The organism is Streptomyces sp. NPDC005775 (assembly GCF_042871565.1).
Classification (GTDB): Bacteria; Actinomycetota; Actinomycetes; order Streptomycetales; family Streptomycetaceae; genus Streptomyces.
In genome coordinates this window covers 508,614-622,061 of the sequence record NZ_JBIAIU010000001.1, presented here as the reverse complement: position 1 = coordinate 622,061, position 113,448 = coordinate 508,614, and the positions used below count along the sequence as shown (strand labels likewise).

Sequence of the window (113,448 nt, the reverse complement as noted above, 5' to 3'; positions counted from 1 at the left end):
GGCCGCCGGGCCGCCGGGGGGGGGGGGGGGGGGGGGGGGGGGGGCCGGGCGCGGGGGGGGGGGGGGGGGGGGCCGGGCGCCCCCCCCCCCCCCCCCCGGCCCCTCGCCGTTGCGTTGTTGACCGCGCCGGGCGGACTCTCCCCAGATCGGACGGAGGCTAGTATGGTCAGACCACAACTTGCGATCGGGGAGGCCCCATGCGTATCGGACTCTTCGCCACCTGCCTGGGAGACACGCTCTTCCCGGAGGCGGTGAAATCCACGGCGGTGCTGCTCGCCCGCCTGGGGCACGACGTGGTGTTCCCGCCGGGGCAGACCTGCTGCGGCCAGATGCACGTCAACACCGGCTACCAGCGCGAGCCCGTCCCGCTGGTGCGCAACTTCGCCGAGCAGTTCGGTGACGCCTCCATCGACGCCGTCGTCATGCCGTCGGGGTCCTGCGCCGGCTCGGTCCGCCACCAGCACGAGCTGATCGCCGAACGCTACGGCGACGCGGCGCTGCGCTCGGGCGTCGCCACGGTGAAGGCCAAGACGTACGAACTGTCGGAGTTCCTCGTCGACGTGCTGGACGCCACCGACGTCGGCGCGTACTTCCCGCACCGCGTCACCTACCACCCCACCTGCCACTCCCTGCGCATGCTCAGGGTCGGCGACAAACCGCTGCGGCTGCTGCGGGCCGTCGACTCGATCGACCTGGTCGAGCTGCCCGAGGCCGACGCCTGCTGCGGATTCGGCGGCACCTTCGCGGTGAAGAACGCCGACACGTCGACCGCGATGCTCCAGGACAAGATGCGCAACATCGCCACCACCGACGCGGCCGTCTGCACCGCCGGCGACTCGTCCTGCCTGATGCACATCGGCGGCGGGCTCTCCCGGATCAAGTCCGGCACCCGCACCCTGCACCTGGCCCAGATCCTCTCCTCCACCCGCACCGCGCCGCACGTCCTGACGGAGGCAGCCCGATGAGCAGCACCTTTCTCGGCATGCCCGCGACCCCGCCCCGCTCGCCGTACGGGACGGGCAACCTGCGCGGTGACCGGAAGTTCCCCGCGGCCGCCCACGACGACCTGGGCAACGAACAACTGCGCCGCAACCTCGGCCGGGCCACCCGCACGATCCGCGCCAAACGCCTCCACGTCACCGGCGAGCTGCCCGACTGGGAGGAACTGCGCGACGCCGGATCGGCCATCAAGACCGACACCATGAACCGGCTCCCCGAACTCCTGGAGGAGCTGGAGCGCAAGGTCACCGAACGCGGCGGCACCGTCCACTGGGCGCGGGACGGCGGTGAGGCCAACGAGATCGTCGCGCGGCTGATCAAGGAGACCGGCAGTGAGGAGGTCATCAAGGTCAAGTCGATGGCCACCCAGGAGATCGGCCTCAACGAGCACCTCGAATCGATCGGCATCACCCCGTACGAGACGGACCTCGCCGAGCTCATCGTGCAGCTCGCGCACGACAAGCCCTCGCACATCCTGGTGCCCGCGATCCACCGCAACCGCGACGAGATCCGGGAGATCTTCCTCAAGGAGATCCCGGGCGTCGACCCGTCCCTGGACAACGTCCCCGCCCACCTCGCGGCCGCGGCCCGCGCCTATCTGCGCGAGAAGTTCATGACGACGAAGGTCGCCGTCTCCGGAGCCAACTTCGGCATCGCCGAGACCGGCACCCTGTCCGTCGTCGAGTCGGAGGGCAACGGCCGCATGTGCCTGACCCTGCCCGACACCCTGATCACCGTCATGGGCATCGAGAAGGTGCTGCCGCGCTACCAGGACCTTGAGGTCTTCCTCCAGTTGCTGCCGCGTTCCTCCACCGGTGAGCGGATGAACCCGTACACCTCGATGTGGACCGGGGTCACCCCCGGTGACGGGCCGCAGACCTTCCACCTCGTCCTCCTCGACAACGGGCGCACCGCCGCCCTCGCCGACAGGATCGGCCGCGAGGCACTCAACTGCATCCGCTGCTCGGCCTGTCTCAACGTCTGCCCGGTGTACGAACGCGCGGGCGGCCACGCCTACGGATCGACGTACCCCGGACCGATCGGTGCCGTACTCACCCCCCAGCTCGCCGGCATGCACGCGGCCAAGGACGACCCCAACAGCTCGTTGCCCTTCGCCTCCAGCCTGTGCGGCGCCTGCTTCGACGCCTGCCCCGTCAAGATCGACATCCCCTCGCTGCTGGTCGAACTGCGCCACCAGCACACCGAACAGTCCGGCAACACGGCCGAGAAGCTCGCCATGAAGGCGGCGGCCGGGGTGATGAAGAGCCCCAAGCTGTTCACGGCCGCGCAGAAGGCGTCCGGGCTCGGGCGCGTCATCGCGGGACGGGACGGGAAGATCTCGCACCTGCCCCCGCCGTTCAACGGCTGGAGCGACAGCCGCGACACCCCCGCCCCGCCCAAGGAGACCTTCCGCTCCTGGCTGGCCTCGGCCGAGGGCGCGGCGACCATGAGGGCCGCCGCCGACGAGTACGGGCAGAACCAGCAGGAGGAGGAGAAGTGACGACTGCTCGCGAAACGGTGCTCGGCCGCGTCCGGGACGCACTGGCTCTGGCACCCGCCGCCGACACGCCGATCCCGCGTGAGTACCGCGCCGGGCGCACCCTTCCCGACGAGGAACGCCTGGCGCTGTTCACCGACCGCCTCGTCGACTACAAGGCCCAGGTCCACCCCTGCACCGCCGACCGCACGGCCGAGGTCGTCGCCGAGGTGCTGCGGGAGCGCGGCGCCCGCCGCGTCGGGGTGCCCGCGGGCCTCGACCCGCGATGGCTCACCGCCTACGACGGCGAGGTCCAGCAGGACTCGGCCGACATCCCCGCGCCGGGGCTCGACGCCCTCGACGGCGTCGTCACCGCCTCGGCCGTCAGCTGCGCGGAGACCGGCACGATCTTCCTGGACGGTACGCCCGAGCAGGGGCGCCGGGCGCTGTCCCTCGTGCCCGACCTGCACGTCTGCGTCGTCGATCTGTCGACCGTGGAGGTGGGCGTCCCGGAGGCGGTGGCCCGGCTGGTTCCCGAGCGGCCGACCACGCTGATCAGCGGGCCCTCGGCCACGTCCGACATCGAACTGGAACGGGTCGAGGGCGTGCACGGACCGCGCACCCTCGCGGTCGTGATCCGCACGGACGTGTGACAGGAAGGGCGGGGCGCACCGGCGCCGGCGCACCCCGCCCCATGCGTTCACCCGTGGGTGACCGTCACCGGGCCGAAGGCGATCCGGGTCGTCGCCGAGTCCTCGGCCCAGCACACCTCGACCGTGTCGCCGTCGACGTTGACGCCGCTCACCACCGCGTCGAGCGCGTCCGCTCCCGGCTCCGCGCTCAGCGAGGCGAGCGCGACCAGGATCGACGTGCCCTCCGCGTCCGCGCCCAGCCGGGGCAGCAGCGCCCACGGTGTGTACGCCGTCCCCTGCGGGGCGCGTACCTCGTCCCGCGACTCCCAGCCGTGCAGACCGTGCAGCGCGGACGTCACGTCGGGCCCGGGGCCCGTCGCCCAGCCGGTCTGCTCCACTCGGGCGCCGTGCGGGGCGCCGAGCACCCGGTGGACCCGGAGTTCGTACCGGCCGCGGACCATCGTCACGCTCTCCACCCGCAGCCCGGGCACCATCGGCGCCCCGCCCGCGAACACCGGACGGTGCCAGGACGCCGCCCAGCCCCAGCCGTCACCGCCCCCCGCGCCCAGCGGGCGAATGGCCCGGCGGCCGCTACGGGTTCCGGCGACGACCACGGCCAGGTGATTGTCGGCCGGGTTCGCACGCGCGGTCGGACCGGTCACCGTCGAGTACGCGTGACGGCTGTACAGCGGGTCGTCCCACACCGCCGACTCGCCCTCGTGCGGCCGGACATGGTCGCTGCCGTGGTTGTGCAGCCGTACGATCCCGTCCGCCCGCGTCGACTGGACGAGCAACCCCGGCGCGGGCAGCGCGAGCACCCGGTCCGGGCCCTCGCTCGGTGCCGGCTCCTCGGTGGCCGTCCACAACGGGTGGTCGGCCGGTGCGAGCAGGGAGACGAAGGCCTTCGACGCCCAGTAGGGGGAGGCTGGACCCGAGTACGGCTGGAGCGTCGCGTCGTGCGGACCGTGCCAGCCCAGGCTCAGCAGCCCGTCCGTGCCGGTCGCGCCACGGTCCAGGAAGTAGCGCAGTGACCCGCTGATCACCCGGCGGGACGTGCCCGGTGTGAGCGGGGTGTCCCCGGTGAGCGCGCCGAGCCCGACCGCCGCACCGGCCGCGAACCGGTAGGTCAGCGACCGTCCGAAGTGGATCGGCGCCCCGTCCCCGCCGAACAGCGGCGCGAAGCTCTCCAGGTGCTCGCGCAGCCGGGCCCCGTAGTGCGCGGACAGCTCGGAGTCGCCGGAGAGGTGGGCGTCGAGCACCGGATAGAGGTGCAACGCCCAGCCGTTGTAGTGGTCGAAGGCGCGGCTGTCGCCGTCCGCGTACCAGCCCTGACCGCGGTACCAGCTCTCCATCAGGTCCTGAGCCCGCTCGCGGGCCCGCACGGTCTCCGCGTCACCGCGCCCCACCGACTCCAGGAAACCGGCCACCGAGTAGGGGAACAGGTACCAGTTGTTCGGTGCGGGAGTGTGGCGCAGGGCCCCGCGCAGCCACTCCTCGGCACGGTCCTGCACGCCCGGCTCCAGCCGGTCCCAGAGCCACGGCCGGGTGAGCCGCAGCCCGATGGCGACCGACGCCGACTCCACCATGGGCTGGCCGAAGACGGTGTGGTCGAGGATCAGCGGCCACGACTCGGCATCGTCCCGGCCCGGCGTACGGGTACCTGCCGCGAGACCGTCGGCGTACCGGCCGAGCCAGCCGTGCGGGTCCTTGCCGTCCGCGCCCGCGACCCGGAACGCCGCGGCGAGGAACGTGCGCGCGTAGCCCTCCAGTCCGTCGGAGCGGACTCCGGACGCGGACGGCCGGCCGGGCAGGTCGAGGAGGGCGCTGCCGGGGGTGGCCCACTGCCAGGCGGCCTTCAGCAGACCGTCGGCCGCCGCCTCCCAGTGCGCGCGGGTGTAGCCGGTGAACGGGCTCGTGGTCCGGTCGTCGGCGGGAAGGTCCAGCGGGGAGTTCGGGTGCGGATGGGTCATGCGAGGAAGGCCAGCCTTTCGCGTCGTACGGGATGGGCGAAGCCGTCGCCCGCGGCCCAGCGTTCGGCCTCGCCCACCGCCAGGTCGACGAGCCGCTGCCACTCGTTGCCCTGGGAGCCCGCCAGATGCGGGGTGATCAGGGCGTTCTCGCACTCCCACAAGGGGTGGCCGGGGGGCAGGGCGTCGGGGTCGGTGACGTCGAGGACCGCCCGGACGCGGCCGAGCCGCAGGACGTCGACCAGTGCGTCCTGGTCGACGACCGCGCCCCGCGAGGTGTTGAGAAGCACCGCGTCCGGGCGCATGGACCCGAGCAGTTCACGGCTGACGAGTCCTTGGGTGGCGGGCAGCAGCGGCGTGTGGACGCTCACCAGATCACTCTGCGCGAAGAGTTCTCCGAGCCCGACGGGCCGCACACCGAGTTCGGCCGCCTCCGCCTCGGAGACGTACGGATCGTGCAGCAGCACCCTCAGGTCGTAGGGGCGCAGCAGCTCGATGACCCGGCGGCCGATGAGCGAGGCGGAGAGGATGCCCACCGTCCGGCCGTAGTTGCCCACGACGGGCGACGTGGTCAGCCAGTCGTCGCGCCGTCGCTCGGACCGGTAGGTGCGGGCCCGCTCCAGCACCCGCTTGCCGGAGAGCAGGATCATCGCGACGGTGTACTCGGCTACCGGGAGCGCGTTGGCGGCAGCGGCCGATGAGACCTCGATGCCGCGCTCCCAGCAGGCGTCGGTGATGTGCCCGCGGACGCTGCCCGCGGTGTGCACCACCGCCCGCAGCCGGGGTGCGCGGGCCAGCGCCGCCGCGTCGAGGGGCGGACAGCCCCAGCCGGTGACGAGGAGTTCCGTGTCCGCGAGCACGGCCCGGGCCCGGTCGGTGGTGAAGTCGTCGAGTACGGGCAGGGGCGCGAGGTCGCACACCTGGGAGAGCGCGGCCAGCGAAGGGGCGTTCAGCAGGGCGGCCGCGGTGCCCGGCTGCATGGCGACGGCGGCGCGCGGCCGTCGTCGTCCGGTGGGTGCGAGGGGGATGGTGCCGGTCATTCTTCTCCTGATTCCGGAGGGGGTGCGCGGTACGGCTACTTCACGGCGCCCGCGGTGAGCCCCGACTTCCAGAAGCGCTGGAGCAACGCGAAGGCGAGGATCAACGGCAGGACCGCGAGCAGCGAACCCATGATCACCACGGGGTAGTACTCGGGCGATACGGTGGCGGCGCTGTTCCACGTGTACAGGCCGAGACTGACGGGATAGAGGTCCTGGTCGGAGAGCATGACCATGGGCAGGAAGAAGTTGTTCCAGATCGCGGTGAGCTGGAAGAGGAACACGGTGACGAGACCGGGGCCCAGCATCCGCATGGCGACCCGGAAGTACGTCGTGAGCTCGCCGGCCCCGTCGACCCGGGCCGCTTCCAGCACCTCGTTCGGTACGTAACCCTGGCTGAAGATCCGGCCGAGGTACACGCCGAACGGATTGAAGAGCACCGGTATGAAGACCGACCAGAAGGTGTTCACCAGTCCGGTGCCCGACGCCATCAGATACAGCGGCAGCGCCAGCACGGTCTGCGGCACCATCACCGCCGCGAGCACGAGGCCGAACAGCTTCTCCTTGTGCGCGAAGCGGTACTTGTCGAAGGCGTACCCGCAGGCGATGCTGATCAGCGCCCCGAGCCCGGCGCCGAGGACCGCGTACAGCAGGCTGTTGCCGTACCACCGGGTGTACAGCCCGCCGTCCATCGCGAACAGGTCCTTGAGGTTCTGCGCGAAGGAGAAGTGGTCGAGCGACAGCACGTCGCTGCCGAACAGGGCGTCCCGGTCCTTGGACGCGGCGAGTACCAGCCACAGCACCGGCAGCAGCGTGTACAGCACCGAGATGCCCACGACCAGATTGACGACGGAGCGGCCGAGAAGCCGGGGCCGCAGGACGGCGGCGGTGCGGGTGGGAGCGGTCGCGCTCATCGGGCGTCCTCCTCGGCGGCGTCGGAGCGGTTGGTCCAGCGGGTCACGCCGTACGAGAGCGCGATCGTGCACACCAGCAGCACGACCGAGGCGGCCGCCGCCAGACCGTAGTTGTTACGGGTGAACGCGGCGTCGTAGATGTACATGCTGGGCGAGAAGCGCGAGCTGATCATCGGGGTCGACTGGCTCAGCAGCATCGGCTCGGTGAAGAGCTGCAGCGCGAAGATCAGGGTGAACATCGCGACCATCACGACGGAGGAGCGCACGAGCGGCGTCTTGATCTGGAGGGCGGTGCGGACGGGGCCGGCGCCGTCGACGACGGATGCCTCGATGACCTCACGCGGCACCGCCTGCAGGGCGGCGTAGAAGACCACCATGTTGTAGCCGAGGTTGCTCCACAGGGCGATGTTCACGATCGAGGGCACCACCGTGTGCACCCCGAGGAAGTCGATCGTGATGTCGGCCTTGCCGAGCAGGTCGATCACCGGGCTCAGCCCGGGCGTGTAGAGGTAGAGCCAGATGACGGCGGCGATGATGCCGGGCACCGCGTGCGGCAGGAAGAGTCCGAGCTGCGCCCAGGAGCGCAGCCGTACCACGCCGGAGTCCAGCAGCAGCGCCAGCGCCAGCGCGCCGACGACCATCAGCGGGATGTAGATCACGCAGTACAGGACGACGGTGCCGAGACCGCTGAGGAACGTCGGGTCGGTCAGTACGGCGGTGTAGCTGCGCAGGCCGACGAAGACCGTGCGCTCCGGGCCGAAGCCGAGCCCCGGCTGGTCGTCGCTGAAGAAGCTGAGCCAGACGGCGGTGCCGACCGGGATCAGGAAGACCGTCACCAGAAGGATGAAGAAGGGGGTCATCAGGGCGCCGGCCGCGCCGAGTTCACGGCGGCGGGCCGACTTTCGGGCGGTGCGCGGGGACGTGGTGGGTGCCGGTGCCGCCGCGGAGACGCTCACGGGGGCGGAAGCCGGCGTGGTGACGGGGGTGGTCATCGGAAGTCACCTGCCTCTCTGCTGGGAAGGGGGACGGATCACGGTTCAGCTGCTGTGCTCGGTGGTGGACAGACCCAGCGCCCTGAGGTCGGGCATGGTGCCCCGCTGGGCCGCGCGCACGGATTCGAGCACCGAGCCCTGGCCGCCGCCCACCCGGGCGAAGCCGTCCTGCATCACCTTCTGCGTGGCGGTCATCCGCGGTCCCCAGATCCAGCCGTCCCGGATCTTGTCCGCCTCCTGCTCGAACAGGGTGTAGATGTCCTGGCCGTTGTAGTAGGCGCGGTCGAAGGCCTTGCGGCCGACGGCGACGAGGCCGGGGGCAGCCGGGTACTGGCTGCTGGCGCCGCTGGAGAGGCGGGCTCTCAGCGCGTCGGGATGCGAGACCTGCCACTCGATGAACTCAAGTGCGGCCTCGGGGTGTTCGCTGTCCTTCGTGACCGCGAAGGTCGAGCCGCCATGGGTGCCGACCGAGGCGTCCCCCGCGTTCCACTGGGGGAGCGGTGCGACGGCCCACTGGCCCTTCTGGCCGGGGCGGGCCTTCATCTGCGCCCCGGCGTCCCAGGCGCCGCTGAGCCGGACCAGGATCTTGCCGGCGCTGAGCAGGGCGTCGTACTGCCTGCTGTCCACGGGGGTCATGGAGACCAGGTCCTGGTCGATCATCCGTTGCCAGTACGCCGCGACGCGTCGGCTCGGTTCGTCCGCCAGCGACACGTTCCAGGCGCCGCCGCGGGTGTCGAACCACTGGGCACCGGCCTGCCAGGCGAACGCGGCGAACTGGAACCCGCCGTCCGTGGCGAAGGCCGACAGCCGGCGGCCGGGCGCCTTGCGGCGCACGGTGCGGGACGCCTCCTCGAACTCGTCCCAGGTCCGCGGGACTTCGATCCCGTACTGCTCGAAGAGGTCGGTGCGGTAGTGCATCACCATCGGCTCGACGTCCAGCGGAACGCTGAAGACGCGCTTGTCGAAGGTGGTCAGGTCCAGTGCCTGCGGCAGCAGTTTGGACCGCAGCGAGTCGCTCACCAGGTCCGTGAGGTCCCGGGCGACGCCGTCGATGGCGAACCCGGGGAGCTGGGGGTACTCGATCGTCGCGATGTCCGGGCCGTTGCCGGCCCGGGAGGCGTTGCTGAGTTTCGCGTAACCGCCCTGGGGTCCGGAGGGGATCTGCTGGAAGTCGACCTGGATCGTGTCGTGCGTCCGGTTGAACGCGTCGACGACTTCCTGGCTGCCGCGCAGGGCGGACCAGAAGGTGACGCGCGTGGCGTGGCGGCCGGCGCTGTCGCCGGTGGTGCTGGTCCTGCTCGTGCTGTCCGCCCCCGATGCGCCACCGCTGCAGGCGCTCAGCGCGCCCGCCAGTGGTAGTGCGGTCATCGTGGCGAGCACGGATCGACGGCTGTGTCGACCGGGCATGGGCGCCTCCCGCGGCTCCTGAGTGAAGACACGGGGAATCCTGATCGGCTGATCGGTAACGGTCAATAGATCGCTCAGAAGTAAATTAAAGCGGTCAAACGATCAGTCCGAGGTGGGGGTGATCTCCTGCGCCGAGCCCCGGATCTTGAGTTCCGGCAGCAGCTCCGTCCTGCGCACCGGCCCTGCGGCCCCGGGGGCCCCGGACAGCCGGTGCAGCAGCAGTTCGGCGGCGGCCCGGCCGATGTCCGCCTTGGGCGGTGCCACCGCGGTCAGCGGGGTGCTGCCCAGCGCCGCCACCACATCGTCGTACGCCACGACCGAACAGTCCCGCGGGACCTGCACCCCGCTCTCCGCCAGGCGCTGCACCAGCATCAACGCGTCCACGTCGCCGTGCAGGACGGCAGCGGTCGCGCCGCGCTCGCGCAGCAGCGCGGCGAGATCGAGCGGCGCTCCTTGGCTCCGTGGCACTCCGCCGCTCTCGTACCCCCGCTCGCCGGGGCCGGGGCCGGGCACCGCGTCCGGTGAACTCAGCACCACCGTCCAGTCCTCCACTTCGGGCCTCGCCGCCGCGACGGAGGCGAAGGCGGCCCGTACCGTACGTGCCGTCGGGCTGTCGTCGCGCGCGGCCAGTACGAGCCGGCGGTGACCGAGCGACACCAGGTGCTCCACGGCGAGGTGGATCCCGTACCAGTGATCGGAACAGACCGAGTCCAGGGCGTGCAGGACGCTGCCCGGCCGGGGCCGCCGCTCCATCAGCACGGTCGGCACGCCCACGTCCGCCAGCCAGCCGTAGTCGAGCTCCTCGGAGAGCGCGTTGCGCCACCGCGGGGCGATCAGGAGACCTCGCGCGCCGTCCGCCAGCGCCCGCTCCACCAAGGGCCGTTCCGCGCCGGCCGACTGCGGCGCGATGTGCAGGGCGATACGGATGCCGGCGTCCTCCAGGACGGTCCGGGCGCCGTGCAGGGTCTCGTACAGGTAGGAATGCCGCTCCGGTACGACCAGGGCGACGGCACCCCCCTCGGCGGAAGGATCGCCGGCCCTCGGTGCCGGCACCGCCTGCGTCACCGCCGGGTCACGCACCGGCCGGGCCACCCCGTGTCCGCGCCGCAGCCGCCCCGCCAGGGCCAGCTCCTCCACGTCCCGCCGTACGGTCACCACGGAGACGTCCAGTTCGGCCGCGAGCGCGCTGACCTTCACCGCTCCGCGCGACTCCACCACCGCCAGGATTCGCCGACGCCTGAGTTCAACCGGCTCGCGCATACTGCTGGCCCCCTGTGCGTTGTGCGTTTGAACGCTTCGTGTGAGCGCTTGGAGCGCAGCATAGCCATGCGCCGACGGGGGCTCGCCCAAGGCCCGGGATCGCGGGGATTACCATCTCTCCCTGGCATGGACACCCTCACCCTCTGGCAACTGGCGGCACTGGCCGCGGCATCCGCACTCGTCGGCTTCTCCAAGACGGCCGTCAGCGGTGCCAACACGATCAGTCTCGCGGTCTTCGCGGCGGTACTGCCCGCCCGCGAGTCCACCGGAGTGCTGCTCCCGATCCTCATCGCCGGCGATGTGCTCGCCGTGCTCACCTATCGGCGCCATGCGCACTGGCCGACCCTGCTCCGGCTCTTCCCGGCCGTCGCGGTGGGCGTGGTGGCGGGCACGCTGTTCATGCTGTGGGCCGGTGACGCGGCCGTTCGCACCTCGATCGGCGCGATCCTGCTCTTCATGGCCGGCGTCACGGTCCGGCGGCGCCGCACCGCTGATCCGGGCGAGGCGCCGGTGGCGGGCACGGCTCCGCCCACGGCGGCCGAGCGGATCAAGGCACGCTCGTACGGGGTGCTCGGCGGATTCACCACCATGGTCGCCAACGCGGGCGGCCCCGTCATGTCGCTCTATCTGCTCTCCGCGGGCTTCCGCAAGCTCGGCTTCCTCGGCACGTCGGCGTGGTTCTTCCTCATCGTCAACACGTCCAAGGTGCCGTTCAGCGTGGGCCTCGGACTGATCGACGCGCAGTCCCTGCTGCTGGACGCCTGCCTGCTGCTGTTCGTCCTCCCGGGCGCCTGGATCGGCCGGAGGTGCGTGGACCGGATCAACCAGCGGCTCTTCGAACGCCTGGTCATCGGCGCCACCGTGCTGGGCGGCCTGCAACTGCTCCTCAACCCGTAGACCCTCCCGGATCGCGGTGATCCGGGAGGGCCGGCAGGCGAACGGGGCTCCGTCCCTCAGACGATGCCCTCCTCGATCTCCGCCTGCTCGCGCGCGTTTCCGTACGCCGACGGCGTGCCGTACGAACCACGGGCGACGAACCACCACACGGTGGCCAGGACCAGGACGGCGACCAGGGCGATCGAGGCGTAGTTCATCGAGTCGACCGTCACCGGGGACCTCTGCGGCAGCAGGAACAGCACGGTCACGAACACGACCCACACCACGGCGATCCAGCCGACCGGCTTCGACCAGCGGCCCAGGTGCCAGGGCCCCCGCTCGAAGCGGTCACCCGCGCGCAGCTTCAGATAGATCGGGATGGCGTAGGCGGGCGTGATCCCGATGACGTTGATCGCGGTCACCGCCCCGTACGCGGTCGCCGAGTACAGCGACGGAAGGGCGAGCACGCCGGCGACGACGACCGACAGCCACACCGCGTTGACCGGCGTCTGCGTGCGGGCGCTCACCTTGCGCCAGAGCGAGGATCCCGGCAGCGCGTTGTCGCGGCTGAAGGCGAACACCATCCGGCTGGTGGCGGCGACCTCGGCGTTGCCGCAGAACAGCTGTGCGGCGATCACGATCAGCAGCATCGCCGTGGCGCCCGAGGTCCCCAGCGCGTCGATCAGGATCTGGGCCGGCGGTACCCCGGTGGCGCTGTCCTGGGTGCCCGCGTAGTCCTGGATCGCGAACGTCAGCCCGGCGAGCAGCACGAATCCGGCCAGCCACGAGACCCAGATCGAACGGACGATGCCGCGGGGCGCCGAGACCGAGGCGTCCGACGTCTCCTCCGACAGGTGGGCGGAGGCGTCGTAGCCGCAGAAGGTGTACTGCGCCAGCAGCAGACCGATCGCCGCCACGTAGAGCGGGTTCTCCCAGCCGGTGTCATTGACGAACTCGGTGAAGACGAACGACGGCGACTGGTGGTGCGAGGGGACGATCGCGAGTACGGACACGATCACCGCGACACCGGCCAGATGCCACCACACGCTGATCGAGTTGAGCACGCTGACCAGCCGGACGCCGAAGAGGTTCAGCACGGCGTGGAGCAGCAGGATGCAGAGGAAGATGATCATCGTCTTCCCCGGCGTGGGGGTGAATCCCCACTGCAGGTTCATCAATGCGCCGGTGAACAGGGCGGCACCGTAGTCGATGCCGGCGATCGCGCCGAGCAGTCCGAGCAGATTCAGCCAGCCGGTGTACCAGCCCCACTTGCGGCCGCCGAGCCGGTCCGCCATGTAGTAGAGCGCCCCGGACGTCGGGTAGGCACTGGTGACCTCGGCGAGCGCCATGCCGACGCAGATGACGAAGAGGCCCACGCCCGCCCAGCCCCAGAGCATCACCGCCGGGCCGCCGGTGGACATGCCGAAGCCGTACAGCGTCATGCAGCCGGACAGGATCGAGATGACGGAGAAGCTGATGGCGAAGTTGCCGAAGCCGCCCATGCGGCGGGCCAGCACCGGCTGGTAGCCGAGTTCGCGCAGCCGCTGCTCCTCGTCCTTGGGCGGGGCGGCGTCGGCGCCCTTCCGGTTCGAGGTGGATAGGGACATGGGGGAGACCTCCGGGAGCGGAAATGGGGGAAGGGACACAGGGGCATGGGGGTGGAGCGGGGACACGGTCAGCCGTGCGGCCCCCGGCCGGGATCGCGGGCGGCGGCGAGGGCGCGGCTGCGGGCCCGCAGGAACACTTCCTCGGCGCCGCCGGGATCCTTGGGCGCGAGGGTGCGGTACGCCCAGGGCAGCGAGGTGAAGTACGGGCCGAGCTCCTGGAACACGGGAGCCGCGTCGGCGAACTTCTGTGCCCCCCACAGCGCGTGGGCCAGATGGTTGAGATCGAGCAGGGTGTGCGCGGCCCGCGGCGTGCGGTGGAACCAGATCTCCAGGGCGCGCAGGGCCTCGCGCTCCGCGTCCTCGGTGACCCAGTGCAGGTCGAGCGCCTTCTCGTGGCCGTGCTCGCGTCGGTAGCGCTCCACCCTCACGTACAGGGGCAGCACATGGAGCGCCGATCCGTCGGGCGCCGAGGAGGCCGCCCACTGGACGAAGTTGACCGCCTCGGAGAGGGAGCCGCCGGCCCGGCGCGCATAGACGAACTGGAGCATGCGGTGGTAGGCCTCGCGGTTGTACGGATCGCGCTTGTCGGCCTCCGCCAGGAGCCCCCACGGCCCGGGGAACAGCATGGGCCCCGGGGGATGCAGCCGGTGCTCCTCCAGGCGCTGGCGCTCGTCCAGTTGGGAGAGGGCCAGCAGGCACACCCAGGGCACCGGGTCCGCGGGCGAGGCGTGGGCGGCCGCGCGGCATGCCTCCCAGGCCTCCTGCCAGAGCTCCTGCCCGCTGGGATGGTCCGAGCGACGGGCGCGGACCGCCCGCTCCACGGCGACCCGCGCGTGCATCACGGCGGCCGCGACGCTCCTCGGCTCCTCGGTCAGCCAGGCCTGTACCGCGTCCGATCCCGCGGCGACCGCCCCGAGCACCTGGGTCCGCTGGGTCCACAGCGTCCAGTCAGGGGTGCTCTCCAGCAGGTCGCGCATCGAGAGCCAGCGCCCGGTGCGTAAGTCCTGTAACGCGGAACGCAGTTCGTTGTCGTGGCCGGCCGGGTGGTAGACCGGCCGGAAATCACTGTTGGCCATGGACGTGCTCGGCGCGTGGTGTCGGTGTCATCGATCCTCTGGACGTGGGGGGTGAAGCAGCAGTTGAAAAATGAACTGCTGTAAAGCGTCCGGTTGTTGCTCGGCGGTGAGTGTAGAGCCCTCCGTGCCGAACTCCCGAACGAATGGTGGATCTTCTTCAAGTCGCGTGTGCAAACAGGAGGTTGAGCACCGGTGCGGGGTTCCGGGCGCATGCTTTACGGCTGCTTGACGTAGCCGCCGGGCTGGACCACCCTGGGGTCCCGCGCCCGAAGATCACGATTCCGTTCAAGCCGCAGGGCTTGCGTACCGCTGGAGACCCGATGACAGGCCCGGTACTCGCGGTGGACCAGGGCACCTCCGGGACGAAGGCGCTGGTGATCTGTCCCGAGCGCGGCGTGATCGGTTCCGGTTCCGCTCCGGTGCGCCCCCGGTACGGGCCCGGGGGAGCGGTCGAGGCGGACCCCGCCGAGCTCCTCGGCTCGGTCATCGACGCGGGGGCGCAGGCCCTCGCCGAGGCGGCCGAACCGGTCGTCGCCGTCGGACTCGCCAACCAGGGCGAGACCGTGCTCGCCTGGGATCCGGACACCGGGAAGCCGCTCACCGAAGCGATCGTCTGGCAGGACCGGCGGGCCGAGCGGCTCTGCGGCGAACTGGCTTCGCGCGAAGAAGAGTTGAAGAACCTCACCGGACTGCCGCTGGACCCGTACTTCGCCGCCCCCAAGATGGCCTGGATCCGCCGCGAACTGACCGCGGAGGGCGTCGTCACCACCAGCGACGCCTGGCTGGTCCACCGGCTCACCGGCGCGTTCGTGACGGACGCGGCCACGGCCGGCCGCACCCAGCTGCTCGACCTCGACGACGTCGCCTGGTCACCCGCGGCCCTGGACATCTACGGTCTGAGCGGTGAACGCCTGCCGTCCGTGGTCGACGCCGCCGGGGCATTCGGCACGACGACCGCGTTCGGCGGCGAACTCCCGCTGACGGGTCTCCTCGTCGACCAGCAGGCCGCCCTGCTGGCACAGGGCGCCCTGGAGCCGGGGGCCGCCAAGTGCACCTACGGCACCGGTGCGTTCCTCCTGGCCCAGACCGGCCCCGTACCGCGCCGGGGCTCCAGCGGCCTGGTCAGCTGTGTGGCCTGGCGGCTCGGCGGACGGACCAGCTACTGCCTGGACGGACAGGTCTACGCGGCCGCCTCCGCGGTCCGCTGGCTCACCGACCTCCACGTGATCTCCGGCGCCGCCGACCTCGACCCCGTCGGCGGCGGCGTCCCCGACGCCGGCGGGGTCACCTTCGTACCGGCGCTTGCCGGACTCGCCGCTCCCTGGTGGCGCGGCGACCTGCGAGGATCGATGACCGGCCTGAGCCTGGACACCACCGCGGGCCACCTCGTGCGGGCCCTGTGCGAGGGGATCGCCGCACAGGTCGTCGAGCTTGCCGAAGCGGTGGCGGCCGATCTCGGCTCGCCGCTGTCCGCCCTGCGCGTCGACGGCGGACTGACCCGCTCCGCACTTCTCATGCAGACCCAGGCCGATCTGCTGCAACGGCCCGTCGAAGTCTCCGCGCTGCCCGACGTCACCGCACTCGGCGCCGGGGCCGTGGCCCGGCTCGGCCTCGACCCGGGGCTGTCCCTCGCCGAGGTCGTACCCGCCTGGCGGCCGGCCGCCGTGTACGAACCACGGATCGCCCCCGAGGAGGCGGCCGAGCGCCTCGCGGCATTCCGCGCGGCCGTCGACACCCTCCAGGAACGGTCATGAACCCTGCCGCACCGGCCGACGCCTTCACCGTGACGGTCGTGCCGCACGCCGGAGCGGCCCGATGACGCACACCGTCACGACCGCCGGGGACCCGCTGCCCGCTCTCCCCGGCCGAGCGCCGTACGACGTCACCGTCATCGGGGCGGGCGTCGTCGGCACCGCCCTCGCACGCGAACTGGCCCGCTACCCCCTGCGCACCGCTCTCGTCGAGGCCTCGGACGACATCGGCGACGGCACGTCCAAGGCCAACACCGCCATCCTGCACACCGGTTTCGACGCCGCCCCCGGTTCGCTGGAGGCCCGCCTCGTACGCGAAGGACAGCGGAGACTCTCCGCGTACGCGGCGGAGACGGGCATCCCCGTCGAACGGGTCGGCGCCCTCCTCGTCGCCTGGGACACGGAACAACTCGCCGCGCTGCCCGCCCTGCTGGCCAAGGCGGCGGCCAACGGCTACCACGCGGCCCGGCTGATGGACGCCGACGAGCTCGCCGCACGGGAACCCCACCTGGGACCGGGAGCGCTCGGCGCGCTGGAGGTCCCCGACGAATCCGTCATCTGCCCCTGGAGCACCCCCCTCGCCTTCGCCACCCAGGCCGTCCGCGCGGGCGTCCATCTGCACCTGGACTGCCCGGTCCGCCACATCGAACCCGGCGACACGGCCCACACCCTGACGACCGGCCGCGGCACGCTGCGCACCCGCTACCTGATCAACGCCGCCGGACTGTACGCCGACGAGATCGACCGCATGCTCGGCCACGACGTCTTCACCGTGACCCCGCGCCGCGGCCAGCTTCTCGTGTTCGACAAACTCGCCCGCGAACTCGTCCGGCACATCCTGCTCCCCGTCCCCACCGCCGTGGGCAAGGGCGTCCTGGTCGCACCGACGGTCTTCGGCAACGTCCTTCTCGGCCCCACCGCCGAGGAACTCGACGACAGGACCGCCACCGAATCGACGCGGGAGGGCATCGCCCTGCTGAGGGAGAAGGGCCGCAGGATTCTGCCCCGGCTCCTCGACGAGGAGGTGACCGCCGTCTACGCGGGACTGCGGGCGGCAACCGGCCAGGAGGACTACCGGATCCAGGAGTACGCCGGCCTGCGCTACATCGCCGTCGGCGGTATCCGCTCCACCGGCCTGACCGCCTCCATGGCCATCGCGGACCACGTCACCGCCCTGCTCGCCCGGACCGGGCTCGACACGGGCGCTCCCGCCGAACTGGAACCGCTCACCATGCCCGGCCTCGGCGAGGTGAGCGACCGTCCGTACCTCGACGCGGACCTCATCGCCCGGGACCCGGCGTACGGCACCCTGGTCTGCCACTGCGAACGCGTCACCGCGGGCGAGCTCCGCGACGCGCTGGTCTCCACCCTCCCGCCGCGATCCGTGGCGGGCCTGGCGCGCAGGACCAGGGCCGGCAACGGGCGATGCCAGGGTTTCCACTGCGGGGCCGGCCTCCGCGCACTGATCGAGGGGGCGCGGCCATGACCCGACGCGAACGGACCGTCGACGTACTGGTCGTGGGAGCGGGGCCCGCAGGACTGGGCGCCGCGGCCGCACTCGCCGCGTCCGGCGTACGACGGGTCGAGGTCCTCGAACGCGAACAGACCGCGGGCGGCATCCCGCGCCACTGCCACCACCCGGGATTCGGCAGCAGCCGTACGGGCGGCGGGACGGACGGACCCGAGTACGCCCGCCGGTGCACGGCCGCGGCCACCCTGGCGGGCGCCACCGTGCGCACCGGCATCACCGTCACCGGGTGGGCCGGACCCCACACCCTGGACGCCACGGGCCCCGGCGGGCTCGAACGGATCACCGCACACGCCGTCGTCCTCGCCACCGGAGCCCGCGAACGCCCGCGCAGCGCCCGCCTCGTCCCCGGCACACGCCCCGCGGGCGTCTACACCACCGGGGAACTCCAACAGGCCGTCCACCTCCACCACCAGCACATCGGCACCCGCGCCGTGATCATCGGAGACGAACCCGTCAGCCTGGCCGCGGCCGAGACCCTGCGCGCTGCCCACGTCGCGGTCGTCGCCCGGGTCACCGACCGCCCGCCGGCCCTTCCCTCAGCCGTGCGACCGCGCCGGCAGGCCCCGCTGCTCACCCGCACCACCGTCACGGCGCTCACCGGCCGCCCCGGGCTCACGGGGGTCGCGGTGCGCCACCAGGACGGCCGTACCGCGATCCTGCCGTGCGACACCGTGGTGTTCACGGGCGACTGGATCCCCGACCACGAACTGGCGCGACGCGGCGACGTCACCCTCGACCCCGGCACCCGCGGCCCCGCGCACGACGCCGCTTACCGCACCCGGACCCCCGGGGTCTTCGCCGTCGGCAATCTGCTCCACGCGGTGGAGAGCGCCGGCACCGCCGCGGCGGAGGGCCGGGCCCTGGCCGCCCCCGTACGACACCACCTGGCCACCGGAGCCTGGCCGGCCCGGCGGCCCGCGCTGGCCGTCGAGGCCCCGCTGGAGTGGATCGCGCCCAACGTGCTCAGCGCCGACGGAGAGCGGCCGCTGCACCACCGTTTCATCCTGCGTACCGTCCGGCCGCTGACTGCCCCGGTGCTCCTGGTCCACCAGGACGGGCGGGAGCTGTACCGTCGGCGACTGCTGCGCCCCGCCCGGCCGGGCCGCCCCTTCCACCTGCCCGCGGGCTGGCTCGACCGGGCCGATCCGCACGGCGGCACGTTACGCGTCTCGGCCGGCTGACCGCGCCCGCGGCGCAGCCGGCCGGGGCCGTCAGGGAATCAGCAGCCAGTCCGAACCGATCGCCGCCACCAGGCCGACCCCCAGCAGCCAGCTGCCGAGCCGGGTCCGGCCGTTCCTGCTGAGCTCGATCACGATCCCGCACAGGATCAGCGCGAGCCCGTACACCCCGACCACCAGGACCGAGGACCGGCTCGCGATCCGCAGCCCGAGGACGACCGCCATCGCCGCCATCCCGACCGAGGACAGGACGATGCGCAGGCGTCTCGCCTGGCGCGGCGTCAGCCGCCGGTCCTCGGCCTCCGCGGTGTCCTCGGGTGCCGGTGCGGATATCGGTGCGGTGGCCGACGCGTCCACAGCCTCGTCCTGGTCCTGGTCAGAAGTGCTCATGACGCCGGATGGTAATGGTTTCGCACGGCACTGTTCACCGCTCTCGGTCAAGGGGAGGGAAAGTAAGGGGAGTTAGGCGACAGATGAGTCGACAGGCGACACCTCCGGCGCCATCACTGTCAGCCGTTCGCCCGCAGCCGCGGTGCCTCCGCGGCCGCGTCGACGGCCGGCGTGCCCGCCTCCTCCACCCGCGCCGCAAGCTCCAGGGCCCAGCCGGTCAGCGCCCCGATCTCCATCCCGTGGGACGTGACGACAGCGGCCTCCGCCGGCCCGCCGGACGCGGCGAACTCCGTCAGCGCCGCCGCCCCCCGCCGCAGCAGCCGCGCCCCGCCCGTCGCGTTCCCCCGGGCCGCGTGGGTCAGCCCGACAGCCAGCTGGGCCAGCCCGCGCCACAACTCCCGTTCCGCGTCGGGGCCCGACTTCCACGCGTCCTCGAAGACCTCGTGCGCGTGGAACGGCATTCCCGCGTCCAGCAGCCGCTGCGCCTCCCGTACGGTCTCCTCGGGGGCGCGGGCCACCCCCTCGGGCTGCCGCTCCACCCCTGGCGCGCCGTACGGCAGAGGGCGCCCCAGCCCGTCACGGGGGCGCGCATTGTGCGCCCGGCCCTCGGCGTTCCGGTCCCTGCGAGTCTCGTCCACCCCTCGATTGTGCCTCGCACCTGCGAAGAACTGCCCGAACCACTGTCGGTGGGGCCCCGCGCACGACTAGTCTCGACTGTCATCGAAACGACTTTGGGGAGGGTAGGCATGAAGCCGTCCCGGCCGCTGTACGAGCGAGAACCGGAACTCGCCGCCGCCGCACAAGCCGTTGACGCGCTGTGCGGCGCGCAGGCGACCGGCGGGCTGCTGGTCTTCAGCGGCGAAGCGGGCATCGGCAAGACCGCGCTGCTGGCCGAGATCCAGGCCATGGCAGCCGACCGGTGCACCGTCTGGTCCGCCCGCGGCGGCGAGACGGTCACCTCGGTGCCGTTCCACGTCGTACGCCAACTGCTCCAGCCCGCACTGGACGAGTTCGCCGCCGACGAGGTGAAGGCCCTGTTCGGGGGCTGGTACGAGATCGCGGCACCGGCCCTCGGCCTCGCCGAGCCGACCGGTCCGCAGCCCGACCCCCAGGGTGTGCGCGACGGCCTCGACTGGGTCGTCTCCCGGCTCGCCTCCAGGTGGAGCCACCGCCCGCTGCTGCTCGTCATCGACGACGCGCACTGGGCGGACGGCGAATCCCTCGCCTGGCTCGCCTCGTTCACCGCCCGGCTCGGCGAACTGAAGGTCCTGGTCGTCCAGGCGCACCGCCCCGAGGAGCTCGCGGCCCGCGAGGCCCAGCACACCACGGCCGGCAGCCACCCGGCGCAGGTCCGGGTCGCCCTGCGCGCGCTCACCCCCGACGCCACCGCCGAACTGGTCCGGGCCACCCTCGGGGAGCACGCCGACGACCCGTTCTGCCGCGAGGCGTGGGCCGTCACCGGCGGCAACCCCTACGAGGCGGTCGAACTGGTCGCCAAGGTCCAGGACCGCGAGCTGGCCCCGCTGGAGGAGTCGGCCGGACTACTGCGGGAACTCGGCGAGTCCGCCAGGGGCAGCGGCCTCGTCGCCCGGCTCGAACGGCTCGGCACCAACGCCAACCGTTTCGCCTGGGCCGCCGCCGTCCTCGGTACGGACATCTCCCAGGACCTCGCCGCCACCCTGGCCGGCATGAGCCCCGCCGAGGCGGCGGACTGTACGGCCCGGCTGCGCGAGGCGCGCATCGTCACCGGCTTCGACCCGCTGGAGTTCGTGCACCCCCTGATCGCCACCGCCGTCTACCGCTCCATCCCGGCGGCCACCCGCACCGCCATGCACGGCAGGGCCGCCTGGGCCATCACCCGCGCCGGACTCGGCCCGGCCGCCGCCTCCCGCCACCTGCTCGAAGTCCACCCCGACGACGACCAGGAGCTGGTCGAGCAGTTGCGGGCGGCCTCCAACCAGCACCTCGCGGTCGGCGCCCCCGAGGCGGCACGCCGCTGCCTGGAGCGGGCCCTCCAGGAACCCCCGCGCCACGACGTCCGTGCCACCCTGCTCTACGAACTGGGCTGCGCCACCCTCCTCAGCTCCCCACCCACCACCGTGCGGCACCTGCGCGCCGCCCTCGACCTGCCGGGCCTCGCGGACGAACTGCGGGTCGACGCCACGTTCAGGCTCGCGGCCGCGCTGTCGCACAACAACCAGCTGAAGGAGGCGGCGTTCGCGCTCGCCGCCGAGGCCGAGCGCACGGCGCCGGGCCCCGGCCTGATGCGTCTGCAGGCCGCCCACTTCCTCTGGGAGGGCATGCAGGCCACCGAGGAGGACGGCCCCGGCCGCTCCCGACGTCTCGCCGCCAACGCCGACCACCTCACCGGCCGGGACAACGCCGAACGGGCCCTGCTCACGCTGCGCGCCTTCGACGCGATGCTGCGCGGCGAGAACTCGCAGCTGGTCGTGGACCTCTGCGAACGCGCCCTGGTCAACGGCCACCCCGCCCGCGGCCTCGGCTGGACCGACACCGAATGGGGCTTCGAACTCCCGACCCTGCTCGGCATCACCTACGCGTTCACCGACCAGCTCGACCGCGCCGAGGAACTCTTCGGTGAAGCCGTGCGCGCCTTCGAGATCTCCGGCTGGAGCGGCGCCCACCTGGCCTTCGCCCACACACTGCTGGGACTGGTCCACCGCCGTCGCGGCCGCCTGGCCGAGGCGGAGGGCTTCCTGCGCGAGGGACTCCGCCTCGCCGACCGGGTGGGCAGCGGACTGCCGGTCCACTGGGACGCGGCCTGTCTGCTCATCGACACGCTGCTGGCCCGGGGCCGCATCACCGAGGCACGCAAGGTCGCCGACCAGTACGACTTCGGTCTGCCCTACCCCAGCGCCATGGTGCTGCCCGACGCCCCGTGCGTCCGTGGCCGCCTGCTGCTCGCCGAAGGCCGTACGAAGGAAGCGGTCACCGAGCTGGAGGCGGCCGGCCAGTCGCTCGAACCGCGCGGCAGGTTCAACGGCATCTGGGGCCCCTGGGCCGGGGACCTGGCCCGCGCGCTGGCCGACGACGACCCGGGGCGCGCAGCCCAGCTCGCCCATACCGCACGGGTGCACGCCGAGCGGTTCGGCACGGACACGGCGATCGGCGAGGCACTGCGCTGCGTCGCCCTCTTCGCCGGCCCGGACGAGGCCGCCGACCTCCTGGGCGAGGCGGTCCGCCACCTGGAGGCGTCGCCCTCCGGCTACGAGCGCGCGCTCGCCCTGTTCGACCACGGCGTCGCCATCCGGTCGCCGCACGAACTCGCCCGTGCGCACAAGCTGGCCACGGCCTGCGGAGCCGAAGGGCTGGCGACCCGCGCCCAGCAGGCACGGGCGTCGATCCGGTCCGCGGAGTGAGGTAATGTTTGTCCTGCGCAGCCGCCCGGCAGGACCGGGTGACTGGTCAGCGGGACGTGGCGCAGCTTGGTAGCGCACTTGACTGGGGGTCAAGGGGTCGCAGGTTCAAATCCTGTCGTCCCGACTGGAGACAGTCGTAGATCAGGGCCGGTTTCTGAGCAATCCGAAACCGGCCCTGATCTTTTTCGGGGACCATTCGGGGACCGGCGTCCCTGACCGACGTCGGCGGGTCATGACGATCGGGCTCGGCAGTGAGCGCGGTGCGCGCAGCATGCTGCACTGAGCCGAGGGCGCAGGCAGGAAGACGCGGAGCGTGAGCTGTAGCGCCCCCATACCTCGGTCACCGATCCGCAGCAGCACGAGGGTTGTTGGACCGACCGCCAGGGACGGACCGCCGAAGCCCAGTACGCGTGCAGCCACCGGGTGCTGTGCGCGCGGCCAGGCCACCGCAGGTGACCTGGCCGCCGTCGTTCACCGCTGATCCGTGCCCGCGTTCCCGGCCGCGGGCTTCCGCGCTCAGTGCCCCATCATCGCGGTGGGGTCCGGGGCCTTGACCTTCTTGCGAGGCAGCAGCATGGCGGGGATCAGACACAGGGCGACGAGGATGGTCGCCACCAGGAACACCGAGGCGAACGCGTCACCCATCTGGGAGCGGACACCGTCGGGCGAGGTGGCGGTGACGTCCTTGATGCCGTTCGTGAGGAGCACCGAGAACAGAGCGGTACCGATCGAGGCAGCCACCTGCTGGACGATGTTCATCAGCGTCGATCCCCGGGCCACTGTGTGCTCCCTCAGGGTGGCCAGCGCCGACGCCATGATCGGCATCATCGAGGCACCCATTCCCAGGCCCATCACGAAGAGCGCGGTGATGATGTACGCATAGGAGGTGTCGTCGGTGAGCTGTGTGAACATGCCCATGCCGACGGTGATGACCGCGATGCCGGTCATGACGATCTTGCCGGGGCCGATGCGGTCGGCGAGTATCCCGGCGATCGGCATGGTGATCATCGCGCCGATGCCCTGCGGAGCGAGGAGCACTCCGGAGTCGAGCGCGGACTCCCCGCGCACCTGCTGGAAGTAGAGCGGGAACAGCAGGCTGGCGCCGAAGAATGCCATGGCGAACAGCGACATGGCGATCACGGCGACGCTCAGGCCCCGGTTCTGGAACAGCCGCAGATCGATCAGCGGGTGAATGTTGCTGCTCCGCAGGGCCCAGGGAACGAACGCGGCGAGGAGAACCAGACCGATGACCGCGGGCACCAGGACCTTGGCGGCCCAGACCGTGCCGGTCTCCGGGATGGACGAGACTCCGTACAGGAAAGTCGCCAGTCCGGGTGAGAGCAGGAGGACGCCCACCCAGTCGAAAGTCTCGGACGGCTCCACGTGGTCCTTGGGCAGAACGATCGCCGCGTAGGCCAGGGCTATCGCACCGATGGGCAGGTTGATCAGGAAGATCCAGTGCCAGGAGGCGACGTCGATCAGCCAGCCGCCCAGAATGGGGCCGAAGATCGGGCCGAGCAGCATGGGGATCCCGAGGACCGCCATGACCCGGCCGACCCTCTCGGGGCCGGCGGCGCGGGTCAGGATCGTCATGCCGAGCGGCATCAGCATGCCGCCGCCCAGGCCCTGGATGACCCGGAACGCGATCAGCATCTCCAGGGATGTGGCGGCCGCGCACAGGGCCGAACCGGCGGCGAACAACGCGACCGCGAGGAGGTAGAGCCGTTTGGTTCCGAACCTGTCGGCAGCCCAGCCGGTGAGCGGGATGACACTCGCCAGGGCCAGCGTGTAGCCGGTCATGGTCCAGGCGACCTGGGCCGAGGTCGCCTCGAACTCCTGCTGGAACGTCTGCAGCCCGACGGACACCACGGTGATGTCCAGGATCGACATGATCCCGCCGAGCACGACCACTCCCGCGACGAGGAGGACCTTGCTGTCGAGCTTGTCGCGAGATTTGCCCTCTGGAGGGCCGGGCTCAATCCGTTGCGACGTGGTCATTACTCAGCCTTTCGAAGAAGAGACGCAACCACCCCCAGCCGCTTGACCTCTCCGCCCACGCAGCCTCCGGCCGGCGGCGACTGTGCCGCGCTGCGGCAGCGGTGGGGACGGGCTCCGTCCTTCCACGGGGGCGGGCTGAATCCGATCGAGGCGCGGTCCTTGACGGGCGACTCGTCGGGGCGGGATGCAGGCGATCCGTTGTGGAACGCGAATGTACCAGCGCCGATGGGCCGGTCTCGTTGCGAGCCATGCCATGGGCCGGGTCTCCAAGTACCGGGCGCTCATGCGCATACACGGCAAACCCGAGATGCCCGACAAGGCAGCCTGCCCACTCATGGCGCCCCTTGGTGCGCTGCTCAATCCACGGGGCGAAAACGGGCGATCCCGCGAGCAGCAGTGACGCGGACAATTCTTCTGCGGGACTTCAGGAACGCCGTAACCCTCGGATGAACAGGGGGAGTTCGCCAGCGGTGGCTGGGTCCTGGACGTGAGCCCCTGGCACGACCCGCGCCTTGGACGTCAGGACGGGGGTGCCGCTTCAGCCGGCCGAGGCTCGTCGCGGTGTCGAGTGGGCTTCCTGGGTGGCGGCCCACGAGGCGAGCAGGCGCAGGGCTTCCTCGTGCGGGGAGTCAGGTTCGGCGGTGTAGATCGTGAGAGTGAGGCCGGGTTCGGCGGCCATTTCCAGGCCCTCGAAGGCGAGGGTGAGTTCACCGACGACCTGGTGGTGGAAGCGTTTGGTTCCGGTGCCGTGGCTGCGGACGTTGTGGGCGCCCCAGCGGGTGCGGAACTCCTCGCTGCGGGTGGACAGCTCGCCCACGAGGTCGTGCAGGTCCTTGTCGTGCGGGTTGCGGCCCGCCTCGGTGCGCAGGATGGCCACGGCCACGTCGGCGAACGGGTCCCAGTCGGGATAGAAGCCGCGGGAGGCAGGGTCGAGGAACTGGAAACGGGCCAGGTTGGCCTGGTTGCCCGGCGAGGCGTAGAGGTCGGTGTAGAAGGCACGGGCAAGCTGGTTGGCGGCAAGGATGTCCATGCGCCCGTTGCGGACGAATGCGGGTCCGGCGGTGATCGCGTCCAGAGTCCACTGCAGACTGCGGTGCGGCTTCCACTGGTCCCTGGTGCGACGGCGGCGGGGCCGGGTCAGGGCATCCGAGCCGTCGGCGGCCTGGGCGAGGTTCAGGAGATGGGCCCGCTCGGCGTCGTCGAGCTGGAGGGCGCGAGCAACGGCCTCCAGGACGGGCGGAGAGACGCCGGCGAGGTGGCCCCGCTCCAGTCTGGAGTAGTACTCGACACTCATGTCCGCCAGGGCCGCGACCTCGCTGCGGCGCAGGCCGGGCACGCGCCTCCTGCTGCCGGCGGGCAGACCGGCCCGGGCGGGGGTGATCTTGGCTCGCCGCGAGGTCAGGAACTCGCGGACCTCCTCACGGTTGTCCATGCCTTCGACGGTACGGCCTGTCGGGCGGCCCAGGGATGCACTGCCGGTACACCCTTCATCAGTGACTCGCTGCCCGCGCGGAATGGCGGTTACCTGGATGTTGTGGCGTTCAGGGCCCTGCCGCCGCATGCGGCCGGGCACCACGCCCCGGGCCCGAAGAGCGCCGGTTTTCACCGTGCGTAGGGGGCCCGCGACCGCATTCGGCGGTGCCGGTACACCCGTGCGTGTATCGGCCCCCAGTTGCAAGGAGGCTTATCCCATGCGCGGAGCAGTAATCCACGCCCCCGGTGACATCCGGTTCGAGACGGTGGACGACGCGAAGATCCTCAAGCCGACCGATGCCGTCATCCGTACGGCAGTGACCTGCGTGTGCGGCTCTGACCTGTGGCCCTATCGCGGCGCGGAGCCGACCGAGCAGGCCCACCCCATGGGCCACGAGTACGTCGGTTTCGTGGAGGAGGTCGGTTCCGAGGTCTCTTCGGTCAAGCCCGGGCAGTTCGTCGTGGGGTCGTTCGCGACCTCGGACAACGTGTGCGCGAACTGCCGCAACGGTTTCCAGTCGAGCTGCGTGAACCGTGAGTTCATGTCGACCTGCCAGGCCGAGTACGTGCGCATCCCCAACGCCCAGGGCACCCTGGTCGCCACCGACGAGGTGCCCGGCGAAGAGTTGTGGCCGGGCCTGCTGGCCGTCTCGGACGTCATGGGCACGGGCTGGTGGGCGGCGGACGCCGCCGAGGTCGAGCGCGGCTCGACCGCCGTGGTCGTCGGTGACGGTGCGGTGGGCCTGTGCGCGGTGATCGCCGCCAAGGAGAGGGGCGCCGAGCGGATCATCGCCATGTCGCGGCACGCGTCCCGCCAGGAGCTCGCGCGCGAGTTCGGCGCGACCGACATCGTCACGGAGCGTGGCGAGGAGGGCGTCGCCCGGATCATGGAACTGACGGGCGGCATCGGCGCGGACTCCGTCCTCGAGTGCGTGGGCACCGCCCAGGCCATGCAGCAGGCCCTGCACTCCGCCCGCCCCGGCGGGAACGTCGGCTTCGTCGGCGTCCCCCACGAGGTCGCGATCGACGGGCAGGAGCTGTTCTTCTCCCACGTCGGCCTGCGCGGCGGCCCCGCCCCCGTCCGGCGCTATCTGCCCGACCTGATCGACCGAGTCCTGACCGGTGCGATCGACCCGGGCAGGGTCTTCGACCTCACCCTGCCCCTGGAGCAGGTCGCCGAGGGCTATCGCGCGATGGACGAGCGCCGCGCCATCAAGACCCTCCTCACCCCCTGACGCACCCCACCGAAGGAACGCTCATGCAGATCACCCGCAGCTCACTCGCCACCGCCAGGGGCCCTGCCGACTGGTTCACCGGTGACGTCTACATCGACGCCGTTGCCGCGGCCCCCGAACCGTCCCGGGTCACCGCCAACCTGGTGCACTTCATGCCTGGCGCACGCACCCACTGGCACCGCCACCCGCTGGGCCAGACCGTCTTCGTCACCGAAGGTGTCGGTCTGTGCCAGCGTCGCGGCGGCCCGGTGGAGGTCATTCGGCCCGGCGACCGCGTCCTGTTCGAGGCCGACGAGGAGCACTGGCACGGCGCCGCTCCGAACCGGCTCATGGTTCACCTGGCCATCAACGAGGGCGACGCCGACCACGACGTCGTGCACTGGATGACCCCCGTCACCGACGAGGAATACACCGCCGCCCCGGCCACCGGCTGACAGCCCGGCCGGCCCGTCGCCGCGAACGGCGCGCTGTACGCGCAGCGCGCCCGTCACCGGCCCACGCGATCCCCGCCCTGACTGGGGCCCCGTGGGTCATGACGACCGGGACGGGGTCGCTTCATGGCTCCGGTCGAGCCCGGACACCACACGCATGCCCAACCCCTTCACCCGGTAGATGCAGGTGTCATCGCCCCACAGCGTCGCGTCCGCCACCGCGTAGGGGCCGCGTTCGTCCGTGCCGCTCTCCACGATGTCCATGTCCACCCGGATCAGCGCGTGCGACGGAGTGATCTGGCCGCGGTACGTCCAGGACATGGCGCGGCCGGGCAGCACCGGCTCGAACCGCTCGTGGGGGACGCCGTCGGCGGCGCCACGTTCGAGCAGGTACCACTGGAGCAGTTGGCACATGGCTTCCAGGCCGAGCGAGCCGGGCTGCACCGGGTCCTGGAAGAAGTGGGACCGGAAGAACCAGGCGTCCGGGCGCACGTCCTTCTCCGAGCGCAACCGGCCGAGTCCCGCCCGTCCTCCCTCCGGCCAGTAACCGGTGATCCGGTCGAGCATCAGCAGCATGGGGCCCGGCAGGCGCGGACCTCCGGTGCGGTGCCGGACAGGCGGGGCGGTCAGATCGTCCGTACGGCCGCAGGGCTCGTCGAGGCGGGCCCGGTCGTCCGCCGACGTCGCGAGACCCTGCTGGTCGTCGAAGGCCGACCTGGGGAAGTAGCCGAAGACCGTGGAAAGTGCGAACACGGGCATGCCGTCGGCCTCGCACGACACCTGGAACGACTCGATGATCATGTCTCCGCTGCACGAGACACGCGTCAGTTCGGCACGGGTGCGGACCGTACGCGTCGCCGGGGTCACCTCGCCGGTGACCGTTCCCGACCCGTCGAGGTTGCGGAACAGCAGGTCCACGTCGGTGGTCAGCGCGCTGCCCACGTACGAGGCGAGCCATCCGCAGGGTTGCAGAGCGATCTCCATGAGCACGGCGAACGGCACGGCGCCGCCGCCGCTCTGCTCGAAGTACCAGGCCTCCGCGGGTACGTCGTACTCCGCGACGACGGAACTGCCCTCGCCCATCCCGCCCTGCGGCCCGTCCACCGAGACGATCCTGCTCATGAAGTGGTACGGGGGGCCGGGGAGCCGGGCCACCCTGCGGGTGCCGTCGAAGGGCTCGTACATGGCGCCGAACGCCTCGCTGGGCCGGCCCCAGGCGCACGCCAGCAGCGAGGGGTGGTCGAAGCGGAATCCGTCGGCCGCCGTGGCCACGGGCTTCTCCTCCCGGTGGCCGGCCAGCCCGCCGAGCCGCGGCAGCGGCACAGGGGTGCCCCCGGTCTGCACGACGGGCGGGCCCGAGTGCCGCCAGTGCGACAACGGCCAGTCGGGCACCAGCCGCAGCGCCATGCCGCGGCCCAGGAACGCCTTCGTCCCGTCGACCGAGCCCAGCACGTCGGCGTGGAGCGTCGGCATCGGTCCGGCCGAGACACCGCGTACGAACACCTCGTAGACGACCCGGCGGTTCTCCGGGGTCGCCTGACCCCGGCACATGGCCGTGTAGGGCTGTTCGGAGACCGGTTCGAAGCGCCAGCCGTCGCGGTCGACGGTGAAGCCCATGGCCGTCAGGTAGAACGCCATCGCCTGGAGACCGCCCTGGAGCATCAGGGTGCCCGGCATACAGGGGTCGTCCTTGAAGTGCCCGGTGAAGAACCAGTCGTCCGGCGACAGCGCGGTCTCGGCACGCAGATAGCCGCGGCCCCACGGCCCTCCGGCCGGGTCGAATGTGGTCACCTCGTCCAGCAGCCGCAACCGGTCCTCGTCGAGCCTCGGCGACCGGACGTGGGCCGCCGTCGCCTCCCAGCCCGGGCCGAAGCAGTCCGTGAGCCGCCCCTCTGCCAGGGCTCGGAGCCGGTCCGCGCCAAAACGGGTCCGTTCGCAGGGGACGGCGGGCGGGTCGAGCGGCAGGCCCTCGCCCGGCGCGTGTGCGGCCGGGTCCCAGCGGACCCCACCGCTGCCGGCCAGCTCGGCCGGGGTGAAGAACCCGGCCTGGCCCTCGCGCACGCTGAGCCGGAGCTCACCGTCCACGGAGCAGTCGTAGTGGAAGAAGGCCAGGCGGACGCCGTCGGCCTCCGCGTGGCCGTCGATATGGATCTCGAAGCACAGGGTGTCACCGACCTCGGGTGGCGCCCCGTGAAAGGTCACCTCGCAGCCGAGCAGCCGGTAGGCGCGCTCGCCCCGGTTGAGGAGATCGACACCCAGCCAGCTGAGCAGGAGCAGATCGGCCTGGCCCCCCTCGATCAGCAGGCCGGCCGGCATGCGCCCCGTGGAGTCCAGGTACCAGCTGTCGGCCAGGACGTCGGTCTCCGTCCAGATCCTGCCGTCCGTGCGCACCGGGCCGGGCAGGGTGAGCGCCGCGGGCACCGCGTCGATACCGGTGACCCGGTCCGCGAACAGCATGGGTGGCCCGGGCATCCGGGTCTGTACGGCGTACCCGTCCTGCTCGGCGAACCGCGGACCGAACAGGGCGGAGATCCGACCGGACGCGAGGTACTCCAGCTGGGCGCGGTCGAACGCCGGTCCCGGACGCGGCTCCGCTTTCGGCGGACGAGCCGGCAGCGAGCGGCGCGCCGGGCCCACGGGGGCCGGCGGTGGAGGCTGGATGACCGGACGCGGTGGGGTGGGACCGGGCAGTCGTACGGCAACGGGGCCGGGCTCGGCGCTCGCGGTGCCGGCGGCAGTCAGCGCCGTGACGGCGAGCGCCGACACCCGCAGGAACCGCTGATGGGCCTCGGCGTGCCCGGCCATGACCTCCTGGTGCAGCGCGGCGACCCGCAGACTCTGCCGGGCGACCGCGGCCCGGGCCCCCGCGGCTTCGGTATGCGGTGGGGCGGCCGAGGCAGCGGGCCGGCCGGAGGCGCGTGCCTGAGGGACGGCGGGTGCGGCGGGCCGGCCGGGGCCGCGGTCCGCCACCGGGGCCAGCTCGGGCGCGGGGGGCATGATCGTCACAGCAGGCGCCAGGGGCGGCAGGCACGGAGGCGCGGGTACGGCGACGGTGACAGTGGCGCCGGGGTGCGGGAGTTCCGTGGCGGCCTCGGCGAGCCGGGCGAGCAACTCGTCGGCCCGTACCGGCACTCCGGCGACCACGAGTTCGGCCACCGCGAGGCACAGCTGCCGCAGGCCGGTGTCCTGCGGGGCGTCCAGCGCGACGGCCACATGCTCCCGGTCTCCGAGCACCCGCTTGATCCAGCCGGTGCACAGTCTGCGCGGCCCGTGCTCCACGAAGACCCGGGCCCCGTCGGCCCACGCCTGCTCGACCGTGGCAGCGAAGTCGATCGTGTTGAGCCCCTGGGCCGTCATCGCTTCGGCGGCCCGCTCGGCCGTCGGCCGGTACGCCTGCCCGGTGACCTCGCTGTAGAACCGGACCCCGGGAACCTCGACCGTGGGGCGGGTGTGGGCTGTGCGCCATGCCTCCCGGACCTCCGCCAACTCCGGTGCATGGGCGGCCATGTCGTAGTCCAGTTCGATCGCGAGGTCGGCACCGAGCCGGGCCACGACGGCCGTGCACGCGCGGGACTCGCCCCCGATGACGCAGACGCCGGGCGCGTTCACCGCCATCAGATGGACCGCGGCCTCCGTGGCGAGTCGCGCACGGACGACGTCCAGAGGGGCGCCGACCAGGTAACTCGACCACCGGGAGCCCTGGATGCCCCGCCGCTCCCAGTGGCGCCGGACCGCCCGGAGCTCGCCGGTGAGCTCCGTCGTGAACAGCCCGCTGTCCCGGGTGGCTTCGTACAGCCCGGGGGCATCGGGCCAGGCCCCCAGCGCGACCAGAGCGGTCGATTCTCCGGAGGAGTATCCGAGCGCCGCGTCCGGCCGCAGTCCGAGTACCTCGCGGCTGAAGACGGTGTGGACGGTCGCCAGTTCGGCGGCGGCCCAGATCTGTCCGAGCACGCCCTGCTGCGGGACGGACCTCAACCGCGTTCCGAGTGCTTGGTGTTCGTCCCGGACGGCCTCGCCGAGCGACGGCAGGGCGAGCATCAGCTCATGGCCCATCCCCGGGTACGTGGCCGAGCCGTTGGTGTACACGAACGCGGTCTGCCCGTCGACCGGCCGGCCCCGGTACAGCACGCCGGCTGGGCGGGCCCCGCCCTTGGTCAGCCAGCGGCGGGCGGCATCCCTGTGGTCCGCCAGGGTGGTTCCGCCGTCGGCCAGGATCGCCAGCCGGGCCGGGCCCGCGCCGGACTCCGCACCCGAGTCCAGCGCCGCCAGCACCTCCTGGCGGCCGGCGCCGGAGAAGACGTGCAGACGGGGAGCCGGTCCCCGCAGCCACGGCCGGGCGTCCCCCGCGCGCAGGCGCACGCTCTCGGCGGGCCCCTCCAGCGGTGTCACCACGGCCCGCGCGGTGTGGGCGACGGCCGCGGCGTCCGCGGGCCCGTCCGGACGCGGCACGGCGCGGTGCTGGAGCGAGAGCGCCGCGACGGCGACGGAGACCAGGCCGGACGCGGCATGAGCCCGTCCGAAGACCGACACCGGATCGAACACCGCGTCGGGGCCGTCCCCGATGACCATGTCGGGCTCGTCGGCGGACTCCTCGTGCCGCTCCTCGTCCAGCAGGGCGACGACGGTGTCACCGTCCCTGCGCGCGGCGTCCAGGGGTTTGAGGACCAGGACGACGGCCGCGTCCCCCGGAACGTCCTCGTGCCCGAGCTCCCGCAGGGCGGCTCGGTGGACCGCCTCGCAGGACAGGTCGGCGGCACCGACGACCGCGGCGTCGGCCTCGCCCGAGCGGAGAGCCCGAGCCGCGAGTTCCAGCGCGACCAGCCCGGAGGCCTCCTCTGCGGACACCGTGAACCCCGGCCCGCCCAGGTCGAGTTGGGTGCTGATGCGGTTCGCCGCGAGGTTCGGCATGCCGCCCACCACCCCCTCCGGCGTCATGGGGGGTGCGAACACCGCCCGGGCGACGTCGACCGAGGGCAGCGGGGCGGCGGGCCCCGCCTCCTCCAGCCAGTGTGGAACCCGCCAGCGGGCACCTGCCCGGGCGATTTCCGGATCCACGCCCATCCCGATGACCACCATGGTCCGTTCACGGGGCAGGCGCACCGCCCTTACGGCCTCCCGGGCGGCCTCCAGTACGAGGAGCTGATGGTGCGCGGTCCGTTCCAGGGCCAGCGGGGGGAAGCACAGGTCCGTCAGTTCCACGGCGATCTCCGTGACCGGACCGCGCCGTTCACCGCCCAGCACCGCACGGCGGAAGTCCTCGGTGGACGTACCCTCGCCGACCCGGGCACCGACGGCGACGATCGCCACCGGTGTACGACCGCCCGGCGCCTCGGGTGCGGGGGCCGGAACCGGGACATGAAGGTCCGGTCGGGCCGGCCGCCCTTCCCCGGCCCCCGCGCGCGACGGCCGGGGTACGGCGGACCGGGGCGCGTCGTCCGCAGGGTCCACGATCAGGTGGGCGTTGGTCCCGCCGAACCCGAAGGCGCTCACCGCCGCCCTGCGCGGCCCCGCCCAGTCCTCCGGCGCCGTGAGCACCCGCAACGGCGTGCCCGCCAGTTCCTCCAGCGGCCGTCCTGCGCCCAGCGTCGCCGGACGGACCCCCGCCCGCAGCGCACCGAGCACCTTGAGGAGTCCGGCCACGCCCGCCGAAGCCAGCAGATGCCCGACGTTGGACTTCACCGAACCGATGGGCACGTCGTCCCCGGCCCCGAAGACCTCGGCCATGCCGCGCGCCTCCACCGCGTCACCGACCGGTGTTCCCGTCGCATGGCACTCGACCAGGGAGACGGACTCGGGGGCGATGCCCGCCGCGTCGTACGCCAGGCGCATGGCCCGTACCTGACCCTCCTCCGACGGGCTGATGAGCCCCGAGCCGCGCCCGTCGTTGGAGAGCCCCACCCCACGGATCACGCCGAGCACGGGCAGGCCGGCGGCACGGGCGGCGGACAGCCGCATCAGGGCGACGAACCCGGCCCCCTCGCCGTGCACCAGCCCGTCCGCCTCCTGGTGGAAGGGGCGGCTGCGTCCCGTGCGGCTGGTCGCGGAGATCCCGCAGAACCCCACATGCAGGAAGAGGGGGTCGGGCCGGCTCACCGCACCGGCCACCATCAGGTCGGCCGTGCCGTCGTGCAGCCGGTCGCACGCCAGCTTGACCGCGTACAACGAGGACGCGCAGGCGGCGTCGAGGGACCAGGCCCCCGCGCCGAGCCCCAGCGCACGGGCCGCGAGCCGGGCGGGCAGCCCGGAGGAGAAGCGGTTGCGGGCGTCGGGCCGCGTACGCCGGTCGCCGGTCAGCAGGGCGTCACGGACCGGGGGCCGCTGCGCGGACAACCAGACGTGTTCGGCGAAGGCCGCCCCGGTGGGTGTGGGGTACGACAGGTTTCCCAGGACCAGACCTCCGCGCGGCAGCGGGCCCACCCGGCCGGCCTCCGCGAGCGCCTGCCGCACCCCGTACAGGACCCAGTGGAAGAGCGGGTCCAGTGACGAGAGCCGCTCCGGCCCGATCAGGAAGCCACTCGGATCGAAGACGGACTCGAACCCCTCGACGTATCCGCCGACATCGGTCCAGGTGCGGTCGAGGTGGTCGTCCACCGATCCCATGGCCCAGTGGCGCGGCAACCGCCACCGGCCCGCCGGGGCGGCCGACAGGCTGGTGCGGCCGGCGACGATGTTCTCCCAGAACGTGTCCGGGTCGAGCGCGCCGGGCAGCACACAGCCCCGGCCGACGACGGCGATCGGTTCAAAATCCATACGGGTACTCACTTCACGGCAGGGCGCGGACCGGGGACGACGTCGACGTCAGGAAGGGCGACGGACGAGGTCAGGAGGGCGACGGACCGGGTCAGGAGGGGCGACCGGGTCAGGAGGGGCGACGGACGAGTTCGATGCCGGTCAGTTCCAGCAGGACGGACCCGTCGGCGCCGAGCAGAGCGGCGTCGCAGCGCGCCCCCGTGCCGTGTGCTTTCCGCCCCCGTACGACACACCGAACGGTGCCGTCCACCGGGCCGCGCCGGTACACCCCGCACTCCGCGACGGCCATCGGCAGCGTCGCCGCCCCGAGCGCCTCCTCGCCCCAGAGAAGGGCGAGTTGGAGCGCTCCGTCCACGGCTGCCGCGTCGAGCGGCCAGGGCCCGTCCGTCCAGCCCAGGGCCCGCAGACCCGCGACGGTCGCCTCGGCTCCGTGCTGCGAGACGCCGTGCACGGTGCGCAGGGCATGGAACCGAGGACCGTGGAAGAGGGCCTCCCGCCGGTACACATCGGCCTGCTCGAAGGGCTTCAGTCCCTCCGGGGTGCCCCACGCGGCCGGATCAGGCTCCCCCGTCCCGGTGTCCAGCACGGCTTTGCAGTGCGCCAGGCCGTCATCGCCCCGCAACTCCGCCTCCAGACCCGACGGCGAACCGGGCGCGCCCCGGCTGCCGATCATGGTGAGCCGGTGGCCCGTACCTGCCAGTTCCGGCAGGGCGCACTTCCTGTACACCCGCAGATCACGCAGGACGAGAGGCCCGGGTTCCGGCAGCCACGCCGTGGCCGCACCCGTGAACCAGTTCAGCACCATGGCCACGGGCAGGACGGGGACCTCGGCGGGCGCGTGGTCGGCCAGCTGCGGCAGGGTGTCCGAGCGGACGAGCAACTGGGCCCGGGAGGTGCCACCGGCCGGGGACAGGGCCGCCGGATCGTCCCCGGCCACGAGGACGACGCGGGCCTCGCCGACGGCGCCCTCCAGCTCCGCGGTGAAGGCGGCCGCGCCCTGCTCCAGAGGGATGAGCGGGACCCCGGAGCGGCCGAAGTGCTCGGCCAGCGCGGGGGTGACCATGCCGCCCTGCCAAGGACCCCAGGCCACGCACCGCACCAGGCAGTCGGGGCGGCGGGCCTGTTCGGCCGACGCGACCTGGTGGAGGACCTCGTTGGCCATGGCGTAGTCGCTCTGCCCCGTGTTGCCGAACACGGCGGCCACGGAGGAGAACAGACAGATCAGGTCCAGCGGATCGTCCGCCGTGGCCGCGAGCAGCGCCCGCAGACCGTCCACCTTGGTGGACATCACCAGCTCGGCCTGCTCGTCGCTCTTGTCGGCGATCATCTTGTCGGCCAGGACCCCGGCACCGTGCACGATGCCGGTGACGGGCCCCCATGTGTCGCGTACGTCGCGCAGGGCGGCGGCGAGGGCGTCACCGTCGCGGGCGTCCACCCGGACGTACCGGACGGGTGACCCGGCCGCCTCCAGAGCCGCCAGTGTCGCGCGCACCTCGCGCGCGGCCAGGATCTCCCTGGCCCTTACCGCGATCCGGGCGGGCGAGGCTCCCGCCGCGTACTCGCCGGAGCCCTGCGCGAGCAGACGGGTGAGCGTCGTCTCGTCGGACGCCGAAGCAAGCTCGGCGGGTTCGGCGGCCGGGTCGGTCCTGCCCACCAGCACGATCCGCGGACGGTGGGTCCTGGCCAGGTCCAGCAGGGCGGCGGCGGTCACGCCGCGGGCCCCGCCGGTGGCCACGATGACCGAAGAGGAGGTGACCCGGCGGGAGTCGCCGGGCGTCACCGGCTCGGGCACCATCCGCAGAAGGGCGCGGGTGCCGTCCGCGCGGAGACCGGCCTCCATGTCGGCCCCGCCTGTGAGGAGTTCGCGTACGACCGCCTCAGCGACCTCCTCGTCGTTCCGCCCGCCCCGCTCGCAGTCGACGATCTTGACCGAGGCATCCGGCCACTCCTTCGCCGCGGTCCTGGCCAGACCGGCGACCCCGCCCAGCCACGCACGGTCGGGTGCCCGGCCGCTGAGCCCGAAGTCGCCGCCGGTGTCCTGCACGGTCACGAACAGCGCATCGCCTCCGGCCGCCCGCGCCGCCACCGTACGCGCGGCGCGGAACGCCGAGCGGTGGACCTCCCGCGCTTCGTCGGGCGCGCCGCTCGCGGTCAGTCCGCCGAGATGGATGACACCGCGTGCGTCCGCGGGCACCTCCGCCGCGGCGGTGGCGTCCACGCCGGACTCCGTCAGTTTCCGGGCGACGAGCGCGGTCAGCCCGCACGCGCCCGGGTCGTCACCGGTCACCACGACGGGGCCGTCCAGCAGTCCCGCCGTCGCCAGACCGGACGCCGGTGACTCCACCGCGCGCGGTACCAGCCTCGTCAGCGTGGCGTTCTCCCCGTGGCCGGTGCGCGCGGCCGGAATCCTCGGGGCCTCCGGGGCGACCTCCGGGGTGCCGGCCACCGCGCCGGAACTCGGCTTCGGGCTTTCGGGAGCCCCGGTCCCACCGCTGAGCGCCCCGACGATCTCGCGCAGCGTACGGAGCTTCCCGAGGTACCCGAAGTCCCCCGACGCCATGTCACCCACCTGACGGCGTACGGCCGACAGGATCTCGACGCGCTTGATGGAGTCGACCCCCAGGTCCGCCTCCAGCTCCATGTCCAGGTCGAGCATGTCGGTGGGATAGCCGGTGAGCCGGGCCACCACTGACAGAAGCAGCTCCTCCAACTCCGACGGCGACAGGGGTACGGCAGCTCCGGCATCGTCGGTCGATGGCGATGGCGATGGCGATGGCGATGGCGATGGCGATGGCGGTTTCGGTGCCGGTGCGTGCGAAGGCGCCGGGGTCGGCGAAGGCGCCGGCACCGGGGATACGGGGGGTGCAGGGCGCACCGGGGCCGCGAACGCGTCCGGTCCGGGCACGGGCGCAGTGGGGCCGGTGGCGACCGGAGCCGGCGCGCGCGGCGGCGAGGAGGGGCGGGGGAGCGGCAGCGGCGTCGGGGGAGCCGGTGCGTCGAGCACCTCACTCCGGGGCATCCCGAGCATCGCGGCCAGCGTCGTCTCCGTCATGCGCAGAAAGGCCATGTGGCTGTCCGTCAGCATGCGTTGGCAGGCCGCGTGGGCTTCCGCGGTGTGCCGCTGGACGTGTTCGACCGCCGCGTACCGGTCGGCGCCGACCGCTGAACCGGCCCCGGAGCTGAAGGAGGTGTCGGCTTCGGAGCCGTACGGGGTGGCGTCCTCGTACGCGGGTTCCGGTGACCGGGGCGCAGCAGCCCTCCCGTCGGCCGGCGGCTGCGGGGCGGGCACGGAGGCGGAGGCATACACGGGGAGCGGAACCGCCTGGGTGTCGGACGCGGGCACGGACACGTGAACCGGCTCCGGCCGGTGCTCCGGCTCACGTGCCGGCGCGGGCGGCGCTTCGTCGGCTGCGGCGGGGAGCGGGTGCGGCTGACCGTAGTTGGCTCCGCTGATCTTCACGGTCATTCGGGGCTTGCGCTCCTTCGCTGAGGTTCCGGGCGAGCCGTACGGCGCCCAGAGAGTGTCGAGATCGAGGGGGACACCGAGGACGGCGAGTTCGCCGAGCGCGGCGTGCAGGGTGCTGACGCCGGACCGGCCGGGACGGTCCAGGGGAACGGCCGCGTGCGGGCGGTCACCGAGGATCTGCCCCACCAGACCGGTGAGCGCCGCACCCGCGCCGACTTCGACGAAGGTCCGCACCCCGGTCGCGTACATGGCCTCGATCTGGTCCTGGAAGAGCACCGGTGAGGCGAGATGACCGGCGATCCGGCGGCGCACCTCGTCGGGCGTCGACGGGTACGGTGCCGCGTCGGCGTTTCCGTAGACCTCGATCCCGGGTTCCGTGAGCCGCACCGTGCGCAGGTACGCGGCGAACGGTTCGGCGGCCGGGGCGACCAGCGGGCTGTGGAAGGCGGTGGACGCAGCCAGCCGGCGGGTTCCCACGCCCTCGGCCGCGAACGCCTTCTCGGCGCGCACGACAGCCTCCTGAGAACCCGAAAGTACCATCTGGCGAGGGGAGTTGTGATTGGCCGGCCAGATCTCGCCGAACCCGCCACCGGCCAGTACCTTCGCCACGTGCGCGCGGTCCGCCGCCACGGCCAGCATCGCGCCCGGCGTGTCGGACGCGTCCCGCATCAGCTCACCGCGGCGGCGGGCCAGACCCACCAGCGACCCGGCGTCCAGCACGCCCGCGCAGTGCAGCGCCACCAGCTCACCGAAGCTGTGGCCCGCCACGCAGTCCGGTCGCAGGCCCAGCTCCCGCACCACCTCCAGCAGCGCGAGCGCGTGCACGGCGAGGGCGGGCTGCGCCCACTCCGTGGCGTCCAGCAGCTCCTGTCGCGCGGCGCGTTCCCCGTCGGTGAAGGCGGGCGGAGGGAACACGACCCGGTGCAGGGGACGCCCGTCGAAGCCGGTGCCACCCAGTCGGTCCCATACGGCCTGGGCGGCCGGCGCCAGCATGGCGAGGTCGGCGCCCATCCCGACGTACTGGGATCCCTGGCCCGGAAACAGGAAGCCGATGCGACCGGGTGCGGGCTCCCCGTACGCGTACCGGACGCCGGACGGTGTGGAGAACGCCGTCCCGGGCCGCTGCCGGATCAGCGCGAGCGCCTGCGCGTACTTCTCCCGCAGGTCCTCGCCATCGGTGGCGACGACAGCCAGGCGCACCCGGGCGGCGGGCGCGAAGGAGGAGTGGCTCTCCTGTGCCAGCGCGGCCAGCGGGCGGTCGTCGTCCGCTCGCGGCGGTACCAGTTCCGACGGGGAGGCGCCGCTGAACAGGACGAGTTCGTCGGGTGCCGAGCGGTGGCGCAGGGCCGCACGTCCCGCGGCGCCCGAGGGCACGTACTCCTCCAGCGTGACGTGGAAGTTGCTGCCGCCGAAGCCGAAACTCGACACCGACGCCCGGCGCGGGTGCCCGGCGGGCCGCACCCACGGGCGGGCCTCCGTGTTGACGTAGAACGGGCCGTCGGGGGCGGCGGCCGCCGGGTTCGGCCGTTCGACCTTGACGGTCGGCGGCAGCACCTTGTGATGCAGGGCCATGACCGCTTTGAGCAGCCCCGCCGCACCCGCCGCGCACTTGGTGTGACCGATCTGGGACTTGACCGAACCGATGGCGCACCACTGGCCGTCCGTACGCCCCGACGCGCCGAACACATCACCCAGGGACGCCAGTTCGGCGGTGTCCCCCGCTCTGGTGCCGGTCCCGTGCGCCTCGACCAGCTCCACGGTCTCCGGCCCGTAGCCGGCTTCCTCGTAGGCGCGTCTCAGAGCCCGTGCCTGGCCGTCGGGCAGGGGGGCGTAGATCGCCGTGCTCCTGCCGTCGGACGAGGCGCCGATGCCCCGGATCACCGCGTGGACACGGTCGCCGTCCCGCTCCGCGTCGGCCAACCGCTTCAGCGCGTACATGATGACCGCTTCACCGAGCATGGTGCCGTCGGCCGCGGCCGAGAACGGCCGGCAGTCACCGCTCGGGGACAGGGCGGGCGTCTTGGAGAAGCACATGAACATGCCGATGTCGTTCCCGGTGTCCACGCCTCCGCTGATCACCAGGTCGGCCCGGCCGAGCGCCAGTTCACCGACGGCCGTGGACAGGGCCGCCAGGGAACTGGCACAGGCCGCGTCGGTGGTGTGGTTGATGCCGTGCAGGTCGAACCGGTTGGCGATCCGGCCCGCGACGACGTTGCTGAGCAGCCCGGGGAAGGACGCCTCCTGCCACGGCGCGAAACGGGCCGCGATGCGGTCGCAGATGGCCTGCGCCTCGCTCTCCCCGACACCGCTCGCCCGCAGCCCCGCAAGCCACAGCGGGCGGTGGGAGCGTCCGTACATGTGCGGGAGGTGTTCCAGCGCCGCCGCGCCGAGGACGACGCCGGTCCGGTCCCGGTCCACCCCGGCCGCACCGCCGGCGTCCGCCAGAACCTGGTCGGCGACCATAAGGGCGAGGAGCTGGGTGGAGTCCGTCGCCGACAGGTTGGCGGGGGGCACCCCGTAAGTCATCGGATCGAAGTCGACCACCGGCAGGAACGCGCCCCGCCGGGCATACGTCTTGTCGGGGGCGGCCGGGTCCGGGTCGTAGTGGTCCTCCACCCGCCAGCGGGAGGCGGGCACCTCGGTGATCAGGTCCCGGCCGCCGGTCACGATCCGCCAGTAGCCGGCCGCGTCCGTCGCGCCGGGCACCAGGGCGCCCACCCCGACCACGGCGATGGGAACGCGCTGGGGCGGGGACGTGTGCACGGTCTCTCCTCGGGGTGGGGCTGCCGTCATGGGTTCCTCCGGGGCGCCGCGGCCACTCACGCCAGCTCGCACGGCGTGTAGGTGAATGCCTCGGGCGTCAAAGGGACGCCGTAGGTGCGAAGTTGATGGGCCCGGGTGACGACCGCCGCCCCTTCGAGGAGGTTGAGCGCGATCTGCACCACGGACCGGTTCGCCGGTTCGGCCAGGACAGTGCCCGCCACCCACCGGTTGAACGCGCCCATCGCCGGCCCGCACCAGATCTGGTAGTCGGCCCGCCGCGAGGCGTCCCCGGTGATCGCCCACCGGCTGGAACTGCCCAGGTACCAGCGGAAGACCAGGGCCATACGGTGTTTGGGGTCGGCCCGCGCACGCGTGATCTCCGTCGGGTCGCGCTGCTCCCAGAAGGTGCGCGTGCGGCGCCAGATCTCGTCGAACGGGGCGCGCAGCACGTCGCGTTCGAGCGAGGCGCGCAGGGTGGCCGGGATCTCCTCGAGCGAGCCGTGTGCCCGGTAGGCCGCGTGGAGCCGGCCGGCCCGCTGGGCGAACATCGTTCCCCGGGCCAGCACTTGCAGCTTCACGCCGAACTCGAACATGTCGGCGGCCGGTGCCATGGTCACATCGGCGATGTCGGCGTCGCAGAGCATCGCCTTGGCCTCGTCGGACAGGCCGGCCTCGGTGGCGGTCTGGTTCACCGATCCGACGACCACGTAGGACGCGCCGAGGGCGAAGGCGCCGGCCACCGCGGCCGGCGTGCCGAGGCCGCCGGCCGCGCCGATCCGGACCGCCCGGCGGTAGCCGAACCGACGGCACAGCGTGTCGCGCAGGGCAGCGATGGTCGGCAGCACGACCGACAACGGCCGGTTGTCCGTGTGCCCGCCGCTGTCCGCCTCCACGGTGATGTCCTCGGCCACCGGCACCAGGGCCGCCAGCTCCGCCTCCTCGCGGGTCAGCCTGCCCTGGGCGACGAGGGGGCCCAGCAGCGAGGCCGGGGCGGGGGAGAGGAATCGCTCGGCCACCTCGGGCCGGGAGACCTTGGCGAGCATCCGCGTACGCCGGACGATGTCGCCGTCCTCGCCCCGGCGCAGCCCCCGGGCCGAACACCACACGACGGCCGGAGTCAGTTCCATGAACGCGGACGCGGAGATCCGGGGGACACCGCACCGCAGCAGCAGGTCGGCGACCCGCGACTCCCACTCCGGTTCCGACGGTGTGTGGATGAGGTTCACGCCCCAGTTCGGGCGCGGTCCCAGTTCCTGGGCCAGTGTGTGGACAGCCCGCTCCACGTCCGCGTACGCCAGACCACCGGCGCCGAAGAACCCGAGCATGTCCGCCCGGGCCATCGCCGCCACCATCCCGGTGGTCGCGATGCCGTTCGCCATCTCGCCCGCCACATAGGGGAAGCGGACGCCGTGCGCCTCGCAGAAGGTGCGGCCGCCGAGCCACTCGGGATACAGCGGTGGCAGTGTGCCCAGCACCTGGCCACCGGCGAAGTGGCCGGTCGCGAGCCCCAGTTCACGGCCGTCCGGCCCGCTGACCACGTGGACGGGCTCACGGATGCGCCGGGCACGGGCCGCGATCCCGTCGGGGGAGAAGACCGGAGGGGAAGCGGTGCGCGAGCCGGGAGCTGCGAGGACGGACACGGAAGGGCTCCAACGGGAGAGGACGTCTGCTGGTCAGGCGTATCGGACGGGCGGGAAGGCGGTCGTGGGTGCGTCGGCCGGCCCGACGGGGGCCCGGTCCCGCGGGGCCAGACCGGACCAGAGGTAGTCGAGACCCACCGGGGCGGACCTGGCCGAGGGCCCCAGCAACGACCTGACCCGCGTGTCGTCGTACCGCCGCCGGTGGGCGAGGTAGGGCGTCATGCCCGGGTAGAAGTCGAGCAGCGCCTCCAGCGCCGACGGGTCGTCCGGCTTGGTGTCGACCAGGTCGATCGAGAGCGGGACCAGCCGTTCCAGCAGGGTGACGACCGTCGGTACGGGCACATCACGGTCGTGGACGACGTGATATGTGTCGACCCCGCCCGAGGGCGTCAGGCCCGCCAGGCGCACCATGACGTCGGCCGCGTGCTCCACCTGCAACAGGTTCAGCCGGCCGTGCGCGTGCCCCACCGTGCGGACGCGTGGCCGGACGGCCGCCACGGGGCCGAAAGGGCCGCCGTCCGGGGGCGGTCCGCCGCGCGGCCCGGCGTGGCACTCCGGCGCGATCCCGTCGGCGCCTCCGCTCCCGGGGCCCGCGGCACGCCGCGCGTCGCGAAGGATCCGCTCGATGACCAGCAGCGGATGCGCGGGCAGGTCGGGGTGCGGCGGCAGATCGGTGACCAGGATGCTCGGCCGCAGGACCAGGACCGGGCGGCCGTGTTCCCTGGACCACGCGTGAACCAGCAGCTCCGCCTCGTACTTGGAGCGTTCGTAGGCGTTCTCGAAGCCGCTGGTATCGTCCAGTTCGTCCTCGTACGCCACCCCTTCACGCCGTGCCCCGGCCACGAAGGCGGTGCTCACGTGGTGGACCACGGGGCGCCTGCGGCCCGCAGCGGCCAGCTCCAGTACGTGCCGGGCCCCTTCGACGTTGGTCCGGCGCAGTTCGGGGAGGTCCCCCTCCAGGTTGATGCTGCCCGCGCTGTGCCAGATGGCGTCGATGCCGTCCGCCAGCTCGTGGAACGTCTGCTCGGACAATCCCAGCCGTGGTTGCGCCAGGTCGGTCTCCACCACCCGTAACCGGTCGGGGAGCCCGGCGGTGAACGCCTCGGGAGCACCTGTCAGTTCGAAGGACCGGGTCATGCGGCGCAGAGCGTCGCCCGACCCCGCGTGGGTCAGGACCGTCAGCGTCCGGTGCGTGTCGAGCAGACGACGTAACAGGCGCAGTCCGAGAAATCCGGTGGCGCCGGTGAGGGCGACATGCACGACGTGGCTCCAAGGCTTCGAAAGGGGCGGCCGACGACCGCGTGCGGGAACAGGGACACCGCCGTTGCGGCGAACGGGACAGCGGCAGAGAGACAGACCACCGGCCGTCGCACGACAAGGGGTGTCACCGGCTGTCGTGCCGCGAGCGGCTCGACCCTTCGGCCGGTGTGCGATTGCTCGCCGGTTCTCCGGCGCCCCAGTTTCGTTGGGGGTTCTTCAGGGCGGCTCCGAACCCGATGATCTCCGGCGCCCCGCACACGATGTCAGACGCCGGGCGGGGCGGACGCCCCGATTCGATCTCCTCACCCGAACGAATTACGCCGCGCCTCCGGCCGTTCGTACCCGCCAGGTCGGACGAACCCGCCGCAGGCCGGGACACACGGACGTACGAGGGGTGACGGGACGCATCCGGAGTCGTACAGAGTCCCGTCCCTCCTTCGAGGGATTCTGGCGGACGGTGTTCCGGGAGCGGCTGTCCGGCGGTGCTCCGCGTCGGCGGACGCGGGCGGCGCGGGGCAGCAGACCGGTGACGGCACGGGGAACGGTTGTCGCGGGGCCCGGAAACGGAGGCGGCCGTCCACCGCCGGCGGGCAGGGACGGGGCTGTTGTGGGCGGGAGCGACGTTCCGATGCCGGACGGATCCGCTGCGACCGGTGGTCATCCTGATGGTCGGCCGGGGGCGGATGGGCTGCCCGGTCCGGCGCTCGTCCTGCCCATCGGCCCGCTCGTCCGTCCGCCCCTGGGGCCTTTCGTTCGGATCAGGGAGCGGGGTTCGGCACCGCACCTCGCCGCGTTGTCGTCGGTCGCCATGACTCCCTCCTCCGCCGTGCGATGCACGGCACCGAACCCCGCTCCCTGATCCGGCCCGATCCACACGAAGGGCCCTGGCCCTTCCCGTCGGCCCGCCCGCTGTTGGCACGAATTGGAGCCCTGAAGCCCCATGCCCGCTTCCGACCAGTCCACCCGGTCCGACCCGGCGGACCAGTCCGTCCGGCCCGGCCGGTCCGTCCCCTCTCCCCGTCACCCCGCCCACGCCGTGGACCGCGCGTTCCTCGACCTGGAACGCCGCCGCCCCGACGTCCGGTGGGACGCCGGCGGCGTCGCCTACCTCAGCGGCCCGCCCCCGACCCTGGCGGACCTCCGCGCGTACGTCGGTTTCCGACTGGGCGAACTGCCCCTGCTCACGAGCAGGGCCGAAGGCGGCCGACGGCTCCGGTGGCAGCCGGACGCCGGCTTCGCCGTCGACCGGCACGTGCACGAGGTGGTCGCCCAGGGCCCCGACGGGTGGGACTCCGCTCTGCACAACGCGCTCAACGCCCCCTTCGCGCCCGGTGCGTTCTGGGGGGTCTGGCTGGTCCACGGTCACGCACCCGACGCGTACGCCGTGTGCTACCGCTTCCGCCACGCGTGCCAGGACGGCTCGGCCGCCGCCATGACGTTCCGGACCATGCTGGGCGAGGGGGAGCCCTCGGCCCGTCCGGTGCCGGGCCGCAGCCGCCTGGCCGGAGTGCCGCGGCGCGTCGGCTCGGCCGTCGGACTGGCCACGAAGTTCGTGACCCGCACCCTCGTCGTCCGCGGTCACCGCACCGACGCCGCGTTCGTCCCCTCGGGCGAGCAGCGACTGTGGCGGGGCCGCGTACCGGTGGACACCCTCCGGCGCATCGGTACGGCGCGCGGCGGCTCAGCGCACGACGTCCATCTCGCCGCACTCGCCGGGGCGTTGTCGGCCTGGTCGGTCCGGTCCGGCGTACCGCTTCCCCGGGTGACGGCCGTACTGCCCGTCGACGCACGCCGTGCCGACGAGGAACAGATGTGGGGCAACCGCTGCTTCGCCCTGCCGCTGGAGCTTCCTGTGGGGGCCGCCTCGCACCATGCGGACGGATCCCCCGACGGTGAGGCGTCCCTGCGGCGACTGGACGACGTCATGACGGCGACCCGGAAGTTGCGGGGCGAGACATGGCGGCAGGCCATTCAGGACCTGGTCCGCTTCATGCCGGACCGACCCACCGCGTGGTACCTGCGCAGGGTGCTCTCCCCGCGCGTCACCAACGTCATGGCCACTTCCATGCCGCTCGCCGACAAGGGGAGTCTGGGGGAGACGCAGGTGACGGGCACCGCCCTGCTGCCCCTGCTCGTGCCCGGGCACCTCTTCGGGGTGGGGCTGTCGTTCTTCGGCCAGTGGGCCGAAGTGTCCTTCGTCGCCGACCGCGCCCTTCCGCTGGGGGAACTGCTGCCGGAGCTGTGGGAGCAGGCCGTGGGGGAACTGGGGAGGAGCTCGGCCCCGGTGTGAGCCGGACGGCCGGTGCGGGCGGCATGCCGGTTCTCCGTCGCGCCGTCCGCGCCGGCCGCCACCCCGTGAAAGCCCGGACGGAACGGGTCACACGGCGTCGGCCGCCCGGGCACGACCGCTCACACCGGGCAGACGCGGCAGCGCTCCGCGTGCTCGACGCCTCCCCGCCCGCAGTTCCCGACGGAGAGCCTTTCGGTAGGACCGGACGTCGATCTCGATGCCGTGACGGTAGGTGGAGGCGTAGGTCTTGTCATGCCGGTGCCACTCACGGGCGATCGCCTTCGTCATGTCCGCCGGTGACGGCAGCGCGACCGCACCCTCGATCAGGTCGGCGATCCACTCCGCCTGGGGTTCGAGCAACGGGAAGGCCTCACCGGCGGGTTGGGCGAGACCCATGAAGTAGAGGCCGGGTAGCCGGGGCGGAACCGTGCGCAGATAGAGGTCCGTGCGGCCGGCCGGGGCCGCGAAGACGCAGGGTTCCAGGAAGGGGAAGGAGAGGGAGTAACCGGTGGCGTACACCAGAGCGTCCACGGGTTCGCGGCTGCCGTCCGTGAAGGTCGCCGTGTCCCGGCCGAAGGAGCTGACGCCGGGCTTCGGGGTGACCGCGCCCCGGGCCAGCTGGACGAGGAGTTCGTCCGAGGTGGAGGGGTGGGTGGTGAGGGGGCCGCGGACCGGCTCGGGGAGCCCGTACTGAGCCGGGGCACCACGGGTTAACCGCAGGAGGAGCGCCATCGCCGGGCCCGCGAGCAAGCGCGGGAGACGGGACAGCGGGCTCCGCGGCAGGTGGTCCGCCGGCCGGCCGAGCAGCATCTTGGGGAAGACGTGCGTCGCGTCGCGTGCGGAGAGGAACGTCCTCGCCGCCGTACGGGAGATCTCCGCCGCGATCTCGCACGCGGAGTTGCCCATGCCGATCACCAGCACCCGCCGGCCGGCGTACGGCTCGGGGGAGCGGTAGTCGTGCGAGTGGACGGCCGGCCCCTCGAAGTCATCAGATCCGGGGACGGCAGGCTCCGGAAGACGGGGATCCCAGTGGTGCCCGTTGGCCACCACCACCTCCGTGTAGCGCCGCGTCTCCACCTGTGCGTTCGCGTCCCCGCGGCGTCGGTGGGCGACCTCCCAGCCGCCGTCCTCCAAGGGCCGCGCCGAGGTGACCTCCGCGCTGAACTCGATGTGACGGCGCAGGCCGAACGACGTGGCGTAGTCCTCCAGGTAGGCGAGGACCTTGCTGTGGTGGGGGAAGACCGGGTACGTCTCCGGCATGGCCAGGGAGGAGAAGGACATGCTCTCCTTGGAGATGTTCGCGTGCAGCGACGCGTACACCCCCGACATGCCGTTGTCGTTGCCGTACCGCCAGAGCCCACCGATTCCGGAACCGGCCTCGAAGCAGTCGAAGTCAATTCCCCGCGAGGCCAGGACCTTGCTCGCGGCCAGGCCGGACGGACCGGCTCCGATCACGCACGTTCTCCCCATAGCCGGCTGACCTTCCCTCGGAGGTACGTGATGTCGCCGGGACGCGCGTCCATGGGGGCATGGGCGGCGCGGGGCCATGGGAGCGCGGGCGGCGGACCGTGAACGGACAGGCCGGTTCCCGGCGCCGTCACGCTAGCCACTCCCGGCTGCTCCGCGGCCGATTCCCGGCGGCAAACCCGTCGCAGGCGTGACACGCCGTGCGCCGGGTTGACGCCAGGGACGGGCGCGCATCCGGCGCCGTTTCCGCACTGTGGCCAGCTCGTTGGGCACGAGCGGGCCGGTGACGCCGCCGAGTTCGGCCAACCGGAAGACCCCACCGACCGGACGACGCGGACCGGGGCCGCGACCTTCGGCAGGACCTGGCACGACGGAGCAGCGCGATGGACGTCAGAGATGTGCACCACTCCTACCGGCGGAACGCCGTTCTCCGGGGCGTCGACCTGCAGTTGCGGCCCGGCACCCTCGCCGGGATCGTCGGCGAGAACGGGGCGGGCAAGACGACCCTGCTGAAGGTCCTCGCCGGTGAACTCCGCCCGGACCGGGGGACGGTGTGGCACCGCGGCAGGTTCGGCTACTGCCCGCAGTCCGTCGTTCTGGACGACTCCTTCACCGTCCGCCAGCACCTCGACTTCTTCAAGAACGCGTTCGGGCTCGCGGACCTGCGGCGGGCCGACGAGGTGATGGAGGCCCTGGCCTTCACCGAGTACCTCGACCAGCGGGCGGGGCTGCTCAGCGGGGGCTCTCGGCAGAAGCTGAACCTGACCCTGGCACTCATGCACGATCCGGACGTGCTGCTGCTGGACGAGCCCTACCAGGGCTTCGACTGGGAGACGTATCTGCGTTTCTGGGAGCTGGCCACGAACCTGCGCGACGCCGGACGCTCGGTACTGGTCGTCTCGCACCTGGCCTACGACATCGACCGGCTGGACACGTTGTGGCGCCTGGAGGACGGGAGTCTCCACCGTCAGCAGCCGCGGGCGGGGGCGACGGCGTGAGGCGTCACTGGTCCCTGTTCACCACGGCGTCCCGGTACGCGTTGGTCGGGCACGCGCGGAACCGGTTCGCGATGCTGTTGGTGGTCGTGTACATCCCCGTCTGGATCGGCCTCGCCTATGTGGCCATCCCCGGTCGGCCCGCGCCGTTCCGGCTGCGTGCCACGGGCGAGGTCCTGTCCCCGCCCGGAAACCACCTCACCCAGATCACCGGTGCGCTGAACGCGGTCACCCTGATCGCCGGGTTCATGATGTTCGCCGCCACCTTCACCGGCGGCGCCTTCGACCGCCGCCTGGCGATGGCGGGATACCCGCGCCATCACCTCGTCCTCGCCAAACTTTCCGCACTCACGCTGGTCTGCGCCGCCGTCGCCGCGTACGCCACGGCCGCCGCCGGCTTCGCCTGGTCCCCTCGGCAGCCCTTCATGCTCGCCGTCGCGCTGTTCTGTGCCGCGCTGACCTACGGATCGCTCGGAGTGGTCTTCGGATCGGTACTCCGCCGTGAGGTGGAGGGCATGTTCGCCATCCTGATGATCAGCATCCTCGACGTCGCCCTGCAGAACCCCCTCTCCAGCTCCGGATCGGACAGTCCCGTCGTGCGGTTCCTGCCGACGTACGGAGCCGTGCAGGCCAGCATGTCCGCGGCCTTCTCCGAAGCGTCGGTGGGGGAGGGCCTCGCGATTCAGCTCCTCTGGCTCGTCGGAGCCGCGTTCGCCGGGTTCCTGGTCTTCCGCAGGCGCACCCGCAACGCGCTTCCGCCGGAACGCAAGCCAAGCGTTCCGGCTCCCTCAGGGCCCGGGCCGGACGAGGCCGTCCGGGCGCCCCTCCCGGCGGAGCACGGCTCGGCCGCACAGCGCGCACGACGCGAGTGATCGCCGAACCGGCGGCCGAGCCGCAGGGCCTTCGCCCGTCGTGGGACGGCCGACGGGCCTGGGGGCACCCCGCCTGTCGGGCGGCTCACCGGCCGGCCCGCCGGCGGCGGGCGTGACCTGGGTGGCCGGGTGATCGTTCTGCAGCCGTCGGGCGCTGACGCGGTGCCCGGACCTACCTGTTTCCCGTGCAAGGAGCACCCCCCTCATGACTCTTTCGCGTGCCGTCCAGCGGACCGTCCTCACCGCGGTTCTCCTGTCCGCCTCCGCCCTGGCCGTCCCCTCAACCGCGCAGGCGGCTCCCCTGCCCCCCGCGTGTCAGGAGGCGCTGCTCGAAACCCTCGACAAGTTCCCCGTGGTCGACTTCACGGTCCCCGACAAGGCCAAGAACACCATGCTGGGCGAGGTCCTGGGACTGAGCGAGGCCGACCAGGCGGCTTTCACCGAGACGGCGTGCGCGGCCTGGAACACCTGGGCGACCCAGAACGGGCAGGCGGTCGCCACGGACCTGGACACCCGCTACCGGAACGCGGCCGGCCCCGTGTGCAACAAGTTCGCCAAGTCCTCCCTGGCGACGATCAAGAAGTACGCCCCGAACGTGCCCGCCGCGACGCGAGAGCTGGAGAAGCTGGCCAAGAAGGTCTGGGTGAACTCCATGGAGAAGCTGGCCGCGGACGCCACCAACGCCGACTGCCGTACGGCCTACACCGCGGCCAAGGCCGGCTGGTAGCCGGAGCGGGCGGCCGGGCATAGGAGCCGGGTTCCAGCCGCGCCGGCGATCTGAGGAAACCGGGCGGGCCCTGAGGCGTCGGGCGGGCGCCGTCCTCGGTGGGCCTCGAACGACTAGGGCGTGACGGTGAGCGCGCAGCGGAAGCCGCCGTGCCCGGTCGTGCTGTCGGGCGTGTTGGAGGTCCGCGCGGCGACCCGGTAGCGGTTGCAGTACGAGCGGTGGCAGAGGTACGAGCCGCCGCGCAGCACCCGGTTCTCGCCGAGTGCTGGCCCGGCCGGGTCCGAACGGGTCTCCGGCCGGGCCCCGGCGTGCCAGTCGGCGCTGAACCGGTCGGCGCACCACTCCCACACGTTGCCGGAGGCGTTGTACAGGCCGAAACCGTTCGGGGCGTACGCTTTGGCGGGCGCGGTGCCCACGAAGCCGTCCTCGCGCGTGTTGCGCACGGGGAAGTCGCCCTGCCAGATGTTGCAGCGGTGCCTGCCGTTCGGGGTCAGCTCGTCGCCCCAGGGGAAGCGGGCCCGTACGAGGCCGCCGCGGGCCGCCTTCTCCCACTCGGCCTCGGTCGGCAGCCGCTTGCCGGCCCACCGGGCGTAGGCCGTCGCGTCGTTCCACGACATGTGGACCACGGGATGGTCGCGGCGGTCGCCGACCGAGGTGCCCGGCCCCTCGGGGGCGCGCCAGTGCGCTCCGGCCACCGCGCGCCACCACGGGGCGCCGGGCACGGTGCCCGGCAGTACGGCGTGCCGGGACTCCCGCGGGACGAAGGAGCCGAACACATAGGACCAGCCGATGAGTTCCGCCTCGGTGCGGTATCCGGTGGCCTTGACGAAGACGGCGAAGCGGGCGTTGGTGACGGCGGCCGCGTCGATGTGGAACGCGGCCAGCGTCACCTCCCGTACCGGCCCCTCGCCGTCGGCCGGGAACGCGTCCTCGTCCTCGCCGCCCATCAGGAACGGACCGGCGGGCACCGCCACCATGCCGCGCAGCAGCTCGGCGGGGCGGCGCCCGGGGACCGCGAAGTCCGCCGGGGGAGGGGCGAGGGTGGGCGTGGCCGGTGCGGCGTTCTCGCGGGCGGGCCCGCAGCAGGCGTTCACTGCGACGCCCCCGGGTCCAGAAGCTCCGCGAGGTCCTGACCGGTGGTCCGCAGGAGCAGGGCCACCCCGCCGAGCGCCGCCGCGTCGCCCCCGAGGGTCGAGCCGCGTACCTCGATGGTGCGGGGGGCCGACGGCAGGGAGAGCGCGGCGAGCTGTTCGCGGATCGGCGTGAGGACCAGGGCGTCGAGGGACGCCGGCTCCCCGTAGACGACGATGCACTCGGGATCGACCTGGGCGGCGAGGGCCGCGAGCACCCGGCCCGCGACGACGGCCGCGGTCCGGATCACCTCGGCCGCCTCCGGCCGGCCCCCGGCGGCGAGTGCGATCAGTTCCGCCGCGTCGGCCGGCGTCACTCCGCGGTCGGCGCAGGCGGCGAGGAGGGCGGGGACGGAGATGAGCCCCTCCAGGCAGCCCCGGCCACCGCAGTGGCAGGGCTTCCCCTCGGGGTCGCAGCTGGTGTGGCCGATCTCCCCGGCCGTGCCATGGGCGCCGTGCACCAGCGCGCCGTTGACGACGAGTCCGCCGCCGACCCCTTCCGACCAGCGCAGATAGACGGCGTTCTCGATTCCGCGCGCCGCTCCCCAGGTCACCTCGGCGAGAGCCGCGAGCCGGGAGTTGTTGTCGGTGAGCACGGGAGCGTCGAAGTGCCGGCGCAGCTCCTCGGCGACATGGCCGGCGAACGGCGTCATGGTGTGCGGGTCGCCGGAGGCCGGGTTCTGCACGAAACCGGGCAGGCCCAGGCCGATGCCCGCGACGGGGGCGAGGCTGATGTTCTCGCGCCGCACCAGGTCCTCGATGGCGCGGATCGCCTGCGAGGCGCGCTCGGCCGCGCCGCTGTCCGCCGGGACGGGGGCGCTGTGGCGGCCGACGATCTCATGGGCACAGTTGGCCACGACCACATGGATGTGGTGGCGCTGGAGATCGATGCCGATCAGCTCGGCGCCGCGGGAGTTGAGCGAGATCTCCAGGGCCGGCCTGCCGCGGCCGCGTGGCTGCTCCGGGTCGGGGGCCTGCTGTTCGATGACGGCCTTGCGTTCCAGCAGATCGGACACGATCGCGAACAGGGTGGTGCGGGAGAGACCGACCCGCGCCTTCAGCTCGCCGCGGCTCAGCGCGCCCGACCTGCGCAGTTCACCGAGTACGGCGGCTTCGTTCGCCCTGCGCAGGCGCTGGAGGGCATCGGTGCGTTCCGTCATTGAGGCATGGTCGGTCGGCCGGGGGGTTTCTGTCAACGGCTCGGACGAATTCACACAATGTTTATTCCCAAGGGTTGACGTAAAAAAGTCGGCGTCCCTACAGTTCCGGTCAATTGCCCGCACCGGCACGCGTTCTGGCACCACCGGACCGCGTGCCGGTCCGGCTCCCCGGCAGCACCGTGAGCGACCACCGAAAGGGCGGCCCGAGTGGCTCCGCGCAACATCCTGTTCCTGATGACCGACCAGCACCGGGTGGACACCCTGGGCTGTTACGGCAACCCACTCGTCGACACCCCCGCCCTGGACGCCCTCGCGGCCGAGGGAACCCGCTTCGACCGCTTCTACACCCCGACGGCGATCTGCACCCCGGCACGCGCCTCACTGGCCACCGGTCTGCACCCGTTCCGCCACGGCATGCTGAACAACCCCGAGCGCAACGGTGGGAGCAAGGACGAGCTCTCCGACGAGGACCCCATGCTCTGGGGCCAGTTGAAGGACCAGGGCTACTCGGTGGGCCACGTCGGCAAGTGGCACATCGGCCGCGAGCGCGGCCCCGAGTTCTACGGCCTGGACGGCGAGCACCTGCCCGGGGCGCTCAACCCCGTGCACCATCCCTCGTACGAGAAGTGGCTGGAGGACAGCGGCTTCCCGCCCTTCTCCGTACGCGAAGCCGTCTTCGGGACCGCGGCCAACGGCACCGGCCGCGGCCACCTCATCGCGGGCCGGCTCCAGCAGCCCGCCGAAGCCACCATCGAGGCCTTCCTCACCGACCGCACGATCGGCCTGCTCGACCGTTACGCGGCCGACTGGAAGGCGAACGGCACACCGTTCATGCTGTCCTGCCACTGGTACGGACCGCACCTGCCCTACCTGATCCCCGACAGCTACTACGACCTGTACGACCCCGACGACGTACCCCTGCCCGCCTCGATGGCGGAGACCTTCGCCGGAAAGCCGGAGGTGCAGCGCCAGTACAGCGCCTACTGGTCCTCGGACGACTTCGACGCGGCCGCCTGGCGCAAGCTCATCGCCGTCTACTGGGGCTACGTCACGATGATCGACCACCAGGCCGGCCGGCTCATCGAGGCGCTCAAGGGACACGGCCTGTGGGACGACACGGCGGTCTTCTTCACCGCCGACCACGGCGAGTTCACCGGCGCCCACCGGCTGAACGACAAGGGCCCGGCGATGTACGAGGACATCTACAACATCCCCGGTATCGCCCGCGTCCCCGGCGCCCCGGCCCAGGTCAGCGACGACTTCGCCTCCCTCATCGACCTCAACCCGACCATCCTCGAACTGGCCGGCGCCCCCGTGCCCGGCCTGTGCGACGGCACCAGCCTGCTGCCCCTGCTGCACGGGGCGGACTCCGGCGACACCCGCGACGAGATCGTCGCCGAGTTCCACGGCCACCACTTCCCGTACTCCCAGCGCATGCTCCGCGACCGGCGCCACAAGCTCGTGCACAACCCGGAGAGCGTGCACGAGCTGTACGACCTGGAGACCGACCCGCACGAACTGCACAACGTGTACGACGCGCCCGCCTACGCGGAAGTCAGGCGCGACCTCACCGTCCGGCTCTACCGCGAGCTGCTGCGCCGCGGCGACCCGGCCTACACCTGGATGAGCTACATGGCCGACATCGGCGGCGACCGCGCCGCGGACGTCGACGGCGTCGCGGAGGAAGTGGCATGAAGGCACCGACCCGAGCTCCCGAGGAACGACGGACGAGCCCGCCGGACCCGCGGAGCACGAAACCGTCGCCCTCGAAGAGCACGCGTGGGACCAGGACGAAGAAGCGCGGAACCGGCCGGCTCGCCACCACCCTGCTCGCCCTCGCCTCCGCCGCGCTGGGCCTGCTCGTCTGGGTCGTCCTCGCCAACAGCGGCATCGAGGGCTTCCCCGGCCCCGTCTCCGTGGCCCGCAGAGCGGGTGAACTCATCGCCGACGGCACGCTCTTCGAGGACGCGGGCGCCAGCCTGAAGCGCGTCCTCATCGGCTACGTCCTCGGTGTCGTCCTGGCGATCCCCGTCGGCTTCCTCATGGGCTGGTACCCCGTCGTCCGCCGGCTGATCGAACCGTGGCTGCAGTTCTTCCGCATGGTGCCGCCGCTCGCGATCATCCCGCTCGCCATCGTCCTCATGGGCATCGACGAGACCCCGAAGATCTTCGTGATCTTCCTCGCGTCGTTCCTGTCCAGTGTCGTCTCCACCTTCCAGGGCGTCGTCTCCGTCGACGTCACCCTGGTCAACGCCGCCCGGGTGCTCGGCGCCCGCGATCCGCAGGTCTTCCTCGGCGTCGTCGTCCCGGCCTCCACCCCGTTCATCCTGGTCGGCATGCGGATCGGGCTCGGCGCCTCCTGGGCGACCGTCGTCGCCGCCGAACTCATCGCGGCACAGGGCGGACTCGGCTTCCGCATGCAGCAGGCACAGCTCTACTACGACCTGCCGACCATCTTCGTCCAGCTCATCGCGATCGGCGCGATCGGACTCGCCATGGACCGGCTGCTGCTCGTCGCCGAACGCAGGCTCACCCACTGGCAGGAACGGCGGTAACGATGCCCACGATCCAATTCCACGACGTGACACGCGACTTCGCGGTCAAGGACGGCGACTTCCTGGCCCTGGACCGGGTGAACCTCACCATCGAGGACGGCGAGTTCGTCACCGTCGTCGGCCCCTCCGGCTGCGGCAAGAGCACCCTGATGAACATCGCCGCCGGACTCCTCGACGCGACCGGCGGCGAAGTCACCGTGGACGGCGTCCCCGTCCACGGCCCCGCCCCCGAACGAGGCGTCATCTTCCAGCAGTACGCGCTCTTCCCCTGGATGACCGTCGCCGCCAACGTCGAGTACGGCCTCAGGGTCGCGGGCGTCAAGAAGGCGGAGCGCCGGCGCCGGGCCCGCGAGGTCATCGAACTCGTCGGCCTCACCGACTTCGCCGACGCCCTGCCCAAGACCCTGTCAGGCGGCATGAAACAGCGCTGCGCCATCGCCCGCGCCTACGCCGTCGACCCCAAGGTCCTCCTCATGGACGAACCCTTCGGGGCGCTCGACTCCCTCACCCGCGTACGGATGCAGGAGTCGCTCCTCGACACCTGGGGCCGCGACCGGCGCACCGTCATGTTCATCACCCACGACGTCGACGAGGCGGTCTTCCTCGCCAACCGCGTCGTCGTCATGGCGGCCCGCCCCGGCCGCGTCCACACCGTCATCCCGGTCACGCTGCCCTATCCGCGTACCGAGGAACAGCGGCTGTCGCCCGGGTTCGCCGAGCTGCGCGCCCAGGTGTGGCACGCCGTCCACCATCAGCCCACCCTCGAAGGAATGGTGTCATGAAGTCGATCCCCGCCGTCCGCCGCCGAACCGCCGGCCTGCTCATGGCCCTGGCGCTCCTCTCCACCGCCACCGCCTGCGGGGACGACTCCTCGGACGGCGCCGGCGGAGCGCGGAAGGTGAAGTTCGGATACATCGCCGACTACAGCGGCTCCGTCGCGCTGGCCGTCGCCCAGAAGCAGGGGCTGTGGAAGAAGGCGGGCGTCACCCCCGACCTGCGGGTCTTCACCAACGGGCCGCTCCAGGTCACCGCCCTGGGAACCGGCAGTCTGGACTTCGGCTACCTCGGCCCCGGCGCACTGTGGCTGCCGGCCTCCGGCCGCGCCTCCATCGTCTCCGTCAACATGCTGGGCCTCGCCGACCGGGTCATCGCCCGGCCCGGATCCGGCATCGAGAAGCCCGCCGACCTCAAGGGCAAGAAGGTGGCCGTCGCCGAAGGCACCTCCGGCGACATGATCCTCGACCTCGCGCTGAACGAGGCCGGTCTGAAGCCGGACGACGTCACGAAGGTCGCCATGGACGCCTCGACCGTCGTCACGGCGTTCTCCTCGGGGCAGGTCGACGCGGCGGCCACCTGGTACCCGCTCATCGACACGATGAAGAAGAAGGTGCCCGATCTCAGGGAGATCAGCGAGACGCAGGACTACTACCCCAAGATGACCTTCCCCAACGTCTTCGTCACCCAGCCGAAGCTGGCCTCCGGCAACCCGGAGCTCGTCAAGAAGGTGACCGGCGTGCTCAAGGAGGCCGGTGACTGGATCGCGGCGCACCCCGAGGAGTCGGAGACCGTGGCAGCCGACTTCCTGAAGCTGCCGGCCGGTCAGCTCAAGGGCTCCACCAAGTACGTGAAGATCCTGCCCTCGGCCGAGCTCACGAAGCTCACCCAGAACGGCACGGTCGACGGCTGGTTCGACGAACTGTCCGGCGTCTTCAACCGGATGGGGAAGCTGCCCAAGGCGGGCAAGGCCTCGGACTACTACCTCGGTGACCTGTACACCGCAGCCGGAAAGGCGGACCGCTCATGAACGACGCATCGCACGAAGACCCCACCACCGCACCGAGTGCCGTGAGACGGCGCGGATTCCTGGTGGGAGCCGCCGGCCTGGCCGGCGCGGCCCTCCTGCCGGGAATCACCGCCACCGACGCCGCGGCGGAAGGCGCCCGGCTCCGCGTCGCCTCCGGCGGGCGGCCCAAAGCCTCCGTGCTCTGGTGGGGCGGTGGCAGCGCCGAGTTCGCCGCGACCGAACTGCGCGACTACCTCCACAGGATCACCGGCGCCCGCCTCCCGCTGCGCGCCGTCCCCCACCCCGGCGCCGCCCTGCCCGAGGGCGTCACCGGCCTGGTCGCCCTGCGCGCCGGAACCGGCGCACGGGACGGGATACCCGAGGCCCGGCTCGCGGACGCCGGCCGGGAACTCTCCGGCGCCCCGGAGGACTCCTTCACCCTGCTCGGCGACGGCACCTCCCTCCTGCTGACGGGCCAGGGCGACCGGGCGCCGCTCTACGCCGTCTACGCACTCCTGGAACGGGCCGGCGTTCGCTTCTTCGCCCCGGCGTTCCCCGCGTACGAGGGCCACCACGAGTACGTACCGAAGAGCCGCACCCTCGCCCTGACCGCCGTACGCCTCACCGACCGGCCGGGCTCGCAGCTGCGGCGGCAGTACGCCGAGGAGGGCTTCAGCCACACCGCCGCGAGTCTGCCGCCGCTGCTCGACTGGATGGCGAAGAACCGCCTCAACACCTTCGTCCACCCGACCGACTACCTGGGCCTCGGCGTCACCACGTACGACAGTGTGCGGGAGGTGCTGGCCCGCGAGGCCGGCAAGCGCTCCCTGCGCATCGAGACCGGGGGCCACGGCTACGACAGCTTCCTGCCGAAGGCCGACTACCCGCAGTTCTACGCGTCCGGCGGCCCGCTCTTCGACATCTACAACCCCGAGGCCCTGAACACGTACGTGGCCAAGGTCCTCGCCTTCCTCCGGGAGCGACCGGAGATCACGGTCTTCGACTGCTGGCCGCCGGACGTCGGCGCCTTCCAGAAGCCGATCCTCGACCGCTACGGCAGCCCCGCCAACGCGGAATCGGTGGTCGTCAACGAACTGGTCCGGGTGCTGCGCGAGGAACTGCCCGGGGTCCGGGTCGAACGGATCGCGTACGCCTCCACCGTCCGGCCGCCGGACCCGGAGTACGCGAGCGACCCCGAGGTCATCGTGGACTTCGCCCCTTACTCCCGGAACTACGACGGCCACCTGGGCGACCCCGCGATCGGGGCCAACGTCTCCTTCGCGAACGCGCTGCGGGCCTGGCGCACCACGCACCGGGGCCCGCTCGCGATGTACGAGTACTACCGGCGCTACCGCTGGCGCAGCCTGCCGGTGCACCCGCTCACCACCATCGCGCGTGACGTCGGCTTCGAGTCGGGGCTCGGGATCAACGGCTACGGGATGTACAGCGAGCCGGGCGACTGGATCACGTACGAACACGTCCAGAACCTGTTCGCCGCGCTGGCCTGGGACAGCACCCTGGACGGCGGCGCCTTCCTCGACGGGTACCTCCAGGCGCGTTTCGGCGCCGGGGCGGCAGCCGCGATGGAGCGCTACTACGACCTCACGCGCCTCGACCCGGACACCCACACTCCCGCAGCCCTCACCACGAACTACACGCAGGCCCGCGCCGCTCTCCGGGAGGCCACCGGGCAGGTGACGGACGCGGCGCCCCGCACCCTGCTCGACCGGCTGACCCGCAACATCGACATCGCCCTGGCCGACATGAGGATCGGTCTGGCGCCGGCGGGCAGCGCCGAACTCGACACCGCACGCCAGGAGTACCGGACGCTCGTGCACCGCAACCGGTTCACCGGCATCTGCCTGCCCAACATGCAGGCCTGGTGGCGGTGGAACGGCCCGCAGGGCCAGGCACCGTACGACGACGCACAGATCCGCCAGGGTGTCGTCGACACCTACGCGAGCCCGGCGGCGGGCTTCGGCAACCCGGGCTTCCTGGCGCTCGACCCGGCCGGTGACCCCGTGCCCCTCGATGTGGAGGCCCAGGACGTCGACTTCACCGGCCACACCGTCCACTGGTCGGCCACCGCGCCCGACGGCGTCCTCGTGGAGCCGGCCGGCGGCACGCTGAGGGTGCGCGGAACCCGGGGCGGGAGCCAGCGGGTGGCCGTGCGCGCCACCGCGGACGCGGTACCCGGCACGGGCCGGATCACGCTGGACTTCCGGCTGGCCGACGGGACGCGGCTGGTCCCCTCCGACGTGAGGGTCGACATCGGCTGACCCGCCCGGCTCACCACGACCGGTTCCGTGGCCCACGGGACCGCACCATGAGCACACCAGCGAAAGGGCGTTCATGACGCATCACCCCCACCGGCCACGCGCCTTACGACGGCGCTCCGTCGTCGGCGGCCTGGCCGCAGGCCTCGTGCTGTCCCTCGCCTCGCCGCTGCCGGTCTCCGCGCACACCGCGGGGCCGGCGGCGGGAGCCCCCGCCGCCACAGCCACCACCCACCGGTTCGCAGGCAACGACGGCCGCCCCCACACCGTCACCCGGGACGAGAAGTCCCTCAAGATCGACGGCGAGCGGCTGGTCGTGTGGTCCGGCGAGTTCCACTACTGGCGGCTGCCGAGCCCCGACCAGTGGCGCGACGTCCTGCAGAAGCTCAAGGCCTCGGGCTTCAACACCGTGTCGCTGTACTTCTTCTGGGGCTTCCACTCCAGCGAGCCGGGCTCGTACGACTTCAGCGGCGTCCGCGACATCGACCGGCTCCTCACCATGGCGGAGGAGGAGGGCCTCTACGTCATCGCCCGCCCCGGCCCGTACATCAACGCCGAGGTGAGCATGGGCGGACTGCCGCCGTACATGAGCACGCACGGGGGTGAGCAGCGCACCGCCGACCCGCAGAACCTGGCAGCCGACCTGGAGTGGCTGAAGGCCGTCAACGGCATCATCGGCAAGCACCAGATCACCGACGGCGGCGGCAGCGTCCTCGCCTACCAGGTCGAGAACGAACAGATCGACCACTCGGCCGAGCACATCGACTACATCGAGAAGTTGCAGAGCGCAGTCGTCGAACAGGGCATCACCGTACCGCTGTTCCACAACGACTACGGTAACGGCCACGGCTGGAACGTGCCCGGCGGGCCGGGCGGCTCCCGGCTCGACCTCTACGCCTTCGACACCTACCCGCTCGGCTTCGACTGCGCCGGCGGCCGGGGGCAGTTGAGCGACTACGAGGCACGGGTCCGCGGCTACTCGCCGAACACGCCCGTCTTCATCGCCGAGGGCCAGGGCGGTGCGTTCACCGCCTGGGGCCGCGACTTCCAGACAGGCGAGTGCGCGGAGTTCACGGACACCGCGTTCACCCGCCAGTTCGCCGTGAACAACCTCGCCAACGGTGCGACCCTGTTCAACTCCTACATGGAGTACGGCGGTACCAACTGGGGCTGGACCGGCGACCCCGGCTCCGGCTTCACCTCCTACGACTACGGGGCGGCGATCGCCGAGAACCGCGCGATCACCCCGAAGCTCGCCGTCCAGAAGGAATTCGGCTACCTGCAGAACGCCGTCGAGCCGATCGCCTCCGCCCAGGCCGTCACCGCCCCGCCGGTCACCGTCACGGGCGGCGGACCCGTCAAGGCCCAGCAGCGCCTGTCCACCGAGGAGGCGGGGGCCACCTCCGTCTCGGGCAACGGCACGCGGCTGATCACGCTGCGCCATCCCGACTCCAACGACACCACGACCAGCCGCGTGACGTTCCCCCTGGACCTGGCCGACCCGCCCGCTCCGCCGGGGGCCGCCGCGTACCGCTGGAACGACTCGGACACCGGTGCGCTGAAGTACACCGGCTCGTGGGAGCACGCCACCGGGAAGGCGTGGACGGGCGGCGACCACGAGAACGACGAGACGTTCTCCTCCGTGGCCGGGGACAGCGTCGAGGTCACCTTCGACGGCCCGGCCGTGCGCTGGATCGGGCCGGACTCCTCCAACCACGGCACCGCGGACGTCTACGTCGACGGCGTCAAGAAGGCGACGGTCGACAGCTACGCGGCGTCACCCGCCTTCCAGCGCGTTCTGTACGAGGCGAACGATCTCGGCGCGGGCTCCCACACGCTCAGGATCGTCGTCACCGGCGAGAAGGGCACGGCCGCCTCGCAGGGAACGTACGTCTCCGTCGACGCCATCGACACGAACCCGAGCGCGGAGCCCGTGGGGGACGCCGCCTACCCCCGCGTCCCCCAGGAACCGGACACCGCGATCACCGTGAACGGCCGTGACGCCACGACCCTCGTCGCGGACTACGTCTTCGGGCCGCACCGGCTCGTCTACTCCACCTCGCAGGTGCTCACCCGGCTGCAAGCCGGAAGCGATCTGCTCGTCCTCGACGGTGCGAAGGGCACGGACGGCGAGACCGTACTGCGCTACCCGCAGAAGCCGGTGGTCACCGCCCTGGACGGGGCGCCTGTGGAATCCACCTGGGACGAGCAGCGCAAGGACCTGCGGATCAACTACGAGCACGGCGGAACCCGGACGGTGCGCGTCTCGGGCGGGGGACGTGCCGCGCTCACGCTCGTGATCGCCGACCGGGAAGCCGTCGCCGACACCTGGCAGCTCGACGCGGGGAGCGGCGAGGTGCTGGTCCTCGGGCCGGAACTCGCCCGCACGGCCCGTGTCACGGGCGCCAGGCTCGATCTGACCGGTGACACCAAGACGGCCGGACGGATGAGGGTGTTCGCGCCCACCGGTGTGAAGACCCTCACCTGGAACAACCGTCTTCTGCGGACGACCCGCGACGCGGCGGGGGCGCTCGTCGCCGACCTGCCCGGCCCCGCGGACGTCTCCCTGCCGGCCCTCGGCACCTGGCGTACCGCCGAGTCCGATCCCGAACGCATGACGGCGTTCGACGACTCGGGCTGGACGAAGGCGGACCGGACCACGGCCGCCAACCCGCGCCACGGCCCCGGAGCGGTCTCCGGTGTCGTACTGGACACCGACGAGTACGGATTCCACGAGGGCGACACCTGGTACCGCGGCCACTACACGCAGGCCACCGCCGGCAGCACGGTCGAGGTCACGGTGAAGACCGGCACCGCCGGACACGCTCTCGTCTGGCTGAACGGCCGCTACCTCGGCGCCCAGGGCGACGGCACCGCCACCTACCAGGTCCCGGAGGGACTGACCGAGCCGGGCAAGCCCGCCGTACTGGCGGTCCTCGTACGGAACATGGGTCAGTACGAGGACTGGAGTTCCGACGGCCGCTCCAAGGGCGGCCGGGGCCTGGCGGACGTCGGCATCGCCGGAGCGGGCAAGGTCGACTGGCGGATCCAGGGCGCCCTCGGCGGACCGCGGCCCGCGGACACCGCACGCGGCCTCTACAACAACGGAGGTCTCTACGGAGAGCGCATGGGCTGGCACCTGCCGGGTGCACCGGACACCTCCTGGGCACAGACCGGCGCGCTCAAGAGCGCCCGTCCTGGTGTGCGGTGGTACCGCACCACGGCCCGGCTGAACCTGCCCAGGGGCGCGGACACGGCGGTCGGGCTGCGGATCGGCGACGACAGCGCGAAGGCGGACAAGTACCGCGTCCAGATCTTCGTCAACGGCTGGAACACCGGCCAGTACGTCAACAACGTCGGGCCGCAGAAGGAGTTCGTCATTCCCTCCGGCTTCCTGAAGCCGCAGGGCGGGAACACCATCGCGCTGGCCGTCACCGCCGAGCAGGCCGGCGTCGGGCCCGACGCGGTCGAGCTGGTGAACCAGGGCACGGTGCTGGGAGGCGTCGCGGGCCGGCAGAACGCGGCACCGGACTACGCGACGGTGCACAGCGAGCGCACGCCGCGATAGCCGATTCGTGCACACGCCCGTGGCCGCCCCGGCAGCAGGACCGTCGGGGCGGCCACGGCCGTCCGGCCGCCCGGGTCAGCCGAAGAGCTTGGCGACGTACGCCGAGAGATTGGCCCTCGTGCGGTCGATCTGTTCCTCCACGGTCAGCGACTCCTTGAAGCGGGCGCCCGAAGCCACGGCCTTCTTCCCCCGTACGTAGAGCGAGCAGGCCAGGTCGGTGCACATGTACAGGCCGACCGAATTGCCCTCGCGCCCCGCCGGGCCCGCCTTGCGGGCGGTCTGCAGGGAGACCCCGCTGCCCGGGTGGGTGGTCAGACAGAGCGAGCACATGCTGCGGTGGAGGAACCCGCGCTGCTGGGAGGGGAAGCGCAGCGAGATACCGGTCAGCCGGCCCTCGTGCTCGGTGACGATGTAGCTGCGCCCCGGGGCGGAGAGATCGCGCCACCCCAGGAAGTCGAGATCGTCCCACGGCAGCTCGCCGAGATCGCGGGGCAGCGGCAGACGCCCGGCTTCTCCCTTGGAGCAATTGACGAACGATGTGCGGATGTCCTGCTCGGTCACGGCCTTCATGCCGATGACGCTAACTCTGCCTATGACCCCTAGGCAAATGATTAATGGGTGTAGGGCTATGCCTGCGTACTGTCAGTGCTCTCGGTGCTCTCAGTGCCTTTGGCTGTCCTGGTACTCCCGGTCGCGATGTCCAGCCGGTGCGCGGGCGGGTGCGCGATCGCGAGATCGGGACGCCAGGCCGCGAGGATCTGCGCCGAAGGGTCGAAGAGCGGCGCCGGCAGGTCCTCGGGCCGGATCCATCGCCAGGTGCTGATGAGATGGGGTTCGGTCACCCGGGCGGCACCGTCGCCGACGGTCACGAGAGCGGCCATCGTCACCCGGTTGATGCCGTGGACCGCGTCGTGGAGCATCGCGAAGACGCACACCTCGCGCTCGGCGGCCTCGAGCCCCGTCTCCTCACGCAGCTCACGCACCGCCGCCGCCGCGATCGACTCGTGCGTCGGATCGACCTTGCCGCCGGGCAGCTCCCAGGTACCGCTGTGATGGCGCCCGAGCAGGATCCGGCCCTGCCCGTCCCGCACGATCACGCCGACACCCAGCGCAGCCTGGGCGAGGGGCGGACGGGCGTTGCGGGCGGGGATCGGCGAAACGGCGTCGCTGTCCATGGTGTTCCTCATGGGTTCGGTGACCGGTACGGGGCGGCACAGAGCCTACGGGCCGGGCCGGTGTCCGGCGGCGGTCACCCGGCCAGCCGAAGGGCCGTGGCCGAGATGCCGAGCCGTACGGTCTGGCCCCACGTCAGCTCCAGCGCGTCCGTCTCCATGCCGTCGCCGAAGACGACCAGCCGGTCGGACTCGACGGTCAGCCGCAGATCCTGCCCGCGGCCCAGCTCACCCGAGACGAGCGAGGTGCCCGTCGCCGGTGACGGCCATGCCTCCCGGACGAACCAGAGGAGGCGGGGATCGGTCGGGCCGGGCAGGGCGAGCGCGCTGCGGCGTTCCTGCCACAGGGAGCGCAGCCACCCGGTGGCACCGGTCCCGGTGCCGACCAGGACGCCGGACGAGGCCTGTGACTCGGCGGGGGAGTCCGCCGGGCCTGCGCCGAGCCGGTAGCGCGCCGTCTGGTGTCCGGGCGGACCGAGGTAGATCTCGTTGAGGGCCAGCAGTCGCTGGGTGTCGTCGGCCACCGCCTCGACCATCGTGAGCTCGTCCGCCGCCCGGCCCGGCGCCACGGCCGCCCGCAGCAGGGCCGCCGCGTCGGCCGGCCGGTGGCGCACCAGAACGCCCGGGTTGCGGCCGGGATCGGTGTCGATGCCCACGACCGGCTGGCCGGAGAGGTATTTGGCGGCGTTGGCGACCAGCCCGTCCTGGCCCACGACGACCACCACGTCCTCGGGTGCGAACAGGAACCGGTCCAGGTCCGCCCGCTCGACCCGGGAGTGGCGCCACTGGAGCGGAACGGCCGCCGCCACGTCGGCCAGCGCCTGCCGGGTCCGTTCGTGCCGCCGGGCCACCTCGTCGATGGACCGGCCGCGGCTGGAGAGGAAGAAGGCCGCCTGCCCGTGTGTCCCGTGCCGGGCCAGCAGTTCCTCGTACTCGGTGGTGCGGTGGACGAGGACCGCCCGTGGGGCCAGGCTCACGCCCGGGTCTCCGGTGCGGGCCGGCCGAGCTTGGTGAGCAGACCGGTGAGGACGTCGGGGGAGAGGGTGAGGCTGTCGATGCGCGGCAGGTTCTCGGCGAGCCGGGTCGCGGCCAGCGCGTGCAGGGTCGCGGCCTCCACCTCGCCGTGCACCCTCAGCCAGGCCGCCTGGGACTCGGCACGGGCCGCGCCGACCTCGCGGGCCGCTTCCGCCTCGGCGCGGGCGAGGCGGACCTTGCGGGCCGCCTCCGCCTCGGCGCGCACACCGTCGGCCGCCGCGTGCTCCTCGGCCTCGCGGCGGGTGTTGGTGCCACGCTGCTCGACCAGCTGCTCCTCGCGGCGGGCGAGCTCGATCTGGCTGGCCAGTTCGTTCTCCGCGATCGTCCGCTCGCGCTCGACGGCCACGGCCCGGCGTTCGTACGTGGCCCGGTCGGCCTCCTGCTGGATCTGCTCGCGGGCGGGCGTGCGCAGTGCGCGTTCGACCTCGGCCTCGGGGCGGATCGCGACGACGCGCACGGCCACCACGTCGATGCCGGTGGCGGGCAGCCGGGGTTCGCCGGCCAGGCCGGCCGCCACCCGTTCGCGTACGGCGGCGACGCCGTCCACCAGTGCGGCGGCCAGGGGGGTGCGGGCCAGGACGTCCAGGGTGTGCTGCTGGGCCGTCTCGGTGAGCAGTGTCGCGATCTGCTCCAGCGGGGCCCCGCGCCAGGCGCCGGTGTCGGGGTCGACGGAGAAGTCGAGCCGCGCGGAAGCCTCGGCCGGGTCGCTGATCCGGTAGGTGACGGTGGCCTGCACGGTGACGTCCTGGAAGTCGGCCGTACGGGCGTGGAAGGCCATGGCCAGCTCGCGGTCGTTGACCGGCACCTCGGAGAGCGCGGCGCTCAGTGACCGGTACCAGAAACTCAGCCCCGCCCCGTCGTGGGCGAGCAGGCCGCGCTTGTGGTGGCGGATGTGGGCGGTGGGCGCGGAGCGCAGATGGCGCCAGCCGAAGCGCCGGGTGATGTCGGCCATGATGGACCCCCTCGTTCTCGTCATGGCGACGATAACCGCCACGCCTGATATCGTCAAGAGGACGAAAAGGGGCAGGGGTCACGGGGGAACGCGGGCGGGGGGGGGGGGGGCCGCCGGGCCCCCCCCCGCCCGGGGGGGGGGGGCGCCCCGCCGGGGGGGGGGGGGGGCGCGGGGGGGGGGGGGCCCCCGCCCCCCCCCCCCCTTGTGCCCCCCCCCCCGCCCGTGGGGGGGGGGGGGGGGGGGGCCCGGGGGGGGGGGGGGGGCGCCCCCCCCCCCCCCCCCCCGGCCGGGTTGTGCGCCGCCCCCGTCCCCACGGTGCGGCGCGGGCGGACCGTCGTCATCCGCTGGGACGACGGCCCACGTCTGTCAGGACCCGGACGCCCGCGCGTCCAGGCCGAGTGCGGGAAAGACCGCGCCCTCCACGAAACGGACGAGGAACGTCTCGTCCGCGTAGGCGCACTCCAGCATCGGGCGGGCGCGCATCACGCCCAGCAACTGGGCCGAGACGAACTCCGTCGCCGGATTGTCCGCGGCCACCTCGCCGCGCCCCACGCCGCGCGCGACCATGGCGTCGATCGCCGCCAGTTCCGGCAGGATCAGCGACTCGCGCATCGCGCACAGGAGCTCGGGGCTCTGCAGGGCGGCGTGGCTCAGGGCCAGCATCAGGGGAGTGTCGCGTCCGGAGCCCTCGCCGATGACCCGCGCCGCTTCGCGGAGGTCCCCGGTCAGGGAACCCGTGTCGATCCGGTTCAGCAGCCCGCGCCGGGTCGAGTGCAGTGCCGCGACGACCAGTTCGGGTTTTGACCCCCACTGCCGGTAGAGGGTGGACTTGCCGCAGCGGGACCGCGAAGCGACCCCCTCCATGGTGAGCGACTCGTAGCCGCTCTCCCTCAGTGTGTCGAGCACGGCCGTGAAGAGCTCCTGGGCCCGCTCCGGCGTGATCTTCGAGCGGCGCGACGCGGTGGCCTGCTCAGGCTCCGTTTCCAGCGACGACATGCGCTTTCCCTCTCTGCGACTCTGCGACGAGGTCCATCGATACGCCAGTGTACCGATACGTCGGTGTTCCGATACGCCTCCGTATCGGTACACTGGCGTATCGATACGGCATGGGCCCGTCCCTGCCACCGATACAGCTTCGTCAGCAAAGGGGCACCGGATGATGTTCGCCGGTAGCAGGCCCGCCGATCGGGAGCCGGACACTGTTGCCCGACCGCCCCTCGTCCGCGAGCTTCTTCTCGTCGTAGGACTCTTCGTGATCTACAAGTTCGGCCGCCAGGCGGCCAACGGTCACGTCGACGAGGCGTACCACAACGCCGGACGCGTATGGGATTTCGAACGTGCCGTGCACCTGCCCGGCGAAGGCGCCGTGCAGGGGCTGCTGCTCCACGACGAGACGCTCATCCACCTCGCGAACACCTACTACGCGACCGTGCACTTCCCGGCCACCCTGCTCTTCCTCGGCTGGCTGTACTGGCGCCGCCCGCGCCATTACGTCTGGTCGCGCCGGATCCTCGCCGTGCTCACCGGTGCCGCGCTGGCCCTGCACCTGCTGTTCCCGCTCGCCCCGCCGCGGCTGCTCGCCGCGACCGGCCTGGTCGACACCGGCCAGGTCTACGGGCCGACGGTGTACGGCTCCACGCCCGCCACGGACTCGATGGCGAACCAGTTCGCGGCCATGCCCTCGCTGCACTTCGGCTGGGCGGTCATGGTCGGCGTGGGCCTCGTCGTCGCCACCCGCTCGCGGTGGCGCTGGCTGTGGCTGCTGCACCCGGTGATCACGCTGCTCGTCATAGTCGGCACCGCCAACCACTACTGGCTCGACTCGATCGTGGTCGCCGCACTGCTCTCGGTGGCCTTCGCCGCGCTGCGACTGCCGCGCGCGGAGCCGGTCCGGGCGCATCTGCCGTGGCCGTCCACGACCGGTGCGCCGGCCCATGCCGTCGCCGCGCCCCGCGTTTCCGGCCGCTCCTACGCCGTCTCAGGGACCAGACGATGAACGCGACCCTGGTCGCCGTCGCGCTGTCGCTCGTATCCGCCGCCGCGTACGCCGCCGCGGCGGTGGCGCAGGCGCGGCTCGCGGGACGCACCGAACCGGGCACCGGAACGCTCCGGCTGCTCGGCAGCGGCGCCTGGTGGTCGGCCGTGGGACTGAACGCCGGTGGCGCTCTGCTGCACGTCGCCGCGCTGAAGTACGGCCCGCTCACCCTCGTCCAGCCGCTCGGCGCGCTGACCCTGGTCGCCGCCGTGCCGCTGGGCGCACGGGCCGCGGGCCGCAAGGTCTCGACGACCGAATGGCGCGGCACGCTCCTGACCCTCCTGGGCCTGGGGGCCCTGCTCATGACCGCGGGCGGCTCGGCGCCGCACGAGACGCTGACCATGACCGAGGCGCTGGCCGTCGGCGCGGGGACCATGGCCGTGGTCGCCGGGCTCAGCCGCCCGGGTGCGCGCCCGGGCCTGCGGCACGCGGCGGCCTCCGGCATCACCTCGGGCGTCGCCTCCGCACTGACGCAGACGCTGACCGTCGCCGTCACCGATCACACCACCGGCCCGCTGTTCAGCTGGCGCCTGGTGGTCGTCGCGGTGCTCGTGTCGGCCTTCGCGATGGGCGGACTGCTCCTCGCACAGACCGCCTACCGGGGCGGCCTCGGCGCACCGCTCGCCGTCGTCACCCTCGCCAACCCGGTCGCCGCGGCGGCCATCGGCCTGGCTCTGCTGGGGGAGCGGTTCCAGGGCGGGACGATCAGCCTGGTCCCGGCGCTGCTGGGCACCGCGGCCGCCGCACGGGGCGTGATCCTGCTCAGCCGCGCCCAGGCGCGGGCCGCGCCCGCCGGCGAGGCGACCGGGGGCGGTCCGGCCGTGAGCGTGCCGTCGAGGGTGGTCATCAAGAGCCCGCGGGCCGTGCTCCACCAGGGGAACGGACACGGACACCTCCGGCGGATCCGGGCCGGCCGCTCGTAACGGCCTCGCGTGTCCGCCGGCACCGCTCCGGGGCCGGTCGTTCGTGAGGGACGGCATGGCCCGGTGGCCACCGGCACCTACCCGAGAGCGGCCGCGGCGCCCCCGGCGTCCTCCGTCAGTGCCCGGGTCAGCCAGCCGATCCAGAAGTTCTCCAGATCGATGCCGCCCCGCAGCACGAGGTGGCGCAGCCGGTCCTCGGCCGCGTCGCGCCCGGGCGGGAAGTCCCGCTCCTCGAACTCCAGGTACTCCGCGAGCCGGCGCCGGTGCAGCGCGAGGTGACGGCGCAGCTCGGCGTCGAGACCGGGCGCACCGACGACCGCCGCCGCCCGCATCCGCAGCAGCAGCGGATCGCGGATCTGCTTCGGCTCCTCGGGCCGGGCCACCCAGGCGGCCAGCGCCTCGCGCCCCGTCGGCAGCACCTCGTACTCCTTCTTCTGCCCACGGGCCGGCTGGGCGGTCGCCAGCGCCCTGATCTGACCGGCCTGCTCCAGTTTTCCCAGCTCGCGGTAGATCTGCTGATGCGTGGCCGACCAGAAGTAGCCGATCGACCGGTCGAACCTGCGGGTCAGCTCCAGCCCCGACGAAGGCTTTTCGAGCAGGGCGGTGAGGATCGCGTGCGGGAGTGACATGGGGTGCATCCTAAGGAGCCGCGGCGAGCCGGACGGGTGGCCCGGCTCCCCGCGGCCGTGGTCAGAGCGAGGCGGCGAGTTCCGTGCCCTGGCGGATCGCCCGCTTGGCGTCCAGTTCGGCCGCCACGTCCGCGCCACCGATCAGGTGCGCGGGACGGCCCGCGGCGAGCAGCTCCTCGTACAGCTCCCGCCGGGGCTCCTGGCCCGCGCAGAGCACGATCGTGTCGACCGGCAGCAGGTGCTGTTCGCCGTCGACCGTGACGTGCAGACCGTCGTCGTCGATCCGGTCGTAGCCGACGCCCGCGATCATCGTGACGCCGCGGTGCCGGAGTTCGGTGCGGTGGATCCAGCCCGTCGTCTTGCCGAGACCCGCGCCGACCTTGCTCGTCTTGCGCTGGAGGAGATGGACGGTGCGGGGCGACTTCGGGCGCTCGGCGGTGCCCAGTCCGCCCCGTTCGCGGTACTCGGTGTCGACGCCCCACTGCCGGAAGAACGCCTCCGGGTCCAGGCTCGCCGCGTCCCCGCCGTCGGTCAGGAACTCGGCCACGTCGAAACCGATCCCGCCCGCCCCGACCAGCGCCACCCGGTCGCCCACCGGTGCTCCGTGCCGCAGCACGTCGAGGTAGCTGACCACGCTCGGGTGGTCCACGCCCGGGATCGCCGGCGTGCGCGGAACGACCCCCGTCGCGAGGACGACCTCGTCGAAGCCGTCGAGCTGTCCGGCACCGACCGGGGCGCCCAGCCGCAGCTCGACCTTCTCCTCCGCCAGCCGGGTACGGAAGTAGCGCAGCGTCTCGTTGAACTCCTCCTTGCCCGGCACCCGGCGCGCCACGTTGAGCTGTCCGCCGATCTCGTCCGCCGCGTCGAACAGTGTCACCGCGTGACCGCGCTCGGCGGCCGTCACCGCGCAGGCGAGTCCGGCCGGACCCGCGCCGACGACCGCGACGCGCTTGCGGGTGCGGGTCGGCGACAGGGTCAGTTCCGTCTCGTGGCAGGCGCGCGGGTTGACCAGGCAGGAGGTGACCTTGCCGCTGAAGATGTGGTCCAGGCAGGCCTGGTTGCAGCCGATGCAGGTGTTGATCGCGTCCGCGCGGCCCTCACCCGCCTTCGCGACGAAGTCCGGATCCGCGAGGAACGGCCGCGCCATCGACACCATGTCCGCGCGGCCCGCCGCCAGGATCTGCTCGGCGACCTCGGGGGTGTTGATGCGGTTGCTCGTCACCAGCGGTACGGAGACGGCGCCGCGCACCTTCTCGGTGACCCAGGTGAACGCGCCGCGCGGCACCGACGTCGCGATGGTGGGGATGCGGGCCTCGTGCCAGCCGATGCCGGTGTTGATGATGGTCGCCCCGGCCGCCTCGATCTCCCGGGCCAGCCGCACGACCTCCTCCAGCGACGATCCGCCGGGCACCAGGTCGAGCATCGAGAGCCGGTAGATCAGGATGAAGTCGCTGCCCACCCGCTCGCGTACCCGGCGCACGATCTCGACGGGGAAGCGGATGCGGTTCTCGTACGAGCCGCCCCAGCGGTCCTCGCGGTGGTTGGTCGCCGAGGCGATGAACTCGTTGATCAGGTAGCCCTCGGAACCCATGATCTCGACGCCGTCGTACCCCGCGCTCCGTGCGAGCGCGGCCGCCGTGACGAAGTCCTCGATGGTCGACTCGACCTCGTCGTCGGTCAGGGCGTGCGGGACGAATCCGCTGATCGGCGCCTGGATCGCACTCGGTGCCACCAGGCCGGGGTGGTGCGCGTAGCGCCCGAAGTGCAGGATCTGCAGGGCGATCCGGCCGCCCGCCTCGTGCACGGCCGACGTCACCACGGCGTGCTGCGCGGCCTCCGCCTCGGTGGTCATCTTGGCACCGCCGGGGAAGGTGCAGCCGGCGTCGTTCGGCGCGATGCCCCCGGTGACCATGAGGCCCACGCCGCCGCGGGCGCGGGCGGCGTAGAAGGCGGCCATGCGCTCGAAGCCGTTCTCGACCTCCTCGAGGCCGATGTGCATCGACCCCATCAGCACCCGGTTGGGGAGGGTGGTGAACCCGAGGTCGAGCGGGCTCAGCAGATGCGGGTACGGGCTCATGCGGGGGCTCCTCGCGCGGTGTGGTTACGCCAGTTCTAGACCACCGGATCGTTGTTGTGCAACAAGTTGCACAATGGCGTACGTCGCACTGTGCCACGAGTCACGTGCCGCCGCGGCGCGCCCGGACGGCGTAACAACGTGCCCCGCCCCTGCCCCGGTGCGCGGAGAGTGGTTTCCGTACTTCCTCCCGGGGCCCGCCTTCCGGCCGGGCCCCCGAACCCTCTCGGAGACCCTCATGGGCAGCGTCAACCGTCGTGACCTCGGCCTGCTTGTCCTTCGCGTCGGCACCGGCGCGGTGCTGGCCGCGCACGGCAGCCAGAAACTCCTCGGCTGGTTCGGCGGCGGGGGCATCGAGGGCACCACGGCCGGGATGGAGGCCATGGGCTTCCACCCGCCCAGGCACAGCGCGATCGCCGCCGGCCTGGGCGAGGCGGGCGGCGGCGTCCTCCTGGCCCTGGGCCTGGCCACTCCGGCGGCCGGGGCGGCGGCCGCCGGCGCCATGGCGGGAGCCGTGGCCGTCCACGCCCCCGCCGGGTTCTTCGCCCAGGGCGGCGGCTACGAGTACCCCGCCTTCCTCGGCTTCACCGCGGCCGCGATCGGCCTGGCCGGCCCCGGCCGCTACTCCGTGGACCACGCCACCCGGCACGCGTTCAACCAGCCCTGGATGGTCGCCCTGGCCTTCGTGGGCAGCGCCGCGGCCGCGGTCGCCGTCGTCGGCAAACGGGCCAAGGGGCAGGCCGCGGAGCCGGAGGAGTTCTGAGCACGGCGCCACGCGCGGTAGACGGCTGGTCAGCGCGCTACCTCCGGCTTCCTTTCGACGCGGCGATCAGCGCGGCGACCCCCAGCGGCTTCCCCTCGATGCGGCGATCAGCGCGGGGACCGTGTCGAACTTGACGCGCGGACGGCCGTGTTCCCGGCCCCGGGCCTGCTCGGCGCGGTCGATCGCGGCCAGCCCCCGGGCGTCGACCACCCGGCCGCCACGGCTCCGGACAAGACGCCCGAACGCCCTGGCCGGGTACGCGGGCGAGCGCAGGGCGCCCGCGACGGCATCGGCCAGGAGAGTGCCGACGGTCTCGGCGGCGCAGGTGCGGTTGGCCCCGATGCCGCCCGAAGGGCCGCGCTTGATCCAGCCGACGACGTAGCTGCCCGGCATGCCCACCACCCGGCCGCCCTCGTGCGGCACGGTGCCGGTCGCCTCGTCGAAGGGCAGACCCGGAACCGGCAGACCCCGGTAACCGATCGCCCGCAGGAACAGACCCGCGGGGATCTCCCGGTCACCGCCGGTGTCCGTCACCCGCACGGCTTCGACGCCGTCGCGGCCGAGCACCTCCACCGGCGCGGAGTGGAAGCGGAAGACGATGCGACGCCCCGGCGACGGGGGCCGCGACCAGTCGACCGCCTCCCGTTCCACCTCCCGCAGCAGCGCGGCCTTCTCACCCGCCGCCGCTCCGTCGATCGCCGCGCCGGTCCGCGGGTCACCGTCGTCGACCACCAGGTCCACGCCCGCCAGGTGGCGGAGGGCGAGCAGCTCGGACCCGGTGCAGGCGAGGTCGTCGGGGCCGCGCCGGCCGAGCAGGACGACCTCGCGCACCGCGGAGCCCCGCAGCGCCGCCAGGGCGTGGCCGGCGATATCGGTGCCGGCCAGTGCGGCGGGGTCCGTGACGAGGATGCGGGCCACATCCAGCGCGACGTTGCCGTTGCCCGTGACGACCACCCGCTGCGCGGACAGGCCGACGGTCTCCGGGGGTACTTCCGGGTGGGCGTTGTACCAGGACACGAACGCCGTGGCCGGCAGGCTGCCCGGGAGGTCCTCGCCGGGGATGCCGAGCCGGCGGGAGGCGGAGGCGCCGACCGCGTAGATCACCGCGTCGTGATGGGCGGCGAGTTCCTCGACGGTGAGGTCCTTGCCGGCCTCGATCCCCAGGTGCATCCGGACCCGGGGGTGGGAGTGGAACCGTGCGAAGGTCTCGCCGACCCCCTTCGTCGCGGGGTGATCCGGTGCCACGCCGTACCGGACGAGACCACCCGCCACGGGCAGCCGGTCGATCAGCGTCACTTCGGCGTTGGTGTGCAGCAGCAGGTCCTCGGCCGCGTACATACCGGCCGGGCCGGTGCCGACGACGGCCACCCGGATCGGAGCGAAGTCGGACGGCAGGCTGCGGAGGAACGAGGGCTCCCCCCAGGCGTGGAAGTTGGGCCCGGCGGCCGGCTCCGGCTCCCGTCCCGCGTAGTACGCCGCGTTGATGCCGGCGTACTCCTCCTGCGCCCCGAAGAGGCTGTCCACCGGGAAGATCGCGTCGACGGGACAGGCGTCGGCGCAGGCGCCGCAGTCGATGCAGGCCGGCGGGTCGACGTAGAGCATCTCCGTGCTGCCGAAGGCCTGTTCCTCCGGCGTGGGGTGGATGCAGTTCACGGGGCACACGGCCACGCAGGTGGCGTCGCTGCAGCAGGTCTGGGTGATGGCGTAGGTCATCGCGTCAGCTCGGGCTCTCGGCTCGGATCAGATCGGGGCGGCGCACTCGCGGTGGAAGCGGGTCAGATCAGGTGGGCGCGCTTGTAGAAGAACAGGGCCGGTCCGGTGAGCAGACGGGCCGAGGCCAGGAACTCCATCAGGCCCGAACAGCTAGAACGCATCAGGGACTTGTGGTGCTCGTTGGCCTTCGCCTCGGCGCGGGCGCGTGAGCTGTCCAGCCCCGCGTTCGCGTAGACGTCCCGGTTCACCATGCTGGTGACGATGTAGTACGAGGCGATGGCGACCACGAGCGAGTTGATCCGCCTGCGCACCGGGCCCGCGGTGCGCAGGCGCCTGCGGGTCTCGTCGCGGGCGAACTTCATGTGCCGCGACTCCTCCACCACGTGGATGTTGTTGATCGTCCGGACGAACGGCGCGACCCGCTCGTCCCGCATCCAGTCCCGCTGCATCACGTCGAGCACCTCCTCCGCCACGAGGATGGCCGCGTATGCCGCCTCGCCGAAGGCGAGTGTCTTGAAGGCGCGGCCCAGTTCGACCACGGCGCGGCGCGGACGGTAGGCCGGTGCACCCAGCTTCGCGGCGCCGCGGGCGAACATGATGGAGTGCCGGCACTCGTCGGCGACCTCGGTGAGGGCCCACTGGAACCGCGGGTCCGTCGGGTCCTTGGCGTACATGTCGCGCAGCACCATCTGCTGGAGGATCATCTCGAACCAGATGCCGGTACTGGCGACGGACGCGGCTTCCTGACGCGTCAGCGCCCTGCGCTGGCTGTCGGTCAACTCCTGCCAGTACGCGGTGCCGTAGAGGGTGCTCCACTCGGGACTCGCGCCGTGGTGATCGGTGTCCAGTGGCGTGTTCCAGTCCACCTCGGTGGCCGGGTCGTACGACAGCTTCGCGGCCGAATCGAGCAGGCGCAGGGCGACGTCCTGCTCGGCGAGCCGGTCCTGGTCCTCCGGTCGAACGGTGCTGCTTGCCATGGTGCGGCTCCTTGAATCGAGACAGATCGACTCGACGGCTGCCCGGCCTCTTCTCCCACCCCGTGTCCGCCCGATGGGATCGACGGCCGCCGGACGCCGCCCAGCTTGTTAGACGTCACGTCTAGCAAGCTGTTAGACGGAAGGTATAGCAAGAGGGCCGCGCGGGCCTACCCCCGCGTAGGAAATCCGTACGATCTCTCCACGACGCCGCGTACTCCGGAGCCTTGAACGGGCCCTCGCCGCTCCGGAGGCGGGGGAGTCGTCGCCCGGGCGGCGGCCGGAGTGCCGGCAGCGGCGCTCCGAGGAGGCCGGCCCGCGCCCCGGGCGACGGCTTCCGGAGCGGGGCAGGGGCCGGCCCGAGGGAACGCTGCGAGCGTGGCGTTCAAGTGTTCAGACGCGAGAACGTCGCCGCAGGACCCGCATCACCACCACCGCGAACAACACGGCCGCCGCCGGTGCCGCGGCCTTCCTGAGCAGCACGGGAAGAGCGGCGGCGCCGAGATCGATGGCCTCGGGCTCGGGCGCGAGTCCGCCCCGGAGGGTTGCCGCGGGGCTCGTCGGCGACGGGGCGGGACCGGCATCCCGCAGCAGCTCTTCGAGCCGGGTCGCGAACTGCCGGACGATGCGGTCGCCGACCTCGGTCATGATGCCCCGGCCGAACTGCGCCGGCCGGCCGGTGATGTCGAGGTCCGAGCGTACGCGCACCACGGTGCCGGCCGGAACGGCGCTCAGCGTCGCGGTGACCGTCGCCGAAGCCGTTCCCGCGCCACGGGTCTCGCTTCCGCTGAGGTCGAGGAGCATCGACCGGGCGGCTTCGTCGCGGGTGACGGTTCCCTCGCCGCGGTAACTCATCTGCACCGCGCCGACCTTGACCTTGACGCGGCCGGTGAAGGAGTCCCCGTCGAGGGTGTCCAGCACGGCGCCGGGCATACAGGGCGCGACCCGGTCGAGGTCCTGGAAGAGCTTCCAGGCGTCGTCGAGGCCGGCGGGGACGGTGAAGGAGTGGTCCAGTTGCATGGTTGTCCAATCAGGGGGCGGCCGGCCGTGGATGCGGAGCCGGTTGAGGTGTGGGGCCGGCTCAGGTGCCGGCTGCCGTACGGATCAGCGCGCGCACCCGGCTCGGTGAGAGGGGGCCGCGGCGCACGACCACGCCGAAGGGGCGCAGCGCGTCCTCGACGGCGCCGGCGAGCACCGCCTGGGGCGCGATCGCACCGCCCTCGCCGAGTCCCTTGACGCCGAGGTCGTTCATGGGGCTCGGAGTGAAGATCTCGTCCATGTCGAGGTCGGGGATCTCCGAGGAGGTGGGCACCAGGTAGTCCATGAACGTGCCGGTGCGGGGCTGACCGTCGGGGCCGTAGACCATCTCCTCGTACAGTGCTCCGCCGATGCCCTGCGCGATGCCGCCGGTGACCTGTCCCTCCGCGATCATCGGATTGACGATGTTGCCCGCGTCGTGGACGACGACGTAGTGCAGGATCTCGATCTCGCCCGTGTGTTCGTCGACCTCGACGACAGCCGCGTGCGCCCCGCTCGCGACCGCGAAACCGGGCGGACGGAAGTGCACGGTCACGCTGATCTCCGTGCCGTGCCGGCCGTCCGTGGGCTCCGGGGTGCCGGGCAGGGGTGCCTTCCCGGCCAGTTCCGCGAGGCTGATGGAGGGGCCGCCCGGCTCCTGCGCCGACACGATGCCGTCGCGCAGGCCGAGGCCGCCCGCATCGGCACCGAGGCGCCGGGCGGCCGCTTCGACGATCCTCTCGCGGACGAGGAGGCCCGCCCGGTGGGTGGCGTTCCCGGCGTTGACCAGGGCGCGGCTGGCGATGGTCCCCACGCCGAACGGGGTGGCATCCGTGTCGCCGCCGACCACGTCGATGACGTCGAGCGGTACTCCGATGGCGTCGGCGGCGATCTGCGCCATGGAGGTGCGGTGCCCCTGCCCCTGGGACGGGGCACCGATGGCGAGCCGTACCCGGCCACTGGGGGCGATGTCGATGCGGGCCGTTTCGAAGGGGCCGAGACCGGTTGCCTCTATGTACATGGCGAAGCCTATGCCGATGTGCCTGCCGTCACGGGCGCCCTCGCGTTGCCGGTCGCGTACCCGTTCGACGTCGGCCTTCGCCACGGCGCGGCGCAGGAGTTCGGGAAAGTCCCCGGAGTCGTAGGACTGTGGACTGCCCGAGCGGTCCACCAGGCCGGTGGCGTACGGCATCTCCTCGGGCCGCACCAGATTGCGCGCCCTCAACTCCTCCGGAGCGATGTCCAGTTCCCCGGCCAGCCGGTCCATGGCCCGCTCCATGGCGAAGACCGTCTCCGGGCGTCCGGCGCCCCGGTAGGGCGTGGCGAAAGTGGTGTTGGTGAGCACGCCGACGACATCGATGTGCACGTTCGGCACGCGGTAGGGGCCCAGCAGATGGCACAGCGAGTTGTACGGCACGACCAGGCCGGTCATGTTGTACGCGCCGAAGTTGACGGTGATCCGGTCGCGTACGGCGAGGAGCCGGCCTTCGGCGTCCGCCGCGAGTTCGATGTGGTGGATCTGTTCGCGGGCGTGCGAGGAGGCGGTGAGGTTCTCGTTGCGGTCCTCGCGCCAGAGCACGGGGCGGCCGAGACGGCGAGCGGCGTGCGGTACGAGGAGTTCCTCGACGTAGAGGATGCCCTTCTGGCCGAAACCTCCGCCGACGTCGGCGGCGATGACGTGGACCGTGGCGGACTCGAGGCCGAGGGTGTGGGCGATGGCGTCCCGCAGCCGGTGCGGGGTCTGGGTGCCCGACCAGACGGTCAGCCGGCCGCTGTACGGGTCGACCTGGGCCGAGATCGCACGGGTCTCGATCGGCGAGGCGACGTACCGGTGGGCCTCGAACCGCTCGCTCACCACGGCGTGCGCGCCGGCGAACGCCTCCTCCGGATCCCCGACGCGGGCGGCGACGGCGACCGCGGTATTGTCCGGGAGGTCCTCGTGCAGCCGGGTCGCGCCTTCGGACAGGGCGTCTTCGGGGTCGACCAGCACCGGCAACGGGGCGTACCGCACCTCGATGAGTTCCAGCGCGTCCTCGGCGAGGTAGCGGTTCTCGGCGAGGACGACGGCGACGGGCTGGCCGACGTAGAGGACCTTCTCGCGGGCGAGCAGTGGCATGGGGGTCATCCGGACCAGCGGATCCAGGAGATCGGCGAGGCCCGGCGGGGTGCGCAGCTCCTCCTTGTTCAGCATCGCGGGAAGATCCGCCACGTCGGCGCCGGTCCACACGGCGACGACGCCGGGTGCGGTCAGGGCCGCGGTGACGTCGACCGACTCGATGCGGGCATGGGCGTGCGGGCTGCGCAGAAAGGCCGCCTCGACGGCCCCGGGGAGGGCGATGTCGTCGACGTAGCGGCCGTTGCCGCGCAGCAGCCGGTCGTCCTCGACGCGTGGGACGGAACGGCCGATCCAGTTGCCGTTGCCGGGCCGGTCACCATCGTGGGACATGCGGGTCACTCCCCGAATCGCTCGTCGAGTGCCTGGCACACGGCACGGCGGATGTTGCGGTAGCCGGTGCACCGGCACAGGTGCCCGCTGAGCGCGTCGGCGACCTGTTCCTCGTCGGGGCGCCCGGGCTGCTCGGTCAGGGCGGTCGCCGTCATGACGAACCCGGGCGTGCAGAAGCCGCACTGCATGCCGTGGCACGCGTGGAATGCCCGCTGCACGGGGGTGAGTGGGGCGTCGGCAGGGGCCAGGCCCTCGACGGTGCGGAGCACGGCTCCGTCGCACTGCACGGCCAGGGTCAGGCAGGCACGCACCGGCTCGTCGTGGACGAGGACGGTGCAGGCGCCGCAGACGCCGTGTTCGCAGCCGACATGGGTGCCGGTCAGGCCGATCCGGTCGCGCAGGAAGTCGCTGAGCAGCAGCCGCGACTCGACCTGGGCGGTGACCGGCCGTCCGTTGACGGTGAGGCTGATCCGGTGCCAGGCGGAGGGCTCGCCGAGCGGCGGTGTGCGCGCGACGAGCGGGGCGGGGACGGGCGGTTTCATCAGCAGCGCTCCCAGGCGGTGGTGCAGGCGCGGACGAGGAGGTGGGCGGCGCCCTCGCGCCGGTACTCGGCGGTGGCGTGGACGTCGTCGGTGGGGGTGAGGCAGGACAGTGCGGTGCGGGCCGCGGCGGCGAGGGCCCGTTCGCCGACGTCGCTGCCCAGGAGCGCTTCCTCGGCGGCGGGCAGACGTACCGGGACGGGGCCCGCGCCGCAGAAGACCACGCGGGCGGCGCGGGCGGTGCCTGCGGCGTTGTCCCTTTCCAGGACGACGGCCACGCCGACGGTGGCGAAGTCGCCGTGCCTGCGGGTCAGTTCCTCGAAGGCCCAGCCGTGGTGGGCGGGGAGCGGCGGGAACACGACCTCGGTGAGGAGCTCGTCCGCTTCGACGGCGGTCGAGAAGGTCGCGACGAAGAAGTCCTCGGCGGCGACCGTACGCGTGCCCCGCGGCCCGGTGATCACGAAGCGGGCGCCCAGGCAGAGTGCCGCGGTGGGGAGTTCGGCGGCCGGGTCGTGATGGGCGAGGCTGCCGCAGACGGTGCCGCGGTGGCGGATCTGTGGATGCCCGATGTGGCCGATCGCGGCGGCCAGGAGCGGCCAGCCGTCCCGTACAGCGCCGGCTGCTGCGGCGTGGGCCTGTCGTACGGCGGCTCCGATGTGCAGATGGCCCGAAGCGTCCACGGAGAGGCGGCCGAGTTCAGGGATCCGCGTGATGTCCACGAGCAGTCCGGGCCTGGCGAGACGCATGTTCAGCATCGGAATCAGGGACTGGCCGCCCGCGACGACCTTGGCCTCCCGTTCCTCATCGCTGAGAAGGGCCACCGCTTCGCCGACGGTGCGCGGGGCGGTGTAGTCGAAGGATGTGGGTTTCAACCCGCTGCCACCGAACCTCTCGTTTCGTCGTCACACCGTGGCGTTCGGCACGGGCGACTTATCTAGTACCTGAAATGATTTACATTAAAGTTTCTTCTTGGCAAGAGGTTGTCCGAAATTTCACGGCCCGCGGAGGGCGATATGCGACATGTCATCGATCAGGCGGCCGCCTGGCAACGCTCCGGAACCCGCTTCGCCATGGCGACCGTCGTGCGGACCTGGGGCTCGGCCCCGCACGGTCCCGGTGCCTCCATGCTCGTGTCCGAGGACGGCCGCGTCGTCGGCAGCGTCTCCGGGGGCTGTGTCGAGGCCGCCGTCTGCGCGCTCTCCGAGGAGGTGCTCGCGGGCGCGGCCCCGGTGCTCGAACGCTGGGGAGTCGGTGACGAGGATGCCTTCGCGGTGGGGCTCACCTGCGGGGGGACGATCGAGGTGCTGGTCCGCGAGGTGGGTGCGGACGTTCCGCTCGGCCGGCTTGCCGACGACATCGCGGCCGGCGTGCCGGTGTCGCTGGTCACGGCGGTCGACGGCAGTGGCTGCCTGGTCGTCGGCGGCGGGAAGGTGACCGGTTCGCTGGGTGACCCTCGGGTGGTCAGGGCCGCGACGCTGGCCGCCGAGGGCATGCTCGGCCGCGGTGCGGCGCTCGTGGCCGGCGTGGGCGACGAGGCCATCGGCAGTGCGGCCTGCGCGCCGGGGCGCGGGCTGCTGGTGCAGTCCTTCGCCTCCCGGCCTCGCCTGCTGGTATTCGGTGCGGCAGAGTTCGCCCGGCCCCTGACGGACATCGGGGCCACACTCGGGTACCGCGTGACGGTCTGCGATGCCAGGCCCGCCTTCGCGACGGCCGCGCGCTTCCCGCAGGCGGAGGAGGTCGTCGCCGAATGGCCCGACCGCTGGTTCCGTGCCCATGAGGATCTCGTCGACGTCGCGACCGCGGTGTGCGTGCTGAGTCATGACCCACGGTTCGACGTGCCGGTTCTGGCCCTCGCGCTGCGCAGCAGGGCCGGATATGTCGGGGCCATGGGGAGTCGCCGGACGCACGAGGACCGGATGGCGCGACTGCGCACGGCGGGTGCGACGGACGCGGAACTGGCGCGGCTCCGCTCGCCGATCGGGCTCGACCTGGGAGGGCGGGGCCCTGAAGAGGTCGCTGTGTCGATCCTGGCCGAGATCGTAGCCGTGCGGCGGGGCGGCACCGCGCTGCCGCACGCGTCGCGGACCGGGCCGGTGCACGCAACGTGACTGTTTTTGAACAGCTGTTTTAATGAACGACCGTTCAATTTGAACACTCGTTTAGTGTGGACCGAGTGCATCCAGACGACAGCGACCGTCGACGGTCGGCGACGAGCCCCGCGCAGGGAACCGGCCGGGAGGCAGGGCTGTCCGGGCGCCCGTCGCAACGCCGCCCCGGCTCACACGACCCGGAAGGAAATCGTCGTGCGGTCCTCGGAGCGGCCCGGAGGCTGTTCGGCGCGCATGGTTACCGAGGTGTGAGCGTCCGCGCCGTCGCGACCGAGGCGGGAGTGACCCCCGGCCTGGTGATGGCGTACTTCGGTACGAAGGACGGTCTGTTCCGCGAAGCGGTGGGTGGCGGGTCGGGCGTCACCGGCGACGTGCTGACTGCCACGGCCGCCGGTGCGGACGAACTGCCGGCGGCGCTGGCCCACGCCTACCTCGACCGGTGGGACCGCCTGCCGGCCGACGATCCCTGGCCCGCGCTGATCCGCTCGGCGGTCAGTCACCCGCCGAGCGCCGAGCTCCTGCGCACGATCTTGGAGAAGCAGGTCGGCGAACCCCTCAAACGCCTGCTCGGCGACGCCGCCGAAGCGGAGGTACGCGCCGCCGTCATCCGGAGCATCCTGTTCGGCGTGATCATGGAGCGCTACCTCTTCGCGCATGAGCCGGCAGCCTCCGTTCCCACGGCGGAACTCGCCCCGGCGCTGACGGACGTGCTCGTCACCGCTTTCGGTGACGCCCTCGACGCCGTGCCCCCACCCGCCCCGCCCGGCGCGGCCGACGGCGGGGGCGCCGGGCCGGCCGCCCCGGACGCCGCGACCACTTCCATGCCCGTACGCACCACGGACGTTCGGGCGGAGCCCGCGGGCACGGCGGCAGGCGAGCGTCCCACCGCCCTGTTCGCGCGACTGAACGAATGTGCCGCCGTCCATCAGGAGCTGATCGGCAGAACCGTCCGTGAGTACGGCATCAGCCTGCCCGCCTTCGAGGTGCTCGCCGCCCTCCGTGATGCGGGCGAGCCCTACCGACGGACTACGGGCGAGGTGGCAGCGGCCGGCAGGGCCCGTGCCGGTGGCCTCACCCAGCACGTGGACCGGCTGGAGGCGGCAGGTCTGATCCGGCGGGAACGCGACGCGGACGACCGCCGGATCATCCGGCTGTGCCTCACCCCCGAGGGCCTCGAACTGGCCGACCGGGTCTGCGCCGTCCGGTCGGCCCAGGAGCAGGAACTGCTCGCCGGACTGGGCGCGGCGGACCGACGCCGGCTCTCCGGCCTGCTCGTTGCTCTGGGCGAGAGCCTCGAAGCCGGTGTTCCGGAGCGTTGACGGCTTGGCGTCATCCGGCCTCGGGGCGGACAGGCGCAGCCGCTGTCGGTAGGCCTGGTCGTCCTGAGTGCCGGCACGGTGATCGGTTTCGCTTCCGTGCGCCGGGAGGCTGCCTACAGGGAGGCGTTCCGGCTCTGCGCGGGCGGAAGGGCCGGGTCGGGGATGAGCAGCCACGCGACGAGGGTGCGCCAGCGGTCGGGCCGGTCGGTGTCGCGAGGCCCGACGAGATAGACCTCCTCGACGAGGGAGTGGGGGCGCAGACCGTTCCGGGCGGCGAAGGAGCCCACGGCGGCGTAGGTGAGGTCGAGATCGTCGTGCCTGCCTGCGTGCGTGGCGACCGCGGCGGTCCGCCGGGGCAGCCGGAGCTCCCGCACGGTGTCCGGTGATCCGGGCGGCAGCGGAGAGTCGGCCGGGAGGTAGACGGTCGCGCGGCCGTGGCCCTCGGTGAAGAGCGTGTGCTCGTAGCGGCCACCCGGCGGAGCCACCGGGCGCCCGCCCACGGCCCCGTCCAGTTCCCTCATCGCATCGCCGTACCAGCTGAGATCGGCACCGGCCCGGACATCGAGGGACACGGCGAGAACGTGCTGCGGCGGAAGAACCTCCAGATCCACCACCCGCTCGGCGTCCGGGTCGAGGATTTCCCGGAGCGCCTGCACCGCGCGCTGGGTGCGGCCGAGCCGGTCCTCCAGCCGGCGCAGATGAGCGGTGACCACCCGTTGCGCCGCACCATGAGCGAGTTCCTCACCGTCGGACTCGGCTTCGATGAAACGCCGCAGGTCCGCCAGCGGCAGGTCGAGCTCGCGGAACCGCTTGATGGTGAGGGCCGGCCGGACCTGCGTGAGCGCGTAGTAGCGGTAGCCCGTGGCCGGGTCGACCTCGGCCGGGACCAGAAGGCCCTGCTCGTGATACCGGCGCAGTGCGCGGATACTCAGATGCGTGATCCGGGAGAATTCTCCGATGGTCAGCTGTTCGGCCATGACGTGCTCCTGGTGGTACGTGTGCGCGCCGGTTCGGGGCCCGCACTCAGGCAGTGATGTCCAGCAGGGTGATCTTTCCCCGCTGGTCCCGTTCGAAGGTGAAGCGGAGGTCGACCGGGCTGCCGGGGAAGTCACCGCGGATCTCCGCCGCAGCCTGACACGCGGTGGCCGTGCCCGTGACGTGCCTCAGGGTGTAGCGCACGGAAGGCCCTGCGCCGTGCCAGCGGCGCACGGCGGTGAGCCCGTGGTGGCTGCGGCCGTCGTCGCGTACGACGACGGCCTCATCGAAGAGCGCGAGGTACCGCTCGGGGTGGTGTGCCGCCGCGGCGTCGAAGTACTCCTCGGCGAATTCCACGATGTCCTGCATAGCCTTCTCCTGATGCCTGATGCCTGATGCCTGATGCCCGATGCCTGCGCCGGTCGGCGTACGTGTGAGTGGAGTGTGCGGACGGGAAACGGGCTCAGACGGCCCGGACGGTACCGCCGTCCACGACGTACTCCGCGGCGGTGACCGCGCCCGCCCGATCCGAGACCAGGAAGGCGATCACCTCGGCCACCTCCTCCGGTTCCGCCGGCCGTCCCAGAGGAATGCCGCCGAGGACCTGCATCAGCTCGTCGAGAGCGGTCTTCCGGGAGACACCGCCCTCGCGCATCCGGCGTGCGAGGAGGTGCTCGGCACCGTCGGTGCGAATGAAGCCGGGGGCCACCGAGTTGACCCGCACGCCGGCCGGCGCGACCTCGTTCGCGAGCCCTTTGCTGTAGGTGGCCAGGGCGCTCTTGGCGGCGGCGTACGCCAGCGTCGAGTCGTACAGCGGCATCCGGCGCTGGATCGACGTCACGTGCACGATGGCGCCCGACCCGCGCTCCACCATCGCGGGGAGCAGCGCACGGTCCAGCCGGACCGCCGGGTACAGGTTGAGTGCCAGCTCCCGCGCCCACAGGTCCTCGTCGAGGGCCGCGTACCCGCCGGCGGGAGCGGCAGAGCCGCCCACCACATGTACCAGAACGTCCGGAACGCCGACCGCGGCAACCGCGGCGGACGCGGACGCGACACCCTCGGTTGTGCTCAGATCGGCCTGTACGAAGAGGGGATCGGCCACCCCCGGCGGCGTACGGGCCACGGTGATCACCCGCCCCCCGGCGTCTCGGAGCCGCTGAGCCGTCGCCAGCCCGACCCCCTTGCTCGCGCCCGCCACCACGGCGAGGCGCCCGTCGAAATCGTTGTCGCTCATGGCCCCGACCCTGGACCCTCTCCCGGGGAGAGACTCAAATCGACCGAGAGCCTTAGGGTCGTGATCATGACGAACGGATTCAGTGACCAGTTCCTGCTCGAGGTGGAGCGGCACACCGTCTGGGGTGCCGCTCAGCTCGAGGTGCTCATGGAGTTCCTGCCCGAGGCACCGTGGAGCGCGGACTTGCCGACGTGTTCGTACCAGCAGGGGGAGGTGCGGCTACGGGTCGGTGTCCTTGGGACGTACGACATGGAGAGGGCGTCCTGGCTGTGGGGCTGGGCGAATCCGGGGCTCGGCGGGAGCGAGGTGGTGGCGCTGTCCGCTGCCGTGGCACGGTACGGGCAGGCGCACGGGATACCTGAGTTCACCACGGAGGAACTCGATCTGTCCGGGTTCGACGATCCTCGGCGGGCCGCCGAGATGCTTGCCTTCGGGGGGATGGGCGTGGCCAACGCTCCCGGGTACATAGGGCAGCCCGCCGGGCCCGGCACACAGGTCTACTTCCTGCCCGACGACCCGAAGGTGCCGAGTGCCGAGCTCGATCCGGTCGCCCTGCCGCGCGTGCTCATGGCGGGGGTCTCACTCATCGGGCGTTCGCCGCGGCAGGCCGTGACGGGATATTTCGAGCACCACGGGGTACCGCAGCGCGTGGAAGGTGACCGGCTGATCGCCGATCTGCCGACCGGGAACGCAGCCGTCGTTTCCTTCGACCGGTTGGGGCGGATCGGCAACATCCGGCTCACGGTCACCAGCTGACCCGGGTGCCGTCGAACGGCGCCGCCGACCTCGGTGGTGCTGGACGCCCATAGCGCTCATGCTGCCGCGTTCTTTGGTGGGCGGGCACCACAGGTTCTGGGTGTTCGAGGCCGATTACCTGTTGATCGAACACCTAGAAATCTGTGTCGGCCAGGCTAGACATTGAGTGGTGTCATAGTTATGGTTTCTCTCGTAGCCAGAGAGACGGCAAGGCCCGGGCAGGGATGAACTGCCGGGCAGTACGTGCGGTAGAGATGGCTGCGGTTCGCAGGACGGTTCGGTGGTGGAGTTCCGGAGCCAGGGTGTTGCAGGACGGCGACGGGGCTGGCGGCCGGACCGGGTGGCCCGTGGATCAGGGGCCGCCGTGCAGCAGTATCCGCAGGTGCGGTGTGCAGTACCCAGCAGTGAAGTCAGTGAGCGGCAACCTCGGTGAAGGCGTCGGCTGCGGACGCGCGCATCGAGAGGTTCGTCAGTGGGGTTCCAAGCCGGAGCGGATGCAGGACGGGCGACGGGGCTGGCTGGCGAAGAGTGGCGCTGTTTCAGGCCACGCAGCAGTACAGCGTCAGGTAAGTGATCGATCCCAGAGGGAAGAAACGGAGGAGCTGGGCGCCATCAGGATCGCCCGGGCGGAATGACAGAGCCCGGGTACCGCAGGACATCGATAGTGAGGTGGTCTCCGGTCAAGCAACCGCGATCCCCGCACCCCGCAGGCAACACGCTCGGGCATGCGGAAACAGAAAGCCGGCACGGCATCACGTGCCGGCGGATGGTGTAGCTGTTCCTTCGGGGCCCTGGTGCCATGTGGCACCAGGGCCCCTCCACGCGTTCCACAGAGAGGTGCAAATGACAGCAGATGACTCGTTCGGCCGTCTCGACGACGACGACTACCCGGCCTACACCATGGGCCGGGCCGCCGAAATGCTCGGCACCACCCAGGGCTTCCTCCGCGCCATCGGCGAGGCCCGCCTGATCACCCCACTGCGCTCCGCGGGCGGCCACCGCCGCTACTCCCGTTACCAGTTGCGTATCGCCGCCCGCGCCCGGGAGCTCGTCGACCAGGGCACCCCCATCGAGGCCGCCTGCCGCATCGTCATCCTCGAGGACCAGCTTGTAGAAGCCCAGCGCATCAACGCCGAATACCGCGAGGGTGTCAGGCCGACCGGCACGGCGAATGCCTGATCGGTGACCGGCACGTACGCCGAACGGCACTGGTGCACTGGAGCCGCCCCAGCCGTCCCCGGCGGTCGCCGAGGCAGCCGGAATGAGGCTCCACGGCAGCCATGGCCAACGGGTGCGAGGACTGCGGCAGGAGCGCCCGCGTTGACGGTCCGGTCGTGCGGTGATCCGATCCGGCCGTAATCGGCCGCACGCGAACCCGGCCGGCCGACGCAGTCACCGATTCAGATCGCAACGTGTACCCGTGGGTGGGGCAGGTGCCTAACTGCCGGCCGGACCGGCCTCCGCCCACCCCGCGCCTGCCCTGCTCGTTCCGCCGGAGTGGGTCGCCGCCTGGGAAAGCAGAGAGGGGCCCGGCACTCGGTGCCGGGCCCCTCTCTGCCATCATCGCGGCCCAGGGCGAGGGGCGCGGGGCCCGATTGCGGCGGCCTCAGTGGCCGAGGGCGTCCTTCGCCTTCTCCTTGGCCTCGCGGGCGTCGCCCTTGGCCTGATCAGTCCGGCCCTCGGCGGTGAGGCGGTCGTTGCCCACGGCGCGCCCGGCGGCTTCCTTGACCTTGCCCTTGGCCTGCTCGGTCTTGGCCTGGGTCTTTTCGTTGGCAGCCATGTCACTCACACCTTGCTGTGATCGACTTCAGGGACAACCAACGCCTGACCCGCATGAGCTTGTTCAAACATCACAGGCAGATTCCTGCCGGGAAAACGTTGATGCACCGGTCTGGGTGGCTGTCGGTCGGAGCAAGGGCCGCACGACTCGGCGAGCGAGCCGACGGCCCTCCCTCGTATGACGGCCGCGCCCTCACGGACGTGTGGCTGTCTGCCGCGTCATGCCGTACACGTGAGACGTCGGCCTGGAGGACGACGTCTCACGTCGACCAGGCACGCATCCAGGGGACTGAGGGCCGGCCGGTGCCGCCCCAGTCCCCGGATACGGGCGCGCCCGTCAGGTCTGCGGGCGGCTGCCGTGGTTTGCGCCGTTCTTGCGGCGGGCCTTCTTCTTGCGACGTCGCTTCGAGGACATCAAGCTCTCCCTGATCTGCATCGTTCGAATATTTCTACCTGTTTGTCGCCTGCGGCGATCACAGACCCCATACCCACTCGAACGGTGAAAAACTCTTTCGGCACGTGTGCCTGAGGGATGTCTCAACGGTCCGCCACCGTCCGCTCGACCCGCATCCCCGATGCGCCGACCTGCACGGATCGGCGAACTGGGGCCACGATCCCGCAAGGAGTCCCGCTGTCGCCCCGCCGCCGTGCGCCGCACGGCGGCGGCGGGCGTGCCCCCATACGCTGGTGGCGACGGCATGGACACAAAAGCCCCAAGCCTTCGCTGCGCTTCAACGGTCTGATGACGGCTCAAAGACCACGCGCTCGACGATGGGGGACAGGGCAGGCTCATGATCGACGCTTGCTGGAGCAGGCGCGATCGCGGCGAGTGGCGCCTCGGCACGGCACGACAGACACGACGGACCAGCGGGATCGCGGCAGCGAGCACCCGCCGCCGTCGCAGGGCCAGGATGGGACAGACGCGTGAATCAGCGGCCGGAGGAAGACGGGTCGGGAGCGCCCCGGCAGCTGCCGCTTTTCGGGTGGTCGGCCACCGGCGCGGAGCAGGCCGCACGCCCGGCGTTCCGGGACGGGCCGGAGGCCCGCCGGATGCTCGACGTGCGAGAGATCTATGCGGAGCCGGCCGCGCTGGATTCCCCGCGCGGCCGGCAGATCATGGCCCGGCTCCCAGGAGTACGGGTGACCGAGGTGGAAAGCCACTGGCGTATTCCCGCGCTCCACGGCAACGAGGGGAACATCGCCCGCTGGGTCCGCATCAAGACCGACACGCTCGTCCTCGGTGTGAAACACACGCTGCGGACGCGCCCCAACGGCAGGTCGGCCGACTGGATCGCCCCGGGCCCGTCGAACGGATGCGCAATGGCCTGCGCCTACTGCTACGTCCCTCGCCGCAAGGGCTACGCCAACCCCATCACGTTGTTCACCAACATCGAGGAGATCGTGGCCCATGTCCGCCGCCACGTGCGGGCCCAAGGCCGCAAGACGGAGCCCAACCAGTGCGATCCGCAGGCATGGGTCTACGACATCGGTGAGAACGGAGACTGTTCCGTCGACGCTCTGGTCTGCGACAACACGGCAGATCTCATCGCAGCCTTTCGCGGCCTGCCGACGGCGAAAGCATCCTTCGCGACGAAGTTCGTCAACCCCGACCTGCTCGCGCTCGACCCGCAGGGCCGTACCAGGGTGCGCTTCTCCCTCATGCCTCAGTACGACGCCCGTTTGCTCGACATCCGTACCAGCTCGATCGACGAGCGGATCGCGGCAGCCGCCGACTTCTTCGACGCCGGCTACGAGGTGCACTTCAACCTCTCACCCGTAGTCCTGCGACCGGGATGGCAGCTGGACTGGGCCGAGCTGCTCAACCGGCTCGACGACGTGCTGCCTGCCCGCGTGAAGCGCCAGGCGGCCGCCGAGGTGATCATGCTGACGCACAACGAGTCGCTCCACGAGGTGAATCTGGGTTGGCACCCCCGCGCGGAGGAGGTGCTGTGGCAACCGGAGATCCAGGAGACCAAGCGCTCGCAGAACGGGGCCGTCAACGTGCGCTACTCCCTGGCGATCAAACAGGCGGCGCTGACCCGGCTTCGACAATTGCTGTCCATTCATGCGCCATGGCTGCACGTCAGGTATGCCTTTTGAGTGAGATGCAGAGCCTGCTGACGCGCTGGAGGCATTTGCACCCTCTGACGGCGCCTTGCCTCCCTCGGTCGCCCGGCCCGGTGCCGAGCCCGCTTTCCGGGGCAGCGGCGTGTGCATGGACCTGGCCCGCTCGGGCACACGAAAAGCGACCCGAGCTCCAATAGGCACAAGCCCCGCCTGTCCGAGCCCTGCGGCCCCACCAGCCCCTGCTGGTGGGGCCGACCCAAGCCCGGACCGCTTCGTGGGCCCTGCCACTCGTACGGCTGACCAGGCCCTGTCCGATGCACGCGCGGTGCCGGGGCCCTCACCCGGGGAGTACGGAAAGCTTCCTGAGGCGGGCGTGGCCGGTGCTCCAGTCCGAGACGTCGAGTGCTACGTAGCGGGCGGTGGCGCCGACGGTGAGACCGGTTTTGGTGCCGCGGCCGCGCAGCGGTCCACCGGGCATGTAGGTCACGCCGTCGTCGCTGAACTCGACCGTCGCCCTCGGCACCCTGCCCGTCGTCCACTCCGCGAGCACGCGCTCGACGGGTATGACGGAACCGAGGTCCACGACCATCCGCGCTTTGGCGGAGCCCGGGGTCCAAGAGGTCCGCGCGTCGCCGTCCACCGCAGCCGACGGGTCCGACATGCCGGCGGGCCGTGGTGCGTTCGGGAACGTGTCACATCCCAGAGCGGCGTCATTGAGCGGATAGGGGACGACATCCCGTACCGACACCGTCGCGGTTCGCCCGTGGCGCAGACGAACCTTCGTGCGTCGCCCGTTGTGCGCCGTCACGAGCAGGTCGCACGTCGGCCCGGTCAGCCGCAGGGTCGCGGCGTCGACCACCTGAGCCCGGAGACCTGTAGGCACCGCGTGCCCCGTGGCCGGAAGCAGGGTGAACCTGGCCGCGGCGACCATGGCACTCGCTCCCTTCAGTTCGACCTCGAAGTCTGTGCCTGAGGCAGTCACCGTCTGAGAACCGGCGTAGAGAGTGGTGCCGGTCCCTTGCCGGGGGAGGGCCACCACGGTCTTCACGGCGTCGGGGGAGAGGTTGAACAGACTCAGGTGCCCGCCGGCGGTGCTGGCGTGCACGGAGGGGTTCTCGGCCTGTGGGGTCTCCTGGGATGCGGCCGCCTTCAGCGCGGTGGGATCTCCCGTCGGGTGGCCCTCGACGGTGAGGGCCTCGGCAGGACCGTCGGAGAGCACCACCATGTCCCCGTAGACGGCGAGCGGATGGGCGGCGCCACGGACCACCAGCCCTGCCCTTCCGTCCACGGAGAGCCATCCTCCGCCACTGGTGAGTTCGGCCTGCGGGAAGCGGGTCAGCTCGGTCCAGTGCTCTCCGTCATCGGACCCCTGCACCTGGTACCTGCTCGCAGCGGCGGTCTCCCAGGCCAGGGTGACCTGGTCGAAGGCGACGCTGCTGCCGAGGTCCACCGTCAGCCAGCTGTCCTGGCGGTTGCGTTCGCTGACGGCCACGGCCCAGCGGGTGGTCCGGTCGCCGTCCAGAACACTGGCTGCCTCGCGACCCGGCGCCGCCGACGAGGCGGTGGCGGCGGCGCCGCGGGCGACGTCGACACCGTCCGCGCCGTCCCGGACGGAGAAACTGTAGAGGGAGTACCCGTACTGAGGGTGTCCGGAGACGCCTTGCATCCGGACGAAGCGGTGCGAACCGCGAGCCAGGGCAAGGGTGTCAACCCGGGGTCCGGCCCCGCCCGAGGTGTTCCCGCTGTCCTTCGATTTCACCTGCACCGACCCCTCGGCCGAGGTGTACGTGCGGCTGCCGTCCAAGCCCGCCAGTCCCGGCATCGTCAGGTTGTGCATCTGCAGACGACCTTCGCCCGCGCCCGTACCGCTCGTCGCGTAGACGACCGCACCCGACGGGAGGGTGGTGAACCCCGCGATGCCGGTGTCCAGTTCGAGTACGGAGGCGGTCGCGTCGAAGCCGTCTCGGACCGTGCGGTACGTCGTGACCGAGCGTCGCAGCACCTTGCCCCCGGTCGAGGGCAGGAACATCGGGGTGGAGCCGCTCAGCGCGAACAGCCAGTCGTCATGTGCGGGCTGCCAGGCGAACTTGACGAAGCCCGGCTTGCTCACGGAGGCCGCCCAGGCGGCCGGCGTCTGCTGGACCACCAGGCCGGGGCCCTCGGCGAAGTCCCGTACCCCGGAGGCTTGCGCGTAGAACTCCGCGTCGGACAGCGGTATCACAGCACCACCGTTCACCGCCCGCCACCTGTGCAACAGATAGCTGATGGCGATCTCGGCCCGGGCCTCGGGCTCGTACTTGGCCTCACCCGAGAACTTGGCGAGCCGGTACTCCGGCGCGTACGCCTGGTAGGGCCCGAGCCGCTTCGCCATGGCCGCCTCCGCCCAAGCGGCAGCACGGTCCCCGGTCACCTGCGCCAGGAACGCAAGCGGGATCACATCGCGCCCGTAGAGGTGCTCGCGGTCGGCGACCATGGGCATCAGCGGTTCGCCCGCGTCGCTCATCACCATCAGCAGAGTGCGCCACAGCGGCCCCGCGTTCGGCTGCGCGGTCAGGACCTGCGGCAGAGGCCGGCCCGCGGCGATGAAGTGGGCGGCGTTGCGACCCGACGTACGCCACAGCTCCTCCTGGTAGTGCGGGCCGAAGGAGTTGTGGTTCTCGACGATGAACGTGTCGTAGAGGTTCGTCGCGGTGTTCGTCAGGACGGCGACTCCGTCGACCAGGGCCGGATTGGCCAGATCCGCCGCGGGCAGCCCCGCTTCGTTGCGGGTCCAGCGGCCGAAGGCGGCCGTCCACTCGTCGTGCCGGGGATCGGTGTGGGCCCAGGCGAGGCCCGGTGCCAGCGATTGGGCGTAGACGCCCATCTCCTCCAGCTTCGTGTCACCGACGAAGCCGCCGTTCAGCCCGTTCGGCGTCCAGCTCCCGGAGGCGGGGTCGGTCCTGCTGCCGAGCGCTGTGGTGTATTGCGCCTGTTCGCGGGCGATCGTGTCGACATTCTGCTGTGTGACGGGATCCAGCTGGTCCCAGAGCAGCCGAGCGGCCAGCACGAAGTACAACTGGAAGGTCGTGTCGAAGAACAGCGTGCGGCCCCACTCCGTGCCGCCTGTGAGTCGATTGGAGGCCGCGAAGTGTTTGATGGTGGTCAGTGTGCGGGAACGCAGCTCTTCCTTGCCGATGCCGGCGACGGCGGCGTCGTAGGTCCCCTGGGTCAGGAGCACGGCGTTGCCGAGGACCACCGCGAAGCCGAAGTCCTTGACCGTGTAGTGCCCGAGCGCGGAGTCCCACTGGGTCTCCGCCCAGCGCGTGTGCGTCAGCAGTACCTGGTAGTAGGTGTCTGCGATGCTGTCCCGCTCCTCACCGTCGCGGTGAGGACCGCCGGTGGCGACGGACGGGGCGGCTGCTGCCACATCTGGGAGGGCCAGTGAGCCTACGGACAACAAGCTTGTCAGCCCTGCGAGTTGAATGAACCTGCGGCGATCGTAGGAGGCAGGGGTGTCAGGCATGAAGTCCTCCGAGCTGTGACAACGTTGTCAGATCGGGCCATCCTTTCCGTTGCCTCGGCCCCCGTCAAGGGCTCTGTCCAGTGGTGACGTGACCCCGTCAAGGCTCTGCCCAGTGGTGACGCGGCCACGTCCGTGATCGGAATGCCCCGGCCGAGAGCGTCGGACGCGAAGTAGTGCCGGAAGCCGTACATACCGAGTCCGTCGACCGCGGGAAGCCTCTCGAAGAGACTTCGAATCCGCCGGCGCTCCATCGGCTCCGTGTGGCTACGTATCGGCAGCTCTCCAGATGGGCCGAGAGCGGCCTCATCCACGAACTCGGCCCGGGCGCCTCTGCACCGCCACTGCACGGACCCCAACACGCCTTGCATGACCTGCGAAAACGTTAACTCCCGGCCGTGGGGCAAGGCCCACCTTCCCGGGAAACTGCGTGGAGCCCGAGCGGCATCGCCGAGGTGAACGGGCTGCGACTCCCGGTGACTCGCGGAGCGCTGCGACCACAATTGTCCGGCGCAGCCGGTTGATCATGGGCCGGTCGAACCCTCCGATGCGGCCGTTCAGCCCGGGATGCGGCATGCCCGACGGGCGCGAGCTGCGGCTCCGGCGCTGGTTCGGGCCCCCGATGCCGCTTCGATTCGTGCGCCCGACCGGTACCCGTACAGGAAGATCGAACCGACCGTTGCCCACCGCCTGCGGACGAACAGCGTCCCAGTAGTCAGATCGCCAATTCGAACAGGTGGAAGCGATCGAGGTCGGTTCCTTCGTAGTGGAGCACGTGCTCACCCAGGTCGGTGAACCCGTAGCGCCGGTACAGTTCGCGGGCCGGGATGTTCTCGACGTACGTGTCGAGCCGGAGGGTTCGGCAGCCTCGGGCTCTCGCCTCCTCGACGGCCGAGTGCACCAGGTGACGGGCCACGCCCTGGCCGAGGTGGTCGGGAACGACACCGAGCGCGTGGACGACCAGTACCTCGTCGTCGGTGGCGTTCACAGACCATTCGGCCGTTTGGTAGGCGTCGGGTGCCTCGTGGTTGAGGACGACGACCCCGGTGATCCCCTCGTCGGTGGTGGCCAGGTACAGCTCCCCGGCTCCGATCCAGTCTCGTACCTCTTCGGGGGTCGGATGGTTCTCGGTGTGCCAGTGCGGGAAGTCGACGGTCTCGGCGAGGTGCTTGATGATGCGGCGATACGCGTCCTGGGCTGCCGCGGTGTCAGCGGTGTCGGCCCGGCGGAAGTCGAGTGCCATCCTGTCCATCCTGTCGTGACTCTTCCTGATGCGAAGAGAAGAAACTTGGGCACGGCCGCGCGTCAGTAGACGGGCCGCTCGGGTTCGGTGACCGCGGAATCGATCAGGCACGGCACGCCCGGCCAATGGCTGACCGGCGGACGCCACCCGGGACGATCCCTCCGCAGTCAGGCGGTCTGCTTGACCTTGGCCGACGCGGCGAGAGCCGATCAACTGATTGTGAAATCCTGCAATCGTGATCACCCTGCGCTTCACCGAGTCGGCCGAGGAGGACGTCTCCTTCTCCCTCTCGCCGCTGCTCGAAGCGGTCCACTCCTGGCACGTACTCACCGACCCCGGACACCATGCCTTGCACGTGCCCTGGGTACGGCGATGCCGCCGGCTGCCCGCCGCTCTGCGCCGCCGGATGCGCGAGAACGGCTCCGTCGTAGCCGACTACGTCCCCGGGTTCTTCGAAAGCCTGGCCGGAGACCACGACGCCGACTTCGCGGACCAGCTCGCAGCCGTACGGACACTGCCGCCCGCCCTGCTGGCAGCCGAACTCGCACAGACCCTCATCGACACCACCCGCTACACCGGACACCGGCTCGTCGAAGACCCCGCCGTCCGCGATGCGGTCCTCGCCGGCCTTCGCCAGACCGACACCGCCGGAGCGGCGCGGCTGGACGGCATCCTCACCGACCCCCTCGCCGTCCTGGAAGACACGCTCACCGTCCTGGAGGACTACTGGAGCGCCGCTTTCGCCGACGAGTGGGAGCGCGTCGAACCCTCCCTGTACGAGTCGATCGCCCGCGCAGGCGCCCGGATCGCCCACCAGGGCCTGTTCCCGATGCTCCGCACCCTCGCCCCCCAGATCCGCGTCGACCCCGGACGGCGGACACTGCGGCTCGACCGCCCGCACGACCACGACATCACCATCACCCGCGAACACCCCGTGACGTTCACCGCGAGCCACTACGTCTGGCCCCACGTCCGCGTCACCTGCGACAACCCCTGGCCCCTGCGGATCACCTACCCCGCCCTGCCCCTCGCCCCCGCCTCGGCCGCCCGCCCCACCAGCCAGGAAGACACCCTCACCGCACTCCGTGCCCTTGCCGCCGCCCCGCGCCTGCAGATCATCACCCACCTCGCCGCCCAGAGCCGCACCACCCAGGAACTCGCCACCCTCCTCGGCCTCTCCGCGTCCGTAACCTCCCGCCACCTCCACCAGCTCACCCAAGCCGGACTCACCACCACCCATCGCGAGGGCTACTACGTCCTCTACACGCTGAACCCCACCCGCCTCGACCAGATCGCCACCGCCCTCACCACCGTCACCCCCAGGCACGAAGCCTGAGTGAAGCGAACGCCGCTGCTTCGCCCTCCTGGCCGAGGGTGCCCCGGACCACGAGTGATTCCACGCCGACTGCACCCCCGGCTACTGCAACCGCGAAGGGCGCGGCCGGCCGAATGACCCGATCGATCGCCCACCCCCACAGTGCGTTTGCCTTCCACGAACTCCTGACGCGATGGCGGGAAGAGCGTCCCTGGTCGAGATCCTCCGGACCAGGCCTGCCGCACCTACCTAGCCACGCCGGGCGGTCCGGGGACCGCGCTCGCGGGTCCGTGACGAGTCGGTGGTCAAACCCCTGATCAGCTCGGGGTTGTGGCGCCGGTGCCCAACTGCCGCTCGATCTCCGCGGCCGGGAACGGCGTCTGCTTGCTCTCGGTGAGCAGACGGCGGAAGAAAGAGCCCATGACGACGGCGGGGCGGGCGTGCCGGTCGATGATGGCCGTGATCTCGGGCGGGATGTCGCCAGGTCGCCGACCCGCGATCCAGTCGTGCAGGAAGACTTCGCGTTCCGTGTCACCGCGCACGCCGTCGAGCACGTGGTGGTGGAGCAAGTGGTTCGCGGTGTAGCAGCGGTCGTACGCAAGGTGGTCCACGAGGAAGTGGGACTCGTCCGCCGAAAGGTCGAAGCGGGAACTCAGGGCAAGCCCGAAGTCAGCGAAGTAGAGCTGGTGGCCATCGGTCAGGATGTTGGCAAAGTGAGCATCGAAGTGGACAAGTCCGCGAGAACTCATGAAGGCAGTTCCGCGCATCAGGGCTTCCTCCACCCAGGGGAAGGGGGAGCCGTCCCCGCCTTCGGGCACTGCGTTCTTGCGGTGGTCGGCCAGCCATCCGGCGAGTGTGTGCGACACGTGCTCCAGGAACAGCACCAGGCTGTACGAGGACTGGCCGATGGCCTCCAGCCGGTCACGAACGGCGGGTGATCCTTCCCAGTGCGCGACGGCCCCCTCCAGGCCCCCGAACTGGTCGGTGAATCCTTCGGGAGGGGAGCCGGGCAGAACCCGCCAGTGGTACATGAGGGGGAATCCCACATACGCGTCGCCTATAACCCAGTTCGTGGTCATGGTGTGCACGGCAAGCTCCCGCCAGGCACCGAACCCGGCCGAGCCCACCCCGTACTGGTAGAACATCGGCAGTTCGAAGACGTTTGCCGTCGACCGCACGTTCTCCGGGAGCAATTCGGTGTCCGTCAAAGGGATCTGCTTGACGAAGACGCGCGTTCCGTTGATGTCCAGCTCTGCCGACCTGCCGCCGATGCCCGACCCGAGCGGGGTAGCGGCTGCCACGATCTCCCCGAGCCGATGGTCGCTCAGCAAGGAGAGCTGAGTGCTCACGGCCCCGTAACCAGCCAGGCGCGCGGCGTACGGCACATCCTGGTTCAGCATCGACGGCTCCTCGGTGTCCGAACCATGGCTTCGGCAATTCCAGGGCGGCACCGACCTTACGCTGCGAAGGTTAGCCACTGTCATGAACGATCCTTTCGAATTGCCGCCCAGCCGTCGACATCTAAAACGTTGTCTCACGTGGCAAGTTCTATCGGCTTCGTGCGGCAGCTCAGGGCACTGGCCATGGCCGGACCTCGGCTCTTCCGGTCGTTGCGGTCCACGTACGGGATCTTGAGGCCGCGAGTAGCCCATGGCAGGCTCATGCCGCATGATCGATGAATTCGCGAAGGACAACCTGCACGGGAGACTGCGTCGGGACCGCGAGGCGCTGCTCTGGAAGCTCGACGGCTTGTCCGAATACGACGCCCGCCGACCTCTGACGGCGACCGGGACCAACCTTCTTGGCCTGGTCAAACACGTGGCCACCATCGAGGCCAGATACTTCGGTGAGGTCTTCGACCGCCCTTCCCCGGAACCGCTGTCCCGGTGGCAGGACTCCGACGGCAGTGATCAGTGGGCGGCTGAGGACGAGACCCGCGATCAGATCATCGGGTTCTACCGGCGCACGTGGGAACACTCGGACGCGACGGTCAACGAGCTTCCCCTTGACGCCCCCGGTCACGTGCCGTGGTGGCCGGAGCCGTATGCCAACACGAACCTGTTCGCCGTCATGGTCCACGTCCTCGGCGAGACCAACCGGCATGCCGGGCACGCCGATATCCTGCGCGAAGACGTCGACGGCCGAACTGGGATGCGGCCCGAACACGAGATACAGATCGACGAGGAAGCCCGCGACGCCCACTACGCGAAGATCGAGCAGGCCGCCAGATCGGCCGCATCGGTGCGGGCAGGAAGGGGGCTCGCTGACCGGGCCGAATCCGGTCGATCGCGGTAAGAAGGGCGGCAAATTAACGTGCTGTCCGAGGGGCAGGGCCTGCCGCTGGTCGTGGCGGTGTCAGGTGCGAACCCGTACGACGGCCAGGCGTACAAGGCGCTCATCCTGGGGATACCGGCCATCCGCTCCCGGCGCAGACCCGCCGCAGCCGACCGGTGAAGGTCCGCGCGGATAAGGCGTATTACTCCGCGGAACGGCTGCGCCGGCTCCGAGATGGCCGCCTCGTTCCTCGGATCGCCCGGCCCGGCATCGAGTCCGGTGAGCGCTGTTCTGGCACGAGCTCACCCACGGGCGAGCGGCGGGCTGCAGCTGGGTGACTGGTGGGGCGGCCTGGTACACCGTACAAGGGATGATGGGGATGAGACGACGGAACATGAGGTCAGGAGATTCCATGGCGAAGCGGGTACACCGACCCCGTGAAGATGCGGAGTTCAATTTCATCCTCGGGATGAGCGGAGTTCCGGTCCTCGCCTACTTCACCGGCACATGGCCCAAGGCAATCGAGCCCTGCCGGGTGATGGACCTCGTCGTGGATGGCATCGCCGACGACTACGCGAGCCGTCTGACGGCCGTCCGCGCCGACATCACGCGTTGTCCGGCCGCAACCGAGCGATACGGGATCACCGGAGCCCCGTCCTACGTCCTGCTGAAGGAGGGAGAGGTGGTGGCGCACGGCAGCGGGCCTGTGACGATCACCGAGATACGGAAGTTCTTGGACGGACACCTCTGAGCGGCCGCTGCGGTGACCTCCGGAAACGCCAGGGTCATGTCCGTACCCCGCCCGGAACGCATCATCACCCGCCCGTCCGCAATACCGGGGCAAGAGCGCCCGGTAGCCGTCCCACTTCGGCTCCGCGGCGTGCTGGACTGTCCACCGCGGCAGCGAGCATCGGCTCCGGCAGCGTCCAGTCCATGACCGACACCTAGTCACCGCTTGGGCGGAGTCCGTTGGTCCCCCGCCCGACGGGCGCCGTCCTGCCCTGTGCAAGCAAGATGGGGACAGGACAGCCCGAGTTGTGTTACGCCACGACGCGCCGCCTGAGGCGGCATCGTTGTCGCCTCACGGCCCGGAAGTGGCGAGCTCCCCCCGGCGCATTGCTCTGGAGGGGGCCGGGGGGAGCCCAAGAGCCGCCGGCCCGGAGGCCGGCGAGCCAGCAGGCGTGGTTCACCTCGCCCAGTGCTTTGCCGCGCTGATCCTGCGGGGCTCAGGCTGCCTTGAGCGGGTGCTGTCGCAGGACCGTCGGAATGGTCGGCCCTGGCCGTCGTAGGCGAGCATGCATTCGCGGAGTTGCTCGACGAGGTCCTGGCGGGACTCGAACTGCCTCGAACTCGCCTCCGCGCAAAAGCCGGCGGGCCAGGATCGAGAAGAAGGGTCGGAGCATGCGGGCGATGACGGCGTTCGCGGTGCCACGTGCGCAGGCCAGGACGACATGCGCTCGCTGCACCCGCCGCCAGCGGCGCTGTTCGCGAGCTCGCCAGTTCTCGTAACAACGCGAGCTGGTCACTGTTCCAGAGCACCGCGAACGGACTGGACGACGTCGTCCCCACCCTCCCGAGCTTCTTGATCACCACGGAGGGTGGCGTCGCTGACCTGCGCCGGAGCGGTCGATGCCGGGCCGGGCTGGCAGGGGGTACCGGTGTCCATGGATGCGGAGGCACTGGCGATGACCGAGTCGAGCCTGTCTCGCGTGTGCGTGAGATCGACGATGTGCTGGTCGATGTGACCGCGCTCCACAGCCAGGCGGTCGAGGAGTTCGGGCGTGGCCTTGCCGTCGATGACGCATGGCGTGAGCTCGGCGATGGTCTTGCTCGACAGGCCGGCGGTGAACAGCTCTCGGACCAGGAGAATCCGGGCGACCGCGGTTTCCGGGTAGTGGCGCTGGCCGGCTTTGCTGCGTTCGGCCGTGAGCAGGTTCTGCTCCTCGTAGTACCGCAGGGCCCGGGTGCTGACGCCTGTGCGGCGGGCGAGTTCCCCAATGCGCATTCCGAGCTCCAAGTGATCTATGCCACAACGCCTTGCCTTTGACGTCAACGTCAAGTTTTAGCGTAGCTGACACGACCCCGGGGTTTTCGCCCGATACGTCACGGATCAACGCCGGACGCATCCTCGACCTCAAGATCACCTGACCCGCCACGCGCACCACACCGGAAAGAAGCGCCCACGTGACCACCCACCAGGCGACCGGCCTCACCGGCCCCGCTCCCACCCCGACCGTGACGGTCAAGCCGATCGTGCTACCCGCCCCCCGGCGCGGCCAGGACCTGCACGTACGCGTTTCCGCACCGCTCACTGGCACACGTCTGCCGATCGTGCTCTTCGCACACGGATTCGGGTCCGACTTGGACGGCTACGCGCCGCTGGTCGACCACTGGGCCTCTCACGGCTTCGTGGTGATCCAGGCCACGCATCTCGACTCCAAGCGGGTCGCCATCGCCGCGGACGACTCCCGCAGGCCCCACCTATGGCGCTACCGCGTGGAGGACATGAAGCACATCCTGGATGAGCTCAAGCCGCTGGAGGCGTCCGTGCCCGGGCTGTCCGGCCGGGTCGACCACAGCCGCATCGTCGCAGCGGGCCACTCCTTCGGAGGTCAGACCGCCGGAATCCTGGTAGGTCTGCGCGTCACCGACCCCCAGACAGGCACCGCCGACGACCTGTCCGACTCCCGGGTCATGGCCGGCATCCAGCTGGCCACGGCAGGCGAGGGCGGCGACGCACTGACCCCTTTCGCCCACGAGAACCTTCCCTGGCTCCGCGACCAGGACTTCTCCCACATCACCGCCCCCGGACTGGTGGTTGTCGGTGAAAAGGACGATCTCCCGCTCACCACCCGAGGGCCCGCATGGACAAGCGACCCCTACACCCTCAGCCGCGGCAACAAGAGCCTGCTCACCGTCTACGGCGGCGAGCACTTTCTCGGCGGCATCTCCGGCTACCGGGCAGCAGAGACCACCGACGAGGACCCCAACCGCGTCGCCCTCGTCCAACAGGTCACCCTCGCCTACCTGCGCCACATCACCGGCATCGACCACACCGACTGGCAGATGGCCCGATCCGTCCTCGCCGACGCCCACGCGCTGGGGCGGCTGGACAGCAAGTGACCCTCGGCGGTTGAAATACGCGCCTTCGTCCGGCCAGCGACCCTCCGTAGGATCAACGCGGGCCGGCCTGGTGCCGCCGCATGTCCGACGGCGTCAACCAGTTCACCACCGGCTGCGTCGAGCCACGGCTCAGCCTCCTGCCGGCTGGCGAAGTGGACGCCGGCGGGCTTGGGGCCGGTGGGGAAGCCGCTGGGCCCCAGTCGCTGGTGGTGCGGGCCGCGTCCAGGTACCGGCCGCGCGGCTGGTGGCCGCCTCGTGCCGGTGCGGACTCCGCGACGCGGCGGGCGTGCGGACGCACCAGGTCGTACGGTCGGTAGCGGCCCGGCCGGGGCTGCCGGACAAGGCTCGCGTCGACCAGGCTCTCCACATACGTCGGTCGGGCACAACGCTCCCCGAGACGGTCGAGGCGCTCATCGCCGAACTGCGAGCGACCCGGACGACCGCAGTCATCGTCCATCCCGATCCGACCGCGATCTGGCTCGTACAGCAGTGCAGCGATCCGGGGGTACGCGTTCCTGACGATCTGGCGGTCGTTGCGTACGACGACGAAACGGCCGGGCTCGCTTACCCACCGGTCTCAGCGATCCCGCCACGAAGCAGCTCGTCGGTAGTCCCGCCGTCGAACTCCTTGTCGCCCGGCCGACCGAGGGCAGGCGCGATGAGGTCGGCGTCGATGACGGCGAACTTCGGCGTCGTCCCCCACGATCCAGACGTTGTCGTCGACCTCCCCGGTCCCGCCGTCGAGGCTGAAGGTCCCGGACGTGACGAGACGCTGGATACGGGCGGTCGTCACAGGAGCACCACGGAGCGCAGCACATCGCCCTTGTGCATGCGAGCGAAGGCGTCCTCGACATCCTCCAGGGCGATGGTCTCCGAGACGAAGGCATCGAGATCCAGGCGTCCTTGGAGGTAGAGGTCGATCAGTAGCGGGAAGTCGCGCGAGGGCAGGCAGTCGCCGTACCAGCTCGACTTCAGCGCCCCGCCCCGGCCGAACACGTCCGCCAGCGGCAGTTCGAGGCGCATCTCAGGGGTCGGTACCCCGACGAGAACGACGGTGCCCGCCAGGTCCCTTGCGTAGAAGGCCTGTTGATACGTCTCCGGGCGGCCGACGGCATCGATGACCACATCGGCGCCGAATCCCTCGGTCAGCCCGCGCACCGCGTCCACCGGGTTCGTCTGCAGCGAGTTGACGGTGTGTGTGGCGCCCAGGGAGGCGGCGATGGCGAGCTTGCGGTCGTCGATGTCCACCGCGATGATCTTCGCGGCCCCGGCGAGCCGGGCGCCGACCACGGCCGCGTCTCCGACGCCTCCGCAGCCGATGACGGCGACGGAGTCGCCGCGGGTGACCGCGCCGGTGTTCAGCGCGGCACCGAGGCCCGCCATCACGCCGCAGCCGAGGAGGCCCGCAGCGGCGGGTGAGGCGGCCGGGTCGACCTTGGTGCACTGGCCGGCGGCGACGAGGACCTTCTCGGCGAACGCGCCGATGCCGAGCGCGGGGCTGAGTTCGGTGCCGTCGGTGAGCGTCATTCTCTGCTTCGCGTTGTGGGTGTCGAAGCAGTACTGGGGTCGGCCGCGCAGGCAGGCACGGCACTGGCCGCACACCGCACGCCAGTTGAGGATCACGAAGTCGCCCGGGGCGACCTCGGAGACCCCGTCGCCGACCGACTCGACGACACCGGCCGCCTCGTGCCCGAGGAGATACGGGAACTCGTCGCCGATCCCGCCCTCGCGGTAGTGCAGGTCGGTGTGGCAGACCCCGCAGGCCTGGATCCGCACGACGGCCTCTCCCGGGCCCGGGTCGGGGATCACGATGGTCTCGATGGCGACCGGTGCTCCCTTCGACCGTGCGATGACGCCTCGTACGTGCTGCGACATGTCGATATTCCTCTCAGGCGGTCCGGGTGGTGCGGGTGGTGCGGCGGCGCGAGGACGCCCGCGGCCGGTCAGCGGACAGGGTGGACGCGGACGGGCAGGGATGCCCAGGCGCGCAGGGTGTTGTTGAGGTGACGGCGGGGTGTGCCGAGCAGCTCGAACGACTCGACGCGGCGGACCAGGGCGGTGAGCAGTGCTTCCGCCTCCAGGCGGGCGACGTGCTGTCCGACGCACTGGTGCAGGCCCATGCCGAAGCCGACATGGCCGGAAGGATCACGGGTGAGGTCGAAGCGGTCGGGGTCGTCCCAGCGGTCCGGGTCGCGGTTGGCGGAGCCGAGGAACATGAGGATCTTCGTGCCCTCGGGGATGATGCTCCCCGCGATGGTCACGTCGGTGGTGGCGGTGCGGAAGAACGTCTGCACCGGTGACTGCCAGCGCACCGCTTCGTCGAAGGCGACCCGGGCCAATGCGGGTCGCTCGCGCAGGCGTTGCCACTCAACCGGGTGAGTGGCGAAGGCGTACAGGCAGGCGGCGAGGCCGTGCACGGTGGTGTCGACGCCCGCGGTGAGCAGGGAGCGCACCACCAGTGGGGCCTGCGCGTGGGTGAGGTCGCCGCGGTCGGCAGCCGCCCAGATGTCGGCGCCGAAGCCCTCCGGGGCGAGAGCCTCGCGCTGACACTGAGCACCCACCCATGCGCTGAGGTCGGCTGCCCGGTGTGCGTCGGCGGCGACCAGGTCGTTGCGCGGACCGAAGGCGTTGAACGCCATGTTGCCGTACGGCAGAAGATTCTCGCGGCCGTCGGGGCCGAGCCCGACCGCGTCGGGAAACGCCCGCAGCGGGAATGCCTCCGCGAGGGCAGGAAGGGCGTCGAACTCAGCCCCGTAGCAGAGGACTTGATCGACCAGCTCCTCGGCCGTGTCGGCCCATGCGGCGTGCAGGCGACGCAGTGTGGGTGGGGCCAGGATGTCCCGCAGTGCGCGGCGCGGCGCGTCGTGCAGGGGCGGGTCGGCCTCCAGGAGCAGGCTCGGGGCGCGCCAGGGCTTCTCGTCGCGGAAGTTGGCCAGGCCCGCACCCGAGCCCGACTCGAAGTGCTGCCAGTCCACCAGTGCCGCGTGCACCTGCTCGTAGCGGGCGAACGCGTGGACCTCGTAGCGAGGGAGGAACACGACGGGGCCGGCTTCGCGCAGCCCTCGGTGGAGCGGATCGGGGTTCTCCAGGTTCTCGTGGGAGAACGGATCGACATCGCTGACAGGCGGCGGCGTCACGGCATGCTCGACTGTCTCGGTCATTGCGGCTCCTTGCACAACAGCGGAAAGAACTCAGGAGGACTCGCGAGGACTCAGAGGTCGAGCACCAGACGGTCGCCGCACGAGCGCGAAACGCACACGAACATGCAGTCCTGCGCGCTTTGTTGTTGATCCGTCAGTATTGAGTCCCGGTGGTCCGGCTGTCCCTCCAGGACCGGGGTCAGGCACGTGCCGCAGGTTCCCTGCTCGCATGAGGACAGCACGTCCACCCCGGCCTCGCGCACGGCCTCGAGGACGGACGTTCCGGGAGCGACGGTGACGGCGCGCCCGCTGCGCCGCAACTCGACCTCGAAGGCGGTGTTCCGTACCGGCGCGGACCGGTCGGCGGCGGTGAAGTGCTCGGTGCGCAGCGCGTGCGGTGGCCAGCCGGCGGTGCAGACGCCTTCCACCGCGGACAGCAGTGGGCCGGGCCCGCAGCAGTACACCTTCGTGTCCGGACGCGGCTCGCCCAGCCACGCGGTCAGGTCGAGGAGCCCCTGCTCGTCCTGCGGGGCGACGTGCACGCGTTCGCCGTAGGCCGCAGACAGCTCGTCGCGGAAGGCCATCGAGGCGCGCGTGCGACCCCCGTACAGCAACTGCCATTCGTTGCCGAGCAGTTCGGCCTGGTGGAGCATGGGTAGCAGCAGAGTGATGCCGATGCCGCCCGCGATGAAGAGGTACTTCTCGGAGGGTGCCAGGGGGAAGTTGTTGCGCGGTCCGCCGACGCCGACCCGGTCACCCGGCCGCAGCCGGTCGTGTACGTACGCGGATCCTCCTCGGCCGTCCGGCTCGCGCAGCACCGCGAAGCGGTACGCGTGCGCGTCCCATCGGTCACCGCACAGCGAGTACTGCCGGACGGTGCCGTCCGGCAGCACCAGGTCGATGTGCGAGCCCGGCGTCCAGTCCGGCAGCCGGGCGCCGCCCGGGTGCGCGAGGGTCACCGACACCACACCCTCGGCCACCTGCTCCTTGCCGGTGACCGTCAAGGTCACCGCGTTCCTCGGCTCCGGGCGTCCCTCGCCGGTGCCGGGAACGGCATGTCCCACCACGCTGGTTCCGACCACGTTGCCGCCTCCCGTCGTTGGGTTGCAGGAAGGATGCGTGGCAGGAGACGGCCGTCGCGACGGCATTATCATTCAGTGAGAGACAAAGTCTTCCTGCGGTTCATGCCACCACGGCGTCGCGTGCGCCCAGTGCCCGCGACAGGCCGCGGGCGGCGGTGCGCACCACGGGGACGACGGACGTCGCCCCGTCCTCGTTCGGCACGATCACCGACAGGGTGGCCACGACATGGCCCTGGGCGTCCCGTACCGGGGCCGCGATACCCAGCGCGTCGGGATGTACGTAGCCGGGGCAGCGGGCGTATCCGTGTTGCCGGACATCGGCGAGTACGGCGCGCAGCCGCGGGGCGTCGGTCGGCGTGTTCGCGGTATAGCGGTGGAGGGGTTCGGTGAGGATCCGTTCCCGTAGGCCAGCGGGACCGTGGGCAAGCAGGACCAGCCCGCTGGAGGAGGCATGCAGCGGCAGACGCCCCGCGATGCGGGTGTAGTTGATGACGGCGCCCGGTGTGCTGAGCCGCTCCAGGAAGAGGACCTCCTCACCGTCGAGCACTCCCAACTGGACGTGGTGACCCACGACGTCGTGCACGCCCTCCATGAAGGGCATCGCCGTATCCCGCAGGGACAGGGCGGGCGAGGCGCGAGTCACCAGCTCCCACATGTGCAGGCCGATGCGTACGCGGCGGTCCGCGTCCCGGGTGAGGACCTCGTGCGAAACGAGCTCGGCGACGAGGCGCGATGCGGTCGCCATGTGCAGGCCCGCGCGCCGGGAGATCTCCGAGACGGTGAGGGCCGGTTCCTCCGGGGTGAACGCCTCGAAGATCCGCACGGCCCTCGCCAGCACCGACTCACCGCTCTGTGTCCTCACCAGGCCATCATCGGGTGTCCGCGCCCAAGGTCAAGAGGGGCGGAGGACAGGATTTCCATCGCCGACCCGGGCGTCGATGGCGGCCTCACCACGCGCCGGCGAACAGCCGGTCCGGCACGCCGCCACGAGCACGCGGCCCACCAGGCGCCCGCACCCCAACGCCGGGTACACCTGTATCTCCGATACCGGCATGGCGAGGGATGCGTCGAGTGGCATCCCGGCCCCGAGGATGACGCTGAGACACCGGAGTCCTGGAACGAGGGTCGATCGGGTCTCCTGATCGAATGGGACGACGGCACGGGCAGCGGTGTCATCAGCCTCGTGGACTTCCTCGCGGCAGCGAGCTTGGTGTTGGCGCCAAGTGCCTGGGTGAGCTGAGGCCGTGGCACGCGGTCAGCTGTGGAGCCAGATGACGAGGGCGGGCTGCTGTGACGGTGCGAGGAAGACGTATCCACGCTTGTCGTAACGGGTTGCGACGGCGCGGGAGTTCTTCAGCTTGTTGATGGCCCTGGTGGTACACGGGCGGTACCCAGCTGACCCGGTCCAGTAGTGGGCCTCCGGACATCGTCGGCGGCCGACAAGCGTTGAGGAAGCGCACCGTTGAGCAGGGGACTCATAATCCGTCGGCCGTGGGTTCGAGTCCCACCCGCCCCACCAGTTTTACCCTGCGGAAACGTTCTGACCTGCGGAAACGTGGGTTTCGCGGACACGGGCACCCCGAATCGGTGCAGCGGCGTGCAGCGTTCCGAGGCCCCAGTGCATGCCATAGGTCTGTGAACTGGGATTTTGGTCGTTCCTCGGTGGGATGCGTGGTGGTTGCTCCCACGGCCGCTTGAACGGCGATACATCCTGGTCGCTCACGCCTTTTCTGTCTCCGTCGTTGCCCGTGATGGTGAGGGGGTATCTCCGGCGCGGTCTTTGCCGCTGAGGTACTGGCGCTTGCCAGGGCAGCCTGCCGACACGCAGCGGAGCTGTAGGGGCAGTGCCCGTGTGATGGCTCGTGAAGTCGAGCTCGTCAGTTCTGCGGTGCCCGGGCAAGGCCCTGAGTGAGGTTTCCGGTTGAGCCGGGAGCGGCGGGGGCCGATGGCTCCTTCTGCGAGTGAGCGGCGGTCGGTTCGCACAAGGCGTCTGGCGGTGAGTGATGGTGACGGCGGAGTCCCACATGAGCGGGCAGGGGTGCTGTCCGGGAGTGTGTGACGCAACGTCACAGACGGTGCGTGAGGTGAGAGTTGCGCTCGTCTCGCCGTGTGTGTCGTCGACGGCACCCCCGACAAAGCCCTGGCCCAGGCCCGGGCAGCAGCCGACGGCCGGGACGTCCGCCTCGGCGGGGGCGCGCAGACCATCCGTGCCTTCCTCGAGGCGGATCTGGTCGACACCCTGCACGTAGCGGTCCCCCTGGAGCTCGGCTCGGGCACCAGGCTCTGGCAGTCCCCGGAGGAGCTCGATGCCCGATTCCATCACGACGTCGTCCCCAGCCCCAGCGGGGTGGTCCGCCACCTACTCCGGAGACGTTGACCGACCGATCGCGCTGCTCGACGGCTCCACCGAACTGCGTCTCGCTGATCGATCCTGTTGTGGCACGCTCAGCGTGCGCCCGATAGTCACCAGAGCGTGACCAGTACGGGATTCCCTCGCGAGACGCAGCTCGTGGAGTGCGACCGGCCGAATCCTTGCCGGGGGTATGCAGGCAAGTCGGGTTGGTCGCCTCCCGGACGAGCGGCTCGTGCCGCTAGCCTGTAGCACATGGAGTTGATCAGGGCAGCTTCGGCAGAGTTCGAACGAGTTGTGCGCCAATTGCCCGCGGACTCGTCGGAGCAACCGACGCCGTCGGGAATCTCGGTACGCGAATTGATTGAGCACGTGGTGGTGGGGAACCGCTTCACCGCACTTCTGCTGGCAGGCGTTGGTCGCGACGAGGCCCACGCCATGCTCGCAGCCAAGCAGGTCGGCGATGACCCAGTCGCTGACGTGAGTGAGTCCGCACAGCGCCAAGCACAGGCATTCTTCGCGACATCGCCCGAGCAACAGATCGCGGGCCCGAACGGAAATGTTCCCGTCGCTGCCTACGTGCGATTCCGTCTCGTCGACCTGGTAGTGCACGCGTGGGACCTCCTGCGTGCCGCGCGTCTCGACGAGACCCTTGATCCGCAGACTGTTGTCGGCGTGCTGAACACGGTCGAGCCGCACCTGGACGAAATGCTTGCCTTCGGAGCGTATGGCGCCGGTCCGAGCGGAACGTTACCTGCTGACGCGTCACCACAGATCCGGCTGCTCGACTCGTTCGGGCGACGACCATAGGCGACATCTCCGATCGTGCGGATGACGATCCTGCTCTGGTGACTGACGCCCTCCGGTCATTTGGTCCGCTGAAGGACGCTAGGCCGAGCCGAGTGCCGACGGCCTTCCGACGCGCTCTCGTGCAAAGCGATGGGGCGCGCCGGTCGCGGATGTCATTCAGTGGGCGCGGGTGCGCTGTCCGCGGACTGTCCGGGGGCTCATGCCGAGCTCTTGGCTCATGGCCCGTCGAAGTGCCGTCGGGTCGCTGTACCCGACTGCATGGGCGACTCCGGTGACGGCGAGGTCGGTGTTGTGCAGAAGCTCGACAGCTCGCTCGACACGCAGGCGTCGTAGGAATCGAGCAGGTGACATACCTGTGGCTTCGCTGATTCTGCGGGTGAAGGTGCGCGGACTGAGGTGTGCGGCAGCGGCCAAGTCCCTCACTCCTATGCTTGTGTCGAGGTGCTGGAGCGCCCATGACCGCGCGATTGCGACATCGCTGTCGGCGCCCTCGATCGTCTCGGGCATCACGTAGGGAGACTGCGACCGACGACGGTCAACCGCGAGGTACCTGGCGCACTCCCGGGCGAGCGCCTCCCCACCGTGACGCCCTACGAGCGTCAGCATCAGGTCCAGGTGCGCCAAGGCTGCGCCTGCGGTTGTCACCGGGCCGTCGGTGACGACGAGATCAGCAGGTGTCAACCGAACTGCGGGGTACCTGCAGGCGAACAGCGGCGCCAGCCACCAGGTGGTAGTCGCACGTCGCTGATCGAGGATGCCGGCTTCGGCGAGGAGGAACACTCCGGCGCACGAGGCTGCGATCTCACTACCTGCTGCGGCGGCTTCCTTCAAGTAGTGCGCCCCCGCTCTGGCATCGGGCGCTGCGAGTCGGCTGCGAACCTCTTGGGTGTTTCTCATCCCGAGGCCAGGGACGACCACGAGATCCACCGGATCCGTTGCGTCTCCATAGCCGTTGGCGACCCAGGGCTGGACGTCGAACTGATCGGCCCGTCCCGATCGGAGGGCCAGCCGGTTCGCGGTGTCGAGGACATCAACCGTGATGGCCACGGAAGTGGCCATCGCTCCCTCGAGATCCAGTACGCGGACCGAGGTCATGTCTCGAACCGCCCGGAATATGGCCGGTCTCGCTCTCTCAAGGACTTCATCGTGATCCATCGTAGTCACCAGATCGGCCGCAGTCCGCGACGATCCATCGCAGGGGGGATCTCTATGACGGATCACGACGTGACCCAAGACGACGACCTCGCCGACTTCACCGTCCGGTCCATCTCGCTCCTCGGCCAGGTGCGTCGCGTGTATGTCAGCGGTGACGGTCCCGGTGTGATCGTGATGCACGAGATGCCCGGCATCAGCCCACACGTCGCTCGTTTCGCCCGATGGGTCCGCGATCGTGGCATGACGGTCTACCTTCCTTCCCTCTTCGGCACCGACGGCGCCCTCGGCGACGCCGACAGCGGGGCACAGGTGTTTCGTCGTCTCTGCGTCGCGAAGGAGTTCCGCGCACTCGGCGGTGGCGAGTCGAGCCCCATCACGACGTGGTTGATGGCTCTCGCTCGCTCGGCGCACCGTGAGTGCGGGGGAGCAGGTGTGGGCGCGGTCGGGATGTGCTTCACCGGCAACTTCGCCATCACCATGATGCTCGAGAGCGCCGTCGTCGCGCCGGTGGCCTGCCAGCCGTCCCTGCCGTTGGACGAGCCGGGCGTCCTGGAGATCAGCGACGCCGAGCTCACCGCCGTGAAGGAACGTCTCGACCGTGACGATCTCACCGTCCTGGCCTACCGATTCGAGGGTGACAAGGTCTGCACCAGGGCGCGCTTCGATACCTACGCGCAAGCCTTGGGCGACTCCTTCGTCAGCCGCGAACTCCCCGACACTGCCGCGAATCGTGATGCACCGCCGTTCTTCGCTGCTCACGTTCCCTATCCCCACAGCGTGGTCACTGTTCACCTCGTCGATCGCGAGGGCGAACCGACCGCCACGGCACGCGACGAGATCCTCGACTTCCTTGTCCACCGGCTTCACGGCCACGCCAACTCAGACCGCTCGACTGACGCTCACGCGAACCGACCCTCTCCAGACAGGAACCTTCTGTGACTGCCTACGCCATCGCCCATCTGCGCGACGCCGAGCCGCACCCGGACGTCGCCGAGTACATGGAGCGGATCGCCGGCACGTTCGAGCCCTTCGGGGGCCGCTTCCTCGTGCACGGCACGCCACCGGAGGTGAAGGAGGGCGCGTGGGCCGGACATGTCGTGGTGATCGGCTTTCCCGGGATCAACGAGGCCAGGGACTGGTGGGACTCTCCCGCCTACCGGGAGATCGCACCCCTCCGCTCCCGGCACATCCAGGGCGACATCATCCTCGTCGGCGGCGTTCCCCAGGACTACGACCCGAGCGCCACCGCGCAGGCCATCCGGAACGCTCCGGCATCGCGCTGAGGTCGTCCACCCTGCAAGGACGGCGGTGTCAGATTCGCACCTGCGTACGATACCTTCACCCACCCCGTCGCCCGGCGGCCTGGCCCTGAAGGCCGAGCTGGTCGACTGCGCGGTGGACGTGCTGGTAGAGCTGGGGTTCGCAGGCACGTCCGTCGCCGAGGTTGCTCGCCGCGCAGGCGTCAGCAAAGGAGTGGTGACCTACCACTTCCCGACCAAGGAGGACTTGTTGAGCGAGGTGGTGACCTCCCTCTACCGCGAGGCGGGCGAGCAGATCGGCCAGGCGACGGGCGACAGCGACTCGGTGATCGGCGAGCTCGCGACCTGCATCAGGAGCAACCTCACCTTCGTCGCCGACCATCCGAGGCACGTGCGCGCAGTCATGGAGGTGGCGGCGAACATGCGACCTGCGAACGGCCCCCGGGGAGGCGAGGATCCCTTGAGCGCCCACCTGCGAGAGCTGATCGAGCGAGGGCAGGCGACGGGTGAGGCCGCGGATGTGGACGCCGGGGTGCTGGCCATGACGATGCGGGCGTCGATCGACGCCGCCGCGGCCCGCGCCGCCTGCGACCCGACGGCTGACGCACGAGGCCACGCCGAGCACCTGGTCACCATCGTCCGACGTGCACTGCAGGCCACGGAGCCACGATGAGGGCCCCGAGAAGCGGTCCGGCCGCCTTCACCGGCTTCCTCCTCATCGACCTCGTCGTCCCGCTCGCGTCCTACTACGTGCTCCGCGCACTGGGCGCATCCGTCTGGACAGCGCTCCTCGCCGGGGCCGCCCTGCCTATGCTCCGCCTGAGCGCCGGCCTGGTCCTCCGGCGGCGCGTCCCCGGGGTTAGCCTCTTCGCTCTCGGGCTCATCACCGTCGGGACTGCGATCGGCCTCATGACTGCCGACTCGCGGCCCCTGATGGCCCGCGAAAGCTATCTGACCGGCTTCGCCGGAGTTTGGGTCCTGCTGTCGCTGCTGCGGGCACGACCGCTCGTCTTCACGGCGACCGTCGGTTTCATGCCCCCGGCGCCGGCCGAGGACTGGCACCGGTCCTGGGAGACGAGCGAGACCTTTCGGCGAGCGATGCGGGGCATGACCTGGGGCTTCGGACTGGCCTTGCTCATCGATGCTGCGGCTCGGGTCGTGATGAGCTACACGCTGCCTCTGGACCTCGTCCCGGCGACCTCCGCCGCACTTCTCGCCGTGATGCTGGTCGTCGTGGTCCAGACGGGCAAGGCATGGGGACGCCGACACATGCGCCGGAGCACCGCGCCGCCGACGCGCCCCCACACCCGTGGCCCGTGGTCGTACTTGGCGTGGCTCGTGTCTCGGCAGCGCGGCCGGGTCACGCTCGGAGCGGTGCTCGGCAGCGCCTGGATGGTGGGGCTCGCCCTACCGCCGTACGTGCTGTCCCGTGCGATCGACAGCCTCGCGGAGAGCCAGCAGAACGTGGTGCTTGGGTGGACGGCTGTCCTGCTCCTGGTCGGGGGCGTCCTGGCGGGCCTGAGCATCTGGCGGCATCGCACCATGACCCGGGTGCGCATGGATGCGGCGCTGCGGACGGTGTCAGAGGTGAACGCCCACGGCATCCGTCTGGGAGACACGATGGCGCGTCGCGCGCTCACCGGGGAGGTCGTGGCCATCGGAGGTGGGGACGCGTGGACGATCGGGCGCAGCCTCACCGCGACCGGGCCGGGGGTCGGTGCGGTGCTCGCCTACCTGGTGATCGCGGTGCTGCTGTTGCGGATCTCGGTGCCACTGGCTGTGGTCGTGCTGGCGGGGGTTCCGGTCCTGGCCATGGTCATGGGCCCGGCGACGCGCCGGCTCCGGACGGTCGGTACGCCGTACCGCGAGCAGCAGGGCCGAGTGACGGGTCGGATCGTGGACATCGTCGCGGGGCTGGGCGTCCTGAACGGCCTGGGCGGCAAAGCGGTCTACGCCGACCGTTTCCGCGCCGAGTCGCAGCGGCTGCTGCAGCACGGCTATCGGGTCGGCCGCGTCACGAGCGTGATCCAGGCAGTCGGTCTGGGGCTGCCGACACTGTTCTCCGCAGTGGTGGTGTGGCTGGCCGCCCGGCTCGCGGTCGAGGGCAGCATCACGGTGGGCGAACTGGTCGCGGTCGCCGGCTACGCCGCGGTGCTGGCGGTGCCGGTGGCCTCCTTCATCGAGGGCGCGCTCGACCTCAGCCAGGCTCTCGTGGCCGCACGTCGGGTGACCGACTTCCTGGACGTGCGCCCCGACAGCACCGGTACGGCGGTGCCCCCGGGGCGGGGAGACCTGATCGACGGGGTCTCCGGGCTGCGGATCACACCGGGGACGTTCGCTGCGGTCGCCACCGCCCGGCACTCCGACGCCGTGGCCCTCGTCGACCGACTCGGCGGCTTCCGCCCAGGTGCCACCTGGGCCGGGCAGCCGACCTCCGAGCTCGACCCCGCCCAGCTGCACGAGCAGGTGCTGGTGGCCGACAACGACGCCGCCCTGTTCGCCGGGTCCCTGGCCCAGGTAGTGGCCGGTCGCCTCGACGTCGCCGACCTCGGTGAGGCTGCGATCCTGGACGCGCTGCACACCGCCGCCGCCGACGACGTGGTGCGGGGCCTGACCGAGGGCCTGGGGTCGAGGATCGACTCCGGGGGACGGAACCTCTCCGGCGGTCAACGCCAACGCGTCCGGCTCGCTCGGGCGACGATCGCCGACCCGACCGTCCTGCTCGCGGTGGACCCGACCTCGGCGCTCGACGCCGCCACGGAGGCCACCATCGTCGACCGCCTCACCCACCACCGTCGCGGCAAGACCACATTGGTCACCTCGACGTCCGCGCTCGTGCTGCAAGGAGCCGACGAGGTGCACCTGCTCGCCGCCGGTCGGGTGGTCGCAAGCGGCACCCACACCGCCTTGCTGGCCAACCCCGCCTACGCCGCTCTGGTCCACCGCGGAGGACCGGCCACCAGCGCCCACGACCCCGAGATCCAGGCATGAGCGCGCAGCCGTTGCCGGTGGCAGAGCCCGGCGAGGTCCGCCGTGCTGCGTGGCGGCTCATCCGCTCCGACCGCGCAGCATTCATCGCCGTGCTGCTCGCCAACTGCGCGGCAGCGGGCGCAGGTCTGGTCGGGCCGTGGCTGCTCGGGCAGATCGTCAACGAGGTGCAGGCCGGGGCTGGGGTCGCGACCATCGACCGATTGGGCCTCCTCGTGGTGCTTGCCGCGGCCGCGCAGCTCCTGATCGGGCACCAGGCCCGCCGCCTGGGCTACCGGTTCGGCGAACGGACCGCCGCCCGACTGCGCGAGCAGCTGGCCGACCGGCTCATGCGGATCCCTGCACGAGCTGTCGAAGGGGCCGGCACCGGCGACCTGACCTCACGTG

85 protein-coding genes, 1 tRNA gene and 4 pseudogenes (1 of these 90 cut by a window edge) are annotated in these 113,448 nt (G+C 71.4%); 43 read left to right on the top strand and 47 right to left on the bottom strand.

What is annotated here, in order from left to right; genetic code table 11:
* The first annotated feature begins 197 nt into the window (after positions 1 to 197).
* Genes ACFYPA_RS02720 through ACFYPA_RS02710 form a run of 3 tightly spaced genes read left to right on the top strand, consistent with a single transcriptional unit; the run spans position 198 to position 3,129 of the window.
* A complete protein-coding gene (locus tag ACFYPA_RS02720; RefSeq protein ID WP_359082096.1) occupies positions 198 to 965 on the top strand; it encodes a (Fe-S)-binding protein in 768 nt (255 codons plus the stop codon).
* The gene (locus ACFYPA_RS02715) at positions 962 to 2,500 is read left to right on the top strand and encodes a LutB/LldF family L-lactate oxidation iron-sulfur protein (protein WP_389129004.1); all 1,539 of its coding nucleotides are present in this window, start codon (positions 962 to 964) and stop codon (positions 2,498 to 2,500) included. The genes ACFYPA_RS02720 and ACFYPA_RS02715 overlap by 4 nt, the downstream gene beginning before the upstream one ends.
* The gene (locus tag ACFYPA_RS02710; protein ID WP_389129001.1) at positions 2,497 to 3,129 is read left to right on the top strand and encodes a lactate utilization protein C; all 633 of its coding nucleotides are present in this window, start codon (positions 2,497 to 2,499) and stop codon (positions 3,127 to 3,129) included. Before ACFYPA_RS02715 ends, ACFYPA_RS02710 begins: the two co-directional genes overlap by 4 nt.
* Before the next feature lie 47 nt (positions 3,130 to 3,176).
* Here ACFYPA_RS02710 and ACFYPA_RS02705 read toward each other — a convergent pair whose 3' ends face one another.
* The 6 genes from ACFYPA_RS02705 to ACFYPA_RS02680 form a co-directional block, all read right to left on the bottom strand.
* Positions 3,177 to 5,078 carry a DUF2264 domain-containing protein gene (locus ACFYPA_RS02705; RefSeq protein WP_359311609.1) on the bottom strand — a complete coding sequence of 634 codons (1,902 nt, stop codon included), beginning with the start codon at positions 5,076 to 5,078 and terminating at the stop codon, positions 3,177 to 3,179.
* Positions 5,075 to 6,115 carry a hydroxyacid dehydrogenase gene (locus ACFYPA_RS02700; protein ID WP_389128998.1) on the bottom strand — a complete coding sequence of 347 codons (1,041 nt, stop codon included), beginning with the start codon at positions 6,113 to 6,115 and terminating at the stop codon, positions 5,075 to 5,077. The genes ACFYPA_RS02705 and ACFYPA_RS02700 overlap by 4 nt, the downstream gene beginning before the upstream one ends.
* 35 nt (positions 6,116 to 6,150) lie before the next feature.
* Entirely contained in the window at positions 6,151 to 7,026 is an 876-nt protein-coding gene (locus tag ACFYPA_RS02695; protein ID WP_326740322.1) for a carbohydrate ABC transporter permease, read from the bottom strand.
* The gene (locus ACFYPA_RS02690; protein ID WP_359082091.1) at positions 7,023 to 8,018 is read right to left on the bottom strand and encodes a sugar ABC transporter permease; all 996 of its coding nucleotides are present in this window, start codon (positions 8,016 to 8,018) and stop codon (positions 7,023 to 7,025) included. Before ACFYPA_RS02690 ends, ACFYPA_RS02695 begins: the two co-directional genes overlap by 4 nt.
* 45 nt (positions 8,019 to 8,063) lie before the next feature.
* Complete coding sequence (locus ACFYPA_RS02685; RefSeq protein WP_389128994.1) at positions 8,064 to 9,425, bottom strand: ABC transporter substrate-binding protein; 1,362 nt, start codon at positions 9,423 to 9,425, stop codon at positions 8,064 to 8,066.
* Positions 9,426 to 9,527: 102 nt separating this feature from the next.
* Positions 9,528 to 10,685, bottom strand: a complete 1,158-nt coding sequence (locus ACFYPA_RS02680) for a substrate-binding domain-containing protein (RefSeq protein WP_389128992.1) — start codon at positions 10,683 to 10,685, stop codon at positions 9,528 to 9,530.
* A 126-nt stretch (positions 10,686 to 10,811) separates the two neighbouring features.
* Between ACFYPA_RS02680 and ACFYPA_RS02675 the strand changes: the two genes are divergently transcribed.
* Positions 10,812 to 11,582 carry a sulfite exporter TauE/SafE family protein gene (locus ACFYPA_RS02675; RefSeq protein ID WP_389128990.1) on the top strand — a complete coding sequence of 257 codons (771 nt, stop codon included), beginning with the start codon at positions 10,812 to 10,814 and terminating at the stop codon, positions 11,580 to 11,582.
* Positions 11,583 to 11,638: 56 nt separating this feature from the next.
* On the opposite strand, the gene ACFYPA_RS02670 is transcribed toward ACFYPA_RS02675, so the two are convergent.
* Positions 11,639 to 13,168, bottom strand: coding sequence for an amino acid permease (locus ACFYPA_RS02670; protein ID WP_359082087.1), 1,530 nt, complete (start codon positions 13,166 to 13,168; stop codon positions 11,639 to 11,641).
* 68 nt (positions 13,169 to 13,236) lie between these two features.
* Positions 13,237 to 14,244 (bottom strand): hypothetical protein, encoded by a 1,008-nt coding sequence (locus tag ACFYPA_RS02665; RefSeq protein WP_359082086.1) that lies wholly within the window; start codon positions 14,242 to 14,244, stop codon positions 13,237 to 13,239.
* Between the two features lie 320 nt (positions 14,245 to 14,564).
* Between ACFYPA_RS02665 and ACFYPA_RS02660 the strand changes: the two genes are divergently transcribed.
* The 3 genes from ACFYPA_RS02660 to ACFYPA_RS02650 all read left to right on the top strand — a co-directional run bounded on the left by ACFYPA_RS02660 (position 14,565) and on the right by ACFYPA_RS02650 (position 18,707).
* Complete coding sequence (locus tag ACFYPA_RS02660) at positions 14,565 to 15,998, top strand: FGGY family carbohydrate kinase (RefSeq protein ID WP_389128986.1); 1,434 nt, start codon at positions 14,565 to 14,567, stop codon at positions 15,996 to 15,998.
* Between the two features lie 61 nt (positions 15,999 to 16,059).
* Positions 16,060 to 17,481 (top strand): NAD(P)/FAD-dependent oxidoreductase, encoded by a 1,422-nt coding sequence (locus tag ACFYPA_RS02655; protein WP_389128984.1) that lies wholly within the window; start codon positions 16,060 to 16,062, stop codon positions 17,479 to 17,481.
* Entirely contained in the window at positions 17,478 to 18,707 is a 1,230-nt protein-coding gene (locus ACFYPA_RS02650) for an FAD-dependent oxidoreductase (protein ID WP_359349891.1), read from the top strand. The genes ACFYPA_RS02655 and ACFYPA_RS02650 overlap by 4 nt, the downstream gene beginning before the upstream one ends.
* Before the next feature lie 30 nt (positions 18,708 to 18,737).
* On the opposite strand, the gene ACFYPA_RS02645 is transcribed toward ACFYPA_RS02650, so the two are convergent.
* Complete coding sequence (locus tag ACFYPA_RS02645) at positions 18,738 to 19,094, bottom strand: hypothetical protein (protein ID WP_359082082.1); 357 nt, start codon at positions 19,092 to 19,094, stop codon at positions 18,738 to 18,740.
* A gap of 119 nt (positions 19,095 to 19,213) precedes the next feature.
* The gene (locus ACFYPA_RS02640; RefSeq protein ID WP_389128981.1) at positions 19,214 to 19,732 is read right to left on the bottom strand and encodes a DUF309 domain-containing protein; all 519 of its coding nucleotides are present in this window, start codon (positions 19,730 to 19,732) and stop codon (positions 19,214 to 19,216) included.
* 108 nt (positions 19,733 to 19,840) lie between these two features.
* On the opposite strand from ACFYPA_RS02640, the gene ACFYPA_RS02635 reads away from it, so the two are divergent.
* A complete protein-coding gene (locus tag ACFYPA_RS02635; protein ID WP_389128979.1) occupies positions 19,841 to 22,474 on the top strand; it encodes an ATP-binding protein in 2,634 nt (877 codons plus the stop codon).
* 50 nt (positions 22,475 to 22,524) lie between these two features.
* Positions 22,525 to 22,598, top strand: a tRNA-Pro gene (locus tag ACFYPA_RS02630).
* Positions 22,599 to 22,990: 392 nt separating this feature from the next.
* On the opposite strand, the gene ACFYPA_RS02625 is transcribed toward ACFYPA_RS02630, so the two are convergent.
* Together ACFYPA_RS02625 and ACFYPA_RS02620 are read right to left on the bottom strand one after the other, a co-directional pair.
* Positions 22,991 to 24,472 (bottom strand): DHA2 family efflux MFS transporter permease subunit, encoded by a 1,482-nt coding sequence (locus tag ACFYPA_RS02625; protein WP_359082080.1) that lies wholly within the window; start codon positions 24,470 to 24,472, stop codon positions 22,991 to 22,993.
* 538 nt (positions 24,473 to 25,010) lie between these two features.
* On the bottom strand, positions 25,011 to 25,904 hold the full coding sequence (locus tag ACFYPA_RS02620; protein WP_359349902.1) for a helix-turn-helix transcriptional regulator: 894 nt from the start codon (positions 25,902 to 25,904) through the stop codon (positions 25,011 to 25,013).
* Positions 25,905 to 26,163: 259 nt separating this feature from the next.
* Between ACFYPA_RS02620 and ACFYPA_RS02615 the strand changes: the two genes are divergently transcribed.
* Positions 26,164 to 27,180, top strand: coding sequence for a zinc-dependent alcohol dehydrogenase family protein (locus tag ACFYPA_RS02615; protein WP_389128977.1), 1,017 nt, complete (start codon positions 26,164 to 26,166; stop codon positions 27,178 to 27,180).
* 23 nt (positions 27,181 to 27,203) lie between these two features.
* Positions 27,204 to 27,614 carry a cupin domain-containing protein gene (locus tag ACFYPA_RS02610; protein ID WP_359082077.1) on the top strand — a complete coding sequence of 137 codons (411 nt, stop codon included), beginning with the start codon at positions 27,204 to 27,206 and terminating at the stop codon, positions 27,612 to 27,614.
* A 96-nt stretch (positions 27,615 to 27,710) separates the two neighbouring features.
* Here ACFYPA_RS02610 and ACFYPA_RS02605 read toward each other — a convergent pair whose 3' ends face one another.
* The 4 genes from ACFYPA_RS02605 to ACFYPA_RS02590 form a co-directional block, all read right to left on the bottom strand.
* A complete protein-coding gene (locus ACFYPA_RS02605; RefSeq protein ID WP_389128974.1) occupies positions 27,711 to 34,361 on the bottom strand; it encodes a beta-ketoacyl synthase N-terminal-like domain-containing protein in 6,651 nt (2,216 codons plus the stop codon).
* A gap of 109 nt (positions 34,362 to 34,470) precedes the next feature.
* Complete coding sequence (locus ACFYPA_RS02600; RefSeq protein ID WP_389128971.1) at positions 34,471 to 40,620, bottom strand: SDR family NAD(P)-dependent oxidoreductase; 6,150 nt, start codon at positions 40,618 to 40,620, stop codon at positions 34,471 to 34,473.
* A 26-nt stretch (positions 40,621 to 40,646) separates the two neighbouring features.
* On the bottom strand, positions 40,647 to 42,230 hold the full coding sequence (locus ACFYPA_RS02595; protein WP_359311651.1) for a PfaD family polyunsaturated fatty acid/polyketide biosynthesis protein: 1,584 nt from the start codon (positions 42,228 to 42,230) through the stop codon (positions 40,647 to 40,649).
* Positions 42,231 to 42,263: 33 nt separating this feature from the next.
* Positions 42,264 to 43,490 (bottom strand): SDR family oxidoreductase, encoded by a 1,227-nt coding sequence (locus ACFYPA_RS02590; protein WP_359311653.1) that lies wholly within the window; start codon positions 43,488 to 43,490, stop codon positions 42,264 to 42,266.
* A 940-nt stretch (positions 43,491 to 44,430) separates the two neighbouring features.
* On the opposite strand from ACFYPA_RS02590, the gene ACFYPA_RS02585 reads away from it, so the two are divergent.
* Complete coding sequence (locus ACFYPA_RS02585; RefSeq protein ID WP_359311655.1) at positions 44,431 to 45,780, top strand: hypothetical protein; 1,350 nt, start codon at positions 44,431 to 44,433, stop codon at positions 45,778 to 45,780.
* Positions 45,781 to 45,867: 87 nt separating this feature from the next.
* Here ACFYPA_RS02585 and ACFYPA_RS02580 read toward each other — a convergent pair whose 3' ends face one another.
* Entirely contained in the window at positions 45,868 to 47,235 is a 1,368-nt protein-coding gene (locus ACFYPA_RS02580; protein WP_359311659.1) for an NAD(P)-binding domain-containing protein, read from the bottom strand.
* A 395-nt stretch (positions 47,236 to 47,630) separates the two neighbouring features.
* Between ACFYPA_RS02580 and ACFYPA_RS02575 the strand changes: the two genes are divergently transcribed.
* From ACFYPA_RS02575 to ACFYPA_RS02565, 3 genes are all read left to right on the top strand, one after another.
* Positions 47,631 to 48,245, top strand: a complete 615-nt coding sequence (locus ACFYPA_RS02575) for an ABC transporter ATP-binding protein (RefSeq protein ID WP_359311662.1) — start codon at positions 47,631 to 47,633, stop codon at positions 48,243 to 48,245.
* Complete coding sequence (locus tag ACFYPA_RS02570; RefSeq protein WP_359311665.1) at positions 48,242 to 49,114, top strand: ABC transporter permease; 873 nt, start codon at positions 48,242 to 48,244, stop codon at positions 49,112 to 49,114. The genes ACFYPA_RS02575 and ACFYPA_RS02570 overlap by 4 nt, the downstream gene beginning before the upstream one ends.
* A gap of 205 nt (positions 49,115 to 49,319) precedes the next feature.
* Complete coding sequence (locus tag ACFYPA_RS02565; RefSeq protein WP_359082068.1) at positions 49,320 to 49,841, top strand: hypothetical protein; 522 nt, start codon at positions 49,320 to 49,322, stop codon at positions 49,839 to 49,841.
* Positions 49,842 to 49,954: 113 nt separating this feature from the next.
* On the opposite strand, the gene ACFYPA_RS02560 is transcribed toward ACFYPA_RS02565, so the two are convergent.
* Positions 49,955 to 50,935, bottom strand: coding sequence for a formylglycine-generating enzyme family protein (locus ACFYPA_RS02560; RefSeq protein WP_359082067.1), 981 nt, complete (start codon positions 50,933 to 50,935; stop codon positions 49,955 to 49,957).
* Positions 50,932 to 52,131: an ROK family protein gene (locus ACFYPA_RS02555; RefSeq protein ID WP_359082066.1), complete on the bottom strand. Its 1,200-nt coding sequence runs from the start codon at positions 52,129 to 52,131 to the stop codon at positions 50,932 to 50,934. Before ACFYPA_RS02555 ends, ACFYPA_RS02560 begins: the two co-directional genes overlap by 4 nt.
* 207 nt (positions 52,132 to 52,338) lie before the next feature.
* On the opposite strand from ACFYPA_RS02555, the gene ACFYPA_RS02550 reads away from it, so the two are divergent.
* The 6 genes from ACFYPA_RS02550 to ACFYPA_RS02525 all read left to right on the top strand — a co-directional run bounded on the left by ACFYPA_RS02550 (position 52,339) and on the right by ACFYPA_RS02525 (position 62,313).
* Positions 52,339 to 53,826, top strand: coding sequence for a sulfatase-like hydrolase/transferase (locus tag ACFYPA_RS02550; RefSeq protein WP_359311668.1), 1,488 nt, complete (start codon positions 52,339 to 52,341; stop codon positions 53,824 to 53,826).
* Positions 53,823 to 54,686 carry an ABC transporter permease gene (locus ACFYPA_RS02545; RefSeq protein WP_359082064.1) on the top strand — a complete coding sequence of 288 codons (864 nt, stop codon included), beginning with the start codon at positions 53,823 to 53,825 and terminating at the stop codon, positions 54,684 to 54,686. The genes ACFYPA_RS02550 and ACFYPA_RS02545 overlap by 4 nt, the downstream gene beginning before the upstream one ends.
* A gap of 2 nt (positions 54,687 to 54,688) precedes the next feature.
* A complete protein-coding gene (locus ACFYPA_RS02540; RefSeq protein WP_359311671.1) occupies positions 54,689 to 55,468 on the top strand; it encodes an ABC transporter ATP-binding protein in 780 nt (259 codons plus the stop codon).
* A complete protein-coding gene (locus ACFYPA_RS02535) occupies positions 55,465 to 56,490 on the top strand; it encodes an aliphatic sulfonate ABC transporter substrate-binding protein (protein ID WP_359311673.1) in 1,026 nt (341 codons plus the stop codon). The genes ACFYPA_RS02540 and ACFYPA_RS02535 overlap by 4 nt, the downstream gene beginning before the upstream one ends.
* Complete coding sequence (locus ACFYPA_RS02530; RefSeq protein ID WP_359311675.1) at positions 56,487 to 58,748, top strand: DUF4838 domain-containing protein; 2,262 nt, start codon at positions 56,487 to 56,489, stop codon at positions 58,746 to 58,748. Before ACFYPA_RS02535 ends, ACFYPA_RS02530 begins: the two co-directional genes overlap by 4 nt.
* Before the next feature lie 73 nt (positions 58,749 to 58,821).
* Positions 58,822 to 62,313, top strand: a complete 3,492-nt coding sequence (locus ACFYPA_RS02525; RefSeq protein WP_359311678.1) for a beta-galactosidase — start codon at positions 58,822 to 58,824, stop codon at positions 62,311 to 62,313.
* A 75-nt stretch (positions 62,314 to 62,388) separates the two neighbouring features.
* Here the strand turns inward: ACFYPA_RS02525 and ACFYPA_RS02520 are convergent, their stop codons facing one another.
* From ACFYPA_RS02520 to ACFYPA_RS02500, 5 genes are all read right to left on the bottom strand, one after another.
* A complete protein-coding gene (locus ACFYPA_RS02520; protein WP_359082059.1) occupies positions 62,389 to 62,883 on the bottom strand; it encodes an FBP domain-containing protein in 495 nt (164 codons plus the stop codon).
* Between the two features lie 56 nt (positions 62,884 to 62,939).
* Positions 62,940 to 63,488, bottom strand: a complete 549-nt coding sequence (locus tag ACFYPA_RS02515) for an NUDIX domain-containing protein (protein ID WP_359082058.1) — start codon at positions 63,486 to 63,488, stop codon at positions 62,940 to 62,942.
* Between the two features lie 74 nt (positions 63,489 to 63,562).
* Entirely contained in the window at positions 63,563 to 64,462 is a 900-nt protein-coding gene (locus tag ACFYPA_RS02510; RefSeq protein WP_359082057.1) for a hypothetical protein, read from the bottom strand.
* Positions 64,459 to 65,472, bottom strand: a complete 1,014-nt coding sequence (locus tag ACFYPA_RS02505) for an SPFH domain-containing protein (protein ID WP_359082056.1) — start codon at positions 65,470 to 65,472, stop codon at positions 64,459 to 64,461. Before ACFYPA_RS02505 ends, ACFYPA_RS02510 begins: the two co-directional genes overlap by 4 nt.
* 366 nt (positions 65,473 to 65,838) lie before the next feature.
* Positions 65,839 to 66,468 (bottom strand): TetR/AcrR family transcriptional regulator, encoded by a 630-nt coding sequence (locus ACFYPA_RS02500; protein WP_359082055.1) that lies wholly within the window; start codon positions 66,466 to 66,468, stop codon positions 65,839 to 65,841.
* Between the two features lie 160 nt (positions 66,469 to 66,628).
* Here ACFYPA_RS02500 and ACFYPA_RS02495 point away from each other — a divergent pair, with 160 nt between their 5' ends.
* Both ACFYPA_RS02495 and ACFYPA_RS02490 read left to right on the top strand, forming a co-directional pair.
* Positions 66,629 to 67,468: a phosphatase PAP2 family protein gene (locus tag ACFYPA_RS02495; RefSeq protein WP_359082054.1), complete on the top strand. Its 840-nt coding sequence runs from the start codon at positions 66,629 to 66,631 to the stop codon at positions 67,466 to 67,468.
* Positions 67,465 to 68,430, top strand: coding sequence for a hypothetical protein (locus ACFYPA_RS02490; protein WP_359082053.1), 966 nt, complete (start codon positions 67,465 to 67,467; stop codon positions 68,428 to 68,430). The genes ACFYPA_RS02495 and ACFYPA_RS02490 overlap by 4 nt, the downstream gene beginning before the upstream one ends.
* A 77-nt stretch (positions 68,431 to 68,507) precedes the next feature.
* Here ACFYPA_RS02490 and ACFYPA_RS02485 read toward each other — a convergent pair whose 3' ends face one another.
* Positions 68,508 to 69,059, bottom strand: coding sequence for a PadR family transcriptional regulator (locus tag ACFYPA_RS02485; protein ID WP_359082052.1), 552 nt, complete (start codon positions 69,057 to 69,059; stop codon positions 68,508 to 68,510).
* 61 nt (positions 69,060 to 69,120) lie between these two features.
* Entirely contained in the window at positions 69,121 to 71,136 is a 2,016-nt protein-coding gene (locus ACFYPA_RS02480) for an NADPH-dependent 2,4-dienoyl-CoA reductase (protein ID WP_359082051.1), read from the bottom strand.
* A 235-nt stretch (positions 71,137 to 71,371) separates the two neighbouring features.
* On the opposite strand from ACFYPA_RS02480, the gene ACFYPA_RS02475 reads away from it, so the two are divergent.
* Positions 71,372 to 71,896, top strand: a complete 525-nt coding sequence (locus ACFYPA_RS02475) for a DoxX family protein (RefSeq protein WP_359082050.1) — start codon at positions 71,372 to 71,374, stop codon at positions 71,894 to 71,896.
* Between the two features lie 66 nt (positions 71,897 to 71,962).
* Here the strand turns inward: ACFYPA_RS02475 and ACFYPA_RS02470 are convergent, their stop codons facing one another.
* The 6 genes from ACFYPA_RS02470 to ACFYPA_RS02445 all read right to left on the bottom strand — a co-directional run bounded on the left by ACFYPA_RS02470 (position 71,963) and on the right by ACFYPA_RS02445 (position 79,457).
* Positions 71,963 to 73,609 (bottom strand): FAD-dependent oxidoreductase, encoded by a 1,647-nt coding sequence (locus tag ACFYPA_RS02470; RefSeq protein WP_389128957.1) that lies wholly within the window; start codon positions 73,607 to 73,609, stop codon positions 71,963 to 71,965.
* Positions 73,610 to 73,671: 62 nt separating this feature from the next.
* Positions 73,672 to 74,586: a diiron oxygenase gene (locus ACFYPA_RS02465; protein WP_359311682.1), complete on the bottom strand. Its 915-nt coding sequence runs from the start codon at positions 74,584 to 74,586 to the stop codon at positions 73,672 to 73,674.
* 390 nt (positions 74,587 to 74,976) lie between these two features.
* The gene (locus tag ACFYPA_RS02460) at positions 74,977 to 75,603 is read right to left on the bottom strand and encodes an SRPBCC family protein (RefSeq protein ID WP_359311684.1); all 627 of its coding nucleotides are present in this window, start codon (positions 75,601 to 75,603) and stop codon (positions 74,977 to 74,979) included.
* A 61-nt stretch (positions 75,604 to 75,664) separates the two neighbouring features.
* Positions 75,665 to 78,046 (bottom strand): xanthine dehydrogenase family protein molybdopterin-binding subunit, encoded by a 2,382-nt coding sequence (locus ACFYPA_RS02455; RefSeq protein WP_389128954.1) that lies wholly within the window; start codon positions 78,044 to 78,046, stop codon positions 75,665 to 75,667.
* A gap of 5 nt (positions 78,047 to 78,051) precedes the next feature.
* Positions 78,052 to 78,588 carry a (2Fe-2S)-binding protein gene (locus ACFYPA_RS02450; protein WP_359082045.1) on the bottom strand — a complete coding sequence of 179 codons (537 nt, stop codon included), beginning with the start codon at positions 78,586 to 78,588 and terminating at the stop codon, positions 78,052 to 78,054.
* Positions 78,588 to 79,457, bottom strand: coding sequence for a xanthine dehydrogenase family protein subunit M (locus ACFYPA_RS02445; protein ID WP_359082044.1), 870 nt, complete (start codon positions 79,455 to 79,457; stop codon positions 78,588 to 78,590). Before ACFYPA_RS02445 ends, ACFYPA_RS02450 begins: the two co-directional genes overlap by 1 nt.
* 141 nt (positions 79,458 to 79,598) lie before the next feature.
* On the opposite strand from ACFYPA_RS02445, the gene ACFYPA_RS02440 reads away from it, so the two are divergent.
* Positions 79,599 to 80,693 carry an XdhC/CoxI family protein gene (locus tag ACFYPA_RS02440; RefSeq protein ID WP_359082043.1) on the top strand — a complete coding sequence of 365 codons (1,095 nt, stop codon included), beginning with the start codon at positions 79,599 to 79,601 and terminating at the stop codon, positions 80,691 to 80,693.
* 56 nt (positions 80,694 to 80,749) lie between these two features.
* Positions 80,750 to 82,012 (top strand): TetR family transcriptional regulator, encoded by a 1,263-nt coding sequence (locus tag ACFYPA_RS02435; RefSeq protein WP_359082042.1) that lies wholly within the window; start codon positions 80,750 to 80,752, stop codon positions 82,010 to 82,012.
* 113 nt (positions 82,013 to 82,125) lie between these two features.
* Here ACFYPA_RS02435 and ACFYPA_RS02430 read toward each other — a convergent pair whose 3' ends face one another.
* From ACFYPA_RS02430 to ACFYPA_RS02420, 3 genes are all read right to left on the bottom strand, one after another.
* On the bottom strand, positions 82,126 to 82,989 hold the full coding sequence (locus ACFYPA_RS02430) for a MerR family transcriptional regulator (protein WP_359082041.1): 864 nt from the start codon (positions 82,987 to 82,989) through the stop codon (positions 82,126 to 82,128).
* Between the two features lie 46 nt (positions 82,990 to 83,035).
* Positions 83,036 to 83,356, bottom strand: a complete 321-nt coding sequence (locus ACFYPA_RS02425) for a nuclear transport factor 2 family protein (protein WP_359082040.1) — start codon at positions 83,354 to 83,356, stop codon at positions 83,036 to 83,038.
* 94 nt (positions 83,357 to 83,450) lie between these two features.
* Positions 83,451 to 84,221, bottom strand: a complete 771-nt coding sequence (locus ACFYPA_RS02420) for an SDR family oxidoreductase (protein WP_359082039.1) — start codon at positions 84,219 to 84,221, stop codon at positions 83,451 to 83,453.
* A 66-nt stretch (positions 84,222 to 84,287) separates the two neighbouring features.
* Between ACFYPA_RS02420 and ACFYPA_RS02415 the strand changes: the two genes are divergently transcribed.
* Together ACFYPA_RS02415 and ACFYPA_RS02410 are read left to right on the top strand one after the other, a co-directional pair.
* Complete coding sequence (locus tag ACFYPA_RS02415) at positions 84,288 to 84,977, top strand: DUF6882 domain-containing protein (protein WP_359082038.1); 690 nt, start codon at positions 84,288 to 84,290, stop codon at positions 84,975 to 84,977.
* 843 nt (positions 84,978 to 85,820) lie between these two features.
* Positions 85,821 to 86,156, top strand: a complete 336-nt coding sequence (locus ACFYPA_RS02410) for a MerR family transcriptional regulator (protein WP_389128947.1) — start codon at positions 85,821 to 85,823, stop codon at positions 86,154 to 86,156.
* A gap of 427 nt (positions 86,157 to 86,583) precedes the next feature.
* Here ACFYPA_RS02410 and ACFYPA_RS02405 read toward each other — a convergent pair whose 3' ends face one another.
* Positions 86,584 to 86,757: a CsbD family protein gene (locus ACFYPA_RS02405; RefSeq protein WP_359084216.1), complete on the bottom strand. Its 174-nt coding sequence runs from the start codon at positions 86,755 to 86,757 to the stop codon at positions 86,584 to 86,586.
* A 336-nt stretch (positions 86,758 to 87,093) separates the two neighbouring features.
* On the bottom strand, positions 87,094 to 87,171 hold the full coding sequence (locus tag ACFYPA_RS02400) for a 50S ribosomal protein bL37 (protein WP_371604899.1): 78 nt from the start codon (positions 87,169 to 87,171) through the stop codon (positions 87,094 to 87,096).
* A 509-nt stretch (positions 87,172 to 87,680) separates the two neighbouring features.
* Here ACFYPA_RS02400 and ACFYPA_RS02395 point away from each other — a divergent pair.
* On the top strand, positions 87,681 to 88,856 hold the full coding sequence (locus tag ACFYPA_RS02395) for a spore photoproduct lyase family protein (protein ID WP_389128944.1): 1,176 nt from the start codon (positions 87,681 to 87,683) through the stop codon (positions 88,854 to 88,856).
* 304 nt (positions 88,857 to 89,160) lie between these two features.
* Here ACFYPA_RS02395 and ACFYPA_RS02390 read toward each other — a convergent pair whose 3' ends face one another.
* Together ACFYPA_RS02390 and ACFYPA_RS02385 are read right to left on the bottom strand one after the other, a co-directional pair.
* Positions 89,161 to 92,325 carry a discoidin domain-containing protein gene (locus ACFYPA_RS02390; RefSeq protein ID WP_389128941.1) on the bottom strand — a complete coding sequence of 1,055 codons (3,165 nt, stop codon included), beginning with the start codon at positions 92,323 to 92,325 and terminating at the stop codon, positions 89,161 to 89,163.
* A 712-nt stretch (positions 92,326 to 93,037) separates the two neighbouring features.
* The gene (locus ACFYPA_RS02385; protein WP_389128938.1) at positions 93,038 to 93,565 is read right to left on the bottom strand and encodes a GNAT family N-acetyltransferase; all 528 of its coding nucleotides are present in this window, start codon (positions 93,563 to 93,565) and stop codon (positions 93,038 to 93,040) included.
* A gap of 235 nt (positions 93,566 to 93,800) precedes the next feature.
* Between ACFYPA_RS02385 and ACFYPA_RS02380 the strand changes: the two genes are divergently transcribed.
* Together ACFYPA_RS02380 and ACFYPA_RS02375 are read left to right on the top strand one after the other, a co-directional pair.
* The gene (locus ACFYPA_RS02380) at positions 93,801 to 94,901 is read left to right on the top strand and encodes a DUF5937 family protein (protein ID WP_389128935.1); all 1,101 of its coding nucleotides are present in this window, start codon (positions 93,801 to 93,803) and stop codon (positions 94,899 to 94,901) included.
* Positions 94,902 to 94,923: 22 nt separating this feature from the next.
* Positions 94,924 to 95,133: pseudogene (locus ACFYPA_RS02375) on the top strand (monooxygenase); the annotation flags it as partial.
* A gap of 64 nt (positions 95,134 to 95,197) precedes the next feature.
* Here the strand turns inward: ACFYPA_RS02375 and ACFYPA_RS02370 are convergent.
* Positions 95,198 to 96,280: a protein kinase family protein gene (locus ACFYPA_RS02370; protein WP_389128933.1), complete on the bottom strand. Its 1,083-nt coding sequence runs from the start codon at positions 96,278 to 96,280 to the stop codon at positions 95,198 to 95,200.
* Between the two features lie 268 nt (positions 96,281 to 96,548).
* On the opposite strand from ACFYPA_RS02370, the gene ACFYPA_RS02365 reads away from it, so the two are divergent.
* The 3 genes from ACFYPA_RS02365 to ACFYPA_RS02355 all read left to right on the top strand — a co-directional run bounded on the left by ACFYPA_RS02365 (position 96,549) and on the right by ACFYPA_RS02355 (position 97,905).
* The gene (locus ACFYPA_RS02365) at positions 96,549 to 97,175 is read left to right on the top strand and encodes a DinB family protein (RefSeq protein WP_389128930.1); all 627 of its coding nucleotides are present in this window, start codon (positions 96,549 to 96,551) and stop codon (positions 97,173 to 97,175) included.
* 18 nt (positions 97,176 to 97,193) lie between these two features.
* Positions 97,194 to 97,334: a hypothetical protein gene (locus tag ACFYPA_RS02360; protein ID WP_389128928.1), complete on the top strand. Its 141-nt coding sequence runs from the start codon at positions 97,194 to 97,196 to the stop codon at positions 97,332 to 97,334.
* A 232-nt stretch (positions 97,335 to 97,566) separates the two neighbouring features.
* Positions 97,567 to 97,905, top strand: a complete 339-nt coding sequence (locus tag ACFYPA_RS02355) for a thioredoxin family protein (RefSeq protein WP_389128925.1) — start codon at positions 97,567 to 97,569, stop codon at positions 97,903 to 97,905.
* 885 nt (positions 97,906 to 98,790) lie between these two features.
* Here the strand turns inward: ACFYPA_RS02355 and ACFYPA_RS02350 are convergent.
* Positions 98,791 to 99,159: pseudogene (locus ACFYPA_RS02350) on the bottom strand (MerR family transcriptional regulator); the annotation flags it as partial.
* A gap of 179 nt (positions 99,160 to 99,338) precedes the next feature.
* On the opposite strand from ACFYPA_RS02350, the gene ACFYPA_RS02345 reads away from it, so the two are divergent.
* Entirely contained in the window at positions 99,339 to 100,277 is a 939-nt protein-coding gene (locus ACFYPA_RS02345) for an alpha/beta hydrolase family protein (RefSeq protein ID WP_389128922.1), read from the top strand.
* 70 nt (positions 100,278 to 100,347) lie between these two features.
* Positions 100,348 to 100,809 (top strand): annotated as a pseudogene (locus tag ACFYPA_RS02340) (substrate-binding domain-containing protein); the annotation flags it as partial.
* A 150-nt stretch (positions 100,810 to 100,959) separates the two neighbouring features.
* Here the strand turns inward: ACFYPA_RS02340 and ACFYPA_RS02335 are convergent.
* From ACFYPA_RS02335 to ACFYPA_RS02315, 5 genes and pseudogenes are all read right to left on the bottom strand, one after another.
* A pseudogene (locus ACFYPA_RS02335) lies at positions 100,960 to 101,070 on the bottom strand (MBL fold metallo-hydrolase); the annotation flags it as partial.
* On the bottom strand, positions 101,067 to 102,152 hold the full coding sequence (locus ACFYPA_RS02330) for an S-(hydroxymethyl)mycothiol dehydrogenase (RefSeq protein ID WP_389128920.1): 1,086 nt from the start codon (positions 102,150 to 102,152) through the stop codon (positions 101,067 to 101,069). The gene ACFYPA_RS02330 and the pseudogene ACFYPA_RS02335, both read right to left, overlap by 4 nt.
* 68 nt (positions 102,153 to 102,220) lie before the next feature.
* Positions 102,221 to 103,438, bottom strand: a complete 1,218-nt coding sequence (locus tag ACFYPA_RS02325) for a cytochrome P450 (protein ID WP_389128917.1) — start codon at positions 103,436 to 103,438, stop codon at positions 102,221 to 102,223.
* A gap of 50 nt (positions 103,439 to 103,488) precedes the next feature.
* Positions 103,489 to 104,499 carry a PDR/VanB family oxidoreductase gene (locus ACFYPA_RS02320; RefSeq protein WP_389128914.1) on the bottom strand — a complete coding sequence of 337 codons (1,011 nt, stop codon included), beginning with the start codon at positions 104,497 to 104,499 and terminating at the stop codon, positions 103,489 to 103,491.
* Positions 104,500 to 104,599: 100 nt separating this feature from the next.
* On the bottom strand, positions 104,600 to 105,361 hold the full coding sequence (locus tag ACFYPA_RS02315) for an IclR family transcriptional regulator (RefSeq protein ID WP_359084201.1): 762 nt from the start codon (positions 105,359 to 105,361) through the stop codon (positions 104,600 to 104,602).
* Positions 105,362 to 106,606: 1,245 nt separating this feature from the next.
* Between ACFYPA_RS02315 and ACFYPA_RS02310 the strand changes: the two genes are divergently transcribed.
* Both ACFYPA_RS02310 and ACFYPA_RS02305 read left to right on the top strand, forming a co-directional pair.
* Positions 106,607 to 106,876 (top strand): dihydrofolate reductase family protein, encoded by a 270-nt coding sequence (locus ACFYPA_RS02310; protein WP_359084200.1) that lies wholly within the window; start codon positions 106,607 to 106,609, stop codon positions 106,874 to 106,876.
* 228 nt (positions 106,877 to 107,104) lie between these two features.
* The gene (locus ACFYPA_RS02305; protein ID WP_359084198.1) at positions 107,105 to 107,659 is read left to right on the top strand and encodes a TIGR03086 family metal-binding protein; all 555 of its coding nucleotides are present in this window, start codon (positions 107,105 to 107,107) and stop codon (positions 107,657 to 107,659) included.
* 156 nt (positions 107,660 to 107,815) lie between these two features.
* On the opposite strand, the gene ACFYPA_RS02300 is transcribed toward ACFYPA_RS02305, so the two are convergent.
* The gene (locus ACFYPA_RS02300) at positions 107,816 to 108,814 is read right to left on the bottom strand and encodes a helix-turn-helix domain-containing protein (RefSeq protein ID WP_359084197.1); all 999 of its coding nucleotides are present in this window, start codon (positions 108,812 to 108,814) and stop codon (positions 107,816 to 107,818) included.
* A gap of 54 nt (positions 108,815 to 108,868) precedes the next feature.
* On the opposite strand from ACFYPA_RS02300, the gene ACFYPA_RS02295 reads away from it, so the two are divergent.
* The 5 genes in view from ACFYPA_RS02295 to ACFYPA_RS02275 are tightly spaced (at most 25 nt apart) and all read left to right on the top strand, a layout consistent with a single transcriptional unit that may run on beyond the window.
* Entirely contained in the window at positions 108,869 to 109,753 is an 885-nt protein-coding gene (locus ACFYPA_RS02295) for a dienelactone hydrolase family protein (protein ID WP_359084196.1), read from the top strand.
* On the top strand, positions 109,750 to 110,097 hold the full coding sequence (locus ACFYPA_RS02290; RefSeq protein ID WP_073958126.1) for a DUF1330 domain-containing protein: 348 nt from the start codon (positions 109,750 to 109,752) through the stop codon (positions 110,095 to 110,097). The genes ACFYPA_RS02295 and ACFYPA_RS02290 overlap by 4 nt, the downstream gene beginning before the upstream one ends.
* A 25-nt stretch (positions 110,098 to 110,122) precedes the next feature.
* Complete coding sequence (locus ACFYPA_RS02285; RefSeq protein WP_359084195.1) at positions 110,123 to 110,746, top strand: TetR/AcrR family transcriptional regulator; 624 nt, start codon at positions 110,123 to 110,125, stop codon at positions 110,744 to 110,746.
* Positions 110,743 to 113,064 (top strand): ABC transporter ATP-binding protein, encoded by a 2,322-nt coding sequence (locus tag ACFYPA_RS02280; protein ID WP_359084194.1) that lies wholly within the window; start codon positions 110,743 to 110,745, stop codon positions 113,062 to 113,064. Before ACFYPA_RS02285 ends, ACFYPA_RS02280 begins: the two co-directional genes overlap by 4 nt.
* On the top strand, positions 113,061 to 113,448 hold the beginning of the coding sequence (locus tag ACFYPA_RS02275; protein WP_359084193.1) for an ABC transporter ATP-binding protein. It continues 1,385 nt past the right edge of the window; the window shows 388 of its 1,773 coding nt (coding positions 1-388); the start codon lies at positions 113,061 to 113,063; the stop codon falls past the right edge of the window. The genes ACFYPA_RS02280 and ACFYPA_RS02275 overlap by 4 nt, the downstream gene beginning before the upstream one ends.

Coding starts and splice junctions, on each gene's coding strand:
- ACFYPA_RS02600 (WP_389128971.1), bottom strand. CDS start 40,620: ATGACGGCAGCCCCACCCCGAGGAGAGACCGTGCACACGTCCCCGCCC.
- ACFYPA_RS02655 (WP_389128984.1), top strand. CDS start 16,060: ATGACGCACACCGTCACGACCGCCGGGGACCCGCTGCCCGCTCTCCCC.
- ACFYPA_RS02430 (WP_359082041.1), bottom strand. CDS start 82,989: ATGGCCGAACAGCTGACCATCGGAGAATTCTCCCGGATCACGCATCTG.
- ACFYPA_RS02535 (WP_359311673.1), top strand. CDS start 55,465: ATGAAGTCGATCCCCGCCGTCCGCCGCCGAACCGCCGGCCTGCTCATG.
- ACFYPA_RS02490 (WP_359082053.1), top strand. CDS start 67,465: ATGAACGCGACCCTGGTCGCCGTCGCGCTGTCGCTCGTATCCGCCGCC.
- ACFYPA_RS02660 (WP_389128986.1), top strand. CDS start 14,565: ATGACAGGCCCGGTACTCGCGGTGGACCAGGGCACCTCCGGGACGAAG.
- ACFYPA_RS02485 (WP_359082052.1), bottom strand. CDS start 69,059: ATGTCACTCCCGCACGCGATCCTCACCGCCCTGCTCGAAAAGCCTTCG.
- ACFYPA_RS02480 (WP_359082051.1), bottom strand. CDS start 71,136: ATGAGCCCGTACCCGCATCTGCTGAGCCCGCTCGACCTCGGGTTCACC.
- ACFYPA_RS02530 (WP_359311675.1), top strand. CDS start 56,487: ATGAACGACGCATCGCACGAAGACCCCACCACCGCACCGAGTGCCGTG.
- ACFYPA_RS02305 (WP_359084198.1), top strand. CDS start 107,105: ATGGAGTTGATCAGGGCAGCTTCGGCAGAGTTCGAACGAGTTGTGCGC.
- ACFYPA_RS02440 (WP_359082043.1), top strand. CDS start 79,599: ATGCGACATGTCATCGATCAGGCGGCCGCCTGGCAACGCTCCGGAACC.
- ACFYPA_RS02420 (WP_359082039.1), bottom strand. CDS start 84,221: ATGAGCGACAACGATTTCGACGGGCGCCTCGCCGTGGTGGCGGGCGCG.
- ACFYPA_RS02410 (WP_389128947.1), top strand. CDS start 85,821: ATGACAGCAGATGACTCGTTCGGCCGTCTCGACGACGACGACTACCCG.
- ACFYPA_RS02685 (WP_389128994.1), bottom strand. CDS start 9,425: ATGCCCGGTCGACACAGCCGTCGATCCGTGCTCGCCACGATGACCGCA.
- ACFYPA_RS02295 (WP_359084196.1), top strand. CDS start 108,869: ATGACGGATCACGACGTGACCCAAGACGACGACCTCGCCGACTTCACC.
- ACFYPA_RS02675 (WP_389128990.1), top strand. CDS start 10,812: ATGGACACCCTCACCCTCTGGCAACTGGCGGCACTGGCCGCGGCATCC.
- ACFYPA_RS02460 (WP_359311684.1), bottom strand. CDS start 75,603: ATGCAACTGGACCACTCCTTCACCGTCCCCGCCGGCCTCGACGACGCC.
- ACFYPA_RS02400 (WP_371604899.1), bottom strand. CDS start 87,171: ATGTCCTCGAAGCGACGTCGCAAGAAGAAGGCCCGCCGCAAGAACGGC.
- ACFYPA_RS02615 (WP_389128977.1), top strand. CDS start 26,164: ATGCGCGGAGCAGTAATCCACGCCCCCGGTGACATCCGGTTCGAGACG.
- ACFYPA_RS02330 (WP_389128920.1), bottom strand. CDS start 102,152: ATGTCGCAGCACGTACGAGGCGTCATCGCACGGTCGAAGGGAGCACCG.
- ACFYPA_RS02365 (WP_389128930.1), top strand. CDS start 96,549: ATGATCGATGAATTCGCGAAGGACAACCTGCACGGGAGACTGCGTCGG.
- ACFYPA_RS02620 (WP_359349902.1), bottom strand. CDS start 25,904: ATGGACAACCGTGAGGAGGTCCGCGAGTTCCTGACCTCGCGGCGAGCC.
- ACFYPA_RS02425 (WP_359082040.1), bottom strand. CDS start 83,356: ATGCAGGACATCGTGGAATTCGCCGAGGAGTACTTCGACGCCGCGGCG.
- ACFYPA_RS02300 (WP_359084197.1), bottom strand. CDS start 108,814: ATGGATCACGATGAAGTCCTTGAGAGAGCGAGACCGGCCATATTCCGG.
- ACFYPA_RS02720 (WP_359082096.1), top strand. CDS start 198: ATGCGTATCGGACTCTTCGCCACCTGCCTGGGAGACACGCTCTTCCCG.
- ACFYPA_RS02525 (WP_359311678.1), top strand. CDS start 58,822: ATGACGCATCACCCCCACCGGCCACGCGCCTTACGACGGCGCTCCGTC.
- ACFYPA_RS02520 (WP_359082059.1), bottom strand. CDS start 62,883: ATGAAGGCCGTGACCGAGCAGGACATCCGCACATCGTTCGTCAATTGC.
- ACFYPA_RS02515 (WP_359082058.1), bottom strand. CDS start 63,488: ATGGACAGCGACGCCGTTTCGCCGATCCCCGCCCGCAACGCCCGTCCG.
- ACFYPA_RS02645 (WP_359082082.1), bottom strand. CDS start 19,094: ATGAGCACTTCTGACCAGGACCAGGACGAGGCTGTGGACGCGTCGGCC.
- ACFYPA_RS02715 (WP_389129004.1), top strand. CDS start 962: ATGAGCAGCACCTTTCTCGGCATGCCCGCGACCCCGCCCCGCTCGCCG.
- ACFYPA_RS02465 (WP_359311682.1), bottom strand. CDS start 74,586: ATGGCAAGCAGCACCGTTCGACCGGAGGACCAGGACCGGCTCGCCGAG.
- ACFYPA_RS02605 (WP_389128974.1), bottom strand. CDS start 34,361: ATGGATTTTGAACCGATCGCCGTCGTCGGCCGGGGCTGTGTGCTGCCC.
- ACFYPA_RS02370 (WP_389128933.1), bottom strand. CDS start 96,280: ATGCTGAACCAGGATGTGCCGTACGCCGCGCGCCTGGCTGGTTACGGG.
- ACFYPA_RS02625 (WP_359082080.1), bottom strand. CDS start 24,472: ATGACCACGTCGCAACGGATTGAGCCCGGCCCTCCAGAGGGCAAATCT.
- ACFYPA_RS02610 (WP_359082077.1), top strand. CDS start 27,204: ATGCAGATCACCCGCAGCTCACTCGCCACCGCCAGGGGCCCTGCCGAC.
- ACFYPA_RS02495 (WP_359082054.1), top strand. CDS start 66,629: ATGATGTTCGCCGGTAGCAGGCCCGCCGATCGGGAGCCGGACACTGTT.
- ACFYPA_RS02545 (WP_359082064.1), top strand. CDS start 53,823: ATGAAGGCACCGACCCGAGCTCCCGAGGAACGACGGACGAGCCCGCCG.
- ACFYPA_RS02325 (WP_389128917.1), bottom strand. CDS start 103,438: ATGACCGAGACAGTCGAGCATGCCGTGACGCCGCCGCCTGTCAGCGAT.
- ACFYPA_RS02575 (WP_359311662.1), top strand. CDS start 47,631: ATGGACGTCAGAGATGTGCACCACTCCTACCGGCGGAACGCCGTTCTC.
- ACFYPA_RS02670 (WP_359082087.1), bottom strand. CDS start 13,168: ATGTCCCTATCCACCTCGAACCGGAAGGGCGCCGACGCCGCCCCGCCC.
- ACFYPA_RS02635 (WP_389128979.1), top strand. CDS start 19,841: ATGAAGCCGTCCCGGCCGCTGTACGAGCGAGAACCGGAACTCGCCGCC.
- ACFYPA_RS02540 (WP_359311671.1), top strand. CDS start 54,689: ATGCCCACGATCCAATTCCACGACGTGACACGCGACTTCGCGGTCAAG.
- ACFYPA_RS02355 (WP_389128925.1), top strand. CDS start 97,567: ATGGCGAAGCGGGTACACCGACCCCGTGAAGATGCGGAGTTCAATTTC.
- ACFYPA_RS02475 (WP_359082050.1), top strand. CDS start 71,372: ATGGGCAGCGTCAACCGTCGTGACCTCGGCCTGCTTGTCCTTCGCGTC.
- ACFYPA_RS02665 (WP_359082086.1), bottom strand. CDS start 14,244: ATGGCCAACAGTGATTTCCGGCCGGTCTACCACCCGGCCGGCCACGAC.
- ACFYPA_RS02450 (WP_359082045.1), bottom strand. CDS start 78,588: ATGAAACCGCCCGTCCCCGCCCCGCTCGTCGCGCGCACACCGCCGCTC.
- ACFYPA_RS02385 (WP_389128938.1), bottom strand. CDS start 93,565: ATGGCACTCGACTTCCGCCGGGCCGACACCGCTGACACCGCGGCAGCC.
- ACFYPA_RS02500 (WP_359082055.1), bottom strand. CDS start 66,468: ATGTCGTCGCTGGAAACGGAGCCTGAGCAGGCCACCGCGTCGCGCCGC.
- ACFYPA_RS02455 (WP_389128954.1), bottom strand. CDS start 78,046: ATGTCCCACGATGGTGACCGGCCCGGCAACGGCAACTGGATCGGCCGT.
- ACFYPA_RS02405 (WP_359084216.1), bottom strand. CDS start 86,757: ATGGCTGCCAACGAAAAGACCCAGGCCAAGACCGAGCAGGCCAAGGGC.
- ACFYPA_RS02700 (WP_389128998.1), bottom strand. CDS start 6,115: ATGACCGGCACCATCCCCCTCGCACCCACCGGACGACGACGGCCGCGC.
- ACFYPA_RS02565 (WP_359082068.1), top strand. CDS start 49,320: ATGACTCTTTCGCGTGCCGTCCAGCGGACCGTCCTCACCGCGGTTCTC.
- ACFYPA_RS02555 (WP_359082066.1), bottom strand. CDS start 52,131: ATGACGGAACGCACCGATGCCCTCCAGCGCCTGCGCAGGGCGAACGAA.
- ACFYPA_RS02650 (WP_359349891.1), top strand. CDS start 17,478: ATGACCCGACGCGAACGGACCGTCGACGTACTGGTCGTGGGAGCGGGG.
- ACFYPA_RS02690 (WP_359082091.1), bottom strand. CDS start 8,018: ATGACCACCCCCGTCACCACGCCGGCTTCCGCCCCCGTGAGCGTCTCC.
- ACFYPA_RS02585 (WP_359311655.1), top strand. CDS start 44,431: ATGCCCGCTTCCGACCAGTCCACCCGGTCCGACCCGGCGGACCAGTCC.
- ACFYPA_RS02680 (WP_389128992.1), bottom strand. CDS start 10,685: ATGCGCGAGCCGGTTGAACTCAGGCGTCGGCGAATCCTGGCGGTGGTG.
- ACFYPA_RS02415 (WP_359082038.1), top strand. CDS start 84,288: ATGACGAACGGATTCAGTGACCAGTTCCTGCTCGAGGTGGAGCGGCAC.
- ACFYPA_RS02470 (WP_389128957.1), bottom strand. CDS start 73,609: ATGACCTACGCCATCACCCAGACCTGCTGCAGCGACGCCACCTGCGTG.
- ACFYPA_RS02705 (WP_359311609.1), bottom strand. CDS start 5,078: ATGACCCATCCGCACCCGAACTCCCCGCTGGACCTTCCCGCCGACGAC.
- ACFYPA_RS02390 (WP_389128941.1), bottom strand. CDS start 92,325: ATGCCTGACACCCCTGCCTCCTACGATCGCCGCAGGTTCATTCAACTC.
- ACFYPA_RS02280 (WP_359084194.1), top strand. CDS start 110,743: ATGAGGGCCCCGAGAAGCGGTCCGGCCGCCTTCACCGGCTTCCTCCTC.
- ACFYPA_RS02505 (WP_359082056.1), bottom strand. CDS start 65,472: ATGGCCGACATCACCCGGCGCTTCGGCTGGCGCCATCTGCGCTCCGCG.
- ACFYPA_RS02695 (WP_326740322.1), bottom strand. CDS start 7,026: ATGAGCGCGACCGCTCCCACCCGCACCGCCGCCGTCCTGCGGCCCCGG.